103 protein-coding genes, 2 tRNA genes and 1 pseudogene (2 of these 106 cut by a window edge) are annotated in these 113,439 nt (G+C 62.9%); 71 read left to right on the forward strand and 35 right to left on the reverse strand.

Annotated features, from left to right (window positions below; genetic code table 11):
* The 5 genes from DZG07_RS24390 to DZG07_RS03810 all read left to right on the forward strand — a co-directional run.
* Positions 1-7, forward strand: partial view of a hypothetical protein gene (locus tag DZG07_RS24390; RefSeq protein ID WP_348626410.1) — the 3' end only. It extends 167 nt beyond the left edge of the window; only the last 7 of its 174 coding nucleotides appear in the window; its start codon lies beyond the left edge, outside the window; it ends in the stop codon at positions 5-7.
* 110 nt (positions 8-117) lie between these two features.
* Positions 118-1,560: a phage tail protein gene (locus tag DZG07_RS03795; RefSeq protein WP_119814406.1), complete on the forward strand. Its 1,443-nt coding sequence runs from the start codon at positions 118-120 to the stop codon at positions 1,558-1,560.
* Positions 1,561-1,576: 16 nt separating this feature from the next.
* Positions 1,577-3,247: a heme biosynthesis protein HemY gene (locus DZG07_RS03800; protein WP_119814409.1), complete on the forward strand. Its 1,671-nt coding sequence runs from the start codon at positions 1,577-1,579 to the stop codon at positions 3,245-3,247.
* Between the two features lie 162 nt (positions 3,248-3,409).
* A complete protein-coding gene (locus DZG07_RS03805) occupies positions 3,410-3,895 on the forward strand; it encodes a TerB family tellurite resistance protein (protein ID WP_119821373.1) in 486 nt (161 codons plus the stop codon).
* A gap of 18 nt (positions 3,896-3,913) precedes the next feature.
* Complete coding sequence (locus tag DZG07_RS03810; RefSeq protein ID WP_119814412.1) at positions 3,914-4,624, forward strand: glutamine amidotransferase; 711 nt, start codon at positions 3,914-3,916, stop codon at positions 4,622-4,624.
* Between the two features lie 4 nt (positions 4,625-4,628).
* Here the strand turns inward: DZG07_RS03810 and DZG07_RS03815 are convergent, their stop codons facing one another.
* The 3 genes from DZG07_RS03815 to DZG07_RS24325 all read right to left on the reverse strand — a co-directional run bounded on the left by DZG07_RS03815 (position 4,629) and on the right by DZG07_RS24325 (position 6,317).
* Positions 4,629-5,870, reverse strand: a complete 1,242-nt coding sequence (locus DZG07_RS03815; protein WP_119814414.1) for an MFS transporter — start codon at positions 5,868-5,870, stop codon at positions 4,629-4,631.
* 148 nt (positions 5,871-6,018) lie between these two features.
* Positions 6,019-6,180: a hypothetical protein gene (locus DZG07_RS23705; RefSeq protein ID WP_162931542.1), complete on the reverse strand. Its 162-nt coding sequence runs from the start codon at positions 6,178-6,180 to the stop codon at positions 6,019-6,021.
* 2 nt (positions 6,181-6,182) lie between these two features.
* On the reverse strand, positions 6,183-6,317 hold the full coding sequence (locus DZG07_RS24325; protein WP_281004519.1) for a hypothetical protein: 135 nt from the start codon (positions 6,315-6,317) through the stop codon (positions 6,183-6,185).
* A 422-nt stretch (positions 6,318-6,739) separates the two neighbouring features.
* On the opposite strand from DZG07_RS24325, the gene DZG07_RS03820 reads away from it, so the two are divergent.
* Entirely contained in the window at positions 6,740-8,032 is a 1,293-nt protein-coding gene (locus DZG07_RS03820; protein ID WP_091908846.1) for an NCS2 family permease, read from the forward strand.
* Between the two features lie 51 nt (positions 8,033-8,083).
* Here the strand turns inward: DZG07_RS03820 and DZG07_RS03825 are convergent, their stop codons facing one another.
* From DZG07_RS03825 to DZG07_RS03845, 5 genes are all read right to left on the reverse strand, one after another.
* The gene (locus tag DZG07_RS03825) at positions 8,084-8,479 is read right to left on the reverse strand and encodes a cytochrome C oxidase subunit IV family protein (RefSeq protein WP_119814417.1); all 396 of its coding nucleotides are present in this window, start codon (positions 8,477-8,479) and stop codon (positions 8,084-8,086) included.
* A gap of 9 nt (positions 8,480-8,488) precedes the next feature.
* Positions 8,489-9,211 (reverse strand): heme-copper oxidase subunit III family protein, encoded by a 723-nt coding sequence (locus tag DZG07_RS03830; RefSeq protein WP_091908852.1) that lies wholly within the window; start codon positions 9,209-9,211, stop codon positions 8,489-8,491.
* 4 nt (positions 9,212-9,215) lie between these two features.
* Positions 9,216-9,926: a cytochrome c oxidase subunit 3 gene (locus tag DZG07_RS03835; protein WP_119814420.1), complete on the reverse strand. Its 711-nt coding sequence runs from the start codon at positions 9,924-9,926 to the stop codon at positions 9,216-9,218.
* Positions 9,923-11,698: a cytochrome c oxidase subunit I gene (ctaD, locus tag DZG07_RS03840; RefSeq protein WP_091908858.1), complete on the reverse strand. Its 1,776-nt coding sequence runs from the start codon at positions 11,696-11,698 to the stop codon at positions 9,923-9,925. Before ctaD ends, DZG07_RS03835 begins: the two co-directional genes overlap by 4 nt.
* An 82-nt stretch (positions 11,699-11,780) precedes the next feature.
* The gene (locus DZG07_RS03845) at positions 11,781-12,608 is read right to left on the reverse strand and encodes a cytochrome c oxidase subunit II (protein WP_091908861.1); all 828 of its coding nucleotides are present in this window, start codon (positions 12,606-12,608) and stop codon (positions 11,781-11,783) included.
* A gap of 516 nt (positions 12,609-13,124) precedes the next feature.
* Here DZG07_RS03845 and DZG07_RS03850 point away from each other — a divergent pair.
* The 3 genes from DZG07_RS03850 (at position 13,125) to DZG07_RS03860 (ending at position 16,064) form a co-directional block, all read left to right on the forward strand.
* Positions 13,125-13,628, forward strand: coding sequence for a hypothetical protein (locus tag DZG07_RS03850; protein ID WP_119814423.1), 504 nt, complete (start codon positions 13,125-13,127; stop codon positions 13,626-13,628).
* Positions 13,629-13,652: 24 nt separating this feature from the next.
* A complete protein-coding gene (locus DZG07_RS03855) occupies positions 13,653-14,819 on the forward strand; it encodes a hypothetical protein (protein ID WP_119814426.1) in 1,167 nt (388 codons plus the stop codon).
* Positions 14,820-15,041: 222 nt separating this feature from the next.
* Positions 15,042-16,064: a purine nucleoside permease gene (locus DZG07_RS03860; protein ID WP_119814429.1), complete on the forward strand. Its 1,023-nt coding sequence runs from the start codon at positions 15,042-15,044 to the stop codon at positions 16,062-16,064.
* Between the two features lie 110 nt (positions 16,065-16,174).
* Here DZG07_RS03860 and DZG07_RS03865 read toward each other — a convergent pair.
* Positions 16,175-16,250: transfer RNA gene (locus DZG07_RS03865), tRNA-Ala, on the reverse strand.
* 149 nt (positions 16,251-16,399) lie between these two features.
* Here DZG07_RS03865 and DZG07_RS03870 point away from each other — a divergent pair.
* Genes DZG07_RS03870 through DZG07_RS03880 form a run of 3 tightly spaced genes read left to right on the forward strand, consistent with a single transcriptional unit; the run spans position 16,400 to position 17,669 of the window.
* Positions 16,400-16,693, forward strand: a complete 294-nt coding sequence (locus DZG07_RS03870) for a YggT family protein (protein WP_091910189.1) — start codon at positions 16,400-16,402, stop codon at positions 16,691-16,693.
* 5 nt (positions 16,694-16,698) lie between these two features.
* Entirely contained in the window at positions 16,699-17,025 is a 327-nt protein-coding gene (locus DZG07_RS03875; protein WP_119814432.1) for a DUF167 family protein, read from the forward strand.
* A 32-nt stretch (positions 17,026-17,057) separates the two neighbouring features.
* Positions 17,058-17,669 carry a hypothetical protein gene (locus DZG07_RS03880; protein ID WP_119814434.1) on the forward strand — a complete coding sequence of 204 codons (612 nt, stop codon included), beginning with the start codon at positions 17,058-17,060 and terminating at the stop codon, positions 17,667-17,669.
* An 89-nt stretch (positions 17,670-17,758) separates the two neighbouring features.
* Here DZG07_RS03880 and ppa read toward each other — a convergent pair whose 3' ends face one another.
* From ppa to DZG07_RS03905, 5 genes are all read right to left on the reverse strand, one after another.
* A complete protein-coding gene (gene ppa, locus DZG07_RS03885) occupies positions 17,759-18,295 on the reverse strand; it encodes an inorganic diphosphatase (protein ID WP_091908882.1) in 537 nt (178 codons plus the stop codon).
* A 99-nt stretch (positions 18,296-18,394) separates the two neighbouring features.
* On the reverse strand, positions 18,395-18,901 hold the full coding sequence (locus tag DZG07_RS03890; protein ID WP_091908885.1) for a GNAT family N-acetyltransferase: 507 nt from the start codon (positions 18,899-18,901) through the stop codon (positions 18,395-18,397).
* A gap of 86 nt (positions 18,902-18,987) precedes the next feature.
* A complete protein-coding gene (locus DZG07_RS03895) occupies positions 18,988-19,632 on the reverse strand; it encodes a TPM domain-containing protein (protein ID WP_119814437.1) in 645 nt (214 codons plus the stop codon).
* Positions 19,633-20,469: a YgcG family protein gene (locus DZG07_RS03900; protein ID WP_119821375.1), complete on the reverse strand. Its 837-nt coding sequence runs from the start codon at positions 20,467-20,469 to the stop codon at positions 19,633-19,635.
* Positions 20,470-20,553: 84 nt separating this feature from the next.
* Positions 20,554-21,177: a LemA family protein gene (locus DZG07_RS03905; protein WP_091908895.1), complete on the reverse strand. Its 624-nt coding sequence runs from the start codon at positions 21,175-21,177 to the stop codon at positions 20,554-20,556.
* 165 nt (positions 21,178-21,342) lie between these two features.
* Here DZG07_RS03905 and DZG07_RS03910 point away from each other — a divergent pair, with 165 nt between their 5' ends.
* From DZG07_RS03910 to DZG07_RS03930, 5 genes are read left to right on the forward strand one after another with little or no spacing between them, the layout of a single operon-like run.
* A complete protein-coding gene (locus DZG07_RS03910; protein WP_119814439.1) occupies positions 21,343-21,597 on the forward strand; it encodes a hypothetical protein in 255 nt (84 codons plus the stop codon).
* A 4-nt stretch (positions 21,598-21,601) separates the two neighbouring features.
* Positions 21,602-22,486 carry a pyridoxal kinase PdxY gene (gene pdxY / locus DZG07_RS03915; protein ID WP_119814442.1) on the forward strand — a complete coding sequence of 295 codons (885 nt, stop codon included), beginning with the start codon at positions 21,602-21,604 and terminating at the stop codon, positions 22,484-22,486.
* Complete coding sequence (locus DZG07_RS03920; RefSeq protein WP_119814445.1) at positions 22,483-23,259, forward strand: DUF429 domain-containing protein; 777 nt, start codon at positions 22,483-22,485, stop codon at positions 23,257-23,259. The genes pdxY and DZG07_RS03920 overlap by 4 nt, the downstream gene beginning before the upstream one ends.
* A 51-nt stretch (positions 23,260-23,310) precedes the next feature.
* Positions 23,311-23,955 carry a carbonic anhydrase gene (locus tag DZG07_RS03925; RefSeq protein ID WP_119821377.1) on the forward strand — a complete coding sequence of 215 codons (645 nt, stop codon included), beginning with the start codon at positions 23,311-23,313 and terminating at the stop codon, positions 23,953-23,955.
* A 30-nt stretch (positions 23,956-23,985) separates the two neighbouring features.
* The gene (locus DZG07_RS03930; RefSeq protein WP_245429576.1) at positions 23,986-24,402 is read left to right on the forward strand and encodes a nuclear transport factor 2 family protein; all 417 of its coding nucleotides are present in this window, start codon (positions 23,986-23,988) and stop codon (positions 24,400-24,402) included.
* 3 nt (positions 24,403-24,405) lie between these two features.
* Here the strand turns inward: DZG07_RS03930 and DZG07_RS03935 are convergent, their stop codons facing one another.
* Both DZG07_RS03935 and DZG07_RS03940 read right to left on the reverse strand, forming a co-directional pair.
* Complete coding sequence (locus DZG07_RS03935) at positions 24,406-25,638, reverse strand: multidrug effflux MFS transporter (RefSeq protein ID WP_091908911.1); 1,233 nt, start codon at positions 25,636-25,638, stop codon at positions 24,406-24,408.
* Positions 25,635-26,111 carry a MarR family transcriptional regulator gene (locus DZG07_RS03940; protein ID WP_119814448.1) on the reverse strand — a complete coding sequence of 159 codons (477 nt, stop codon included), beginning with the start codon at positions 26,109-26,111 and terminating at the stop codon, positions 25,635-25,637. The genes DZG07_RS03935 and DZG07_RS03940 overlap by 4 nt, the downstream gene beginning before the upstream one ends.
* A gap of 148 nt (positions 26,112-26,259) precedes the next feature.
* Between DZG07_RS03940 and DZG07_RS03945 the strand changes: the two genes are divergently transcribed.
* Together DZG07_RS03945 and DZG07_RS03950 are read left to right on the forward strand one after the other, a co-directional pair.
* The gene (locus DZG07_RS03945; RefSeq protein ID WP_119814450.1) at positions 26,260-28,317 is read left to right on the forward strand and encodes a M3 family metallopeptidase; all 2,058 of its coding nucleotides are present in this window, start codon (positions 26,260-26,262) and stop codon (positions 28,315-28,317) included.
* Positions 28,318-28,554: 237 nt separating this feature from the next.
* Positions 28,555-30,138 (forward strand): alkaline phosphatase, encoded by a 1,584-nt coding sequence (locus tag DZG07_RS03950; protein WP_119821381.1) that lies wholly within the window; start codon positions 28,555-28,557, stop codon positions 30,136-30,138.
* 53 nt (positions 30,139-30,191) lie between these two features.
* Here the strand turns inward: DZG07_RS03950 and DZG07_RS03955 are convergent, their stop codons facing one another.
* Entirely contained in the window at positions 30,192-31,907 is a 1,716-nt protein-coding gene (locus tag DZG07_RS03955; protein WP_119814453.1) for an adenylate/guanylate cyclase domain-containing protein, read from the reverse strand.
* Positions 31,908-32,155: 248 nt separating this feature from the next.
* Here DZG07_RS03955 and typA point away from each other — a divergent pair, with 248 nt between their 5' ends.
* Entirely contained in the window at positions 32,156-33,985 is a 1,830-nt protein-coding gene (gene typA, locus DZG07_RS03960; protein WP_091908926.1) for a translational GTPase TypA, read from the forward strand.
* A gap of 211 nt (positions 33,986-34,196) precedes the next feature.
* Entirely contained in the window at positions 34,197-34,808 is a 612-nt protein-coding gene (locus tag DZG07_RS03965) for a LysE family translocator (RefSeq protein WP_119814456.1), read from the forward strand.
* A 9-nt stretch (positions 34,809-34,817) separates the two neighbouring features.
* Here DZG07_RS03965 and DZG07_RS03970 read toward each other — a convergent pair whose 3' ends face one another.
* Entirely contained in the window at positions 34,818-35,144 is a 327-nt protein-coding gene (locus DZG07_RS03970; protein ID WP_091908933.1) for a YciI family protein, read from the reverse strand.
* A 273-nt stretch (positions 35,145-35,417) separates the two neighbouring features.
* On the opposite strand from DZG07_RS03970, the gene DZG07_RS03975 reads away from it, so the two are divergent.
* Entirely contained in the window at positions 35,418-40,223 is a 4,806-nt protein-coding gene (locus DZG07_RS03975; protein WP_119814459.1) for an NAD-glutamate dehydrogenase, read from the forward strand.
* Positions 40,224-40,269: 46 nt separating this feature from the next.
* Here DZG07_RS03975 and DZG07_RS03980 read toward each other — a convergent pair whose 3' ends face one another.
* Positions 40,270-40,704, reverse strand: a complete 435-nt coding sequence (locus DZG07_RS03980) for an SRPBCC domain-containing protein (RefSeq protein WP_119814462.1) — start codon at positions 40,702-40,704, stop codon at positions 40,270-40,272.
* 115 nt (positions 40,705-40,819) lie between these two features.
* On the opposite strand from DZG07_RS03980, the gene DZG07_RS03985 reads away from it, so the two are divergent.
* Entirely contained in the window at positions 40,820-41,899 is a 1,080-nt protein-coding gene (locus DZG07_RS03985) for an adenylate/guanylate cyclase domain-containing protein (RefSeq protein WP_119821383.1), read from the forward strand.
* A gap of 131 nt (positions 41,900-42,030) precedes the next feature.
* Complete coding sequence (locus DZG07_RS03990) at positions 42,031-43,404, forward strand: MFS transporter (RefSeq protein WP_119814464.1); 1,374 nt, start codon at positions 42,031-42,033, stop codon at positions 43,402-43,404.
* Between the two features lie 173 nt (positions 43,405-43,577).
* Here DZG07_RS03990 and purH read toward each other — a convergent pair whose 3' ends face one another.
* The 4 genes and pseudogenes from purH to htpX all read right to left on the reverse strand — a co-directional run bounded on the left by purH (position 43,578) and on the right by htpX (position 49,532).
* Positions 43,578-45,194 carry a bifunctional phosphoribosylaminoimidazolecarboxamide formyltransferase/IMP cyclohydrolase gene (gene purH, locus DZG07_RS03995; protein WP_119814467.1) on the reverse strand — a complete coding sequence of 539 codons (1,617 nt, stop codon included), beginning with the start codon at positions 45,192-45,194 and terminating at the stop codon, positions 43,578-43,580.
* Between the two features lie 103 nt (positions 45,195-45,297).
* On the reverse strand, positions 45,298-47,022 hold the full coding sequence (locus tag DZG07_RS04000; RefSeq protein ID WP_091908952.1) for a heparinase II/III family protein: 1,725 nt from the start codon (positions 47,020-47,022) through the stop codon (positions 45,298-45,300).
* 106 nt (positions 47,023-47,128) lie between these two features.
* Entirely contained in the window at positions 47,129-48,529 is a 1,401-nt protein-coding gene (locus DZG07_RS04005; protein ID WP_119821385.1) for an RsmB/NOP family class I SAM-dependent RNA methyltransferase, read from the reverse strand.
* Positions 48,520-49,532 (reverse strand): annotated as a pseudogene (htpX, locus tag DZG07_RS04010) (zinc metalloprotease HtpX). Before htpX ends, DZG07_RS04005 begins: the two are co-directional and overlap by 10 nt.
* A gap of 110 nt (positions 49,533-49,642) precedes the next feature.
* Between htpX and DZG07_RS04015 the strand changes: the two are divergent.
* The 3 genes from DZG07_RS04015 (at position 49,643) to DZG07_RS04025 (ending at position 52,673) form a co-directional block, all read left to right on the forward strand.
* A complete protein-coding gene (locus tag DZG07_RS04015; RefSeq protein ID WP_091908959.1) occupies positions 49,643-49,864 on the forward strand; it encodes a DUF1674 domain-containing protein in 222 nt (73 codons plus the stop codon).
* 270 nt (positions 49,865-50,134) lie between these two features.
* Complete coding sequence (locus tag DZG07_RS04020; protein WP_119814470.1) at positions 50,135-51,004, forward strand: transglutaminase family protein; 870 nt, start codon at positions 50,135-50,137, stop codon at positions 51,002-51,004.
* 292 nt (positions 51,005-51,296) lie between these two features.
* Complete coding sequence (locus tag DZG07_RS04025) at positions 51,297-52,673, forward strand: TadE/TadG family type IV pilus assembly protein (RefSeq protein ID WP_119814473.1); 1,377 nt, start codon at positions 51,297-51,299, stop codon at positions 52,671-52,673.
* Between the two features lie 390 nt (positions 52,674-53,063).
* On the opposite strand, the gene acs is transcribed toward DZG07_RS04025, so the two are convergent.
* The gene (acs, locus tag DZG07_RS04030; protein WP_119814476.1) at positions 53,064-55,019 is read right to left on the reverse strand and encodes an acetate--CoA ligase; all 1,956 of its coding nucleotides are present in this window, start codon (positions 55,017-55,019) and stop codon (positions 53,064-53,066) included.
* A gap of 301 nt (positions 55,020-55,320) precedes the next feature.
* Between acs and DZG07_RS04035 the strand changes: the two genes are divergently transcribed.
* Positions 55,321-55,593 (forward strand): usg protein, encoded by a 273-nt coding sequence (locus DZG07_RS04035; RefSeq protein ID WP_091908972.1) that lies wholly within the window; start codon positions 55,321-55,323, stop codon positions 55,591-55,593.
* Between the two features lie 48 nt (positions 55,594-55,641).
* Here the strand turns inward: DZG07_RS04035 and DZG07_RS04040 are convergent, their stop codons facing one another.
* Positions 55,642-56,691, reverse strand: coding sequence for an aldo/keto reductase (locus DZG07_RS04040; RefSeq protein ID WP_119814480.1), 1,050 nt, complete (start codon positions 56,689-56,691; stop codon positions 55,642-55,644).
* A gap of 104 nt (positions 56,692-56,795) precedes the next feature.
* A complete protein-coding gene (locus DZG07_RS04045) occupies positions 56,796-57,458 on the reverse strand; it encodes a YggS family pyridoxal phosphate-dependent enzyme (RefSeq protein ID WP_119814483.1) in 663 nt (220 codons plus the stop codon).
* A gap of 144 nt (positions 57,459-57,602) precedes the next feature.
* Here DZG07_RS04045 and leuS point away from each other — a divergent pair, with 144 nt between their 5' ends.
* Genes leuS through DZG07_RS04060 form a run of 3 tightly spaced genes read left to right on the forward strand, consistent with a single transcriptional unit; the run spans position 57,603 to position 61,973 of the window.
* Positions 57,603-60,224 carry a leucine--tRNA ligase gene (leuS, locus tag DZG07_RS04050; RefSeq protein WP_119814486.1) on the forward strand — a complete coding sequence of 874 codons (2,622 nt, stop codon included), beginning with the start codon at positions 57,603-57,605 and terminating at the stop codon, positions 60,222-60,224.
* A complete protein-coding gene (gene lptE / locus DZG07_RS04055; RefSeq protein WP_091908984.1) occupies positions 60,211-60,777 on the forward strand; it encodes an LPS assembly lipoprotein LptE in 567 nt (188 codons plus the stop codon). The genes leuS and lptE overlap by 14 nt, the downstream gene beginning before the upstream one ends.
* A 50-nt stretch (positions 60,778-60,827) precedes the next feature.
* Positions 60,828-61,973 (forward strand): AAA family ATPase, encoded by a 1,146-nt coding sequence (locus DZG07_RS04060; RefSeq protein WP_119814489.1) that lies wholly within the window; start codon positions 60,828-60,830, stop codon positions 61,971-61,973.
* Here DZG07_RS04060 and fsa read toward each other — a convergent pair.
* Positions 61,970-62,626, reverse strand: a complete 657-nt coding sequence (gene fsa / locus DZG07_RS04065) for a fructose-6-phosphate aldolase (protein ID WP_091908991.1) — start codon at positions 62,624-62,626, stop codon at positions 61,970-61,972. The genes DZG07_RS04060 and fsa overlap by 4 nt on opposite strands.
* Positions 62,627-62,720: 94 nt before the next feature.
* Between fsa and DZG07_RS04070 the strand changes: the two genes are divergently transcribed.
* The 15 genes from DZG07_RS04070 (at position 62,721) to DZG07_RS04140 (ending at position 81,176) form a co-directional block, all read left to right on the forward strand.
* The gene (locus DZG07_RS04070; protein WP_119814492.1) at positions 62,721-64,904 is read left to right on the forward strand and encodes a primosomal protein N'; all 2,184 of its coding nucleotides are present in this window, start codon (positions 62,721-62,723) and stop codon (positions 64,902-64,904) included.
* A 73-nt stretch (positions 64,905-64,977) separates the two neighbouring features.
* Complete coding sequence (rhuM, locus tag DZG07_RS04075; RefSeq protein ID WP_119814495.1) at positions 64,978-66,012, forward strand: RhuM family protein; 1,035 nt, start codon at positions 64,978-64,980, stop codon at positions 66,010-66,012.
* 85 nt (positions 66,013-66,097) lie between these two features.
* Positions 66,098-66,799, forward strand: a complete 702-nt coding sequence (locus tag DZG07_RS04080; RefSeq protein ID WP_119814498.1) for an aspartate/glutamate racemase family protein — start codon at positions 66,098-66,100, stop codon at positions 66,797-66,799.
* 89 nt (positions 66,800-66,888) lie between these two features.
* A complete protein-coding gene (locus DZG07_RS04085; protein WP_119814501.1) occupies positions 66,889-67,284 on the forward strand; it encodes a DUF4345 family protein in 396 nt (131 codons plus the stop codon).
* A gap of 237 nt (positions 67,285-67,521) precedes the next feature.
* Positions 67,522-68,082 carry a F0F1 ATP synthase subunit delta gene (locus DZG07_RS04090; RefSeq protein WP_119814504.1) on the forward strand — a complete coding sequence of 187 codons (561 nt, stop codon included), beginning with the start codon at positions 67,522-67,524 and terminating at the stop codon, positions 68,080-68,082.
* Positions 68,082-69,611, forward strand: coding sequence for a F0F1 ATP synthase subunit alpha (atpA, locus tag DZG07_RS04095; protein WP_091909007.1), 1,530 nt, complete (start codon positions 68,082-68,084; stop codon positions 69,609-69,611). Before DZG07_RS04090 ends, atpA begins: the two co-directional genes overlap by 1 nt.
* 16 nt (positions 69,612-69,627) lie before the next feature.
* Positions 69,628-70,518, forward strand: coding sequence for a F0F1 ATP synthase subunit gamma (locus DZG07_RS04100; RefSeq protein WP_091909010.1), 891 nt, complete (start codon positions 69,628-69,630; stop codon positions 70,516-70,518).
* 77 nt (positions 70,519-70,595) lie between these two features.
* Positions 70,596-72,242: a F0F1 ATP synthase subunit beta gene (atpD, locus tag DZG07_RS04105; RefSeq protein WP_119814507.1), complete on the forward strand. Its 1,647-nt coding sequence runs from the start codon at positions 70,596-70,598 to the stop codon at positions 72,240-72,242.
* Positions 72,243-72,340: 98 nt separating this feature from the next.
* On the forward strand, positions 72,341-72,739 hold the full coding sequence (locus tag DZG07_RS04110; protein ID WP_091909016.1) for a F0F1 ATP synthase subunit epsilon: 399 nt from the start codon (positions 72,341-72,343) through the stop codon (positions 72,737-72,739).
* 407 nt (positions 72,740-73,146) lie between these two features.
* On the forward strand, positions 73,147-73,236 hold the full coding sequence (gene kdpF, locus DZG07_RS04115) for a K(+)-transporting ATPase subunit F (protein WP_091909018.1): 90 nt from the start codon (positions 73,147-73,149) through the stop codon (positions 73,234-73,236).
* A gap of 34 nt (positions 73,237-73,270) precedes the next feature.
* Positions 73,271-74,974 carry a potassium-transporting ATPase subunit KdpA gene (gene kdpA / locus DZG07_RS04120; protein WP_119814510.1) on the forward strand — a complete coding sequence of 568 codons (1,704 nt, stop codon included), beginning with the start codon at positions 73,271-73,273 and terminating at the stop codon, positions 74,972-74,974.
* A gap of 15 nt (positions 74,975-74,989) precedes the next feature.
* Positions 74,990-77,086: a potassium-transporting ATPase subunit KdpB gene (gene kdpB, locus DZG07_RS04125; protein ID WP_119814513.1), complete on the forward strand. Its 2,097-nt coding sequence runs from the start codon at positions 74,990-74,992 to the stop codon at positions 77,084-77,086.
* 11 nt (positions 77,087-77,097) lie between these two features.
* Positions 77,098-77,700 (forward strand): K(+)-transporting ATPase subunit C, encoded by a 603-nt coding sequence (locus DZG07_RS04130; RefSeq protein ID WP_119814516.1) that lies wholly within the window; start codon positions 77,098-77,100, stop codon positions 77,698-77,700.
* A gap of 90 nt (positions 77,701-77,790) precedes the next feature.
* Complete coding sequence (locus DZG07_RS04135) at positions 77,791-80,487, forward strand: sensor histidine kinase KdpD (RefSeq protein ID WP_119814519.1); 2,697 nt, start codon at positions 77,791-77,793, stop codon at positions 80,485-80,487.
* Complete coding sequence (locus DZG07_RS04140) at positions 80,484-81,176, forward strand: response regulator transcription factor (RefSeq protein ID WP_091909034.1); 693 nt, start codon at positions 80,484-80,486, stop codon at positions 81,174-81,176. The genes DZG07_RS04135 and DZG07_RS04140 overlap by 4 nt, the downstream gene beginning before the upstream one ends.
* A gap of 24 nt (positions 81,177-81,200) precedes the next feature.
* On the opposite strand, the gene DZG07_RS04145 is transcribed toward DZG07_RS04140, so the two are convergent.
* The gene (locus tag DZG07_RS04145) at positions 81,201-81,446 is read right to left on the reverse strand and encodes a hypothetical protein (RefSeq protein ID WP_091909037.1); all 246 of its coding nucleotides are present in this window, start codon (positions 81,444-81,446) and stop codon (positions 81,201-81,203) included.
* Between the two features lie 245 nt (positions 81,447-81,691).
* On the opposite strand from DZG07_RS04145, the gene DZG07_RS04150 reads away from it, so the two are divergent.
* From DZG07_RS04150 to DZG07_RS23710, 3 genes are all read left to right on the forward strand, one after another.
* The gene (locus DZG07_RS04150; protein WP_119814522.1) at positions 81,692-82,783 is read left to right on the forward strand and encodes a helix-turn-helix transcriptional regulator; all 1,092 of its coding nucleotides are present in this window, start codon (positions 81,692-81,694) and stop codon (positions 82,781-82,783) included.
* A gap of 139 nt (positions 82,784-82,922) precedes the next feature.
* Positions 82,923-83,711 (forward strand): hypothetical protein, encoded by a 789-nt coding sequence (locus DZG07_RS04155; RefSeq protein ID WP_133304721.1) that lies wholly within the window; start codon positions 82,923-82,925, stop codon positions 83,709-83,711.
* 51 nt (positions 83,712-83,762) lie between these two features.
* Positions 83,763-84,374 carry a hypothetical protein gene (locus DZG07_RS23710; protein ID WP_162931543.1) on the forward strand — a complete coding sequence of 204 codons (612 nt, stop codon included), beginning with the start codon at positions 83,763-83,765 and terminating at the stop codon, positions 84,372-84,374.
* A gap of 139 nt (positions 84,375-84,513) precedes the next feature.
* Here the strand turns inward: DZG07_RS23710 and DZG07_RS04165 are convergent.
* Positions 84,514-84,603, reverse strand: a tRNA-Ser gene (locus DZG07_RS04165).
* Positions 84,604-84,876: 273 nt separating this feature from the next.
* On the opposite strand from DZG07_RS04165, the gene rplU reads away from it, so the two are divergent.
* From rplU to DZG07_RS04180, 3 genes are all read left to right on the forward strand, one after another.
* Positions 84,877-85,311 (forward strand): 50S ribosomal protein L21, encoded by a 435-nt coding sequence (rplU, locus tag DZG07_RS04170; RefSeq protein WP_119814531.1) that lies wholly within the window; start codon positions 84,877-84,879, stop codon positions 85,309-85,311.
* Between the two features lie 24 nt (positions 85,312-85,335).
* Complete coding sequence (gene rpmA / locus DZG07_RS04175) at positions 85,336-85,605, forward strand: 50S ribosomal protein L27 (protein WP_091909052.1); 270 nt, start codon at positions 85,336-85,338, stop codon at positions 85,603-85,605.
* 117 nt (positions 85,606-85,722) lie between these two features.
* On the forward strand, positions 85,723-86,313 hold the full coding sequence (locus tag DZG07_RS04180; RefSeq protein WP_091909055.1) for a GNAT family N-acetyltransferase: 591 nt from the start codon (positions 85,723-85,725) through the stop codon (positions 86,311-86,313).
* 29 nt (positions 86,314-86,342) lie between these two features.
* On the opposite strand, the gene DZG07_RS04185 is transcribed toward DZG07_RS04180, so the two are convergent.
* The gene (locus DZG07_RS04185; protein WP_119814537.1) at positions 86,343-87,203 is read right to left on the reverse strand and encodes an endonuclease/exonuclease/phosphatase family protein; all 861 of its coding nucleotides are present in this window, start codon (positions 87,201-87,203) and stop codon (positions 86,343-86,345) included.
* Between the two features lie 113 nt (positions 87,204-87,316).
* Between DZG07_RS04185 and obgE the strand changes: the two genes are divergently transcribed.
* The 4 genes from obgE to DZG07_RS04205 are packed head-to-tail and all read left to right on the forward strand — an operon-like array spanning position 87,317 to position 91,438.
* Entirely contained in the window at positions 87,317-88,351 is a 1,035-nt protein-coding gene (gene obgE / locus DZG07_RS04190; protein ID WP_119814539.1) for a GTPase ObgE, read from the forward strand.
* Between the two features lie 13 nt (positions 88,352-88,364).
* Entirely contained in the window at positions 88,365-89,510 is a 1,146-nt protein-coding gene (gene proB / locus DZG07_RS04195) for a glutamate 5-kinase (RefSeq protein WP_119821387.1), read from the forward strand.
* A gap of 3 nt (positions 89,511-89,513) precedes the next feature.
* The gene (locus tag DZG07_RS04200; RefSeq protein WP_119814542.1) at positions 89,514-90,800 is read left to right on the forward strand and encodes a glutamate-5-semialdehyde dehydrogenase; all 1,287 of its coding nucleotides are present in this window, start codon (positions 89,514-89,516) and stop codon (positions 90,798-90,800) included.
* Positions 90,801-90,847: 47 nt separating this feature from the next.
* Positions 90,848-91,438, forward strand: a complete 591-nt coding sequence (locus DZG07_RS04205; RefSeq protein ID WP_091910203.1) for a nicotinate-nucleotide adenylyltransferase — start codon at positions 90,848-90,850, stop codon at positions 91,436-91,438.
* A 64-nt stretch (positions 91,439-91,502) separates the two neighbouring features.
* On the opposite strand, the gene DZG07_RS04210 is transcribed toward DZG07_RS04205, so the two are convergent.
* Positions 91,503-92,312 carry a mechanosensitive ion channel domain-containing protein gene (locus tag DZG07_RS04210; RefSeq protein ID WP_091909071.1) on the reverse strand — a complete coding sequence of 270 codons (810 nt, stop codon included), beginning with the start codon at positions 92,310-92,312 and terminating at the stop codon, positions 91,503-91,505.
* A gap of 280 nt (positions 92,313-92,592) precedes the next feature.
* Between DZG07_RS04210 and rsfS the strand changes: the two genes are divergently transcribed.
* The 8 genes from rsfS to DZG07_RS04250 all read left to right on the forward strand — a co-directional run bounded on the left by rsfS (position 92,593) and on the right by DZG07_RS04250 (position 100,899).
* Positions 92,593-92,970 (forward strand): ribosome silencing factor, encoded by a 378-nt coding sequence (gene rsfS / locus DZG07_RS04215; protein WP_091909074.1) that lies wholly within the window; start codon positions 92,593-92,595, stop codon positions 92,968-92,970.
* A 48-nt stretch (positions 92,971-93,018) separates the two neighbouring features.
* Positions 93,019-93,501, forward strand: coding sequence for a 23S rRNA (pseudouridine(1915)-N(3))-methyltransferase RlmH (gene rlmH, locus DZG07_RS04220; protein ID WP_119814545.1), 483 nt, complete (start codon positions 93,019-93,021; stop codon positions 93,499-93,501).
* Positions 93,502-93,644: 143 nt separating this feature from the next.
* Positions 93,645-94,964 carry a murein hydrolase activator EnvC gene (locus DZG07_RS04225; RefSeq protein WP_244537704.1) on the forward strand — a complete coding sequence of 440 codons (1,320 nt, stop codon included), beginning with the start codon at positions 93,645-93,647 and terminating at the stop codon, positions 94,962-94,964.
* Positions 94,954-96,282 carry a S41 family peptidase gene (locus DZG07_RS04230; RefSeq protein ID WP_091909083.1) on the forward strand — a complete coding sequence of 443 codons (1,329 nt, stop codon included), beginning with the start codon at positions 94,954-94,956 and terminating at the stop codon, positions 96,280-96,282. Before DZG07_RS04225 ends, DZG07_RS04230 begins: the two co-directional genes overlap by 11 nt.
* Positions 96,283-96,497: 215 nt before the next feature.
* A complete protein-coding gene (locus DZG07_RS04235) occupies positions 96,498-97,670 on the forward strand; it encodes a divergent polysaccharide deacetylase family protein (protein WP_091909087.1) in 1,173 nt (390 codons plus the stop codon).
* A gap of 8 nt (positions 97,671-97,678) precedes the next feature.
* Entirely contained in the window at positions 97,679-98,200 is a 522-nt protein-coding gene (locus DZG07_RS04240; RefSeq protein ID WP_119814548.1) for an RNA pyrophosphohydrolase, read from the forward strand.
* A 270-nt stretch (positions 98,201-98,470) separates the two neighbouring features.
* On the forward strand, positions 98,471-99,604 hold the full coding sequence (gene alr, locus DZG07_RS04245) for an alanine racemase (protein ID WP_119814551.1): 1,134 nt from the start codon (positions 98,471-98,473) through the stop codon (positions 99,602-99,604).
* Positions 99,605-99,645: 41 nt separating this feature from the next.
* Positions 99,646-100,899, forward strand: coding sequence for a D-amino acid dehydrogenase (locus DZG07_RS04250; RefSeq protein WP_119814554.1), 1,254 nt, complete (start codon positions 99,646-99,648; stop codon positions 100,897-100,899).
* 6 nt (positions 100,900-100,905) lie between these two features.
* Here the strand turns inward: DZG07_RS04250 and DZG07_RS04255 are convergent, their stop codons facing one another.
* From DZG07_RS04255 to DZG07_RS04265, 3 genes are all read right to left on the reverse strand, one after another.
* Entirely contained in the window at positions 100,906-101,295 is a 390-nt protein-coding gene (locus DZG07_RS04255; protein WP_091909101.1) for a VOC family protein, read from the reverse strand.
* On the reverse strand, positions 101,244-101,885 hold the full coding sequence (locus DZG07_RS04260; protein WP_205557147.1) for a transcriptional regulator: 642 nt from the start codon (positions 101,883-101,885) through the stop codon (positions 101,244-101,246). Before DZG07_RS04260 ends, DZG07_RS04255 begins: the two co-directional genes overlap by 52 nt.
* A 63-nt stretch (positions 101,886-101,948) precedes the next feature.
* Positions 101,949-102,830, reverse strand: a complete 882-nt coding sequence (locus DZG07_RS04265) for a LysR family transcriptional regulator (protein WP_091909105.1) — start codon at positions 102,828-102,830, stop codon at positions 101,949-101,951.
* Positions 102,831-103,141: 311 nt separating this feature from the next.
* Here DZG07_RS04265 and DZG07_RS04270 point away from each other — a divergent pair, with 311 nt between their 5' ends.
* Positions 103,142-104,638 carry a CoA-acylating methylmalonate-semialdehyde dehydrogenase gene (locus tag DZG07_RS04270; protein WP_119814557.1) on the forward strand — a complete coding sequence of 499 codons (1,497 nt, stop codon included), beginning with the start codon at positions 103,142-103,144 and terminating at the stop codon, positions 104,636-104,638.
* A 431-nt stretch (positions 104,639-105,069) separates the two neighbouring features.
* Here the strand turns inward: DZG07_RS04270 and DZG07_RS04280 are convergent, their stop codons facing one another.
* Entirely contained in the window at positions 105,070-105,741 is a 672-nt protein-coding gene (locus tag DZG07_RS04280; protein WP_119814562.1) for a GntR family transcriptional regulator, read from the reverse strand.
* A gap of 109 nt (positions 105,742-105,850) precedes the next feature.
* Between DZG07_RS04280 and DZG07_RS04285 the strand changes: the two genes are divergently transcribed.
* From DZG07_RS04285 to DZG07_RS04315, 6 genes are all read left to right on the forward strand, one after another.
* Positions 105,851-106,744: a dihydrodipicolinate synthase family protein gene (locus DZG07_RS04285; RefSeq protein ID WP_119814565.1), complete on the forward strand. Its 894-nt coding sequence runs from the start codon at positions 105,851-105,853 to the stop codon at positions 106,742-106,744.
* A gap of 78 nt (positions 106,745-106,822) precedes the next feature.
* Entirely contained in the window at positions 106,823-108,142 is a 1,320-nt protein-coding gene (locus tag DZG07_RS04290) for an FAD-binding oxidoreductase (protein ID WP_119814568.1), read from the forward strand.
* Positions 108,143-108,148: 6 nt separating this feature from the next.
* Entirely contained in the window at positions 108,149-109,150 is a 1,002-nt protein-coding gene (locus DZG07_RS04295) for a 4-hydroxyproline epimerase (protein ID WP_119814571.1), read from the forward strand.
* 326 nt (positions 109,151-109,476) lie between these two features.
* A complete protein-coding gene (locus DZG07_RS04305) occupies positions 109,477-110,379 on the forward strand; it encodes a branched-chain amino acid ABC transporter permease LivH (protein WP_091909130.1) in 903 nt (300 codons plus the stop codon).
* 4 nt (positions 110,380-110,383) lie between these two features.
* Complete coding sequence (gene livM, locus DZG07_RS04310) at positions 110,384-111,952, forward strand: high-affinity branched-chain amino acid ABC transporter permease LivM (protein ID WP_091909132.1); 1,569 nt, start codon at positions 110,384-110,386, stop codon at positions 111,950-111,952.
* 17 nt (positions 111,953-111,969) lie between these two features.
* Positions 111,970-113,439, forward strand: partial view of an ATP-binding cassette domain-containing protein gene (locus tag DZG07_RS04315; protein WP_162931545.1) — the 5' portion only. It continues 375 nt past the right edge of the window; 1,470 of the gene's 1,845 nt are visible here — the first part of the coding sequence; the start codon lies at positions 111,970-111,972; its stop codon lies beyond the right edge, outside the window.

Raw genomic sequence — 113,439 nt, forward strand, 5'->3', positions numbered from 1 at the left:
CCGCTGAACGCGCCATCACCCGGCCCCTTTTCACGTCATGCTGGTGTGGTACTGATCTTTTTGCTGGTTCCTGCGTTGCGGGATTATTGAAAACGACATTCATTGCGGAGTTCTCACATGGTCAAGACGCCGAAGACCCGGCATTCGAAGACGCATCGGGAACCGGTGACGATCGAGCTGGAGCCGGGCGCCGTTTCGCGCATCAAGGAGGCGGAAGCGCAGGCAGCCGCAGCTCAGGAGACCAGCGCAGCACAGGCCGAAACGCCGAAAGCGGAAGCAACTCAATCCGGCGGGCAGAATTTCACCATGGTCGACACGACTGCCGAGGCCCCGGCCAGTTCCGCATTGGGACCCGAGCAGGATCAGGCCGAGGCCAAGCCGGCGCGCGAGGGCTTCGATTATGATTTTTCGGCGCAGGAGCCGAAGTCGGACGAGGCCGGCAAGAGCGACGTGAAGGAAGAGACTTCGCGGCCTGCGCAGCCGGAAAAACCGGTCTACACCCAGCCTGAGCAGCGCCGCAGCGGGTTTCCGCCGCTGGCCGCCGGCATCGTCGGCGGGTTGATCGCGCTGGCGGGTGCCGGCGCGCTGCAATATGCCGGGCTGCTGCCCTCGCCCGGCTCCGATGGTTCTGCGGTGGGCTCGCTGCAATCCGAGATAACGCAGGTTCGCCAGGAGATCGCCTCGCTGAAGGACAATGCCGGCGGGCCGGATGTCGAACTAACCGGCCGCGTCGATGCGCTGACCCAATCGGTCAATCAGGCCAAGACCGATCTTGCCAATCTGCAGCAGGCCGCACCCGCGACCGGCGGGGACGATAGCGCCGTTCAGGCGCTCGATGGCCGGATCAAGGAACTTGAGACGTCGATCGCTTCGCTGCGCGAGCAGGGAAGTGGACAGGCGGCGGCAAGCGACCTGACGGCCATAGGCGAGCGCGTGAGCGGCGTCGAGACGCTGGCCAGGACCGCCAGCGAGGCGGTGACGGCAAGCGATGGCCGGCTCTCTGCGGTGGAGCAGAAGGTGACGGACCTTTCCGGCAAGGTCGAGGCGCAGGCGGGACAGCCGAAGGTGGCGCTGGCGATCGCGGCGACCGCGTTGAAGGCGGCGCTTGATCGTGGCGCGCCGTTCCAGGCCGAGCTCGAGACGTTCGCCGCGATCTCGCCCGATGCGCCGGAAGTCGCAGGCCTGCGTCCGTTTGCCGAAAAGGGCGTGCCGTCGACTGCCGAAATCACCGGTGAGACCGAGGCTGCCGTGAAGGCGATGCTCGCCGTCGCCAAGCCGGTCGACGAGCAGGCGAGTTTCGTCAGCCGTTTGATGAGCAGCGCGGAAGCCCTGGTTTCGGTGCGGCCGGTCGGCCCGGTCGAAGGCACGGGCGTTCCGGAAACGGTGGCGCGCATGGAATTCGCGCTGAAGTCCGGCGAACTGGACAAGGCGCTTGCCGAGTATGACACTTTGCCGGAAGCCGCCAAGGCGGCTGGCAGCGCGTTTGCCGAAAAGCTGAGGGCGCGGGTGGAAGCACAGAAACTGGTCGATCAGGCGGTTGCCGGCGCGATGAAGGCGTGAGGACAGGAACAGACCGATGATCCGTATCCTCTTTTTCCTCGTTGTCGTTTTCGCGCTGGGCCTGGGCTTTGCCTGGCTCGCCGACCGCCCCGGCGACATGATCGTCACCTTCAACGGCTACCAGTATGGCGTGAGCCTGATGGTGGCGGCTGTCGCGGTGACGGCGATCGTCGCGGCGGTGATGATCCTGTGGTGGCTGACCAAGTCGATCTGGAACAGCCCCTATACGATCGCACGCTATTTTCGCGTGCGCCGCCGGGATCGCGGTTACCAGGCGCTGTCGACCGGCATGATCGCGGCGGGTGCCGGCGACGGCGCGCTGGCGCGCAAGATGAACAAGCAGGCAGCCAAGCTGATCCGCTCCGACCAGGAGCCGTTGATCCATCTGCTGGACGCGCAGACCTCGCTGCTCGAGGGCGATCATGAGGCAGCGCGCGGCAAGTTCGAGGCGATGCTCGACGATCCCGAGATGCGGTTGCTCGGCCTGCGCGGGCTCTATCTCGAGGCCGAGCGCCTCGGCGACAAGGCGGTGGCGCGGCACTATGCCGGACGGGCTGCCGACATCGCGCCGCAGCTCACCTGGGCGGCGGATTCGACCATCGAGGAGAAGGTCGAGCGCGGCGACTGGGACGATGCCCTGAAGCTTGTCGATGCGCAGAAGTCGACGCGGCGGGTCGAGCCGGCGGATGCCAATCGCCGTCGCTCCGTTCTTCTGACGGCCAAGGCGATGTCGATCCTCGACACGGACCTAGCCGGTGCAAAGGCTGCGGCAATCGAGGCCAACCGCCTGCGGCCCGATTTCGCGCCGGCAGCGCTCGTTGCAGCCAAGGTGCTGTTCCGGCAGGACGACATCCGCAAGGGTTCGAAGATGCTGGAAACCGCCTGGAAGGCTGAGCCGCATCCGGAAATCGCCGAGCTTTACGTTCATGCCCGTCCGGGCGATGCGGTGCTCGACCGGCTGACGCGGGCGAAGAAACTGCAATCGCTGAAGCAGAACCATCCTGAATCATCGCTCGCCGTGGCGCGTGCGGCCCTCGATGCCGGCGAATACAGGCTGGCGCGCGAGGAAGCGGAAGCTGCGATCCGCATGCAGCCGCGCGAGGGCGCTTATCTGGTGCTTGCCGATATCGAGGAAGCCGAGACAGGCGACCAGGGCAAGGTGCGTCAGCTTCTGTCGAAAGCGGTGCGCGCGCCGCGCGATCCTGCCTGGGTGGCGGACGGTTTTGTCTCGGAGCATTGGGCGCCGGCCTCGCCGGTCACCGGCAGGCTAGACGCTTTCGAATGGCGCGTGCCGATGGAACGGCTTGGCCAGATGATCGAGCAGGATGAGCCGTCTTCGGCGCGGCCGTCGATCGCCGCCCCCGAAATGCCGGTCTCTGACCTGGTGGAAGACGAAGATGTCGTCGATGTAGTGCCGGAGCCGGTGGAACGCGCGGATGTCTCCGCGAGCAGTGCTCCGGTGGATACAAAGCCGAAAGCTGAGAAAAAGGCCAAACCGGCTGTGGTGCATGACGAGAAGAGCGCCGCAGCTGATTTGGACAAGGTGCCTTCCGCTGCCATAATTGCGCCTGACGTCGACGTCGTGCCGGAGCCAGACGAAGAGCAACTGCCGCGCTTGCCGGACGATCCCGGTGTCGAGCCGGACGAGACCGCGGAACAAACCCAGCGCCGTTTCCGTTTATTCTGAGTGTGACGCGGTTCACGCCATTACGGCTTGAATCGCGGTACATATCGAGCGGCTCCGCCCAAAACGGCTGTGCCAACAAGTTTTACGGAAAGTTGTCCCTGCCGTGAGTGGACATTCGCGGCGGAGGAAGGATAGCTTTCTCCCATGGCCAAGGACAGCAGCATGTTCGAGCGCGTATTGTCGTTTCTGAAGGATTTGCCGGGCGGCTTGCCTGGTGCCGATGCTGCACGCGAGGACGATCCGCGCGTGGCTGCCGCAGCCCTTCTCTATCACGCCATGGATGCCGACGGCGTTCGCCAGGACGTGGAATGGGAGCGGCTGAAGCAGCTTCTTTCCGAAGCCTATGGCGTGACCGGTAGCGAGCTTGCCGCCCTTGTTGCTGCCGGCGAAAAGGCCGACAACGAGGCAGTCGACCTCTATGCTTTCACCAGTGTGCTCAAGCGCCATCTCGATGAGCCGGCAAGGATCGATTTCATCCGGCTGATGTGGGAAATCGTCTATGCCGACGGTGAGCTTCACGAACTGGAAGACAACACGCTCTGGCGCGTCGCCGAACTGATTGGTGTCGACCGGCGTGACCGCATCGCCATGCGGCAGGCGGTTGCCCGCGGCATGCCGGATGCGAAGGGTGGTTCTTCGGATGAATAGAGGGTTTTGATCGGATTCATGCCGCCACGCCAACGGCCCAAGATACTCGTCGTCCTGCATCAGGAAAGTTCCAGCGCTGGACGTGTCGGTCATGTTCTTCTGGAAAACGGTTTCGACCTCGACATAAGGCGGCCGCCGCTTGGCGATGCCCTGCCTGAGACGCTTTCGCATCATGCGGGTGCCGTGGTTTTCGGCGGACCGATGAGCGCCAATGACGAGGATGATTTCGTCAAGCGCGAGACCGACTGGCTTTCTGTTCCCCTGAAGGAAAACCGTCCCTTTCTCGGCATCTGCCTCGGCGCGCAGATGTTGGTCAATCATCTCGGCGGCAAGGTCGAGGGCCATGGCGAGGGACTGGTGGAGATCGGCTGGTATCCGCTGAAGGCGACTGAGGCCGGCAAGAGCCTGATGCACTGGCCGGAAATGGTCTACCAGTTCCACCGCGAGGGTTTTTCGCTCCCGTCAGGCGCGACCTTGCTGGCGACAGCCGAGACTTATCCGAATCAGGCCTTCCGCTATGGCGAGAACGCCTGGGGCATCCAGTTCCATGCCGAACTGACCCGCGTGATGATGCATCGCTGGGTGGTGCGCGGCGCGCATCGCTTCGAGCTTCCCGGCGCCCAGCCCGGCCGCGACCATCTCGGCGGCCGGATGATCTGGGACATGCACCTCAAGCGCTGGCTGATGGAATTCCTGCAGACGATTTTTGGCAAGCCCGTGCAGGGCTGAATGGTTAGTGCCTGCCGCCGAGATGGCGGATCTTGCGTAGTTCCGGGAACAGGAACGCCCAGATGCCGGCAACCGCGACCGCGCCGACGCCGCCGAACACCACCGCCGGCACCGTGCCGATGAGTGCGGCCATCGTGCCGGCGCGGAATTCGCCGAGTTCGTTAGAGGCGCCGACGAACACCATGTTGACGGCGTTGACGCGCCCGCGCACATGGTCGGGGGTCCATAGCTGGATCAGCGTTTCGCGGACATAGACGCTGATCATGTCGGTGGCACCGAGTATGGCCAAGGCGACGATCGACAGCCACGTGATGGTCGACAGGCCGAACACGACGGTGAAGACGCCGAAGAGCGCAACGAAGATGAACATCAGGAGGCCGGCGTGGTCGCGGATGGGATGGCCGGCAAGCCATACGGCAACGCTGAGTGCGCCGATGCCGGGTGCCGCGCGCAGCAGGCCGAGCCCCCATGGGCCGAGATCGAGAATGTCGCGGGCATAGACCGGCAGCAGCGCTGCTGCGCCCGAAAGCAGCACCGCGAACAGATCGAGTGAGATCGCGCCGAGCACGACCTTCTCGCTCCAGATGTAGCGAAACCCGGCGAACAGCGTTTCGAGCGATGGCCTGTCGGTTTCGGTTCTTTGCGCCGGTTTGGGAATGCTGAGCACCAGAAGGCCGCCGGCCAGCATGAAGGCCGCGGCAATGCCGTAGGCGGCCTCAGCCGACAGGCCGTAGAGCAAGCCGCCGGCGACCGGACCGACAATGGTTGCCGTCTGCCATGCCGAGGAGTTCCAGGCGACAGCGTTGGCGAAATCTTCCTGGGGCACGAGGTTGGCGACCAGCGAGGCGGAAGCGGGGCCGAAGAAGGCGCGCGCCACGCCGAATACCGCAAGCACGCAAAAGACCGGCGCCGGGCTGACGAGACCGTGCCAGCTGAGCAGCAGCAGGGCTAGTGCGCATATCGCTTCCAGAAAGGCTGAAAGCCCCATGATCAGGCGGCGGCCGAACCTGTCGGCGACGACGCCGGTGACCAGCACCAGAAGCAGCGATGGCGCAAACTGGATGACGCCGACAAGGCCGAGATCGAAGGGATCGCGGGTCAGGTCATAGATCTGCCAACCGACTGCCACGGAGATGATCTGGGTGGCGAATGTGGCGAGGAAACGGGCCGCCCAGAAGCGCAGGAAGGCGCTGTGGCGAAAGGCGGCGTAACGCTGGTAGGGGACGGAATCTGCTTGCGGGGTCATCAGGAATTTCGGCTAGTGGCGCATGCGTAGATGTTTTCGCGCCGTGTCGTGCGGCGCGCACCATAGAACAGTTTCTTGCAACATGCGCGGGCTTAGCTTCTGGCCCAGCATTTTTATTGGCCACGCGAAAGCGAGTTCACGGCAGTCGTCAGGTCGTCTTGTCGTCAAGCATGATGAAGACGCTGGCGATCGCCGCACCCGCCGCCAGCCCTGTGGCGAAACCGGAACCGGCCTGGCCAATCATCGCTCCGATGATGGTTCCGAGCAGAGCACAGGCCGCAAGACAAAGTGCCAGCTGAAACGGTTTCAAGGCTACGAACCCCAGCTGGAATCCGGCATGAGCGGAGGACGTGCAGGCTGCAGGCGCCTGGTAAGTACGGGCGGCCGATTTTCCTCGATGATGCGGTGGACGGCGTAGCCGGCGAGCAGCAGGAAAAGAATTCTCATCGCTTGGCGCCTCTTTTCAGTGGCGAGAAATCGGCGGGCTCGGCGGGCCAATCTCGCATCCAATTCAGTACGGCAAAGGAAAGCAGTACGTTGAAAAACTTGTACATGGCAGGCTTCCGGCTTTATTCATGTCAATAAGACTCAAGCCCGCAATGAGTTCCCTTGGCCTGCGCTTTCACGCGAATTGTCCATTGGCTTTCCAGGTCTTCATTCAACAAATTTCATAAACAGCTTCGCTTCAGACCGGGATATTCCGGCCTTGTGCCGGCAAACCAACAGGCAGAAGGTGCCGTCGTTTTGTGCAGGCACCGCATGTGCCCTGCGCCTGATCGACAGGGACCAGCGAAAGTCGAGGAGCGAAAAGGCGCCTGTTGCGCCTTGGAAACTCTCGCTGGCCCGATCAAAATTCCTGGGAGGGAAGCGTGCTGGAAAGACTGTTCAACCTGAAGGAAAACGGGACTTCGGTCCGGACCGAAGTGATCGCAGGCATCACGACGTTCCTGACGATGTCCTACATCATCTTCGTCAATCCCGAGATCCTGTCGTCGACGGGCATGGATCGCAACGCGGTGTTCGTGGCGACCTGCCTTGCGGCGGCCCTTGGCACGCTGGTCATGGCGTTTGTCGCCAAATGGCCGATCGGCATGGCGCCGGGCATGGGGCTCAACGCCTTCTTCGCCTTCACCGTCGTCGGCGCCATGGGCTTTTCCTGGCAGCAGGCGCTGGGCGCGGTGTTCATCTCCGGTGTAATCTTCCTGATCCTGACCGTCAGCGGTATACGAGGCTGGCTCATCGCCGGCATACCGCAATCGATGCGCAGCGCCATCGCCGCCGGTATCGGCCTGTTCCTGGCGATCATCGCGCTGAAGAATTCCGGCATCGTGGCGGCCAGCGACGCGACCTTCGTGACGCTCGGCGACATCACCCAGACCGGGCCGCTGCTTGCCATTCTCGGCTTCTTCATCATCGCGGCACTGGATGCGCTGAAGGTACGCGGGGCGATCCTGATCGGCATTCTCGTGGTGACCGTGCTGTCGATGCTGCTCGGCGTCAGCCAGTTCAACGGCGTGGTCTCCGCGCCGCCCAGCCTGCTGCCGACCTTCCTGCAGCTCGACATTCCGGGTGCCCTGCACAGCGGTCTGGTGCATGTCATCCTTGTCTTCGTGCTGGTCGAAGTCTTCGATGCCACTGGCACGCTGATCGGCGTCGCCAAGCGCGCCGGCCTGATCCAGGAAGGCAAGCCCAACCGGCTCGGCAAGGCGCTGCTGGCCGACAGCACGGCCATCGTTGCCGGCTCGCTGCTCGGCACGTCCAGCACGACCGCCTATGTCGAAAGCGCCTCCGGCGTGCAGGCAGGCGGGCGCACCGGCCTGACCGCGCTGGTGATTGCGCTGCTGTTTCTGGCCGCGCTGTTCTTCTCGCCGCTGGCGGGCTCGGTGCCTGCCTATGCGACGGCGCCGGCACTTCTCTATGTCGCCGGCCTGATGATGCGGGAGCTGGTCGAGATCAAGTGGGAAGACGTGACGGAAGCAGCACCGGCGGCCCTTACCGCGCTGATGATGCCCTTCACCTATTCCATCGCCAACGGTCTGGCTTTCGGCTTCATCAGCTATGCCGTGCTGAAGACGCTGACCGGCCGTCCCGGTGAAGTGCACCCGGCAACGTGGATCGTGGCGGCACTCTTCGTGATCCGCTTTGCTTTCTTCGTGGGATAACCCGAAAAACGCTTGCGGCCTCGCTTACAGCGGGGCCGCTTCTCGGAAGACCTACGGCCCGTTGCCGAAATAGACCAGGCGCGTGAACAGCGTGTAATCGGCCTCGAACACCATCATAAGCGTGAACACAAGCACCAGCACCGGCGGCAATATGATCGCATAGGCCAGCGCCAAGCGCTCCCAGGCCATGTGCATGAAGACGGCGACGATGAGCCCGGCCTTCAGCATCATGAAGATCAGGATCAGCGTCCATCTGAGATAGCCGTGGACGCCGAAATAATCGACCATGTAGGAGCAGGCGCTGAGGATGAACAGCCACGCCCAGACCACCAGATAGAGCTTTATCGGGTGTTCCTGGTGAGCGTCGGCTGGCACTGCCGCTCCGTCATGCGTGTGTACGGCGTGCAGCCCATGCTGTCCTTGGCCGTGTGCGGTTGCTTCAGCCATGTCTCGTCCTCACCAGAGATAGAAGAATGCGAAGATGAACACCCACACCAGATCGACGAAGTGCCAGTAGAGTCCCATGATCTCGACGCTCTCGTAATTGCCCTTGCGACTGGTGAAAAAGCCCTTTCGGGCGGTGTCGTAGTCGCCTCGCCAGACTTTTCGCGCCGTTATGATCAGGAAGATCACGCCGATGGTGACGTGGGTGCCGTGGAAGCCGGTGATCATGAAGAAGCAGGAGCCGAACTGTGCCGCGCCCCATGGATTGCCCCATGGGCGCACGCCTTCGGTGATAAGCTTGGTCCACTCGAAGGCCTGCATGCCGACGAAGGTAGCGCCGAGCGCTGCGGTCAGAAGCATGAGGATGGCGGTCTTGCGGCGGTCGTGGCGGTAGCCGAAATTCACCGCCATCGCCATGGTGCCGCTGGATGAGATCAGCACGAAGGTCATGATCGCGATCAGGATCAGCGGAACCTCGGTGCCGCCGATGTTCAGCGCGAACACCTCGCTCGGATTTGGCCACGGCACGCGCGTCGAGATGCGCGCGGTCATGTAGGAGAGCAGGAAGCAGCCGAAGATGAAGGTGTCGGAGAGCAGGAAGATCCACATCATGGCCTTCCCCCAGGAGACGTTCTTGAACGCCCGCTGATCGGAGGCCCAGTCGGCCGCAATGCCCTGCCAGCCCTCCGGCCGCTGCGCTGTGGGGTTGATCTGCGTCACTGTTGTTTCTGCCATGGCCCTAGCTCAGCAATTGGCGGCAAATGTCGATGAAATTGGCTGCCCACCCGGCCAGAAGCACGAAGATGGCGAGCCAGATGAACAGCAGGAAGTGCCAGTACATGGCACATAGCTCGACGCTCAGGTTCAGGCGCTGCCGGTCGTTCGGTGCGTCGCTCCAGGCCTTGGCGGTCGTGCGACCCAATCCGAACAGGCCGCCCAGAATATGCAGGCCATGCATGCCGGTGATCAGGTAGAAGAAGCTGTTGGCCGGGTTGCTCGACAGGTAATAGCCGTCGGCAACGAGGTCGCGCCACGCCTGGAGCTGGCCGATCAGGAAGGCCAGTGCGGTCAGGCCGCCGGTGATGAGGCCGAGCCGGACCATGCGGATGTCCTTGCGGCGGGCCGCAACCAGCGCGCATTGCAGCGCCACGCTGCTCAGCACCAGCATGCCGGTGTTCAGCCACAGCAGCTTCGGCACCGGCATGGGCCGCCAGTCCGACAGCCCCATGCGCATGAAATAGGCGCTGGTGAACAGGGCAAAGAGAGCGCCGACGACGGCAAGGAAGACACCGAGCCCGACCTTCGCCGGTGGCATAGAGCCGGATTCGGTTCCGGGGAATGCTCCGGCAGAGCCCTGCTCAAGCCACGGCTTGGACATCAGCCGCTGATGTGACAGCCACCAGCCGGAGATGCCGACGATAACGGCCAGGAAGACCAGGATCACGCTCATGCCGGCTCCCTCGAGGGGCCGAACGAACCCGGCTCGTTTTGCGGGATGAAGTCCTGCGGCGCTCCCGGCACGCTGTAATCATAGGCCCAGCGATAGACGATCGGCAGTTCCTTGCCGAAATTGCCGTGGGTCGGCGGGGTATGAGCCGTCTGCCATTCGAGCGTGGTGGCACGCCATGGATTGCCGCCGGCCTCCTTGCCGTTACGGATGCTCCAGATCAGGTTGAACAGGAACACCAGCTGCGCGAAGCCGACGATGAAGGCCATGATGCTGATGAAGGCATTCAGGTGGTGCGCCGACTCTCCGATGAGCCCCATGTCGCTCAGCTCGTTGTAGCGGCGCGGCACGCCCATCAGGCCGAGATAGTGCATCGGGAAGAAGATCAGATAGGCGCCGACGAAGGTGACCCAGAAGTGGAACATGCCCATGGCGTGGTTGAGCATGCGGCCGGTGACCTTCGGGTACCAGTGATAGATCGCGCCGAAGATCACCATGATTGGCGCTACGCCCATGACCATGTGGAAATGGGCGACCACGAACATGGTGTCCGATAGCGGCACGTCGACCACGACATTGCCCAGGAACAGGCCGGTCAGCCCGCCATTGACGAAGGTGACGATGAAGCCCAGCGCAAACAGCATCGGGATGGTCAAATGGATGTCACCGCGCCACAGCGTCAGCACCCAATTGTAGACCTTGATGGCTGTCGGGATGGCGATGATCAGCGTGGTGGTGGCGAAGAAGAAGCCGAAATAGGGGTGCATGCCCGAGACATACATATGGTGCGCCCAGACCACGAAGGAGAGCGCGCCGATACCGACGATCGCCCAGACCATCATGCGGTAGCCAAAGATGTTCTTGCGCGCATGGGTGCTGATCAGGTCCGACACGATGCCGAAAGCGGGCAGGGCGACGATGTAGACTTCCGGGTGGCCGAAGAACCAGAACAGATGCTGGAACAGGATCGGGCTGCCGCCTGAGTGCTGCAGCTGCTCGCCCATCTCGACGATTGCCGGCATGAAGAAGCTGGTGCCGAGAACGCGGTCGAGCAGCATCATGACGCAGGCGACGAACAGCGCCGGGAAGGCCAGCAGCGCCATGACGGTGGCGGTGAAGATGCCCCAGACGGTCAGCGGCATGCGCATCAGGGTCATGCCGCGCGTGCGGCCCTGCAGCACGGTCACGACGTAGTTGAGGCCGCCCATGGTGAAGCCGATGATGAACAGGATGAGCGAGGAAAGCATCACGATGATGCCCCAGTCCTCGCCGCCGGGCGTGCCAGCCATGATGGCCTGCGGCGGATAGAGCGTCCAGCCGGCGCCGGTCGGGCCGCCGGGGGCGAAGAAGCCCGCGACCAGCAGCAGGACGGCGAGCAGGTAAATCCAGTAGCTCAGCATGTTGACATAGGGGAAGACCATGTCGCGCGCGCCGACCATCAGCGGGATCAGGTAGTTGCCGAAACCGCCAAGGAAGAGCGCTGTGAGCAGGTAGATCACCATGATCATGCCGTGCATGGTGATGAACTGGTAATAGGCTTCGGGGGTAATGAAGTCGAAGGTGCCGGGAAAGCCGAGCTGGAGCCGCATCAGCCAGGACAGCACGAGTGCTACCAGGCCGATCGCCAGCGCCGTGCACGAATACTGGATAGCGATGACCTTGGCGTCCTGCGAGAAGACGTATTTCGTCCACCAGCTGTGCGGATGATAGAGTTCCATCTCCGCGACTTCGGCCGGCGGTATAGGACCGACCGAGCCAGGCGTGACATCGACCATAGGAACACCTCCTTGTTCCTGTTCGGCAGCATCCGGTTGTTCGAATGCCGTCGTCACCCAATCCGCCTGAATGCCTCCCTGATCAGTGGCCGGCGGGCTCCACTGAACTCGTCTGCTGCGGCGGCATCAGCTGCGCGAATGTCTGCTGCTGGCCGAGCCATGCCGTATAATCTTCCTCGGTGTCGACCATGACGACGCCGCGCATGAAGGGATGTCCCTGGCCGCAAAGCTCGGCGCAGAGCACCTCGAAGGTTCCGGTGCGGGTCGGCGTGAACCAGAAATAGGTGACGGAGCCGGGGATCATGTCCATCTTGGCTCGGAACTCCGGCACGTAGAAATCGTGCAGCACGTCGATCGAGCGCAGGAGCATCTTCACCGGCTTGCCGATGGGCAGGTGCAGGTCGGCGGCCTGCACGATCACGTCGTCCTGGCCGTTGGGATCGTCGGTCTTCAGGCCGAGCGGGTTATCGGTGGTGACAAGGCTCGTCTCGGCGAGGCCGAGCTTGCCGTCCTTGCCGGGGAGCCGGAAACTCCATTGCCATTGCTGGCCGAGCACTTCCACTTCGGTGGCGTCTGCCGGCACGGTGACGAAGCGGTGCCAGACGAACAGGCCTGGAACCAGCATGGCGGCGACGCCGAAGCCGGTGACGACTGTGAGCCACCATTCGAGGCGTTTGTTCTCGGGCTCGTAATGCGCCTTCTGTCCTTCCTTGTGGCGGAAGCGGTAGACGCAATAGGCCATGAATAGGACGACGGCGGCGAAGACCACGCCGGTGATCCAGAAGGTGATGATGATGGTGTTGTCGATATAGTTCCAGTTTGAAGCGATGGGCGTCCACCACCATGGGCTCACGAGGTGAAACACCACCGAACCTACGACAACAAGAACGAGTACAAGCACTACGGCCATGCCTCAGTCCTCCCGGTGCCTCGATGAGTGCAATAGGACTCAGAAGCACCGAGGTCATCATAACTTGATTTCTGGTTGTAATTCTAGGGTGTGCTGAAATTCACGCCATGACGGCCTGCAAATGGCGTTTTTCTGCGCTTTCCCAGAACCCGCTGCGCGTCCTGCTGACTGTCATGGTGATGTGATCCGAGGCGGTTAACGTCTCTTTCCGATGCAACCGCCGGCTATGGAAATCTTGTGTTGCAATTTGTGCGATTGTCGGGCGGGACGGTTTTTGGTAAGCGCTTTGTAGGACTCCAGGACTGCCCCCGCCTGGTGACACGGCCATTGGCAGAACAAGATCTATCTTGTTCCGGAGGAGGCAGAACATGTCGATCAATCTTCAGAAGCACGCGAGATCGCTGGCAGCTTGGCTGAGCCAGGCCGACATCGGCTGATGTCGGGACGGCCGTGCCTGCCGGCCTTTCCGGCCCAGGACAATCATCGTTTCGTGGCGAGGATGCGGAGACAATTTTCATGCTGAAATTTTCGTTGGGCTGTTGCGTAGGCCTTGCAGCATCTCTTCTCGTCGGCACCGCTGCATGGGCCGAGGATGCAGCCCCGCGCCTGACGATCGAGGCCCGGCTTTTCGGCAGCACGACGGGGCAATTGTCCGAAAATGTTCTGGGGCCGGATGGTCCCGAACTCGGCAATGTCGTGATGGGGGAGAACGCCTCCACGTCGACATTCGTCACGGTTCACATCACCGCCGAGCCGCCCCTCACGGCTGGCGCCAAGGTAAGGCTTCTCGCCGTCGAGCTCGCTGGCGAAGGCCAGACGGAAACGTCGCCATCAGGCGGCGCCTTGCTGGACAGCGCCGTCGATGTTCCACCCACGGCCGCGGGCAACAAGGACACCTATGTGGGCTTCTGGCTGGCCGATACCGGCTGCACGCCAATAGCACTCAAAGCGGAGTTGGTGGCGCCGGAAGCTCCAACGGCTTCCGCCGACGCCACGCTGGATTTCACCTGTCACGAATAATTCGACCGATCGAGGAGGTTCAAAATGCAGGCAATAGCTGGGTCCGTCGGCGAGGGCGGCACGAATACCGGTTCCGATGTGGCACTCATTCAGGTCATGCTGATGAAGGTTCAGCAGCCGGCGGGGAGAGGCCCATACCTGACCTCCTATGACGGCGCCAGCGGGGCCGGTACCATTGCCGCGATCCGGCAGTTCAAGATCGACCAGAATGTCGAGCCGCAGACGCCGGCGGCAGCGGTCCGAGGCGTGATCCAGCCCAATGATGCGGCGTGGCGGCGCCTGGTGGCGGCGGTGCCGCAGGCTTTCCAGGGCTTGAGGGTGCTGCCCGCGGGCAGGACCGTCTATCTGGAAGCGACCGCCCAGCAGCGGGACGCCAAGATAGCGAATGCCGCCACCTACACTTTCGCACCGGCATTTCGCGTGAAGGTCAACAGGCTGATCAACCGCATGCATGCCGTTCACGGCATAGCGATCGGCGTCTGCCCGCAGGGCGGCCGACGCAACTTCCAGGAACAGTATGAGCTGTTCACCAGCGGCCGCGGCGTGACCAATGCGGGTCCGGGCGAAAGCAATCATAATTTCGGCATGGCCGCCGACATCGGTTTTGCCGGCCTGCGCTGGTTGCGCAGCGATGGCACCGTAGTGGAAAACGAAGGCCACTGGCTCGGCCAGATACACCGCGCCTCGGCCGAACAGGAGCTGAAATTCTGGGATGCGTTGCGCACGGTCGGAACCAGCAACGAGGTCGGCGCCTATCGCGGCCCGGCCGGCGATCGGCCACATCTCCAGAACTGGAGCGACGCCGGCGTGTCGATGGCGCGCAGCCTTGCCGCCCACCTGACCCGCTCCGGCACCATGCATTGGGAGCGCGCCGGCCGCGTCTATCAAAGCGATCTCGGTTTTGGCGGTGCGCTTTATCCCGTCGGCACGGCAGCACAGATATGGGCGGGCAATGCGACCATCGACGCGCCCACACTGACGCGTGCGCGCGCCGCCGCCCGGCCCCGCGCGGCGGCATTGCCGGTGGCTGCCAGGCAAATGGCAGGCGCTGCGGCTCGTCCGGGCGCTGCACCAGCCGTTGCAGGACAGCCCGCTCAGGCGACGGCGGCGGATGTAGCCGCGATGCGCAGGGCGTTGCGGGCAGAATTCGAGCGGGCCGACCGCAACTGGAGCGCCTGGTTGCCCTCATAAAGACGAGCCTGTGGAACCGGGGCGCTGGATAGGCAAGCCATGCCGCCGGGGCAACGGAGTTCAGGAGGAGCGGAAATGGTGTCGATGCCGGTGACTGCCAGCCGGCAATCCACAGCCAATCGGAAGGCGGCTTAGAGTTTTCTTGCCAGGAAAAATGATTTTTCCCATGGTTGGCATGCTCAAGGCAGCGCTTCTCAATCTCCATTTCAGGAACCTCGCATAATGCTGAAAATGTTATCCGCCTCATCGCTCGCTGCCATTGCAGCTCTGATAAGCGCGACGCCGCAGGCCAAGGCGGAAACGATGACGCCGAAGGTTCTGGTCATCACCATGTTCGGCGGCGAAACGAAGCCGTGGCTGGAGGGAGAGAAGCTCGACCGGAAAATAGCGGTCCCGGGCTTTTCCAAGGAGTATCCAGACGTTGCCTGCGACGACAAAGGCCTTTGCGTGATGACCACGGCCATGGGCTATGCCAATGCCGCAAGTTCGGTGTCGGCGCTGGTCTATAGTAACCTTTTCGATCTCAAGCAGAGTTACATCCTGATAGCCGGCATCGCTGGCGTCGACCCGGACGAAGGCACGCTGGGCTCGGCCCACTGGGCACGCTACGCCATCGACGGCGGGCTTCGCCACGACATCGACCCGCGGCAGATCGCGGCGGATTGGCCTAGTGGCATCGTCGCGCTGGGCGCGAGCAAGCCGGGCGAAAAGCCGAAATGGGCGGCCGGCACCGAAGTCTATCAGCTCGATGAGGCATTGCTGCAGAAAGCTTTCGCACTGAGCAAGGACGTTGAACTGGCCGACAACGACGATGCGAAAGCCTACAGGGCGTCCTATCCATCGGCACCGGGCAATGCGGCTCCGGCCGTCAGCATTTGCGACACAGTGTCGATCGACACCTATTGGCACGGTTCGAAGATAGCCGAAGGAATGGGCGCGTGGTCGACCATGATGACGGATGGCAAGGCAAATTATTGCACGACGCAGATGGAGGACAACGCCTCGCTCACCGCGTTGCGCCGCGCCGCCGATGCCGGACTTTTGAACTTCGACCGCATAGCCTTGCTGCGGACCGCTTCCAATTTCGACCGTGAGGCGCCGAACCAGACCCCCGCGCAGTCATTGTCAGCCAAGTCCGGCGGCTTTGGTCCTGCCACCGCCAATGCCTATCGTGTCGGCGCGAAGGTCGCCCATTCGATCATCGAAGATTGGGATGGCTGGGAAAAGGGCGTGCCGAACCAGTAGGCGCAGACTTGTCGTCGGCGCTCCTCGTCAGGGGGGCGTCGAGGACCGCAATCCCGTAGCGGGTAAGGCCCTTGGACCAGTCGATCCTGCTTTTTCGGAAATATATCCGTTGGTGGAGCTGAGGAGGATCGAACTCCTGACCTCGTCATTGCGAACGACGCGCTCTCCCAGCTGAGCTACAGCCCCGTCCAACGGATGGCGATATTTATGGTTTCGCGGCCCGCCGTGTCAAGCAAGCAGATCGGCGGTCGGATAGCCGGGCTGCGACGTAGGGCTCCAGGTCTTGCCGCACCGGCGTGCAGTCGTTACATGTCGGAAATTCAATGGAGAACGGCATGCTCGCCCTCATTCAGACCCTGGTCCTGGCGCTGGACATCTACTGGTGGATACTCATCGCCTCGGCCATCTTCTCATGGCTCTATGCGTTCAACGTGGTCAATTCCCGCAACCAGTTCGTCGGGGCGATCGGAAGCTTTCTTTTCAAGGCTACCGAGCCGGTTCTGGCGCCCATACGCCGCATCCTGCCGGACCTCGGTGGCATCGATATTTCCCCGATCATCGTTCTTTTGATCATCTTCTTCCTGCGGCAGTTCATCTTGACCACCATCGCGCCGATCCTGCTCGCGTAAGATTCGTGGCCGACTTCTTCCGGGCGCATGAGCATGGCGTGGATGTTTTTGTCCGGCTGACGCCGCGCTCTTCCCGGGATGCCGTTGAGGGCGTTGCGGCGGGTGCGGACGATCGCGCGCATCTGAATGCCCGTGTTCGGGCCGTGCCGGAAAAGGGTGCCGCCAATGCAGCGCTTGAAAAGCTTCTCGCCCCGGTCCTCGGCGTGGCGCGCGGCGATGTCTCCGTTGTTGCGGGCGGCACGTCGCGGCTGAAGACGGTTCGCGTCACCGGCGATCCGGCAGCGCTTGTGCGCAGGCTGGAGGAACTGGCGGGGCAGGGCGGTTCGCGTTAGCATCGCGCGCGCTGCAACCGGAGGATTTCGCCTTGAGACCATTGCTTCTCGGCCTGATGCTTGCCGGCTTCTGCCATTCGGCTTTTGCCGACGAGATTTCGAGCGCCTACACCGATCTCGACATCGGCAAGGACTGCGCGACGGTGGCCGTGGCGGCCGAAGGCGATGGCCAATGGGCCAATTTCGTCTGTCCCGGTTACCGCGGCTTTCCTGTGCTCGTCTATGACGACGATGCGCGGCAGTCTGCTTTCTACGGTTTTCCGCCGCCGGGCGACTTGGCGCCGGTGTGGGAGAGTTTTGCTGCCTTCAATTCCGTCGGCCCGAAAATCGAATGGCGTGTCGAGACCAAGGGCGAGACGGCGATCCCCTTTGCCGCGATCCATCGGCGCCTCGTCAGCGATCCGGAAGATCCGGAAAAGAAAATCGACGTGCTTGTGGTGTCGCGGGTTGCGCAGTTGACCGACGGCAAGAGCTGCGCCGTCGGGCTTGTGGTCGCGAGCGGCAATCCGACCGCAAACGACATGGCGCGAAGGATCGCGGACGAACAGGCGCGCGACTTCGCCTGCGGTGCCGACGAGCGGGTTCAGGTCAGCGGCGAGGTGCCGCTGCCCGAATTCACCCGCCAGGAGGAACCGGAACAGTGACTGCTGCCCGTCGTTAAGACGTACTATGAAAAAAGCCCGCCCCGATAGAATCGGCGCGGGCTCTGGTTTCCTGCGGTGTCGACGGAGGCTTACGCCTTCGAAGCCTTGCCGCGCTCGACGGCTTCGGCGATCATCTGCTTGGCGCGGGCAGAATCGTGCCAGCCGCCGATCTTGACCCACTTGCCGGGCTCCAGATCCTTGTAGTGCTCGAAGAAGTGCTGGACCTGCTGCAGCGTGATCTCGGGCAGCTGATTGTATTCGAAGACGTTCTCGTAGCGCCGCGTCAGCTTCGGCATCGGCACGGCGATGATCTTCTCGTCTTCGCCGGCATTGTCTTCCATCACCAGCACGCCGATGGGGCGCACATTGATGACGCAGCCCGGAAAAAGAGCGCGCGTGTTGCAGACCAGAACGTCGATCGGATCGCCGTCGCCGGACAAAGTGTGCGGCACGAAACCGTAATTGCCGGGATAGCGCATCGGCGTGTGCAGGAAGCGGTCGACGAACAGCGTGCCGGATTCCTTGTCCATCTCGTATTTGATCGGCTCGCCGCCGACCGGAACCTCAATGATGACGTTGACGTCTTCAGGTGGGTTGTTGCCCGTGGAAATCGCTTCGATGCGCATGGTGGGTAATCTCCGTTTCGGCGCACCGAATAGCGGGCCGGCGCGCTGCGCGCAACTGCGCCAAACATCTCTTTGTGTGACAGAATCTTTCGGACCCGGTCAGTCCCAGACGAAGGCGACCTTGCGCAATGCCTTCTGGTCGAAAACTTCCACGCCCTCGGCGACATCGCGGCCGCCCGCGCCGGCATAGAAAGCCACTGCGTTGGCGTTGTCTTCCAGAGCCCAGACGACCATGCCTTTCAGGCCATGGTCGGCGAGTTTTTCGCGGGCCGCGGCAAAAAGCCGGCTGCCCAGGCCGACGCCCTGATATTCGGGGCGCAGATAGAGTTCGTAGATTTCGCCCTGCTGCGGCAGGTCGCGGGCGCGGTTGCGTCCGACCGTCGCATAGCCGGCCACCTTGCCGCCGATCTCGACTACCAGAACGGTCGCGGCACGGCGAATCGCATTGCTCCACCATGCGCTGCCGCGCCGGTTGATCATCGCGTTCAGGGCCCGGTGCGGGATGATGCCGGCATAGGCGCCGTTCCACGCGGCATGATGGACATCGGCGATGTCATCTGCGTCGTGCGGTTCGGCCTTCCGAATGTCTATGCTCAGCGTCTTCATGGTTCGTTAACCATAGCCGCTGATCTGTGGTCATGGCAAGCAAGCGATGATCGCGTATGGCCTGGTTTTCACAGGCTCCTGACAACTCAGATTTCGACCAAATGGTCGTCGAGTTCGTTGATGTCATCGCTGCTGATCGGGAAATGGGTGACCAGCATGCTGCCGACGGTCGCGATCGCCCGCACGAAACCATCGGGCAGTCTGTCCTGCCTGGCATGCGCCGTGAGTTCGCGGATGACGTCGTCCCATGCTTCCTGCGGCACATGCTGGTTGATGCCGGCGTCGGCGACGACCGCTGCATAACGCTCGGCCAGCGAAACGAAGATCAGAACGCCGGTCCGTTCGCTGGTCAGATGGACATTGCGGGCAAGGAATTGCTTCGAGGCATTGTCATGCGCGCGACGGTAGCGGAGGCCGCGCGGCACCAGCAAGATTCGCGCCGACGGCACCAGCCACAGCAGGATCAGCGCGCTTGCAGCTGCAAGCAATTGCGCCGCGACGAAAACCGGCGCGCGTACGCTGACCCACCAATATTCGAGCCCGAACGCAACGGCGAGGCTGAGGATCAGGATCGTCGCGAGGATCATGAAGCCGGCGGGAAAGAAATAGCTGTCGCTGGAGCGCGCGACGACGCAGTAGATTTCGCCGGCCGTGTCTTTTTCGGCTGCGCGAATCGCTTCGGCAATGCGGGCGTGGTCTTCGGCGCTCATGGTTTGTACCGGTGTCCGCATCTACCAGCTCCCCGACGAACCGCCGCCGCCGGACGAGCCGCCACCGCCGGAAAAACCGCCGCCACCCGACGACCAGCCGCCGCCACCGCCACCGGATGACCAGCCTCCGCCGCCCGAAGTCCAGCCGCCGCGCGACGACCGGCCCGAACCTGTGCCATAGTTGAAATCCATGCCGAGCCATCTGTAGCGGCCGGGTCCGATCTTGGTGCCGAGCATCGGCGGCAGGATGTTTATGGCGAAGCCGCCGAAGAACAGCGTCCCCCAGATGAGCAGGAAAATCACCACAGCGATGTCGACCGGTTCGGAATCGTCGCTCTGGTTGCGCTTGGCGCGGGCTTCGAGTTCGGCGCCGTTGCCTTCGAGAACCATGGTGATGTCGTCGACGGCACCCGAAATGCCGGCGGAAAAATCGCCGGCGCGGAAGGCGGGCACCATGGTGTTTTCGATGATCAGTTTCGAATGCAGGTCGGTCAGCGTGCCTTCAAGGCCGTAGCCGACCTCAATGCGCATCTTGCGGTCGGCTTGCGCGACGAGCAGCAGCACGCCGTTGTTTTCGCCGGCCTGGCCCAGCCCCCAGGCGCGGAACAGCCGGTTGGCGTAGGGCTCGATCTCCTCGCCGTCGAGGCTCGGAATGGTGGCGACGACGATCTGGTCGGAGGACTTCTTCTCGAAGGCCGCAAGCTTCTGTTCAAGGGCTGCACGGTCGGCCGGGCTCATCATCCCGGCGCTGTCGACGACGCGGCCAGTCAGGGCCGGCAGTTCGGCGGCCTGGGCAATTGCGCAGAACGCCAGAAGCGCAAAGAGCAGGCCGACAAGGACATGCGCCTGCCGGCCCATGCGAGCCGGAAGAGCGCGTTGCCATCTGGCGCCGGCGTCAATCATCGCTGCCTCGGATCAATCGAATGCGCTGTCCTGGCCGCTCTAGTTGAACTTGACCGTCGGCACTTCGATCTTGTCGTCCGGCACGGTGAAGTTCTGGAACGGCTGATTGTTGGTGAACCACAGCTTGGCCCAGATGAGGGACGGGAAGGTCTTCAACGTCGTGTTGTAGACCCGCACGGCCTCGATGTAGTCGCGGCGCGCAACGGCGATGCGGTTTTCCGTGCCTTCGAGCTGCGCCTGCAAGGCGAGGAAGTTCTGGTTGGCCTTCAGGTCGGGGTAGTTCTCGACCACGGCAAGCAGCCGCGACAGGGCGCTGGTCAGGCCCGACTGGCTGTCCTGGAAGGCCTTGAACTTTGCCGGATCGTTGAGCGCTTCGGGCGGCAGCGTCATCTGCGTTGCCTTGGCGCGCGCCTCGACGACGCCTTCGAGCACGTCCTTTTCATGGGAGGCATAGCCCTTGACCGTCTCGACGAGGTTGGGGATCAGGTCGGCACGGCGCTGGTACTGGTTCAGCACCTCGCTCCAGGCCGCCTTGGCCTTTTCCTCATTCGTGGGAATCGTGTTGTAGCCGCAGCCCGCCAGAAGCGGCAATGCGATCGCCATCAGCAGGAATGCCGGAAGCATGCGAATGGACGGGAACGGGAGAAGTCGCTGGGCGAACATGGAATATCCCCTGGATCATGATCGGACGCGCAAGAAGTATCACAATCGCCGCATAAGGAAACGGTTTGTGCACTCAGGTGCTTAACAACCATGATGTCAGGCGGGTTCCGGACTGTGATTGGATATGCGAACGCGGTAGACTCTGCAGGAACAAGGATTTTGAGCGTGGCAGACCGGGACAAGGACAGTAGCGCCGAATCACGGCGCATTCTCGATCGTATCGCGCGCGAGGCCGACAGCAGCGGCTCGTCGCTGGTTTCGCGCACGGTCAAACGCGCTCGCGATCACGTTTCGGCTGCCGACGTCGACGACAGCGATTGGGTCGATCATCTCGGCACGCGCATCGGCCGCGTGCTAGGGCTGGTGATCTGCGTCGGGCTTCTGGCCTGGCTGGTAATGTTCTTGGTGCGGGGCGCTTGATTTCATGAATTCCGAAACTGTCGACGCGCCGCGCGCCGTCATCGTCATTTCCAGCCATGTCGTGCGCGGTTCGGTGGGTAACCGCGCTGCCGTCTTTGCGTTGGAAACGCTCGGTTATCCCGTGTGGGCGGTGCCGACCGTGATACTGCCCTGGCATCCCGGTCATGGCCGCGCGACAAGGATCGTGCCGGAGCCGGAACAGTTTTCCGCGCTGATGAAGGATCTGGAGCGCGCACCCTGGCTGGGCGAGGTCACCGGCGTGCTGTCAGGCTATCTCGGCAATGCCGAGCAGGCGAAGGCTGTGGCCTCGCTGGTCGAGGCGGTGCGCGCCAAAAACCCGCGGGCGACCTATATATGCGACCCGGTGATGGGCGATCTCGGCGGGCTCTACGTGCCCGAGGCGCTGGCGATCGCCTTGCGCGACGTGCTGCTGCCGATCGCCGATATCGCGACGCCCAACCGCTACGAGCTGGAATGGCTGACCGGCACCAAGCTCGAAGACATCAAATCGGTGATGGCGGCAGCCCAGCAGGTCGGTCCCGAGATGATGCTGGTGACTTCGGCACCGGCAATGATGGCCGGCAGCACCGGCAATCTGCTCTTGACGCCCAATGCTGCGCTGCTGGCAGAACATCGCATTATCGAGCGGCCGCCCAATGGTCTCGGCGATCTCACTGCTGCCGTTTTCCTGGCGCGGCTGCTTGGCGGCCAGCCGGTGGAGAAGGCGCTGCAGTCGACCACGGCTGCGGTGTTCGAAATCCTGGCGCGAACGGCCAAGCGCGGCGGCGATGAGCTGCAGCTCGAGACAGATGCGCAGAGCCTGTCGCACCCCATGGCGATGGTACAGTTTCGCCACCTGATGCATCCCGGCAAGGGCCGGCGGGCTTGAATGGCGCGTCCGACGGACGCACAGCCGTTGGGGTCGACGGCTGCAAGGCCGGCTGGGTAGCAGTTTCGCGCGTGGCCGGCGGCGAGCCTGAGGCAAGTGTGTTCAAGACATTCGCAGGCTTGCTCGAGGCGTTTCCCGCCGACGCCACAATTGCGGTTGATATGCCCATCGGCCTGCCGGCGTTTTCGGCAAGAGGCGGGCGCGGGCCGGAGGCGCTGGTGCGACCGCTGCTGGGGCAACGGCAGTCGAGCGTGTTCTCGATCCCGTCGCGAGCGGCACTCTATGCCGATACGGCCGACTTCACCACGCTGGACGCCTGGTACGAAGCACACGCCCGGGCAAGTGCTGTGGCGCGCGAAACCTCCGATCCGCCGCGCGGCGTTTCCATCCAGGCGTTTGGCATATTCTCCAAGATCCGCGAACTGGACGGGCTGCTGATCGCGCGTCCGGAACTGCGGAGCAGAATTGTCGAATCCCATCCAGAAGTGGCGTTCTGGCAATTGAATGGACTGCAGGCGATGGCGCTGCCCAAGAAGATCAAGGGTCGCGTCAACCCGGCGGGCATGGAAGAGCGCAAGGCGCTTCTGGCCGGCAACGGCCTGCCTCGCGCCTTTCTTGACCGGTCGCCGCCACGCGGTGCTGCCGAAGACGATTTTCTCGATGCGGCTGCCGTGATGCTGGTTGCAGAACGTGTTGTGCGCGGTGTAGCGATCTCCTTTCCCGATCCGCCCGGCCTGGACGGCCACGGCATCCCTGTGGCCATTTGGGTATGACGCGATGATTCACGTTGATCGCATCCCGCGTTGCCGGTAATGGCGTCTGTCATGACGCATCTTCCAGAAAAGCTGCTCGCCGGTTACCGCAACTTCATGAGCGGTCGCTTCCAGACGGAGACCAGCCGTTATCGCGATCTTGCCCGCGACGGCCAGACGCCGGAAACACTCGTTATAGCGTGCTGCGACTCGCGCTCGGCGCCTGAAATCATCTTCGACGCCGGCCCGGGCGAGCTGTTCGTGCTGCGCAACGTCGCCAATCTGGTGCCGCCCTATGCGCCGGACGGCGAATATCACTCCACTTCCGCCGCGCTCGAATTCGCGGTACAGGCGCTGAAGGTCAAGAACATCGTGGTCATGGGCCATGGCCGCTGCGGCGGCATCAAGGCGGCACTCGACTCGGATGCGCTGCCGCTTTCGCCGGGCGATTTCATCGGACGCTGGATGAGCCTGCTGGCGCCTGCCGCCGAGTCCGTTTCGAACAACACGATGATGACGACAGTGGAGCGGCAGACGTCGCTGGAGCGGATTTCGATCCGCTATTCCATCGCCAATCTCCGGACTTTCCCGTGCATCAAAATCCTCGAGGACAAGGGGCGTCTTACGCTGCATGGCGCCTGGTTCGACATTTCGACAGGCGAGCTCTGGGTGATGAACCGCGAAACCGGCGATTTCGAGCGGCCGGAAGCCGAGTGAGATCCTTCCACCTCTCATAGAGCGGGGGACATGATGGCCGGCAAGCATCTGGCGGCAACGCTTCTGGCCACGGTCCTGCTTTTTCCCGGCCTTCCCGCATTCGCCGATCAGACGGTGGTAGAGCGTTGGTACGCAGCGCTCGTCACTGTTGACGAGGATGCGCTTTCCAATCTGCTTGCCGAAGACGCCGAGATGAAACTGCTCGACCTTGGCGTGGTGCAGTCGAAGCCCGAATTCCTTGCTTCGTTGGACGAGTGGCGGGAGGCTGCCAAAGGCCTCGTGGTTCGCCACAGGGTCGAAGGCACCGAGGACGGCGTGACGACGGTTCTCGCCTGCTACGATTTCCCCGCCAATGACGTGCTCATGCGCGAGACGTTTGCGATTTCCGGCACACGCATCGTGGAAAATATCCAGACGCGTCTTGCCGAGAGCTGCGAAGCTTACTGAGACTTAGTGCCGGTGTGCGGCCAGATGCGCCGGTTCTGGCAGACGCCGCCAGAACAGCCACGCCAGGATCGCCATCACGCCCATCATCGGGATGATCGTCGATATGGCGGTGATCGGATCGCCGATCAGTGCGGCGCAGGCGCCGCCGAGCAAACCGAAACCCATCTGCATGAAGCCCATCATGGCCGCGGCCGCGCCGGCATTCCTTGGGAAAGGCGCCATCGCCGCCGTGCTCATGGCCGGCATGACGAAGGCTATGCCGAACGCATAAAAGCCGACCGGCACCATGACGGTGAGAAATGTCGGCTCGAACAGCCTCAGCCCGATCGCCAGTCCGAGAGCGGCCGCGCCGACGCTGGCCAGGCCGAATGGCATGAGCCGAAACGCACCGAAGCGGCCGATGAGGGTGCGCAGAACCAGCGATCCGACTAGATAGCTCAGTGACTGGATCAGCATCGCGGCGCCGAACTGGGTCGGGGTCAGGCCAACATGGTCCATCATGACGAAGGGCAGCATCGTCGCCATGGCATAAAGCGCGCCGGTGGTGCCGGCGATCGCCAGGCTGGACAGCGTGAAATAGGGCGTTGAAAGGATCGTGCCGTAAGCGCGCGCAAGCCGGACCGGGTGAAACCGCGAAGGATCGCGTGTCACCGTCTCGCGCATGGAAAAGACGGTGACGAGTATGATCAGCGTTCCCATGCCCACCATCAAGAGAAAGATGGCGTGCCAGCCGAACAGCTCCATGGTGATGCCGCCCAGCGTCGGCGATAGCGCCGGGCCGATGGCGAGGATGATGCCGATCAGGTTCATGATGCGGGCGGAGCGCTCATGGGTGAAAAGGTCGCGCACCAGCGCCCGGGAGATGGCGACGCCGACAGCAGCGCCGATGCCTTGCAGGAACCGCGCGGCGATCAGCAGCTCGATCGTCGGCGACAGCAGCGCGAAGATGCTGGCGGCAAGATAGATGCCCATGAAGGCTATGGTTATGGGGCGGCGACCGAAAGCGTCCGACAAAGGCCCGCAAACCAGCTGGGCGAAGGCAAAGCCGCCGAAATAGAGCGACATCGTCATCTTCACCGCGGCCTCGGTGGTGCCGAAGGCGCTGACGATCTCGGGCATGGCGGGCGTGAACAAAGCCATCGAGATCGGGCCGATGGCAGCCAGCAGCGCACCGATCAGCGCGGTGCGGCGCTCGCTCATCACCGGAGCGGACGCGAGGGGAGGCTGCATGTTCATGCCGCGTCGCTTTCGTCGCCGGATGCTTCGGATTTGACGGCCTGAAGATTGGCGCGCGCGGTCTTCAGCATATCGAGCAGGCGCTTCCAGTCGTCCGGGTCGATGCCCAGCGAGGCGTCGGCGCGGATGCCGGCGCCTATCGGTGCCATGCGCGCCAGCAGTTCGTCAGTCTTTTCCGTCAGCTGGACGAGCTTTGCGCGGCGATCGGTCGGGTCGGGCCGCCTTTCGACCAGGCCGCGCGCCTCCAGGCGATCCAGCGCACCGCTCACGGTCATGGCCTCGACGCCCATGCGCTCGGCCAGCACGTTCTGGCGAACAGCACCGGTACGGGCCGCATGCGTCAGCGTGCGCGCCTCGCTGGCGGTGAGACCGAGCCCGGCCAGGCCGATGCGCCGATCCATTTCGGAACGGATCAGCCTCGCCACGTCGGTGACGAGAAAGCCGAAGCCGTCCGGATCGGGTCTGTAGGGCATGAAAATACTAAGCTCGCCTTATTATAAGTTTGTCTTATTAAGTGGTGGCGAGCACGTCAAGAGTTGCGCGGAAAGATGGTCCGCCCTACATCGGTCGGGTTCGCCATATTCATCGACGCCATCTCTTTGAACTTATGAAAGGGCAGCCATGTCTTCCGAAGCCGCCGCCATCGATCTTGAGAACACTGCCCTCACGCTTTGGAACGGGCCGCTTGGCCTGCCGGACTTTTCGCGTATCGGCGATGGCGATTTCGGACCCGTTTTCGACGCCGCGCTGAAAGCGCATGCGGCAGAAATCGATGTGATCGCAAACAGCGAGGACCGGCCGACGGTCGACAACACGTTGAAGGCGCTGGAGCTTGCCGGCGATGCGCTCGACCGCGTCTCCTCGATTTTCTGGTGCCGGGCCGGCGCTCACACCAATGACGACATCCAGGCGCTGGAACGCGATATCTCGCCGAAGATGGCGCGGCATTTCTCGGCGATCTCGATGAACGAGAAGCTGTTTGCGCGCATCGACGATCTCTACGAGCGTCGGGCATCTCTCAACCTGGACCCCGAGACGCTGCGGGTGCTGGAGCGAAGCTGGAAAGGTTTTGTCCGCGCCGGCGCCAAGCTCTACGCCGATGGCAAGAAACGGCTTGCCACAATCAACGAGGAACTTGCCTCGCTGGGTGCGAAATTCGGCCAGAACGTGCTGGCCGACGAGCGCGACTGGGTGCTGTTCCTCGACGAGGGCGATCTCGCCGGCCTGCCCGAATTCGTGAAAAGCGCCATGGCGCAGGCGGCCGAATCGCGCGGCCAGAAGGGGCGCTATGCCGTTACTTTGTCGCGCTCGATCTACGAGCCCTTCACGACATTCTCGCAGCGCCGCGACCTGCGCGAAAAGGCGTTCCGTGCCTTCACCATGCGCGGCCAGAACGGCGGCGCGACCGACAATGGTGCGGTGGTGAAGAAAACGCTGGAGCTGCGTGCCGAAAAGGCGAAGCTCGTCGGCTATGAAAGCTTTGCGGCGCTGAAGCTCGACGACACGATGGCCAAGACGCCGGCAGCGGTCATGTCGCTGCTGGAGCCGGTGTGGGACAAGGCGCGCGAAAAGGCGGCCGCAGACGAGATCGATCTGCAGCGCCTCGCGGCGGCCGAAGGAAGCAACGAGAAGCTGGCAGCTTGGGATTGGCGCCACTATCAGGAAAAGCTGCGCGCCGAGAAATATGCCTTCGACGAGGCCGAACTGAAGCCATATCTGCAGCTTGAGCGCGTCATCGAGGCCTGTTTCGACGTGGCCACGCGCCTGTTCGGCGTCACTTTCGTTGAACGGCAGGGCATCCCGGCCTGGCATCCGGATGCGCGCGTTTTCGAAGTGCGCAACGCCAATGGCAGTTTCCGCGGCCTGTTCCTGGCCGATTATTTCGCACGGCCCTCCAAGCGCTCGGGCGCGTGGATGAGCGCGCTGCAATCGGGTTACAAGCTCGGCAATGGCTCGACCCCGATCATCTACAACATCATGAACTTCGCCAAGCCGGCGGAGGGCGAGCCAGCGCTTCTGTCGCTCGACGAGGCCAAGACGCTGTTCCACGAATTCGGCCACGCTTTGCACGGCATGTTGACCGACGTGACATGGCCCTCGGTGGCGGGAACGTCAGTGTCGCGCGATTTCGTCGAACTGCCGTCGCAGCTCTACGAGCACTGGCTGACCGTGCCGGAGGTTCTGGAAAAGCACGCGCTCCACTACAAGACCGGCAAGCCGATGCCGAAGGCGCTGCTCGACAAGATGCTGGCCGCGCGGACGTTTGGGGCCGGCTTCAACACGGTCGAGTTCACCTCCTCGGCGCTGGTCGACATGGCCTATCATGCGCGGGCGGACGCGCCTGAAAACCCGCTCGCCTTCGAGGCCGAGACACTGGAAAAGCTGCATATGCCGGACGCGATCGTCATGCGTCACCGCACCCCGCATTTCCAGCATGTGTTTTCCGGCGAAGGCTATTCGGCGGGCTATTACTCATACATGTGGTCGGAAGTGCTCGACGCGGACGCGTTCGCCGCATTCGAGGAAACCGGCAACGCCTTCGATCCGGCCATGGCCGAGCGGCTGCGCAAATACATCTATTCTGCTGGCGGTTCGGCAGATCCGGAAGAACTCTACACGGCCTTCCGCGGCAAGATGCCGACGCCCGATGCGATGATGGAGAAGCGCGGGCTGATCTGACCGGCACTTTCGACGGTGCACGACCGGTGCACCGTCATTGAAAATTCATCAAACCGCAATCGCCCTGCAACATGGCAGGGCGATGGCTGTCTCCCACATGTTCACGCCATCCAGGAGACAGCCATGAACAAATTCGCACGCCTTTCCCGCCGCGAAAATTCATCAAACCGCAATCGCCCTGCAACATGGCAGGGCGATGGCTGTCTCCCACATGTTCACGCCATCCAGGAGACAGCCATGAACAAATTCGCACGCCTTTCCCGCCGCGCTTTCGTCGCGTCGGCAGGTGCCGCCGGCATCGTCGGCGCCACGGGCCTCGCCATGCCCTTCTATTCCCGCGCCAATGCACGGCCGAGCTTCACCCATGGCGTCCAGTCGGGCGATGTCGATGCGACGTCCGGCATGGTGTGGACGCGCACCGACCGTCCGGCGCGCGTGATGTTCGAGGTATCCTCGACCGAGAATTTCGCCAATGCGACCAGGCTTGCGCCGCTCAACACCCTGCCGGACGGCGATCTGACGGTGAAGCGCCTGCTCACCGACCTCGCTTCCGATCAGGACATCTTCTATCGCATGACGGCGGCTGATCTTGCCGATATCAACACCGTGTCCGAGCCGATCGTCGGGCGCTTCCGCACCGCGCCTGCCTCCAAGCGCAATATCCGTTTTGCATGGTCGGGCGATACCGCCGGCCAGGGCTGGGGCATCGACGAGACCGGCATGAAGACCTACGCCACCATGGCCAAGCACACGCCGGACTTCTTCCTGCATTCCGGTGACACGATCTATGCCGATGGCGCGATGACCGACGAGGTCGATCTCAAGGACGGCACCAAGTGGAAGAACACGGTGCTGATCGACGAGAAGCGCAAGGTCGCCGAAACGCTGGACGAGTATCGCGGCCAGTGGAAATACAACCTGCTCGACAAGAACGTGCTGGCGCTGAACGCCATCTGCCCGACCTTCTTCCAGTGGGACGACCACGAGGTCACCAACAACTGGTCGAGCTCGAAGAACCTGATGGCGGACGAGCGCTACACGGAGAAGTCGATCGCGCTGCTTTCGGCCCGCGCCGGCCGCGCCTTCCACGAGATGACGCCTATCCGCTTCACGCCGGCCGAACCCGGCCGTGTCTATCGCAAGATCGCCTATGGCCCGCTGGTCGACGTGTTCTTCCTCGACATGCGCTCCTATCGCGGTCCGAACGGCGAGGCCGAGTCGATGCTCGACACGCTGACGCCGGACGCCCGCATCCTCGGCGAAGAGCAGATCCGCTGGCTGAAGCGCGAACTCGCCAACTCCAAGGCTACATGGAAGGTTATCGCCGCAGACATGCCGCTGGGCGTGGTCGTCTGGGACAATGGCAAGGACAAGAAGGGCGCCGAGGCCGTCGCCAATGGCAACAATGGGTCTGCCAAGGGGCGCGAACTGGAGATCGCCGATCTGCTGCGCTTCATCAAGAATGCCGGCATCGACAACACAGTGTGGCTGACGGCGGACGTGCACTATACGGCTGCCCACTACTACAATCCGGACAAGGCGCAGTTCCAGGACTTCAACCCGTTCTGGGAATTCGTTTCCGGCCCGCTCCACTCCGGCACTTTCGGACCGAATGATCTCGATATGACTTTTGGCCCCGAGCTGAAGTTCATCAAGGCGCCGAGCGCCGAGCAGGGCCAGAACCTGCCGCCATCGGCTGGTCTGCAGTTCTTCGGCCTTGTCGATATCGACGGCGCCAGCGAGCAGCTGACCGTGCGGCTGATGGATCGCGACGACAACGAACTCTACAAGGTGACGCTCGATCCGGTCCGCGCAGCCTGATTTCGCAAACGTCCTGATGGCTGGGTAATCCTTCCCGGCCATCGGGCCTGCGACTATGCTGCGTCGGCGGCAGGCTTCTGTGCAACGATCGGAAGCGTAGCGCCCCGAGGCACGACGCGCACCTTGAGCGGCAGTGCCCGTCCGCGAATGTCGATGTCGCGGATATCGAATGCGGACAGGTCGAGCCCGGACAGTTGAACGACCGTTTCGGAGACGACGACCGTGGCGTTGAACTCCTTGGCTGCCAGTTCCAGCCGGCTGGCGACATTGACGGTGTCGCCGACCGCCGTCACGCCCATGACATCGCGGTAGCCCATCGCGCCGACGATCGCCGGGCCGGCATGGATGCCGATCGCGACCCGAAGCGGTGAGCTTATCTCGCCGGCCAGATCGTCATTGAGCTGCTCGAGGTCCCGGATGATGGCGGCTGCGGCGGCAAGCGCCTGCCGGCACGCCTCGACATTGGTCGTGTCGACGCCGAACAGGGCCATGGCGCCATCGCCGATGAATTTGTCCATCCTGCCGCCGGCCTGCTCGACTGCCTTTCCGACCATAGCGAAATAGCGGTTGAGCAGAAAGACGATGTCGAAGGGCAGGCGATGGTCGGCAAGGCCGGTGAAATTGCGGATATCGCAGAAAAGCACCGCGACCTCCCTTTCGCGGCCCGGTATCACCGGCTGTCCGGGCAGGAGCAGGCGATTGCGATCGGGCACCAGCAGCGGCGTCACGCTGACATTGCCGGTGGGGCGCAGCTGGCAGGCCAGCCGCACGTCCGGATCGGCGCCGAGCCGCTTGAGCGTTGCCTGCTCGACCGAATTGGGCGGCGGCAGATTTTCCAACCCTTCGGAAACCTTGATCCGGCAGGTCGAGCACCGTCCCTTGCCGCCGCAGACGGCATAATGCGGAATGCCGCCGACGCGGCTTGCTTCCAGAACGCTGTAGCCCCTGGCGACGCGGACGACGTGGCCGTCGGAATAGCGAACCTCGATGAGATTGCGCCTTTCCCGATATGCCCGCAGCGCCCGCAGCGCAAACACGCCGGCCAGCAGGCCGCCGAAGCCGAGATAGACGCTTCGGATCAGCATCTCCTTGATCTGCCTGTCGTTGGCGATGACCGGCGCGTTGATCTGTGGCGGCGTTGCGCCGATCGAAGCGATGGTCCGGCCGCCCTCGACGAAGCCGAGCAGCGCCAGCACCGGAACGAGCACGGCGACAATCAGCAGCCAGGGCGCGACCCGCGGGTACCAATGGCGGTAACGCAACCAGAAATAGAGACCGAGGCAGCCATGCACCCATATGACGATCGTGGCGACGGACTGCCTTACCCCGCCCACGGGAGAAGCAACCCAGAGCGATCGCAGGACATAACGGTAACTGTCCTCGACGCCGGTCAGCGTGTGGAAAACCCGCGTGCCGATGACATGCTCAGCAATCATAAGGGGAATTGCGAAGCCGAGAACGATCTGGAATATCTCGCGCATCGGCATGATGAGCCCGCGCTTGCGGTAGAGCGAGAGCAGCGCCAGCGCGAAATGGACGGACACCGCGCCATAGAGGGCGACGGTGCCCAGCGGATTTCGCCAGATCATCAGGAACCACGGGCGCATAGCCTCTGCGGCCGGCAGCGAGATCAGCAGGAGTGCATGGTTGAGCAGGTGCATGGTGACGAATGTCATCAGCACCATGCCGGAGACGAGCCGCGTCGTCCGCAAATTCCTGTCGGAAAGTAGTCTTCTTGCCGGGGCCTGCGATAATTGCGGTGCGGCCATATGCTGTTGTTTCGCTCCTCGCCTGGAACACAGGGTTTAAGGCTGCGCGCTCTACAGTCAATAAGCGCCTGCCCTTACGGTCGGTCAATTCGCGGTTATCATTGGGCCGGAAAATGCCGCCAAACCGCGCTTTGCATGGCTGCCCTGCACCGTCCCCCTTTCGCAATTGCGAAAAACCATGTAAGAGCGCGCGCAAATGAAACGCGGCGCGTCGCCAGGCTGTGCCCGCAACCCTCCCGAGTGAAAACATGAAACTTCGCAACATCGCGATCATCGCGCACGTCGACCATGGGAAGACAACCCTTGTCGACCAGCTTCTCAAGCAGGCTGGCTCGTTCCGAGAAAACCAGCGCGTTGCCGAACGCGCGATGGATTCGAACGATCTCGAAAAGGAACGCGGCATCACCATCCTTGCCAAGGCCACCTCGGTCGACTGGAAGGACACGCGCGTCAACATCGTCGATACGCCCGGCCACGCCGATTTCGGCGGCGAAGTGGAACGCATCCTGTCGATGGTGGATTCGGCAATCGTTCTGGTCGACGCTGCCGAAGGCCCGATGCCGCAGACCAAATTCGTCGTCGGCAAGGCGCTGAAGGTCGGCCTGCGCCCGATCGTCGTCATCAACAAGATCGACCGCCCCGACGCGCGCCATGTCGAAGTCGTCAATGAGGTGTTCGATCTCTTCGCCGCACTCGACGCCAATGACGAGCAGCTCGACTTCCCGATTCTCTACGGTTCGGGCCGCGATGGCTGGGTCTCTGAAAATCCGGAAGGACCGAAAGACCAGGGCCTGGCGCCGCTGTTCGACCTGATCCTCAAGCATGTGCCCGCACCGACCGTCCACCCGGGCCCGTTCCGCATGATCGGCACGCTGCTCGAAGCCAATCCGTTCCTCGGCCGCATCATCACCGGCCGCATCGAGTCCGGTACATTGAAGTCGAACCAGCCGGTCAAGGTGCTGCACAATGACGGTTCGGTCGTAGAGACGGGACGCGTGTCGAAGATCCTCGCTTTTCGCGGGCTTGAGCGCCAGCCGATCGACGAGGCGCAGGCAGGGGACATCGTAGCCATCGCCGGTCTTTCCAAGGGCACCGTCGCCGACACCTTCTGCGATCCGGCCGTGACCGAGCCGCTGCATGCCCAGCCGATCGACCCGCCGACCGTCACCATGTCGTTCATCGTCAATGACAGCCCGCTTGCCGGCACCGAAGGCGACAAGGTGACCAGCCGCGTCATCCGCGACCGCCTCCTGCGCGAAGCGGAGGGCAATGTCGCGCTCAAGATCGAGGAATCGGCGGACAAGGATTCCTATTTCGTCTCCGGCCGCGGCGAGTTGCAGCTGGCCGTTCTGATCGAGACGATGCGCCGCGAAGGTTTTGAGCTTGCCGTATCGCGTCCGCGCGTCGTCATGCAGACGGGCGAAAACGGCGAATTGCTGGAGCCGGTCGAAGAAGTCGTCATCGACGTCGATGAAGAGCATGCCGGCGTCGTCGTGCAGAAGATGTCCGAGCGCAAGGCCGAGATGGTCGAACTGCGCCCCTCCGGCGGCAACCGCCAGCGCATCGTCTTCCACGCGCCGACGCGCGGCCTGATCGGCTACCAGTCGGAACTCTTGACTGACACGCGCGGCACGGCGGTTATGAACCGGCTGTTCCATGCCTACGAGCCCTACAAGGGCGAGCTGCCCGGCCGCACCAACGGCGTTCTGATCTCCAATGATCAGGGCGAGTCGGTGGCGTTTGCCATGTGGAACCTCGAGGATCGCGGCCCGATGGTCATCGAAGCCGGCGTCAAGGTCTATCAGGGCATGATCATCGGCATCCACTCGCGCGACAACGACCTTGAGGTCAACGTGCTGAAGGGCAAGAAGCTGACCAACATCCGCGCCGCCGGCAAGGACGAGGCGGTCAAGCTGACCCCGCCGATCCGCATGACGCTGGAGCGCGCACTGGCCTGGATCCAGGACGACGAGCTGGTCGAAGTGACGCCGAAGACCATCCGCCTGCGCAAGCTCTATCTCGACCCGAACGAGCGCAAGCGCTTCGAGAAGTCGTCGAAGACGGCAGGGGCTGCATAACGCCAGCTTTCCCTCCCCCTTGAGGGGAGGGTGGCCCGTAAGGGCCGGGTGGGGTCGCTGCGGCAGTGCTTGACGTTGCTTTGCGTCGAGCTCGGCATGAACCGACCCCCTCTGGCGCTTTGCGCCATCTCCCCCTCAAGGGGGGAGAAAACGCTGGTGCGCTTCATCCGCAATCGGCATATTCTCCGAGGCATTGCCCGGAGGATCACCCATGGAACCCACATCCCTTCTCATCTTCGCTGGCGCGCTGCTGGTCGCCGCCGGCTCGCCCGGCCCCAGCATTGCCGCGCTTGTCGCGCGGGTAATCTCGAAGGGTTTTCGCGATGTGCTGCCCTTCCTGGCGGCGATGTGGATCGGCGAGGCGATCTGGCTGTCGCTGGCGGTGTTCGGGCTTGCCGTCGTGGCGCAGAGTTTTCATCTCGCCTTCGTCATCGTGAAATGGGCGGGCGTGGCCTATCTCGCTTATCTCGCCTGGAAGATGTGGACGGCCCCTGTAGCGGTGCGCGACGGCGAGATGCCGCGCGAGGATTCGCCGGCAAAACTGTTCTTCGCCGGCATGGCGGTGACGCTGGGCAATCCCAAGATCATGATGTTCTATCTGGCGCTGCTGCCGACCATCATCGACCTTGCCTCGGTGAGTGTCGTCGGCTGGGTCGAACTCACGCTGACCATGGGAATCGTGCTGGTCGCCATCGACATCGCCTGGGTGATCGCGGCAGCGCAGGCGCGCCGGCTGCTGAAAAGCCAGCGCGCGATGAAGATCGCCAACCGCGTCAGCGCCACGACCATGGCGGGTGCTGCGGCGGCAATCGCGGCACGGTAACTGCCGCAGCTACATGCTCATCTCGATGATCGGCGCGATCTCGATGCTGCAGTTGGGCGCCGACAGGATCGGGCAGCCCTTGGCCTTGCTGGCGGCATCGTCGATGTCCTTCGCCTCGATGATCGAATAGCCGCCGGTCGGGTTCGAGCCGCCATTGTTCTCGACCTTGCCGCCGGGCAGCACGGTTTTCGACATGCCGACAGGATTGCCGCCGTCGACCACCGCTGCACCCAGGCTGCCGAACCAGCCGGTCCAGGCGTCCATCACTTCCTTCTTCTCGGCTTCGGTTTCCGGCATCTTGCCGGAGCCATGATAGACATAGAGAAATTTCGCCATGTTCTCCTCCCAGAGAAATCGGCGCAGCCGGCATGTGGCTACGCCACACGCAGATAATCTGCCTGAATCTTTGAGCCGGCAATCAACCGCAGATGGCACTCCCATCGTGCGTTGAAACAGCCGCGAAGAAATCAGTTTCGATGCCGTATTTCTGTCGCCGATGCCGCGTCATCTGCTCTTCATAAGAAGTTCGCATTTTGCATCGATGAGTGTCGCCAAACGCGCTCCATCTGCTACGATAGTCGCAAAAGCATATGACGGGGGAGATTTCCAATGGCATCCGGTCTCAAATCCAGAACCGCAGCGAAAAAAGCTCCGCCGGCCAGGAAAGCCCCTTCGACCAAGACTGCCGACAAATCCGTTCAACTGGCGGATTATCTTCTGGCCCGCGCGCCTGCCGAAGATGTCGCCGCTTATGAGGTGACGGCACTCGCGAAGGCTGCCGAACTGGCCGGCCGCGCGGTGGCAAAGCACAAGAAGGGCGAATGCGTCGTCGCCATTGACCGCGATGCCGGCGTGTCGGTTGGCGACAGGCCGCTGACCGTCGTTACTGTCGTCAACGACAACATGCCGTTCCTGTTCGACTCGGTATTGGGTGAAATCACCGACACCGCCGGCGAGCCGGCCTTCGTCACCCACCCGGTGATCGCCGTGAAGCATGGCAAGGGCGGCGTCGAGGCGATATTGGGCGAGGGCGGTGCAGGCAAGGGCGACCAGGGCGCCGACAGGCTGAGCGTCATCCATGTCCATATCCGCGCGCTCAGCGAGGATCAGGCCAAGGGGCTGGAAGAGCGGCTGAAGCGCGTGCTTTCGCAGGTGCGCGACGCCGTCGTCGACTGGAAGCCGATGCTGGCGCGGCTGGATCAGGCGATCTCCGAATTCCGCTATGCGCCGATCCCGCTCGACAAGGATGCGGTGACGGAAGCGATCGCCTTCCTCGAATGGCTGCGCGACGACAATTTTACTTTCCTCGGCATGCGCGAGTTCCGCTACACCGGCGGCGAAAAGAGCGGCACGCTCGATCGCGCCGGCAAGCCGGGGCTTGGCATATTGCGCGATCCCGACGTGATGGTGCTGCGCCGAGAGATCGATGGCGACAACACGACGACGCCGGAAATCCGCGCCTTCCTGCATGGGCCGGACCCACTGATCGTCACCAAGGCCAACGCCAAGTCGGTGGTGCACCGGCGCATTTATCTCGACTATGTCGGGGTGAAAACCTACGACGCCAAGGGCCGGCTTGCCGGCGAATTGCGCATGGTCGGCCTGTTCACGTCATCTGCCTATACGCGCTCGGTGATGAAGATCCCCTATCTGCGCTCCAAGGCGCAGACGGTCGTCACCAAATCCGGCTTCGACCCGGCCGATCATTCCGGCAAAGCGCTGATCAACGTGCTGGAGAGCTATCCGCGCGACGAACTGTTCCAGATCGCCGTGCCGACGCTGCGCAAGCATTCCGAGGCGATCCTCGGTCTGGTCGAGCGACCGCGCGTGCGGGCGCTGGTGCGCGTCGACCAGTTCGACCGCTTCGTGTCCGTGCTGGTCTTCGTGCCGCGCGACCGCTACGATTCGGTGGCACGCGAGAAGATTGGCAGCTATCTGAAGACCGTCTTCGACGGGCGGCTCTCGGCCTATTATCCGGCCTTCCCGGAAGGCGGGCTGGCGCGTGTCCACTTCATCATCGGCCGCTCCGGCGGCAAGACGCCGAAGGTCGAGCAGAAGACGATCGAAGCGGCGATCCGTGACATCGTGCGGACCTGGGAGGATGCGCTGGCGGAAGTCGCTGCGACTTCCGGCGCGGATTCCGGCCTGACGGCCATCGCCAACCGCTTCCCCGAGAGCTACCGCAACAGTTTCACCCCGGCCGAGGCCCTGGTCGATGCGCAGCAGATCGCGTCGCTCAGCGCTGAAAATCCGATCGCCATCGACTATTACCGCCACGCCGGCCAGAGCCCCGAGCAGGCGGCGCTGAAGATCTATCATTACGGCGCCCCGGTGGCGCTGTCGCGGCGCGTGCCGGTGCTGGAAAACACCGGCTTCCGGGTGATCAGCGAGCGCACCTTCGAGGTCGGCGACGAGACGACCGGCATGGTCTTCGTCCACGACATGGATCTGGAGAACGCTTTCGGCAAGCCGATCGACCTTTCCGACGGCGGCGCGCTGTTCGAGGAGGTGTTCCTGTCGGTGTGGCGCGGCGATGCCGATAATGACGGCTATAATGCGCTGGCCCAGACGGCCGCCCTGCCGTCGACTTCCATCGGCATATTGCGCGCCTATGGCCGCTATCTGCAGCAGGCCGGAATTCCGCAGAGCCAGGATTTCATTGCCGCAGCGCTCAACCGTTACCCGCAGATCGCGCGCGCTCTGTTCGATCTCTTCGTCGCCCGCTTCGACCCCAAGGCCAAGGACGGCGATGTCACCGCCAAGCACCTCAAGGCGGCGATCAAGGACGCGCTGGAGCAGGTGCCGAACATCGATGACGACACGATCATCAGGCGCTACGCCAACCTGATCGAAGCCTCGCTGCGCACCAATCATTTCGTTGCCGGCATCAAGGAAAAGGGCCAGTCGCTGGCGATCAAGCTCGATTCGCGCAATGTCGACGGCCTGCCGGAGCCGCGGCCATGGCGCGAAATCTTCGTCTATGGCCCGGAGGTCGAGGGCGTGCATCTGCGCTTCGGCCCGGTGGCGCGTGGCGGTCTGCGCTGGTCGGACCGGGCGCAGGACTACCGCACCGAAGTGCTGGGGCTGGTTAAGGCGCAGCAGGTGAAGAACGCCGTCATCGTGCCGGTCGGCGCCAAGGGCGGCTTTTTCCCAAAACGTTCTCCTGTCGGCGGCACGCGCGAAGCGGTCTTTGAGGCGGGCAAGAGCGCCTATATCAATTTCGTCTCCAGCCTGCTGTCGATCACCGACAATCTCGACGGAGACAAGGTGGTGCCGCCGGTGAGCATGATACGGCGCGACACCGACGATCCCTATTTCGTCGTCGCCGCCGACAAGGGCACGGCGACCTTCTCAGACACCGCGAATTCGATCAGCGAGGCGCACGGCTTCTGGCTCGACGATGCCTTCGCCTCCGGCGGCTCGGCCGGCTACGACCACAAGAAGATGGGCATCACCGCCAAGGGCGCGTGGGAAGCGGTGAAGCGGCATTTCCGCGAGATGAACCGCGATATCCAGACGACGCCGTTCAGCGTCGTCGGCGTCGGTGACATGTCGGGCGACGTGTTCGGCAACGGCATGCTGCTTTCCGAGCAGACGCGGCTGATCGCGGCCTTCGACCATCGCGACATCTTCATCGATCCCGATCCGGACATGGCCGCCTCCTTTGCCGAGCGCAAGCGCGTCTTCGACCTGCCGCGCTCGAGCTGGCAGGATTATGACAAGACCAAGCTGTCGCCGGGCGGCATCATCGTTTCGCGCGGCCAGAAATCGATTACGCTGCCGGCAGCGGCGGCCAAGGCGATCGGCCTCGACAAGACGACCGCCTCGCCCAACGAGATCATGAACGCCATCCTCAAGGCCGAGGCCGACCTGTTGTGGTTCGGCGGCATCGGCACCTATGTGAAGGCGGCGGGCGAGAGCAACCAGGAAGTCGGGGACCGCGCCAATGACGCGATCCGCGTGACCGCCGCGCAGTTGCGGGTGAAGGTTATCGGCGAGGGCGCCAATCTGGGTGCGACGCAGCGCGCGCGCATCGAGTTCGGCCTTCTAGGTGGTGCCTGCAATTCCGACGCGATCGACAATTCCGGCGGCGTCAATTCGTCGGACGTCGAGGTCAACATCAAGATCGCGCTGGCGTCCGCCATGCGCAAGGGCTCGCTGACACGGCCGGCGCGCAACAAGCTGCTCGCCGAGATGACCAGCGAGGTCAGCGCGCTGGTGCTCTCCAACAACTACCAGCAGACGCTGTCGCTTTCGCTGCAGCGAAAGCGCGGGCTGGCCGACATTGCCTATCAGGGCCGCTTCATGAGCGCGCTGGAAGCGCGCGGCCTGCTCGACCGCACCGTCGAGACGCTGCCTTCGCCGGCAGCCCTTGCGGAGCGCGAAAAGCGTGGCGAGCCGCTGACGCGGGCCGAGCTCGGCGTGCTGCTGGCCTATGCCAAGATCGTGCTGTTTTCCGATATCGTCTCCAGCGACCTGCTCGACGATCCGCATTTCGAGCGCGACCTGATGGGCTATTTCCCGGAAAAGATGGCGAAGAAATACGCCGCCGAGATCGGCACGCACAGGCTGCGGCGCGAGATCATCGCCCGCGTTCTGGCCAATGACCTGGTCAATCGCGGCGGACCGACCTTCGTCAACCGGCTGCAGGAAGCGACGGGAAGCACGGCTGCCGATGTTGTGCGGGCCTTCACGATCGTGCGGGCGGGCTTCGGCCTGCCGGCGCTTTATCGCGATATCGACGCGCTGGATAACCGGATCGACGGCCAGGTGCAGCTTGACCTCTATCAGGCCGTTGGCCGGCTTATCTTCGTGGCCTGCGGCTGGTACCTCAGGCATGGTGTGGGCGACGGTGCGGTGGACAAGCAGATCGCCGAGCTGACCGAGGCGCGCAAGGCGCTGGAGCCGAAACTCGCCTCGCTGCTGCCGGCCTTCAACAAGGCAAGGCTGGAAGAAAAACGCCTCGGCTTCATTGCTGCCGGCGCGCCGGAGGGGCTGGCCGAGCGGCTGGCGCAGACGGATGTCGCCGAACTCATTCCCGATATCGCGCTGGTTGCCCGCACGGCAAAGGCCGATATCGTGGCCGCCGCAAAAGCCTTCTTCGGCGTCAGCGACGCCTTCCGCATCGCCCGCATCGAGGACGCTGCGCGCGCGATCACGCCGTCCGACTATTATGACGGGCTGGCGCTGTCGCGGGCGACCGACACGATCGACACGGCCCGGCGCGGCATCGCGGTTGCAGCGCTCACCGGCTTCGGCAAAGCCGCCGATCCGGTCACCGCCTGGCTCGATGCCGGCGGCGCGCGCATCGCGATCATCCGCGAGCGCCTGCAAGGGCTGACGGAAGGCGGCGACATCACCGTGTCGCGGCTTTCGGTGGCGTCTGGGCTGATGAGCGACCTGACGGGGATGTGAGACGGGGGGAGGTGTAGTACATCTCCCACCTTCAATCCCTGCATCCTTATGCTTCGGGTGACGTGTCCGGTCCCGGGTCGCCGCCGGCCGCAGCTATCGAAAGCCTGCGCAGATAGTGGTTCCAGCCCTTCTCGTGGCTGTCGCGCTCGTTCTCGTTGGGCAACCCGCTATGGGTGAAGCGCACCAGTGTGCCGCCATCCTTCTCGACGAGATCGATCTCGACCAGGCTCGATCCCGGCGGCACCTCCTCACGCCCTTCCCAGCCGAAGCTGTAGGCGAGGCGGTGGATCGGGATCACCTCCGTGAACTGGCCGCGGGCGATGTGCTTGTCGCCGACGCTGACGAGATAGATGCCGCCGGGGCGGGCCTCAGTGGTCGCCGGGCCGATCCAGCGCGAAATCTTGTCGGGATCGGTGAGGAAGGCGAAGACCGTCGCCTGCGGGGCCGCGATCTGGATCTCGGTGCGAAGCGTTTCGGGCATCGGCGGACTCCTCCGGCTCGGGCCAGTGGCAACACTGTAGCCCAATCAGCATGCGGTGCAAGAAAGCGCCCACCGCCTCATGACATGCGCCTGACACCATTGCATGATGGCGGCCATGCAACTTCACGCTGCTCTGTCGTTCCTCGTCGATGAGGCGATCGACCTGCCCGGCGCCGACGCCTTCCTCGCGGCACTCGGCGCGAGGCTCGTCGCCGATGGCGTGCCGCTCGCCGGCGGTTCACTCACCCAGGCAGCGCCGCACCCGATCATCGCGCGGCGCACATGGTTGTGGCGCGCCGATACCGGAAGAGTGATCGAGGCGCTGGGCTTCGGTCTCACCGGACCCGCCGATCCCGCTCATGCCAATGTCAGACGCGATTGGCTGTTGCAACTCGGCACCGAAGCCGTGCAGGAGGATTTCGCCGGCTCTGCTCCCGACGGTGCCGTGCTTGGCTGGGCTGGAGCGCGTCCATTCAGCGAGCCTGACCTCGAACTGCTGCGCGAGGTGGCCCGCTTTGCCGCAGCGCCGCTTGCCGTGCTTGCTGCGCGCTCGACGCTTGCCGTGCTGCTCGAGACCTATCTCGGCCGGCGCAGTGCGGCGCAGGTGCTGGCCGGCAGGCTGCGGCGTGAGCCCGGCGAGACGATCCGCGCAGCACTGCTCTATGCCGACCTGCGCGGCTTCACCGAGTTGTCGGAAACGACCGCGCCGAGGGAGGTGATCGCAGCGCTCGACGCCTGGTTCGACCGCATCGCCGGCGCGGTCCACGCCTTCGGCGGTGAGGTGCTGAAGTTCATCGGCGACGGCGTGCTGGCGATTTTTCCGATCGGCGAGCGCGACGCTGCCGCTGCTTGCGACGCGGCGCTGCGCGCGGTGGCGGCCGCGCGCGCCGGCATGGATCACCTCGACCGCACACGGGTCGCGCAAGGCCTGGCGCCTCTGCCCTTCGGCACGGCGCTCCATATCGGCGAGATGCTGTGGGGCAATATCGGCACCGCCGACCGGCTGGATTTCACCGCTATCGGCTCTGCCGTGAACCTCGTCAGCCGGTTGGAGGGCCTGTGCCGGCCGCTCGGCCGCCCGGTGCTGCTTTCGGAGGCGTTTGCAGCGGAAACGCAGCGAGCCCTGATCCCGCTCGGCGAGCACAGGCTGCGTGGCATCGCTGAGCCCTGCGTGGTGTATGCGCCAGAGGCGTGAGGTAGGTCCTCGTGCACCGCGAAGTTGTCGGACAAGGAATTTCCGTCTCTGGCACTCTCCCTTTGCACGGCTCCCAAAAACATGCAGACATGGCGCCAGCCTAAAACGCGACGCAGGCGGGTGGAGGAAATATGGCCGACGTGACAGTTCAGCGCGCCTCCGGTCGCGGCATCTGGGGCTGGATGTTCTTCGACTGGGCGGCGCAACCGTTCTTCACGGTGGTCACCACCTTCATCTTCGGCCCCTATGTCGTCTCACGCATGGCCAGCGACCCGGCCATGGGGCAGGCGGCCTGGGGCTACGGCATCGCCGCTGCCGGCTTCGTCATCGCCATATTGTCGCCGGTGCTCGGCTCCATCGCCGACCAGACCGGCCCGCGCAAGCCGTGGATCGCCTTTTTCGCGGCGATCAAGATCGCGAGCCTGTGCGCGCTGTGGTTTGCCGCTCCCGGCTCGCCGCTGGTGCCGGTGATCCTGTTCTTCTCGCTGGCATCGGTCGCTGCCGAATTCTCCACCGTGTTCAACGATTCGATGATGCCGCGGCTGGTTTCCAAGGCCGAGATCGGCAAGATCTCCAACATTGCCTGGGGGCTCGGCTATCTCGGCGGCATGATCGCGCTGATCTTCGTGGTGACGATGCTTGCCGGTTCCCAGGAGACGGGCAAGACGATCATCGGCGTCGATCCGCTGTTCGGGCTCGATCCCAAGCTCGGCGAGGATGCGCGCGCGACCGGGCCGCTTTCGGCGCTGTGGTATTTCATCTTCATCCTGCCGATGTTCTTCTTCACGCCCGACGGCGCCAAGGGCAAGCCGATCGGTCCGGCCGTGCGCGAGGGCCTCGCCGAGTTGAAATCGACGCTGGGCGAGGTGCGCCAGCGCAGCGGCGTTTTGCGCTTTCTGGTGGCGCGGATGATCTATCAGGACGGCGTCAATGCCGTGCTTGGCCTGGGCGGCGTCTTCGCGGCGGCGATGTTCGGCTGGTCGATCACCGAGATCGGCGTTTTCGGCATCATCCTCAATGTCGTCGCGATCTTCGGCTGCTGGATCGCAGCGCGTCTAGATACGGCGTTCGGCTCCAAGACGGTTGTGATGATTTCGCTGGTGTTCCTGACCATCGCGACGGTGGGTATCGTCTCGACCGGTCCGGGCTTCACGCTGTTCGGCGCGCTGATGCTGCCGGGCGCCGATACGGGCGGCCTGTTCGGCACGCCGGCGGAAAAGGCCTACATTCTCTTCGGCCTGCTGATCGGGATCGCCTTCGGCCCGGTCCAGGCCTCGTCGCGCTCCTATCTGGCGCGCAGCGTCACCGCCGAAGAGGCCGGGCGCTATTTCGGCATCTACGCACTGGCCGGCCGCGCGACGAGTTTCGCCGCGCCGTTTCTGGTGGCAACGGTGACCGCACTCAGCGGCTCGCCGCGGCTGGGAATGGCGATGATCCTGCTGTTCCTGGTGGTCGGCATGGCTGTGCTGTGGCCGACGCCTTATCCGGCGGACAAGGTGGATTGAGCGCTTATCCCTCCCCCTTGAGGGGAGGGTGCCGAGCGAAGCGAGGTGGGAGGGGGCAAAGCGGCTGATCTTACCTGCTTCTGATATGCTTCAAGTGGCGCCTCGCGCTTCCGCGGCGACCCCACCCGACCGCTTCGCGGCCACCCTCCCCTCAAGGGGGAGGGCAACAGCGCTCAATGCCGGAAATGCCTCACACCCGTAAACACCATGGCGATGCCATGCTCGTCCGCCGCTGCAATCACATCATCGTCGCGCATCGAGCCGCCTGGCTGGATGACGGCGGTGGCGCCGGCTTCGATGGCTGAAAGCAGGCCATCGGCGAAGGGGAAGAAGGCATCGGAGGCAACGACCGAGCCTTTGGTCAGCGGCTCGGCAAGGCCTGCCGCCTCGGCTGCGTCCAGTGCCTTGCGGGCGGCGATGCGCGCGGAATCGACCCGGCTCATCTGGCCGGCACCGACGCCCACCGTCGCACCGTCCCTGACATAGACGATGGCGTTCGACTTGACGTGCTTGGCGACGCGGAAGGCGAATTTCAGGTCGGCCAGTTCCTGCGCGGTCGGCGCGCGCTTGGTCACGACCTTGAGCTCGAGCCCGTCGACCACGGCGTTGTCGCGTGACTGCACCAGAAGCCCACCGGCCACCGACTTGACCATGACACCGGCCGTGCGCGGATCGGGCAGGCCGCCGGTGACGAGAAGACGCAGGTTCTTCTTGGCGGCGATGATCGCCTGTGCTTCCTCGCTGGCACCGGGTGCGATGATGACCTCGGTGAAGGTCTTTACGATCTCTTCCGCCGCCTCTGCGTCGAGCAGGCGGTTGACGGCGACGATGCCGCCGAAGGCAGAGACGGGATCGCAGGCCAGTGCCTTGGCATAGGCTGCCTTCAGCGTTGCGCCTTCAGCGACGCCGCAAGGGTTGGCGTGCTTGATGATGGCCACCGCCGCCGAACCGGCTGGGTCGAACTCGCCGACCAGCTCGAAGGCCGCGTCGGTGTCGTTGATGTTGTTATAGGAGAGTTGCTTGCCTTGGAGCTGGCGCGCAGTGGCGACGCCCGGGCGCTTTTCGCCGGTGACGTAGAAGCCGGCCTGCTGGTGCGGGTTCTCGCCATAACGCATGACGTTTTCGAGCTTGCCGCCGAAGGCGCGCCAGGTCGGATGCTCGATGGCCAGTGCCTCGGCAAACCAGCCGGAGATGGCTGCATCGTAGGCTGCGGTGCGGGCAAAGGCCTTGGCGGCGAGCTTCTGTCGAAACTCGAAGGACAGGCTGCCGATGTTCATCTCCAGCGCATTGATCACCGGGGCGTAGTCTTCCGGGTCGGTGACGATGGCGACATAGGCGTGGTTCTTGGCGGATGCGCGCACCATGGCCGGACCGCCTATATCGACATTCTCGACGATCGAGGCATAGTCGGCACCGGATTGGCGGACTTCCTCAAACGGGTAGAGATTGACGACGACGAGGTCGATCGGCTCGATGCCGTGGACGTGCATGGCGTGGACATGCTCGGGGTCGTCGCGCACGCCGAGCAGCGCGCCATGGACCGAGGGGTGCAGTGTTTTCACGCGGCCGTCCATGATCTCGGGGAAGCCAGTGAGTTCCGAGACGTCGCGCACGGCGATGCCAGCCTCGGCGATCGTCTTGGCGGTACCGCCGGTCGAGACCAGTTCGACGCCGGCTTTTACCAGCGCGGCTGCGAAGTCGACCAGGCCGGTCTTGTCGGAGACGGAGAGAAGCGCGCGGCGGACGGGAACGAGATCGGGCGCAGGAATTTTCTTGGAGGCGACGGCCATGTCGGAGCGGGCCTTTCGAGCTTGGGAGGCGGATGCGCGCGGCCTAGCACAGACGCAAGGTAAATCAAGCTTTGCGGGGCAGAAAATCGGCCAAAAGGCCCGCTCAGTTGTTCTGCGGGTAACCGGCCGAGTGCGTGCGCGTGAACTGCCAGTGCATTTCGGGAAACTGCGACGCCTTGTAGGAGAGCACGATCTGGCGGCTGTGGCGCGGCCCGCCGAGGCCGGCGAAGAAAATCGATTCCTCGACCGTCGGCGTCATTTCGCCGGCGGTGAAAAGCCAGTTGTCGGCATGGGGTGCTGCCAGCACCAGCCGATCCTTGTCGTCGTGGAAAAGCTCGATATCCGGGTGGATGTGAAAGCGGATGGTGACGAGATCGCGGCCATTGTCGAGTGGCGGCGCGCCGCGTGAGCGCAGGAAACGGTCGATGCCGGTGAGGATATTGCCATCGGCAGCCAGCGCCATTTCGCGCTCGTGATAGAGGCCGAAGCGCGCGACATAGCCGTCATGGCTGGCAACGAAACCTTGCGTGCCCTTGCTGTCGGTGCGTTCCGAAGGCACATGGCGCGGCCCGCCGATCAGCGGCGAGCCGAGCAGGCCGTTGACGCGCGGCGAATGGCTGAAGCGCGCCGACGAGGTGTCGTTGAGCGATGCGGTGGAGTGGGCGGCGGTGGCGCGCGCCAGCGGGCGGAATTCCTCCGCTCCGTAGGCGTCGATGCCGGCATTGACGATGAAATGCTGGCGGCCGGAAGACATCTCGAAGGACAGGCAGCCGGCATGTGCCGCTTCCGAAACTTCGCTGGGCGGCGCAGTGCCTGTGTCGGCAATCACCGTGGTGCCGCCCATCGACAGGCGCTCATAGCCGGAATGCGGGGCGTGAAGCAGCGGCGCGCCGGCGGTGTCGTCGTGGCGCATGATGGCGGCGATGCGATCGGGAATGGTGACACCCATGCCGTTGAAGCGGGCGATGCTGCCGTCCTGATGGCGGAAGAAGCGCAGCGCCGGCAGCATGCGGTCGATTGCGCCGATCAGCGCTTCGGGCGGCGTCTCGGCCTGGTTGGCGTAGGTCTGGCGCAGCGGCAGCAGGTCTGCCAGCAGTTCCAGAACCGCCATCGGATTGCGCGAGATGTGGCCACCGTCGGCAAGGATCTGACGGTTCAGTTCGTCGGCGAGGTTGCGCGTGGCGCTGCGCAACGCGGTCTGCGGCGCGGGCAGCGACAACGCGGCGAAGGCAAGCGCGATGCGGGTGCGCAGGCGCTCCTCGCCGTCGGGCATTTCGCGGGCCATGGAGCGCAGATAGCGGATCTGCAGCGCCAGCGATTTCAGGAAGGCGCGGTAGAAGGGGAATTCGGCACCCTGCAGCACGACGGAAGAATGCTGCAGCCATGCGATGATGCGCTTGGCGCTGGTCGCCGGTTCCCAGGCGACGCCCGAGATGCGGCCGCCATGGGTGGCGATCCAGTCCGAAACCAGCGCGCGCGCATTGGCGGCGGCTAGTTCCGTGCCGGCGGCGCGCATATGGCGCAGCCAGCGGAAGCCGTGCAGCGATTTCTGCCAGCCGCGATTGGGCACCTCGATCTGGAACGGCGACTTGCCGCCGGTCTCGACGAGATGGCCTGAAAGCGGGTAGCGGCCATAATAGATTTCCAGCGCAACCTGCTGGTCGGCGAGCCTGAGATCGGGCGGCGCAATCAGCACGCGCTCTGGCGTACGACCGGTATAGCGCCAGCGGTAGACCGGACCGGCGCGCAAGCGACGGCGGGTCTTGCGCCAAAGCTCTTTGGCGACGAGCGCCCAAAGGCCTGTCGTGTTGCCTGCCGCAATCGACAAGAATTTCCTCCAAAAAAGACGTCCGCCCGGCGAGAACGTTATATGATTCAAGATTCTATGCGAAGTTGAATTTCGCTACCGGCGCGGCCTGGGGATAAGTTGTGACCTACCCAATTCGGGTAAGGCGCGCGGCAAAGAAGCCGTCGAGCCCGGAAATCTCCGGACGGCCCATATCCATGTCCGCCGGCGTCGTGCGCAAAGTGCCCTTCGGCGTCAGGAACGCGTCAGCGCCCGCAACCTCACCGAGTTGGATCGGATCATCGGCAACGCCGGGCGTGGCCGCAAGAAAGGCTTCGTAAAGCGCTTCGCCTTCGAGCGGGTCGAGCGAGCAGTTGGAGAAGACGATCCGTCCACCGGGCTTGACCAAAGTGATGGCGCGGGCAAGCAGGCGGTACTGCAGGTCGGCCAGTTTTTCGATATCAGCAGGCGATTTCGTCCATGGCACGTCCGGGTGGCGACGCACGGTGCCAGTCGACGAGCACGGTGCGTCGAGCAGCACTGCGTCGAAGAGTTCTTCCGGCTCATAGCGCAGGATGTCGGCCTGGGCGGCTGCGGCGGTCATGCCTAAGCGCTCAAGGTTCTTCTCCAGCCGGGCGAGCCGGTTCTTCGAGCTGTCGATCGCGGTAACGCGTGCGCCGGCCAGCGCCAGCTGTGCCGTCTTGCCGCCGGGTGCTGCGCAAAGGTCGGCGACGTGCAAGCCCGAGACATCGCCGAACAGGCGCGCGGGAAGTGCTGCGGCGGCGTCCTGCACCCACCATTCGCCCTCAGTGAAACCGGGCAGGTCCGGCACATTGGCGGCGAGCCGTTCGACGCGCACCGAGCCGGTGGGCAGCACGATGCCGCCAAGCTTTTCCGCCCAGGATTGAGGATCGGATTTCACGGTGAAATCGACAGGGGCTTCGAGGCGATGAGCGGTGAGGATTTTCTTTGCCGCATCTGCGCCATAGCCGGAAACGAGTCGGGCGCGGAACCATTCCGGCGCGTCGTCGGTCTCGGCCAGCATGGCCGGCAGTTCCTCGGCCTTGCCGCGCGCCAGCGAGCGCAGCACGCCGTTGACAAGGCCGGAAAAGCGGCCGGTGCGCGGATCGGACTTGGCGTGGGTGACGGCGATATCGACGGCGGCGCTGTCGGGAATGTCGAGGAACAGGATCTGCGCTGCCGCGACATGCAGGATGTGGGTGAGCGCTGTGGCGTTGGCAGGCAGCGCTTTTTCAAGCCGCGCCGAAATCAGGTTGTCGATGGTGCGGCGGTAGCGCAGCGCGGTCGCGAGGATCGCCCGCACCAGCGAGCGGTCGCGCATGTCGAGCGCCTTGAACTGCGGATGGCCATGGTCGTGGTCGGTCAGTCCGTCGAGCGAGGTCTTTGCGTCGATGACGGCTGCCAGCAGCTTTGCCGCCGCCTTGCGCGCGGCGAGGCCGGGCGCATTAGCATCCTCTTGTCTCTGGTATTCCGATTGCCTGAATGGTTTCGGTTTGGAGCGCTGACGGTCGTTCACGGTCACGACCATGGGCCTTTCGGCCCGGTCGGGTTGCGGCCCCATGGACCGGAATTCGGCTGCGTCGGCTTTTCCTCCACGGCGGGCTTTGCGGGAGCTTCCCACGGGCCGGCTTCGCGCGGCTCAGGATTGCGCGGCGCAGGAGCAGGGCGCGCGCCGCCGTTGCCGCCCATGCCCTGGCGTGCCATCTCCTCCAGCGCAGCGATGCGGTTCTCGGTGTTGGGGTGGGTCGAGAAAAGATTGTCCATGCGCTCGCCGGAAAGAGGATTGATGATGAAGAGCGGAGCCATTGCGGGATTGCGCTCTGCGTCGGGGTTGTGGATGCGTTCGACGTTGCGGGCGATCTTGTCAAGGGCTGATGCCAGCCAGAGCGGATTGCCGCAGATCTCGGCGCCACGCCGATCTGCGGAATATTCGCGCGTGCGGCTGATCGCCATCTGCACCATTCCGGCAGCGAGCGGGGCGACGATCATGGCCACCAGCACACCGACGAAGCCGAGCGGATTGTTGTTCTCGCGGTTCCCCCGAAGAAGAAGGCAAAGTTGCCGAGCATGGAAATCGCGCCGGCAAGGGTCGCGGTGATCGTCATGGTCAGCGTGTCGCGATACTGGACATGGGCAAGCTCATGCGCCATCACGCCGGCCACTTCCTCATGCGACAGCCGCTGCAGCAGGCCGGTGGAGGCGGCAACCGCCGCGTTCTGCGGGTTGCGCCCGGTGGCGAATGCGTTGGGCTGTGGGTTGTCGATGAGATAGACCTTCGGCATCGGCAGGCCGGCGCGTTCGGCCAGCGCACGCACGATACCGTAATATTCGGGCGCATTCTTCTCGTCGACCTCGACGGCATGGTTCATGCGCAGAACCATCTTGTCGGCGTTCCAGTAGCTGTAGAGGTTCATGGCGGCCGCCATCATGAAGGCGATCATCATGCCGCCCGAGCCGCCGATGGCGTAGCCGACGGCCATGAACAGCGCGGTCATGAAGGCCAGCAGCATTGCGGTTCGCATGATGTTCATTCTTCGGCTCCGTAAACGCGCGCAAGGAAGGGGTCGATACGCGATAAAACTTCGCTATATGATGGGTAAGAATTGGTCCGGTTTCAATCATCTGCCGCGGGAGTTCGCGAATGACCGAGAACACAACCGAAAGTAACGGAACGGTCGTCGAGCCTGTTGAACGCAAGGCGCTGTCGCCGGCTGCCGAACGCGCGCTGAAGGAAGCGGAGGCGCGACGCCAGGCCTACAAGAAGCAGGAGGCTGCCCTGCCACGCGAGATCGGCGGCCGCGGCGGCAACGAGCCGGTGCGCTACGGCGACTGGGAGATAAAGGGTCTGGCGAGCGATTTCTGAGGATGGGTTGTAGGGAAAAACCCCTCTCCGTCGCGCTTCGCGCGCCACCTCTCCCCATTACATGGGGCGAGGAACCAGCACTCGCGGAGGTCGCGGCCTCACAGAACTTGGGTTCCTCGCCCCACAAAGTGGGGAGAGGTGGCTCGGCGAAGACGAGACGGAGAGGGGAATTCTAACCGTCCTCTGCCGTTCATCAGCCGCATCCCCGGAACGATAGCCGGCATTGTGCGTTGAGGGTAAAATCTTCTCTCAAGATCGCGAGGTAGCGCCATGCTGATCCGGCTAGGCTACGAGATTGCCATCGAATGCACGCAGCCCATGCCGGTGATATCGGTGCTGGAAATCTGCAAGGAGCGGCGGGCTGATATCCAGCGGCAGACGAAGGTGCTGACCTCGCCAAATGTTCCAAACCACACTTACGAGGATGTCCACGGCAATCTTTGCCGCCGCTTCATGGCGCCGGCGGGAGGGTTCCGCATTCTCTATGACGCGCTGGTCGAAGACAGCGGCGAACCCGACGAACTGAACACCTTGGCCAAGGAAATGCCGGTGCAGGATCTGCCCGACGAGGTGATCGGCTACCTCTTGGGCAGCCGCTATTGCGAGACCGATCATCTCGGCGACATCGCCTGGCAGCAATTCGGCCATGTGCCAAGCGGCTGGGCGCGGGTGCAGGCGATCACCGAATATGTGCACAACCGGCTGTCCTTCGGCTACGGCTATGCCCGCGCCACACGGACTGCCGCGCAGGCGCATGACGAGCGCGTCGGGGTCTGCCGCGACTTCGCGCATCTGGCGATCGCACTTTGCCGCTGCATGAACATTCCGGCCCGCTACGTGAACGGCTATCTCGGCGATATCGGCATCCCGCCGGACCCGTCGCCGATGGATTTCAACGCCTGGTTCGAGGTTTTCCTCGACGGTAAATGGTACACGTTCGACGCCCGACACAACAAGCGCCGCATCGGGCGCGTGGCGATCGCGCGCGGGCGCGATGCGACCGATGTGCCGCTGCTGCACAGCTTCGGCGCACACACGCTGACCGGCTTCAAGGTCTGGACCTATGAGCAGGACAGCCATCCGGCGACGCCTCCGCCGCATGGCATCGACCGCACCTTCGATGCGCAGATGCTTTCCTGAACGGCGTTGCATTGACCCTGAGCGGCGTTGCATTGACGGGCGCGTGCTCGCCAATGTGACTTCCGGTGGTGAGGCGAGATACTGGCTCGTGCTGCCCTATTGCGGCAGCCGGCGCGAAAGCCGGTGCAATTGAAGCGCCGGGTTTACCGGCGATTAAGCACAGAATTCATCAATTCGTTTCGAAATCAAAAGCTTATATTTGCCGGGTGGATTGAACCCCAGGTTGTAAACCCGATTCGATGAAATTCCTGCTACGACGCTCTCGGGTTTTCTTGGCTGAGGGGCAAAAACCATGCGTAGGGCGCGGGCACTATCCGATTTCGCGAAAAATCGAAGCGGCAACTTCACCTTGATGGCGGCGGTATCGATGTCGGTACTGCTTCTGACCATAGGCTTCGGCATCAATGTCGCGCAGTCGCTGAACGTGAAATCGAGCCTCCAGTCCGCGCTCGATTCGGCCGTGACCTCGACGGCGCGCGACCTGACCACCGGCACAATCGAGGAAAAGGACGCGCGGAGGATGGTGGAGGCATTTCTAAGCGCCAACAGCACGTCGCGATTTTCGACCAATGACCGTTTCGTGCTCGACCAGCTCGTCGTCGACCGGACAGCCAGGACGATCTCCGCGACGGCCCATGCCAATGTCGTGCTGGCCTTTCCGATGTTCAACATCGGCGACCCGCGCGTCGGTACTGAATCGGCTGCCGTCTACTCCGACGTAAACGTCGAGGTGGCGATGATGCTGGATTTGACTGGCTCGATGAAAAAGGCTGGTACCGACGACAAGCTTGGTGATCTGCAGAAGGCGGCTACGCGAGCGGTGGAAACGCTGCTAAGCGGACAAAACCTCAACGACCGGGTTCGCGTGGCACTTGTTCCCTACGCGAATTCCGTGAATGTCGGTGCCGCGATTGCCGAGAAAGCGGTTTATATCGAAAAGAATGAGGCAGACCGTGGCAAGGTCGTTTCGAACGCCGATCCGAGAAACGTGACTTCCTCCGGACGCGACTACTGCGCGACGGAGCGCAAAGGGACTGCATACGTTTATACGGATGATGGCCCCGACGTCGCCATGGTTAATCGGGATTTTCTCCTGACAGCGTTTGCCAAGGGCTATACCGACGGAAATATCAATTATTTGCCAAGCGAGAAGTGTCCCACAGTTGCGGTGGTGCCGCTGACGGCAAACCTGAAAACCCTCACCGATACCATCGAAAAATTCGTCGCTGATGGTGGCACGGGAGGGCATATCGGGGTTCAGTGGACCTGGTACATGCTGTCCGACAAATGGAAGAATGTCCTTGCCACATCCGCAGCACCTGGCCCGTACAAAAAGGTTGCCAAATACGCGATCCTGATGACAGACGGAGAGTTCAATCTCGGCTTTTCCGGTGCCGCGACCGTTCAGGAAGCTTATGGTGCAGGCGCGGCTGCTCGCTCAATTCCGCATGCCACAAAGCTGTGCGCCGAGATGCGCAAGGCTGGCATTGAAATATTCACGATCGGGTTCAAGTTGCCGAATGATGCAGCGCGCAAACTCATGCGCGACTGCGCGACACCCGACACTGGTGGCATCAAGCATTACTACGACACGTCGAGCGGCCCGGAGCTCGATCAGGCCTTCCAGCAGATCACCGGGAACATCGAAGGGCTAGCCTTGACCAAATAGACACGGCAAGAGGATTTCCGCATAAACGGAAAAGGCCGCCGCTTCCGAAGAAGCAGGCGGCCTTCCCGTGACTTTCGTCCAGTGCGTGGCGTCAGCCGCGATCCCTCGGGGCCGCAAGCTGCACGTCAAAACCTTTAGAGGAGAGACTGCTCTCCAGAAAGGTAATCCGCTGAGCCCTCGCTCTGAAAACCGAAACCACTCGACATCGGATCACCTCCTTTCATTTGTTGAACACAACCCGAAGGTGGGACTGTTTGCCCGATTTCGCAAGTGCAAATCTGCAACGGTGTTTGCATTCTTGTGCGGGGCGTCCGATCACGGGGCAATCGAGTATGGGACTCCCACCCCTAACCCCTCCCCACAAGGGGGAGGGGAATAAGACGGCCTGGGTTACGCCTTCTTGTTCTGCCGGTTCTCGATGAGGTCATCGACAACGGCCGGATCGGCGAGCGTGGATGTGTCGCCGAGCGCGCCAAAGTCGTCCTCGGCAATCTTGCGCAGGATGCGGCGCATGATCTTGCCGGAGCGCGTCTTGGGCAGGCCCGGCGCGAACTGGATCTTGTCTGGCGAGGCGATGGCGCCGATCTCCTTGCGGACATGGGCGATGAGTTCCTTGCGCAGGTCCTCCGACCATTCGACGCCGCTCATCAGCGTGACATAGCTGTAGATGCCCTGGCCCTTGATGTCGTGCGGGTAGCCGACGACGGCGGCTTCCGACACCTTGTCGTGGGAGACGAGTGCGGATTCGACCTCGGCGGTGCCCATGCGGTGGCCGGAGACGTTGATGACGTCGTCGACGCGGCCGGTGATCCAGTAATAGCCGTCGGCGTCGCGGCGGCAGCCGTCGCCGGTGAAGTATTTGCCCTTGTAGGTGGAAAAATAGGTCTGGATGAAGCGCTCATGGTCGCCATAGACGGTGCGCATCTGGCCCGGCCATGAATCGACGATGCAAAGATTGCCGTCGGCGGCACCCTCCAGCACCTTGCCGTCATTGTCGACCAGCTGCGGCTGGACGCCGAAGAAGGGCCGCGTCGCCGAGCCGGCCTTGAGGTCGGTGGCGCCGGGCAGCGGCGTGATCAGGATGCCACCGGTCTCGGTCTGCCACCATGTATCGACGATCGGCACCTTCTTGTTGCCGACGACATTGAAATACCATTCCCAGGCTTCCGGGTTGATCGGCTCGCCGACCGAACCCAGCACGCGCAGCGACTTGCGTGAGGTCTTCTTCACATGGTCGTCGCCGGCGCCCATCAGCGCGCGGATGGCGGTGGGGGCGGTGTAGAAGATGTTGACCTTGTGCTTGTCGACGACATCCCAGAAGCGCGAGGCGGACGGGTAGTTCGGCACGCCCTCGAACATCAGCGTCGTCGCGCCATTGGCGAGCGGGCCATAGACAATGTAGCTGTGGCCGGTGACCCAGCCGACATCGGCGGTGCACCAGTAGATGTCACCGTCATGGTAATCGAAGACATATTGGTGGGTCATCGAGGCAAAGACGAGATAGCCGCCGGTGGTGTGCAGTACGCCCTTCGGCTTGCCGGTGGAGCCCGAGGTATAGAGGATGAACAGCGGGTCTTCCGCCTTCATCTTCTCAGGCTTGCAGTCGGGTTTCACCGACGCGACTTCGTCGTGATACCAGACGTCTCGGCCCGGAGCCCAGCCGACCTTGCCGCCGGTGCGGCGCACGACCACGACGGTCTTGACCCGGACATGGTTGCGAGCGGCAATGTCGATCGCCTTGTCGGTGTTTTCCTTGAGCGGGATGGTCTTGCCGCCGCGCAGGCCCTCGTCGGCGGTTATGACGAAAGTCGATTCGCAATCGACGATGCGGCCGGCGAGAGCGTCAGGCGAGAAGCCGCCGAAGACGATCGAATGGATGGCGCCGATGCGGGTACAGGCGAGCATCGCATAGGCCGCTTCCGGGATCATCGGCATGTAGATGGTGACGCGGTCGCCCTTCTTGACGCCGTGCTTCTTCAGCACATTGGCGAGCCGGCAGACATGCTCATAAAGCTCGTTATAGGTGATCTTCTTGTCGTCGTAGGGATTGTCGCCTTCCCAGATGATCGCTGTCTGGTCGCCGCGCTTCTTCAGGTGGCGGTCGATGCAGTTGTAGGAGACGTTGGTCAGCCCGTCCTCGAACCATTTGATCGAAACCTTGCCGGTGAACGAGGTGTTCTTGACCTTGGTGTAGGGCTTGAACCAGTCGATGCGCTTGCCGTGCTTGGCCCAGAACTTGTCGGGATTCCTGACGCTGTCGCCATACCATTTCAGGTAGGTGTCGTTGTCGATCAACGCGTTCTTCTTCCACGCCGGCTGGACGCGGTGGACTTTTACATCGGACATTTTCTCTCCCCATACTGACCGGCGGTCGATCGCCGCCGGCTGCGCTTCGTAGCGCGGAATTCGCCGGACTTAATATCATTCCCGCGCCGGCGACAATATTAGACATAGGGTTTGGGCGTGGTTGCGGCCATCAGGATGGTCTTGCGCGGCCGCCGCGCTATCAGCACTCGCTCGTGCTTGCTGCCAAGCATTTGATTTCATGGATGAAATCACGCGAATCGTGATAGGCTGTTAGTAGCCGGTTAATCATCGCGTCGCATCATCGTGACTGTGGAGGATCGGCTGAGGCGGGAGAATTGCCATGCGTGAGACTTCTGAACTGGAACTGATGCTGAAGGGTTACGGGCTGACCACGGCACAGCTTCTCTATCACATGCCCGACCACCCTCATGTGCTGCAGACCTTCATCTGGCAGGACTATGACCTGGCTCCGAAATTTCCCGGCCTGTTCAGGTTCATCGAGTTCTGGAAGGCCAAGCTCGACGGTCCGCTGCATTCGGTCAGCTACACGCATCGCAAGCTGATCGCGCCGAATGAATGGCGCAATGTGAACGGCGAGTTCGTGATGCACTGATGTCGGCGACGGCGGCTGCAAGGCAACCGCCGTCTGTAGTGCCGGGGCTCAGCTCTTCGCGACGAACGGCGCAGGACGCCGGCCGGCAGTCTGACGCTCGAGCATCCAGCCGGGATATTCGGCGGGCAGTGCGCTGACCTCGTCGAGCTTGGCAAGATCGTCGGCATCGAGCTTGAGCTGTGTGGAAGCAAGATTCTGCTCGAGCTGGTCCATTCGGCTGGCGCCGATGATGACGCTCATGACGAAGGGCTTTGCCAGGACATAACCAAGCGCCACCGTGGCGACGCTGACGTCGTGCTTTTTGGCGATCTCGCGCATGACGGCGACTGCTGCCCAGGCGCGATCCTCGTTGACCGGCGGGAAATTGAAGGCGTTACGGCGGCCGTCGCCATTGCCGGGCGCGCCGGGTCCATACTTGCCGGAGAGCAGACCGCCGGCCATGGGCGACCACACCATCAGGCCGAGCTTTTCCTCGTTGAGGAGAGGCACGATCTCGCGCTCGAGATCGCGGCCGGCGATCGAATAGTAGGACTGGACGGTTTCAAACCGGGCGATGCTCTTTCGCTCCGAGATGCCCAGCGCCTTGGCGATGCGCCAGGCCTGCCAGTTCGACACGCCGACATAGCGGACCTTGCCGCCGGCGACGAGATCGTCGAGCGCGCGAAGCGTCTCGTCGATCGGCGTCACGGTGTCCGTGCCGTGGAGCTGGTAGAGGTCGATATGGTCAGTCTGGAGGCGTTCGAGGCTGGCGTCGACCGAATCCATGATGTGGCCGCGTGAGGAACCGCGCTGGTTCGGCCCTTCGCCCATCTGGCCATGAACCTTGGTGGCGATGACGACATTTTCGCGTTTGACGTCGAGGTTCTTCAGCGACTGGCCGAGAAGGCGTTCTGACTGGCCGAAGGAATAGACGTCGGCGGTGTCGAAGAAATTGATACCCGCGGCCAGCGAACGGCTGACGATTTCATCGACGCCTTTCTGGTCGAGGCTGGCGATGGCGCCCCATTGGGCATTTTCGCCGGCGGCCCCGAATGTCATGGTGCCAAGGCAGAGTTCGGAGACGAACATCCCCGTATTTCCGAGTTGATTGTAGCGCATGCGACGCTCCCGATGATGTGGATTACATCAACCATATAGGAACGGCACGTTTCGTTACAATGACGGAGCCACGATCTTTTTGGGGCGATGCGGTTTTCTCAAAACTACCGGCTCCCAAAGATCGCCGAGCCGACGCGCACCGAAGTCGCGCCGAAGGCGACGGCGAGTTCGTAGTCGCCGGACATGCCCATCGACAGTTTTTCGACGTTGGCCTCGCGCGCCAGTTTTTCGAGCAGGGAGAAATGCGGGCCGGGGTTTTCGTCCGCCGGGGGAATGCACATCAGGCCTTCGATCGCGAGATCGTGAACCTCGCGGCAGCGCTTGACGAAGGCGACGGCCTCTTTCGGCTCGATGCCGGCCTTTTGCGGCTCGGAGCCGGTGTTGACCTGGACATAGAGCTTTGGCGCTTTGGCTTGCCTGGCGATTTCCTTAGCGAGTTCGGCGGCAATCTTTTCGCGGTCGACGGTCTCGATGACATCGAACAGGGCGACAGCCTCCCTGGCCTTGTTGGATTGCAGCGGGCCGATCAGGTGCAGTTCGAGATCGGGAAATTCCTGCTTCAGCGCCGGCCATTTGCCTTGCGCTTCCTGCACGCGGTTCTCGCCGAACACGCGCTGGCCGGCCTCGATGACCGGGCGGATTTCGCTTGCCTCGAAAGTTTTCGACACGGCGACAAGCGTCACGGAACCTGCCGGGCGCTTGGCTTCTTGCTCGGAGGCCGCGATCTTTTCCTTCACCAGTGCGAGCTGTTCGACCGATTTTTCCATGTCACGTCCTGCTGCATTTTGTCGGGGTCCCAGTTGCCGGAGTTGACGGGTTCGGCAATCCATGGTGAACACCCGGACCACATTTTGCGAACTGTCAGGCTGCGGCCTGCGGTTTCGCGCATGCTTTTAAGTGAAAAACACCCGATGGCAACCGAACGATACAATCCGCGCGCATCCGAACCCAAGTGGCAAAAGGCCTGGGATGCAAAAAAGCTCTTCGAGACGAAGAACGACGATCCGCGCCCGAAATACTACGTGCTGGAGATGTTTCCCTATCCGTCGGGGCGCATCCATATCGGCCACACGCGCAACTATACGATGGGCGACGTTGTGGCCCGCTACAAGCGCGCCAAGGGTTTCAACGTTCTGCATCCGATGGGCTGGGACGCCTTCGGCATGCCGGCGGAAAATGCCGCCATGCAGAACAAGGTCCATCCCAAGGATTGGACCTATGAGAACATCGCGACCATGCGCGCGCAGCTCAAGGTCATGGGGCTGTCGATCGACTGGACGCGCGAATTCGCGACCTGCGACGTCGACTATTATCACCGCCAGCAGATGCTGTTCCTCGACTTCGTCGCCAAGGGGCTGGTGACGCGCAAATCCTCCAAGGTCAATTGGGACCCGGAGGACATGACGGTCCTTGCCAACGAGCAGGTCATCGACGGGCGCGGCTGGCGCTCCGGCGCGCTGGTAGAACAGCGCGAGCTGACGCAGTGGTTCTTCAAGATCACCGACTATGCGCAGGACCTGCTCGATTCGCTCGACGGATTGACGGAGTGGCCGGAAAAAGTCCGCACCATGCAGTCGAATTGGATCGGCCGCTCGGAAGGCCTGCTGATCCGCTGGCCGATCGCCGAGGGTACTTCCCCTAACGGTGAGGGTGAGCTGGAAGTCTATACGACGCGGCCCGACACGATCTTCGGTGCCTCCTTCATGGCGATCGCAGCCGACCACCCGCTGGCGAAGAAAGCCGCCGAGACCAATCCGGAGCTCGCAGCATTCGCCGACGAATGCCGGCGCATGGGCACGTCGGTGGCCGCTCTCGAGACTGCCGAGAAGAAGGGCTACGATACGGGCATCCGCGTCGTGCATCCCTTCGACGACAGCTGGACGCTGCCGGTCTACGTCGCCAATTTCGTGCTGATGGAATATGGCACGGGCGCGATCTTCGGCTGTCCGTCCGGTGACCAGCGCGACCTCGACTTCGCCAACAAATACGGCCTGCCGGTCATCCCGGTGGTGATGCCGGAAGACGGCGATGCGGCGACATTCCAGGTCACCGAGGAGGCCTATACCGATGACGGCGTGATGATCAATTCGCGCTTCCTCGACGGCATGACGCCAAAGGCTGCTTTCGAGGAAGTGGCCAAGCTGCTGGAAGCCAAGACCATCGGCAACCGGCCGATGGGCGAGCGCAAGGTGCAGTTCCGCCTGCGCGACTGGGGCATTTCGCGCCAGCGCTACTGGGGCTGCCCGATCCCGATGATCCATTGCGAGGATTGCGGCGTGGTGCCGGTGCCGAAGGCCGACCTGCCGGTCAAGCTGCCGGACGACATCGACTTCGACAAGCCGGGCAATCCGCTCGACCGCCATCCGACCTGGCGGCATGTGAAATGCCCGCAATGCGGCAAGGATGCGCGCCGCGAAACCGACACGATGGACACGTTCGTCGATTCGTCGTGGTATTTCGCGCGCTTCACCGCGCCCTGGGAGAACGAGCCGACCGACCCGAAGGCTGCCAACGAGTGGCTGCCGGTGGACCAGTATATCGGCGGCATCGAGCATGCGATCCTGCATCTGCTCTATTCGCGCTTCTTCACCCGCGCCATGCGCGAGACCGGGCATGTCGATCTGGCCGAGCCATTCAAGGGCCTGTTCACACAGGGCATGGTGGTGCACGAGACCTACAAGACCGCCGACGGACGCTGGCTGACGCCGACCGAGGTGCGGATCGAGGGCAGCGATGCTGATCGTCGCGCGATCGTGATCGAAACCGGCGAAGTTGCCGAGATCGGCCCGCTCGAAAAGATGTCGAAGTCGAAGAAGAACACGGTGAGCCCGGAAGAGATCACCGACGGCTACGGCGCCGATACGGCGCGCTGGTTCATGCTGTCGGATTCGCCGCCCGAGCGCGACGTGGAGTGGACCGACGACGGTGCCGCCGGCGCCCATCGCTTCATCCAGCGCGTCTGGCGTCTGATCTCGACGGCTGCCGAGCAGCTTGCCGGCGTCGAGCCTGCGTCGTCGCAGGACGGCGAGGCGGGCACTGTGTCGAAGGCTGCCCACAAGGCGCTGAAGGCGGTTGGCGAGGACATCGAAAAGCTCGCCTTCAACCGCGCGATCGCACGCATCTATGAGCTCGCGAATGCCATGACCGGACCGGTCGGTGAGATCGGTGAAGGCAGAGGCGACGAGGCGCTGAAGGCGGCGACACGCGAGGCGTCTGAAATCCTCGTGCAGCTGATCGCGCCGATCATGCCGCATCTGGCCGAGGAGTGCTGGGCAACGCTTGGCGGCGAGGGACTCGTTTCCGAGCGGCCATGGCCGGTGTTCGACCCGGCGCTGGTCGTGGACAATGAATTCACCTATCCGGTGCAGGTGAACGGCAAGAAGCGCGGCGATTTGACAATTGCCCGCGACGCAGATCAAGGTGCCGTCGAAAAGGCGGTGCTGGCGCTCGATTTCGTCCAGAAGGCGCTTGAAGGAAAGACCCCCCGCAAGGTAATCGTGGTGCTTCAGAGGATCGTCAATGTCGTTGCCTGATCAGTCGCGGAAATTCCCGGTCTCCTTCTCGCGCGGCATGGCCGTGCTTGGTGTCGTTGCGGCGATGGCTATCGTCTCGGCCTGCACCGTGCGGCCTTTGTATTCCAACGCGCCTATGGCGCCGGGGGCGTCGGTTAGCACAACAACGGCCCTGCGCTCCATTGCCATCAAGCCGGTGGAGACCCGTTACGGGCAGGAAGTTCGCAACCACCTGATCTTCGGCTTCAACGGCGGCGCGGGCCAGCCAGCAAGTCCGGCCTATTCGCTCAATCTCGGCGTAACTGCGGTGAAAACCGCGGCGGCGATCGTCCAGCGCGTCACCGAAGACGAGCCGACCGCCGGTACGATGACCGTGGCCTCCAGCTATGTGCTGACAGAAATCAAGACTGGAAAGGTCGTGGCCCGCGGCAAGCGCAGCGTCTCGTCGTCATACGATATTCCGCGTCAGGGCTATGCGGCCCTGCGTGCGGAAAAGAATGCGCAGGACCGCGCGGCGCGCGAACTTGCCGAACTGCTGCAGCTTTCCATCGCGCAGGATCTGTCGAAGCTCTGATTCCAGCTCGCGTTTTCTCGCGGGCCCGAACCGCCGTGGTGTCGTGAACCATGCGCCTGACGTCACTTTCCGCCGCCGGTTACCGATCGCTGATGTCCATCCGGCTCGACGTTGGACAGGTAGGGTTGTTCGTCGGCGAAAACGGCGTCGGCAAGTCGAACCTCTACCGCGCGCTTCAGCTCATCAAGGCTTCGGCCGAAGGCACGCTGGCCACTGAAATTGCCCGCGAAGGCGGCATGCAGTCGGCACTCTGGTCCGGCAGGCGCCGGGCCGGGCAACCCGTTCGCGTCATCCTTCGCGCCGATTTCGAAGACGACGATACGGCGGTGAAATCATCCTATCAGGTCGAGATCGGCCTGCCCCCGCCTGCTTCGGCGGGGTTTGGTTTCGAGCCGCACATCAAGGAAGAGACGCTGTCCGTCGAACCCGGCCGCCGGCCAGTAGAGATGATGACGCGCAAGGGGCCCGCAGTCTTTGCCCGCGACGGCGACGGGCGGCGCATCGAGCACCCGGTGAAGATGCTCAACTCGGAAACGGCACTTTCCTCGCTCGGCAATTCCGGGCGTTATCCCGAGATCGGCGACCTGCGCGCGGCGGTGCTCGGCTGGCGATTCTATCATGGCTTTCGGACCGACCGCGATTCGCCGGTTCGCAAACCGGCCCTGGCGGTCACCTCGCCATTGCTCGACGAGGACGGCGCCAACCTCGCCGCCGTGTTCGCCACGCTGAAACATATCCGGCAGGATACGGACGATCTCGACCGCTGCATCGCCGAGGCACTGGGCGGGGCGCAGTTGGATATCCCCGTGCCGAAGGAGACTGCGAGTTTCGGCCTCGTCACACCGGAGTTTCCGCAGCGCGTTTTCAGGCCGGAAGAGCTTTCCGACGGGCAACTGCGTTTCGTCGCTTTGGCGGGGGCGCTTCTGTCCTATCGCCTGCCGCGGCTGATCGCGCTCAACGAGCCGGAAACAAGCTTGCATCCGCAAATGCTGCCGGCGCTTGCCGACATGATCGCGCAGGCGGCCGAGCGGACGCAGGTCTGGGTGGTGACCCACTCGCGTGAATTAGCCGAGATGATCGGGGAGCGCACCGGCGCCAGGGCCTTGACGGTCATTCGCCTCAATGGTGCGACGATGATCGAAGGCATGCGGCCGACGGGCATGATGCCCGCCGGCGATTTCGACGAAAATGATTAGCCGATCTTCTGGCCGGTCTTGGCCCAGTCGGCCAGGAACTGCTCAAGGCCCTTGTCGGTCAGCGGATGCTTGACCAGCGCCTTCAGCGTTGCCGGCGGAACGGTGGCGACGTCGGAGCCGATGAGGGCGGCGCGCTTGACGTGATCGACGGTGCGGATCGAGGCGGCGAGGATTTCGGTGTCGAAATCGTAATTGTCATAGATCTGGCGGATCTCGGCGATCAGCTCCATACCGTCGAAGCCCATATCGTCGAGGCGTCCGATGAAGGGCGAGATGAAGCTTGCGCCGGCCTTGGCGGCCAGCAGCGCCTGGGTGGCCGAGAAGCACAGCGTGACATTGACCTGGCGGCCGAGGTCGGTGCGGATCGACTTGCAGGCCTTGAGGCCGTCAAGCGTCAGCGGCACCTTGATGCAGACATTGTCGGCGATCTTGGAGAGGACCTTGGCTTCCTTCATCATCTCGGAGTATTCGGTAGCCGTCACTTCCGCTGAAACCGGGCCGTCGACGATATCGCAGATTTCCTTGGTGACTTCGGCGATGTTGCGGCCGGACTTGAGGATCAGCGACGGGTTTGTGGTGACGCCGTCGAGAAGGCCGAGATCGTTGAGTTCGCGGATTTCCTTCACGTCGGCGGTATCGACGAAGAATTTCATGGGAGTATCTCCTTGGCAAAAATGTCAGCGTCTCGGGAGGCGCGTCGTTGATCGGCCTTTGCTCTAACGCAAAGTCCGGGCAAGGTCACGCGCCATGAAGCACGATTCGTTCGAAACCAAGGCAGTGCCGGTTCTGGTGCCGATGCCGGCCGAGCGCCCCTACACCTATGCCGTGCCGGCCGGCATGAGCGTGGTGCCGGGTTCGATCGTGCGCGTGCCGCTGGGACCGCGTGAAGTGGCCGGCATCGTCTGGGACGGTCCGGGCGAAGCGGTCGACGCCAAGAAGCTGCGCGCGATCTCGCATGTGTTCGATTGCCCGCCGGTGGATCAGGCGATGCGCCGGTTCGTCGACTGGATCGCGTCCTATACGCTGTCGCCGCCCGGCATGGTGGCGCGCATGATCCTGCGCGCGCCGGAAGCTTTCGATCCCGAGCCCTGGGTGGAAGGCCTTCAACGCGCGGCCAATGATCCCGACCGGATGACAGCGGCGCGGGCACGCGTTCTGGAAATGGCCTCCGACGGCATGGCCTGGACGCGATCGGGGCTGGCGCACGCGGCCGGCGTGTCGTCCACCGTGATCGACGGGCTGAAAGCGCAGGGCGTGTTCGAAACGGTGATGATCCCGCCGCGCCCGGTGGTGGCCGCGCCCGACCCGACCTATGGGAAGGCGGAGCTGATCGGCGACCAGGACATTGCCGCGAAGGAATTGCGCGCCAAAGGCGAGGCAGGCGGGTTCAGCGTGACGCTGCTCGACGGCGTGACCGGTTCGGGCAAGACGGAAGTCTATTTCGAGGCAGTGGCAGCCGCCCTTGAAAAGGGCAAGCAGGTGCTGATCCTGCTGCCGGAAATCGCACTGACGCAGGCGTTTCTGGAGCGCTTTCAGGACAGATTCGGCGCAAAGCCCGCCGAATGGCATTCCGATCTTGCGCCGAAGAAACGCGAGCGCGTCTGGCGGCAACTGGCCGAAGGCGGCGTGCGCGTGGTTGCCGGCGCGCGCTCGGCGCTGTTCCTGCCTTTCAAGGAACTCGGGCTGATCGTCGTCGATGAAGAACACGACCCTGCCTACAAGCAGGAGGACCGTGTCTTCTACAATGCACGCGACATGGCCGTGGTGCGCGGCCATATCGGCAGCTTCCCGGTGGTGCTGGCTTCCGCCACGCCGTCGGTCGAGAGCCGGGTCAATGCGAGCCAGGGCCGCTATGGCCGTGCCGTGCTGTCGGCGCGTTTTGCCGAGGCGGCATTGCCCGACATCAAGTCGATAGACCTGCGCCGCGCCCCGCCGGCACGGGGCGGTTTCCTGTCGCCGGTGCTTGTCGACCATATGCGCCGCACGCTGGAGAGAGAGGAGCAATCGCTGCTGTTCCTCAACCGGCGCGGCTATGCGCCGCTGACGCTGTGCCGGGTCTGCGGCCATCGTTTCCAGTGCCCGTCCTGTTCGGCCTGGCTGGTCGAGCACCGCTTTCGCGGCCAGCTCGTCTGCCATCATTGCGGCCACAATGAAAAGCGCCCCGAGGCCTGCCCCGAATGCGGAACGCTTGACCATCTCGTCGCCTGCGGGCCGGGTGTCGAGCGTATCGCCGAGGAAGTCGTCGGGCATTTTCCAGACGCAAGAACGATAGTGCTTTCTTCCGACATGATGGGCGGGGTGAAGCGGCTGCGGCTGGAGCTGGAAGCCATCGCCAAGGGCGAGGCCGATATCGTCATCGGCACGCAATTGGTGGCCAAGGGGCACAATTTTCCGAACATGACGCTGGTTGGCGTCATCGATGCCGATCTTGGCCTCGCCAATGGCGATCCGCGCGCCGCCGAGCGGACGTTCCAGCTGCTGTCCCAGGTGACGGGGCGGGCAGGGCGCACCGGCAAGAAAAGCCTCGGCCTGCTCCAGACCTATCAGCCGGAGCATCCGGTGATGCGGGCGATCGTCTCGGGCGACGCCGAGGCGTTTTACGAGCGCGAAATCCTCGAGCGCGAAAAGTCGGCGCTGCCGCCTTTCGGGCGGCTGGCAGGCATCATCGTCAGCGCCGACAATCGCCCCGATGCCGAAAGCCATGCGCGGCTTCTGCGCCGTGCAGCGCCGCCGGCGCGCGATATCCATGTGCTGGGCCCGGCTGAGGCGCCGCTGGCCATGGTCGCCGGGCGCCACCGCTTCCGTCTCCTGGTGCAGGGCGACCGGCCCGCAGACATGCAAGGCTATCTGCGCGCCATGCTCGCCAACGGCCCGAAGATACGCGGCTCGGTGCGGGTGCAGGTCGACATCGATCCGCAGAGCTTTTTGTGAGCTGCGGCGCTGGCGCCGAGGTCGGATGTTGCTATAATGTTCCGTCTTGGGTGAGGCTGGAGAGAACGAAGTAATGAATGCTGCTGCCGATGAACCGGTTCATCTTTTGGAGGACACGGAAACCGGCGATCGCTTTCTCGTCTATGCTACTCCCAAGGGTCTCCGCCTCGATATCCGGTATGAGGGCGAAACACTCTGGATGACTCAGGCTCAGATTGCGGAGCTTTTTGGCCGAGACCAGTCGGTCATTTCTCGGCACGTCCAGAACATTTTGGAAGATGGAGAATTGGAGGAAGAGGGCAATATGCAAAAAATGCATATTGCAGGCTCAAGCCGTCCAGTCACACTGCATAATCTCGATGTAATTATCTCGGTCGGCTATCGCGTTTCGTCCGCTCAAGCGACGGTCTTTCGCAGATGGGCGACCAGCGTGCTCGTGCAATTCGCCAAAAAGGGCTTTGTCGTCGATGCCCCTCGCCTGAAACAGCCCGCAAACACTGATCGCGTTGCGGAACTTCGTGAGATCATTCGCGACATTCGTTCTGATGAAGCGAATGTATATCGCGAACTGCAGCGCATTTGCGCCATGTGCCAGGATTACGACGGCACGACGGACGCAGCTCGGGAATTTTACCAGCGCACCCAGGCCAAGCTTGTCTATGCAGTCACGTCGGAAACGCCCGCTGAAATCGTGACGCGGCGAGCCGACCACACAGCAGAAAACATGGGGCTACAGACATGGCCAAATGACAAAATCCGCAAGCAGGATGTGGCCATTTCAAAAAACTATCTCGCCGAACCCGAAATCAGGGAACTCAACAGGCTGACCACGATCTTGCTGGATATTTTCGAGGATCAGTTGGATTTGGGCAGGCTGGTCGTGATGCAGGACGCGCAGAATCTTCTTGAACGGCAGCTGGAACAGCTTGGCCGATCGGTGCTGCGGCATGGCGGATCAGTGAAAGCGATGGACGCGAAACGGGCGGCCGAGAAACAGTACGAAAAGTTTGATCGCGATCGTAAGCTTCAGCGCCAAAAGGAAGCTGAACAACTCATCAGCAGCCTTGCATCCGAAGTGAAAAAGCTCCCTAAGACGCCGCGCCGTTAGTTTCTCCCACGGATGCATTGATTGGAGCACAAGCTTCAAATCTCCAGCATATAAAAGTAGCTAAAAATCGTTTGGAGCAGGCGCAATGAAAACCCTTGGCCTTATCGGCGGCATGAGCTGGGAAAGCACGGCGATCTATTATCGACATCTCAACGAGATCGTGCGCGAGCGGCTGGGCGGATTGCATTCGGCCAAGCTTTTGCTGTGGTCGTTCGATTTTGCCGAGATCGCCGAGCGCCAGCACGCCGGCGACTGGCGTGGTGCGGCGGCGCTGATGATCGATGCGGCCCGCAGGCTGGAGGAGGCGGGCGCCGAGGGGTTGTTGATCTGCACGAACACCATGCACAAGCTCGCCGACGAGGTTCAGGCAGCCGTGTCGATCCCGCTGATCCACATCGCCGACGCGACCGCCGCAGCGGTCAAGCGGGCGGGGTGCGCGCGGCCGGCGCTTCTGGCGACGCGCTTCACCATGGAAGAGGATTTCTACAAGGGCAGGCTGACCGAGAAATACGGGCTTTCGCCGGCAGTGCCTGATATGGCCGGGCGCGATATGGTGCACCATGTCATCTATGAGGAACTCTGCCGCGGCATCGTCAACGAAGCGTCGAAAGCCGCTTACATCGCCGAGGTCGAGCGGATGCGGCGCGATGACGGTATCGACAGCGTCATCATGGGCTGCACGGAAATAACCATGCTCATTGGCGAGCAGGATTTCGACATACCCGTGTTCGATACGACGCGCATCCATGCGCAGACGGCCGTTGAGTTCGCCCTGGGTGAGCTTTAAGCGGTAAATTTGACGCCCCATCTGGCGCGGCTGACATCGCACGCTAGAATGCGCGCGGTTTAGACCAGAACATTTTTCGAGGGGACATCATGGAATTTGCGCTTCCCTGGCCGGTCACGCAGGGTGAATGGCTGGCGTGGTCTTCAGCCGTCGTCACGGTGCTGTTTGGACTGCTGCTGCTTTTCGGGCCACGGCTATCGTTGCGCATCCTGCGCCTGCAGACTGTCGAGAATCATCCCGAGGCGGTTTCAGAGGCGCGGGCGACCATGTCCGGCTTCTACCTCGGCGTTGGCCTGTGCTGCATTCTGCTCGCCCAGCCGCTGCTTTACATGGCGCTCGGTTTCTCCTGGCTGTTCACCGTTTTCGGCCGTATCATCTCGATGCTGTCGGATCAGGGGAACGGGCTTTACAACTGGGTCTGGCTGATCGTGGCACTCGTTCTGGCTGCATTGCCGCTGGCCTTCGCCTTCGGCTTTATCGCCTGATTGGAGCCTGTGGGCGCCTATCTGCGCGCAGCATGCGACAAATCTGCCTAAAAGCCGCTTCGCCAACGTGTTGCGACTCTGAAAAGCGTGTGCTAGACGGCAATCGACTTTCGATCGGGGGATGCGACAGCCGCTTCCGCCAGATCGATAAAACGCAGCAAGGTCAAAGATTTAGCCAGAGTTCCAGACTCCAGCCTAAGAATCTTCCGGCCTGTCAGACAAGAGAAAAGACGGACCGTGGCAAAGTCTAGCTCGCCAATCTCAGCAGTTGCCGAACGCTATGCGGGTTCGCTTTACGAACTGGCAGCGCAGTCGAAGCAGATTTCCAAGGTCGAAGGCGACCTCGCCCGCTTCGAAGCATTGCTCGCCGGTAGCGATGATCTCACACGCATGATCAAGAGCCCGGTGTTCTCGGCCGATGAGCAGTTCAAGGCCATCACCGCCATCGCCGACAAGGCGAAGATTACAGGCCTGGTGGGCAACTTCCTTCGCGTCGTGGCGCAGAACCGCCGTCTCTTCGCGGTGCCCGGCATGATCAAGGCATTCCGCGAGATTGCCGCCGAGGCGCGCGGTGAGGTTGCTGCCGAAGTCACTTCGGCGCATGACCTGTCTGCCGCCCAGAAAACCGAACTGAAGGCTGCGCTGAAAAGCGTCGCCGGCAAGGACGTGTCCATCACGGTCACCGTCGATCCGTCACTTCTCGGCGGGCTGGTGGTCAAGATGGGCTCGCGCCAGATCGACACGTCGCTCAAAACCAAACTCAATTCGCTCAAGCTTGCACTGAAAGAGGTCGGCTGATGGACATCCGCGCCGCGGAAATTTCCGCAATTCTCAAAGACCAGATCAAGAATTTCGGCAAGGAGGCTGAAGTCTCCGAAGTCGGTCAGGTGCTTTCCGTCGGTGACGGTATCGCCCGCGTCTACGGTCTCGACAACGTCCAGGCGGGCGAGATGGTCGAGTTCCCCGGCGGCATCCGCGGCATGGCGCTGAACCTCGAAAGCGACAATGTCGGCGTCGTCATCTTCGGCAACGACCGTGACATCAAGGAAGGCGACACCGTCAAGCGCACCGGCGCCATCGTCGACGTTCCTGTCGGCCCCGGCCTGCTCGGCCGCGTCGTCGACGCGCTCGGCAACCCGATCGATGGCAAGGGCCCGATCAAGGCAGCAGAGCGTCGCCGCGTCGACGTAAAGGCGCCCGGCATCATCCCCCGCAAGTCGGTGCATGAGCCGATGTCGACCGGCCTCAAGGCCATCGACGCGCTCATCCCGGTCGGTCGCGGCCAGCGCGAGCTGGTCATCGGCGATCGCCAGACCGGCAAGACCGCCATCATTCTCGACACCATCCTCAACCAGAAGGCTATCCACGACAGCGGTCCGGAATCGGAAAAGCTGTTCTGCGTCTATGTCGCCGTCGGCCAGAAGCGCTCGACCGTCGCGCAGTTCGTGAAGGTCCTGGAAGAGCGCGGCGCGCTCGACTACTCCATCATCATCGCCGCCACCGCTTCCGATCCGGCGCCGATGCAGTTCCTGGCACCGTTCGCCGGTTGCGCCATGGGCGAATATTTCCGCGACAACGGCATGCACGCGCTGATCTCTTATGACGATCTGTCCAAGCAGGCCGTCGCTTATCGCCAGATGTCGCTGCTGCTGCGCCGCCCGCCGGGCCGCGAAGCCTATCCGGGCGACGTCTTCTACCTGCACTCGCGCCTGCTCGAGCGCGCTGCAAAGCTCAACGACGAAAACGGCAATGGCTCGCTGACGGCTCTGCCGGTCATCGAAACGCAGGCCAACGACGTTTCGGCCTACATCCCGACCAACGTGATCTCGATCACCGACGGCCAGATCTTCCTTGAAACCAACCTGTTCTTCCAGGGCATCCGTCCTGCCGTGAACGTCGGTCTCTCGGTGTCGCGCGTCGGTTCGTCGGCCCAGATCAAGGCGATGAAGCAGGTCGCCGGCTCGATCAAGGGCGAGCTCGCGCAGTACCGCGAAATGGCGGCCTTCGCGCAGTTCGGCTCCGATCTCGATGCCGCCACGCAGCGCCTGCTCAACCGCGGCGCACGCCTGACCGAACTCCTGAAGCAGCCGCAGTTCTCGCCGCTGAAGACGGAAGAGCAGGTTGCGGTGATCTATGCCGGCGTCAACGGCTATCTCGACAAGCTCGCCCTCAACCAGGTCGGCAAGTTCGAGCAGGGGCTGCTTGCGCATATGCGCGCCGACGGCAAGGACGTTCTCGACGGCATCCGCAAGGAGAAGGCGCTGAGCGATGGTCTCCGCGCCAAGCTCAAGGAACATATCGACGCTTTCGCGAAAAACTTCGCCTGACACTGACGGGTAAGGCATGGCCTCGTTAAAAGACCTCCGTAACCGTATCGCCTCGGTCAAGGCGACGCAGAAGATCACCAAGGCGATGCAGATGGTCGCCGCGGCGAAGCTGCGCCGCGCCCAGGAAGCGGCGGAAGCCGCCCGGCCCTATTCGCAGCGGATGGGTGCCGTTCTGGCGAATATCGCCCAGGCGGTCGGCGGCGGTGGCGATGCCCCGGCGCTAATGACCGGCACCGGCAAGGACGACGCGCACCTGCTCGTCGTCTGCACGGCCGAGCGCGGTCTTTGCGGCGGCTTCAATTCGCAGATCGCGCGCTTTGCCCGCGATCATGCCCGCAAGCTGATCGCTGCCGGCAAGACGGTGAAGATCATCTGCGTCGGCAAGAAGGGTTTTGACATCCTTCGCCGCGACTACGCTTCGCTGATCATCGAGCGCGTCGATCTGCGCGAAGCCAAGCAGGTCGGCTTCGTTCATGCCGATGCGATCGCCAAGAAGGTGATCGGGCTGTTCAACGAAGGCGCCTTCGACGTCTGCACGCTGTTCTATTCGGAATTCAAGTCGGTGATCAGCCAGGTTCCGACCGCGCAGCAGATCATTCCGGCTGCAGCACCCGCTGCGGATACGAATGCGAGCGCGGACGTTACCGGCGGCGCCGTCTACGAATACGAACCCGAGCCGGGTGAGATCCTGAGCGACCTCATTCCGCGCAACATCTCCGTGCAGGTTTTCCGGGCTCTGCTCGAAAACGCCGCCGGCGAGATGGGCGCCAAGATGAGCGCGATGGACAATGCAACGCGCAACGCCGGCGACATGATCAACAAGCTGACGATGTCGTACAACCGCCAGCGTCAGGCGCAGATCACCAAAGAACTGATCGAAATCATTTCGGGCGCGGAAGCGCTCTAGTCACGTGACCTGAGGAAAGCCGCAGGCTTTCCGATCGATCATGTGGAAACAGAAAACGGACCAAAGAGGTTACCACAATGGCTAAAGCAGCTACTCCGAAAGCGGCTCCGGCGGCGAAGGCCCCGGCAGCAAAGAAGGCAGCGCCCGCCAAGGCAGCGGCTGCAAAGGCTCCTGCCGTGACGGCAGCGGCGGCCCCGGCCAAGGCAGCTCCTGCCAAGGCAGCCCCGGCGAAAGCCGTTGCCACCAAGGCAGTGGCGGCCAAGTCGTCGTCAACGGCCATGTCGGCCAAGGGTGCGGCCGGCAAGGTCAGCCAGGTCATCGGCGCCGTCGTCGACGTTTCCTTCGAAGGCGGCAACCTGCCGAAGATCCTAAACGCACTCGAGACCATGAACGGCTCCAACCGTCTCGTTCTCGAAGTGGCGCAGCATCTCGGCGAAAACACCGTACGCTGCATCGCCATGGACATTTCGGAAGGTCTGGTTCGCGGCCAGGCCGTCTACGACACGGGCGAGCCGATCACGGTTCCGGTCGGTGACGAAACGCTCGGCCGCATCATGAACGTTATCGGCGAGCCGGTCGACGAAGCAGGTCCGGTCAAGACCAAGGCGCGCCGCGCCATCCACCAGGACGCTCCGGCCTATGTCGACCAGTCGACGGAAGCGCAGATTCTCGTCACCGGCATCAAGGTCGTCGACCTTCTGGCTCCTTACGCCCGCGGCGGCAAGATCGGCCTGTTCGGCGGCGCCGGCGTCGGCAAGACCGTTCTGATCCAGGAACTGATCAACAACGTCGCCAAGGCGCACGGTGGTTACTCGGTGTTCGCCGGCGTCGGCGAGCGTACCCGCGAGGGCAACGACCTTTACCACGAAATGATCGAATCGGGCGTCAACAAGGACCCGCATGAGAACAACGGCTCGACCGAAGGTTCGAAATGCGCCCTGGTGTTCGGCCAGATGAACGAGCCGCCCGGTGCGCGCGCCCGCGTCGCTCTCTCCGGCCTGACGATCGCCGAGCATTTCCGCGATCAGGGCCAGGACGTTCTGTTCTTCGTCGACAACATCTTCCGCTTCACGCAGGCGGGTTCGGAAGTGTCCGCACTTCTCGGCCGTATTCCTTCGGCCGTGGGCTATCAGCCGACGCTGTCGACCGACATGGGCCAGATGCAGGAACGCATCACCACGACCCACAAGGGCTCGATCACGTCCGTGCAGGCCATCTACGTGCCGGCCGACGACTTGACCGATCCGGCGCCTGCGACTTCGTTCGCGCACCTTGACGCGACGACCGTGCTTAACCGCGCGATCTCGGAAAAGGGCATCTACCCGGCCGTCGATCCGCTCGACTCGACCTCGCGCATGCTCGATCCGCTGATCGTCGGCGAAGAGCACTACCAGGTTGCCCGCCGCGTCCAGGAAATCCTTCAGCGCTACAAGTCGCTGCAGGACATCATCGCCATCCTGGGCATGGACGAGCTGTCGGAAGAAGATAAGGTCACGGTTGCCCGCGCCCGCAAGGTCGAGCGCTTCCTGTCGCAGCCCTTCTTCGTGGCCGAAGTGTTCACCGGCTCGCCGGGCCAGCTCGTGCCGCTCGAAGACACGATCAAGAGCTTCAAGGGTCTGGTCGAAGGCGAATACGATCACCTGCCGGAAGCAGCCTTCTACATGGTCGGCTCGATCGACATGGCCATCGAAAAGGCACAGCGTCTGGCAGCGGAAGCTGCGTAAATTAAAGGGAGTAGTGAGGTCGTGAAGTAGTGAGATGGTGAAGTCGGAGCTTCTGTTCCCCACTCACTACTCACTACTCCCCACTCACTAAAGCGAACATGGCTGAAGCTTTCAAATTCGAACTGGTCTCGCCCGAGCGTCTGCTCGTTTCGGAAGAGGTACAGTCCGTCGTCATTCCCGGTGCGGAAGGCGAGATGACGGTTCTGGCCAACCACGCGCCGGTGATGACCACGATCAAGCCGGGCGTCGTCACGGTCAAGACCGTGGCCGGCGCCGACGAGCGCTATGTCGTGTTCGGCGGTTTCGCCGACATTCTGCCGTCCGGCTGCACGCTGCTTGCCGAATCGGCCGTGCCGGTGGCGAGCATCGACCGCGAGGACCTCGCCCGCCGCATCCAGGATGCGCGCGAGGATGCAGCCGACGCCAAGGACGACGAGACCAAGACCCGCGCCGAGGCCTTCCTGAACCAGCTCACGACGCTGGAAGCCGCGCTCTAAGAGCTCAGGCCTCAAAGTCTCAATTTCTTGAGAAGCCTTCGTCCCGATAGGGACGGAGGCTTTTTTCGTTTCAGCAGTACCGGTCGCTCGAGCGTCGCCTTTAATAGGCCCGTACTGCCAGTGCGATCTTTATGAAATTCCTATTTCTTTGGCCTTCGGCCCGTCTCGAACCTTTATGGCGTCGGTGACATCTTCCTCCTGCAAGTGATGCTTCGCGACCCACGTTTATCGGCGGGCGCGACATCATCCGTCATCTCTCTTTGACCGCGCGGCTCACGTCGCGCGGCGAGAACTTTTGGAGACTGCGTCACCATGTGGGACTTCATCCTCGTAGCCTTGGGCATTGTCTCCTTCGGGCTGTTCTATGCCTACGCGCTCGGCTGCGACCGGCTTTAGGAGCGAGACCGATGCTGATCGATTACGTCCTCTCAGGCGGCGTCACGCTGCTGCTCACCGTCTATCTCATCTTCGCCCTGATCCGCCCCGAGCGCTTCTGACGGCCATCATCACGACTGCGAAAGTAGAAAAGCCATGACCATCAACGGCTGGATCCAGATCCTGATTTTTTGCGGGATCGTCGTTCTTCTCGTCAAGCCGCTCGGCGGCTACATGACGCGCGTCTATCAGGGCGAGCGCACCTTCCTGTCCTTCATCTTCGCGCCGTTTGAGCGGCTGCTCTATCGCCTCGCCGGCACCAGTGAAAACGAGGACCAGCACTGGACGACCTATGCCGCGGGCATGCTCGCCTTCAACCTGCTCGGCTTCCTCGTGCTCTATGCGTTGCAGCGCTTCCAGGCGGGCTTGCCCTTCAATCCCGCCGGCATGAGCGCGGTCGGACCCGAGCTTGCCTTCAACACGGCGACAAGCTTCGTCACCAACACCAACTGGCAGAACTATGGCGGCGAAAGCACCATGTCCTACCTCGTGCAGATGGCTGGCCTGACGGTGCAGAATTTCGTTTCCGCCGCGACCGGCATGGCGCTCGCCATCGCCCTGGTGCGCGGCTTCTCGCGTGCGTCCGCCAAGTCGATCGGCAATTTCTGGGTCGATCTGACACGCTCGACGCTCTACATCCTTCTGCCGCTCTGCATCGTGCTGACGCTGTTCTATGTCTATAGCGGCGTGCCGCAGACGCTGGGCGCCTACATCGATGCGACGACACTCGAAGGCGCCAGGCAGACCATTGCTGTCGGACCGGTCGCCTCGCAGCTGGCGATCAAGATGCTCGGCACCAATGGGGGTGGGTTCTTCAACGCCAATTCGGCGCATCCGTTCGAAAATCCCGACGCGCTGGTCAATCTCGTCCAGATGGTCACCATCTTTGCGATCGGCGCAGCCCTCACCAACGTCTTCGGCCGCATGGTCGGCAACCAGCGTCAGGGCTGGGCGATCCTTTCCGCCATGGGTGTGCTGTTCATCGTTGGCGTTACCGTCACCTATTGGGCGGAAGCCGCCGGCAATCCGCTGATCCATGCGCTCGGCGTCGAGGGCGGCAATATGGAAGGCAAGGAAGTACGCTTCGGCATTCCGCTTTCCGCACTATTCGCCGTCGTCACCACTGCGGCGTCCTGCGGTGCGGTCAATGCCATGCATGACTCGTTCACCGCACTCGGCGGCATGATCCCGATCATCAACATGGAGCTCGGCGAGGTCATCGTCGGCGGCGTCGGTGCTGGTCTCTACGGCATCCTGATCTTCGTCATCATCGCCATCTTCGTCGCTGGCCTGATGGTCGGGCGCACACCCGAATATCTCGGCAAGAAGATCGAGGGCAAGGAAGTGAAGATGGCGATGCTGGCCATGCTCTGCCTGCCGCTGGCCATGCTGGTCTTCACCGCCATCAGCGTCGTCATGCCCTCCTCGGTGGCGTCGATCGCCAATCAGGGACCGCACGGCTTCTCGGAGATCCTTTATGCCTACACCTCGGCGGCGGCCAATAACGGCTCGGCCTTCGGCGGCCTCACCGGCAACACGCCCTGGTACAACATCACGCTCGGCATCGTCATGATGATGGGCCGCTTCCTGGTCATCGTGCCCGCACTGGCAATTGCCGGCTCGCTGGCGGCCAAGAAGACGGTTCCGGCGTCTGCCGGCACCTTCCCGACCGACAGCGGCCTGTTCGTCGGCCTGCTGGTCGGCGTCATCCTGATCGTCGGCGGCCTCACCTTCCTGCCCGCGCTGGCGCTCGGCCCGATCGCCGAACATCTGGCGATCGCTGCCGGCCAGACCTTCTAATTTGGAAGAATGACAATGAGCAAAATGAAATCGGCGAGCATCATGGATGCAGCCATAATCGTCCCGGCCATCGGCGCGGCCTTCAAGAAGCTCGATCCGCGCTCGCTCGCCAGAAACCCGGTGATGTTCGTCGTCGCCGTGGTCTCGGCGTTGACCACGGTGCTGTTCCTCAAGGACATAGCTGTGGGCAATTCCAACCTCGGCTTCTCCTTCCAGATCATCGTCTGGCTGTGGTTCACCGTGTTGTTCGCCAACTTTGCCGAAGCCGTCGCCGAAGGGCGCGGCAAGGCGCAGGCGGATTCGCTGCGGCGAACCCGCACCGAGACGCAGGCCAAGCTGCTGACCGGTGATGACCGCGCCAAGTTCACCATGGTGCCCGGCGCGGGCTTGAAGGTCGGTGATCTCGTGCTGGTCGAGGCGGGCGACATCATCCCCTCCGACGGCGAGGTGGTCGAAGGCGTGGCCTCGGTCAACGAAGCGGCCATCACCGGCGAATCCGCGCCCGTCATTCGCGAATCGGGCGGCGACCGCTCGGCCGTCACCGGCGGCACGCAGGTGCTGTCCGACTGGATCAAGGTGCGCATCACCGCTGCTGCAGGCTCGACCTTCCTCGACCGCATGATCGCGCTGGTCGAAGGTGCCGAGCGGCAGAAGACGCCCAACGAGATCGCGCTCAACATTCTGCTCGCTGGCATGACGCTGATCTTCGTGCTGGCGACCGCGACAATCCCGAGCTTCGCCACCTATGCCGGCGGCTCGGTTCCGGTCGTGGTGCTGGTGGCGCTGTTCGTGACGCTGATCCCGACGACCATCGGCGCGCTGCTGTCGGCCATCGGCATTGCCGGCATGGACCGCCTGGTGCGCTTCAACGTGCTGGCCATGTCCGGTCGCGCGGTGGAGGCCGCCGGCGACGTCGATACGCTGCTTCTCGACAAGACCGGCACGATCACGCTCGGCAATCGTCAGGCCAGCGAATTCCGTCCGATCAAGGGCGTGACCGAGAAGGAACTGGCGGACGCCGCCCAGCTCGCCTCGCTTGCCGACGAGACGCCCGAAGGTCGTTCGATCGTCGTGCTGGCCAAGGAAAAATATGCCATCCGCGAGCGCGACATGCGCACGCTGCATGCCAGCTTCGTGCCCTTCACGGCGCAGACTCGCATGAGCGGCGTCGATGTCGAGGGCAGCTCGATCCGCAAGGGCGCGGTCGACGCCATCCTCGACCATGTCGCCAAGGGGCCGGCGTCGGCACTGGCCAGCTCGGCCTCGGGCGTGACGACGATGCAGGCGTCGAGCGCCAGCATTGCCGAAATCCGCTCTATCGCCGAGCAGATCGCCAAGTCCGGCGGCACGCCGCTGGCGGTGGTGCGCGACGGACGCCCCCTCGGCGTCATCCACCTCAAGGACATCGTCAAGGGCGGCATCAAGGAGCGTTTCACCGAACTGCGCCGCATGGGTATCCGCACGGTGATGATCACCGGCGACAATCCGATGACGGCGGCGGCCATCGCCGCCGAAGCCGGCGTTGACGATTTCCTCGCCCAGGCTACGCCCGAAAACAAGCTGCAGCTGATCCGCGAGGAACAGGCCAAGGGCAAGCTGGTGGCGATGTGCGGCGACGGCACCAACGATGCGCCCGCACTGGCGCAGGCCGATGTCGGCGTTGCCATGAACACCGGCACGGTGGCGGCGCGCGAGGCCGGCAACATGGTCGATCTGGATTCCGATCCGACCAAGCTCATCGAGATCGTCGAGATCGGCAAGCAGCTCCTGATGACTCGTGGTGCGCTGACGACCTTCTCCATCGCCAACGACATCGCCAAATATTTCGCCATCATCCCGGCGATGTTCCTGGCCTTCTATCCGCAGCTTCAGGTGCTGAACGTCATGAACCTGTCGACGCCGCAATCGGCGATCCTGTCGGCGATCATCTTCAACGCGCTGATCATCATCGCGCTGATCCCGCTGGCGCTGCGCGGCGTCAAATATCATGCGGTCGGTGCCGCCTCGCTGCTGCGCCGCAATCTCGTCATCTACGGCCTGGGCGGCATCATCGTGCCCTTCATCGGCATCAAGGCGATCGACCTCGTCGTCTCCGCACTCGGCCTGGCATAAGGAAGACCATCATGTTGAAGCAACTTCGACCCGCACTGGTCATGATCGTCATCTTCACGGCGATCACCGGCCTGGCCTATCCGCTCGCCATGACCGGCATTGCCGGCGCGCTGTTTCCACGACAGGCCGAGGGCAGCCTGATCACCGAGAACGGCACCGTTATCGGCTCCGAACTGATCGGCCAGAACTTTGCCAGCGAGAAATATTTCCACGGCCGTCCGTCGGTGACGCTCGGTCCAGACCCGGTCGACCCGTCGAAATCGGTCGTCGTGCCCTATAACGCCGTGAACTCGATGGGCTCCAATCTCGGCCCGGCCAATCCGGCGCTGATCGAGCGCGTCAAGGGCGACCTGGAGAAACTCAAGGCGGAAAACCCCGGCCAGCCCGTGCCGATCGATCTGGTGACCACCACCGGCAGCGGCCTCGATCCGGACATCTCGCCGGAGGGTGCATTGTTTCAGGTGCCGCGCGTCGCCAAGGCGCGGGACGTTTCGGAAGACAAGCTCCGCGATCTGGTGAGCGATCTGACACAGGCGCCGATCCTCGGCATATTGGGCGAAGCGCGCGTGAATGTTCTGGCGCTCAACCGCGCGCTGGATGCGATGACGAAGTAAGATATTCGGAGCCTTCGCCGCCGCGATTGACCTCGCGGTGGCTTTGCATGAGGAATGATGCGGGCCATTCGCCCGAAATGAGCAGTGCGCATGCCTGACGACAGCGACAGGCGTCCCTCGCCGGATGCCCTTCTGGAAGCCGCGGAGCGAGAGCTTCGCGGCAAGTTGCGTATTTTCCTGGGCGCGGCTCCCGGTGTCGGCAAGACGTTCGAGATGCTGCTTTCGGGCCGCGCCCGTCAGGCCGAGGGCGTCGATGTCGTCATCGGCGTCGTCGAAACCCATGGCCGCAAGGAGACCGAGGCGCTTCTCAAGGGCTTCGAGATCATTCCGCGCGTGCCCGTGCCCTACAAGGAGCGCGCGCTCGACGAGATGGATATCGACGCGATCCTCGCGCGCCGGCCGCAACTGGTTCTGGTCGATGAGCTTGCCCACACCAACGCGCCCGGCAGCCGCCATCCCAAGCGCTATCTGGATATCGAGGAACTGCTCGCCGCCGGCATCGATGTCTACACCACCGTCAACATCCAGCACGTCGAAAGCCTGAACGACATCGTCGCGCAGATCACCCGCGTGCGGGTGCGCGAGACGGTGCCGGATTCCTTCATCGACCGTGCCGACGACATCGAGGTCATCGACCTCACGCCAGGCGACCTGATCGAGCGGCTGAAGCAGGGCAAGGTCTACATGCCCCGCACGGCCAAGGCTGCTGTCGAAAACTATTTCTCGCCGGGCAACCTGACGGCGCTGCGCGAACTGGCCCTGCGGCGCACGGCCCAGCGCGTCGACGAGCAGCTTGTCAGCCATATGCGCGAGAACGCCATCTCCGGGCCATGGGCAGCGGGTGAGCGGGTGCTGGTGTGTATCGACGAGGCACCGCGTGCTGCCGCGATGGTGCGCTATGGCAGGCGGCTGGCAGAGCGGTTACGCGCGCCGTGGTCGGTGGTGACGGTCGAGACGACGCATGCGGCGCGCCTAACCGAGGCCGAGCGCGACCGGATCGCCAGCGCGCTGCGGCTTGCCGAGAGCCTGGGCGCGGAGGCTGCGACCTTGCCGGGACGCACGGTCGCCGAGGAGATCATGCGCTATGCGCGCGAGCGCAACGTCACGCACATCATCGTCGGCAGCTCCGACAAGGCGCGCTGGCGCGAATGGATCGAAGGCTCGGTGACGCACGACCTGATCCGCATTGCCGGCGATATCAGCGTGCATGTGATCTCGGGTCGGGAGGTCGCACCCAAGCCGCCGCGAGGCTCAGTGCAGGATGCCGGCACGACGGGTTTTTCCTTCCGTCCCTATCTGGTGAGCCTGGGCATCATTGGCATCGCGCTGATATGTGCGTTCGCGCTGCGGCAATTGCTCGATGTCGCCAATATCGGCGTCGTCTTCCTGATGGGCGTGCTGACCAGCGCGTTGTGGTTTGGCCTGAGACCCGCGATCTTCGCCAGTGTCATCGGCGCCATAACCTTCAATTTCTTCTTCCTGCCGCCGCTCTACACATTCGACATCGGCGATTCGGAAAGCATCGTCACCTTCGTCTTTTTCCTCGTCGTATCGGTGATCGCCAGCAATCTTTCGGCACGGGTGCGCGGGCAGGCCATCGCCGCGCGCCAGCGGGCACGGATGAACGAAGACCTCTACATGTTCTCCAAGAAGCTGGCCGGTACCGCGACGCTGGATGATGTTCTGTGGGCGACGGCCTTCCAGATCGCCTCGATGCTAAAGGTGCGGGTCGTGCTGCTGTTGCCGGAAGAGGGGCGCATCACCGTCAAGGCTGGCTATCCGCCCGAGGATACGCTGGACGAAGCCGATCTGGCGGCGGCGAAATGGACCTGGGAGAACGACAGGCCGGCTGGACGCAGCGCCGATACGCTGCCGGGCGCCAAGCGCCTGTTCCTGCCCGTGCGCACGGCGCGCGGCGCGATCGCCGTGGTCGGCATCGACGACGACCGGCAAGGACCGATGCTGACGCCCGAGCGGCGGCGGCTTATGGATGCGCTGACCGACCAGGCGGCGCTCGCCATCGAGCGCGTCCATCTGGTCGAAGACCTCGACAATGCCAAGCTGGCGGTTGAGGCCGACCGGCTGCGCTCGGCGCTGCTGACATCGATCTCGCACGACCTGAAAACTCCGCTCGCCGCGATCATGGGGGCGGCGGGTACGCTGAAGGAATTTTCCGGCGCGCTCGATGCGCCCACCAAGGATGAGCTTCTCGGCTCGGTCTTGGACGAATCCGAACGGCTCAATCGCTTCATCGCCAATCTGCTCGACATGACGAAGCTGGAATCGGGCGCGATCAGCCCGAATTTCGGCATGCATGACCTGAACGAGATCGTTGGCAGCGCGCTGTCGCGGGCAAAGAAAATCCTTGGCTCCCACCAGATCGAGGTCGACCTGCCGCCCAATCTGCCGATGCTGCGCGTCGATCCGGTGCTGTTCGAACAGGTTTTGTTCAATCTCTTCGACAATGCGGCAAAATACTCGCCCGCCGCGTCGCGCATCCGCATCCAGTCTTTCCAGGGCGAAAAGTCGCTGACGATCCAGATTCTCGATGAAGGGCCGGGCATTCCGGCGGACGAGCTTGAGGATATTTTCGGCAAGTTCACCCGCGCCCGCAAGGGCGACAGCGTGCCGGCCGGCACCGGCCTCGGCCTTGCCATCTGCCGCGGTTTCGTCGAAGCCATGGGCGGCACCATCGTCGCCGGAAACCGGACGGATCGCCCCGGTGCCGTCTTCACCATCCGCATGAAGCTGCCTGCGGGGCAAATGGAAGGCACGGAGTTGTCATGACCGCGTCCGCGATAAAGATCCTCGTCGTCGATGACGAGCAGCCGATCCGCAAGCTGCTGCGGGCGGGCCTGTCGACGCAGGGCTATGACATCATCGACGCGCCGAACGGACGCACCGCATTGGAGGAGATGGCCAATGCCTCCCCCGATCTGGTGGTGCTCGATCTCGGCCTGCCCGATATTTCCGGCCAGGAGTTGCTGCGGCGCTGGCGCACCGAGGGCAGGACGGTGCCGGTGGTCATCCTGTCCAGCCGCACCGACGAGCCCGGCATCGTCGAGGCGCTCGATCTCGGCGCGGACGATTATGTGACCAAGCCTTTCGGCGTGAACGAACTGATCGCGCGCATCCGCGTGGCGCTGCGCCACAGGCTGCAGCAGCAGGGCGAAAAGCCTGTGTTCCACACCGGCGATCTGTCGGTCGATCTGGTGCGGCGCATCGTCAGGCTCGGCGAGGAGGAGATAAAACTGTCGCCCAAGGAATACGACATATTGCGCGCGCTGGTGCAGCATGCCGGCAAGGTTCTGACCCACAATTTCCTGATGAAGCAGGTGTGGGGCGAAGTGCAGGACGTGCAGTATCTCAGGGTCTATGTGCGCCAGTTGCGCCAGAAGATCGAGCCGGATCCGGAACAGCCGCGCTACATCCGCACCGAAACCGGGGTCGGCTACAGGCTGAGCGAAGCGGATTGAGGAAGCGGCTTTCCGCTTTCCTGATCAAGTCACGATTGTTGTTATCGAGGCGGCAATGAGGATCGCGGCGACGAACAGCAGCGCGCCATAGATCGGCGGCTTGCCGAACAGCACGGCGAAGGCCGAGGCCCAGATGACGATTGCTGCGGACAGCGCATAGAGGAATGCCGCCTTGTCGGCCCAGGCTATGCCGACAGCCATCAGGCCGCCGACGATCAGCGCGCCGAACAGAAGCATTATAGACAGCGCGAATTTCTCGACCGAATCCATTATTCATCCTCTTGTCGTCCGGCCCGAATGTGCCGGATGGCGTCGGGTTCGGCAATGGCTGTTCGCAGGATAGGGCCGGAAAGCGGTTCGGGTGAGGCAGGAGTGAAGCCGGCGCGCAACAGTGGAATGCAATTCACGACGCGCCGGGCAGTTTGGGGCGCAACGGCCGGTCATGCCGCAACGTGGAATGGACAGGGTTTTGAGCAACCGCTAGTTTCAGCCTTCTGGGCGCGATTGGAACGGGCATGAACCACGAGGGGCTTATCGACCGTATCTATGAGGCCGCTGTCGTTCCGGAACTGTGGCCCGGTGTGCTGCAGGACGTATCGACGCTGGCCGGATGTTTCGGCGGCATCCTGTTTACGGCGACACCTGACAAGATCGGACGCTGGACCAGTTCGAACAATGTCCACGAACTGATGACGGATTTCACCGGCGACCCGGAAATACAGGCCAACAATATTCGCCTGCAACGCGGCATCGCGGTAAAACGCCATGGCTTCTTCGGCAATGACGAACTTTATGGCCGCGAGGAGATGGAAAGCAGCTTCGTCTACTCGAAATTCTTCCTGCCGCGAGGCTTTGGATACTGCGCCGGCACCGTCTTTCCGATGCCGAATGGGGACATGGCCGCCTTCGATCTCGAGCGCCGCTATGCCGACGGGCCGGTTTCGCAGCAGGAGATCGCCGTTCTGGATGTGCTGCGTCCTCATCTCGGGCGCGCCGCCGTCCTGGCCACGCGCCTCAATCTCGAACGCGCGCGTGTCGTTGTCGACGCGCTTGAAAGTGCCGGCCTTGCCGCGGCGATTCTCGGGATAACCGGACGCGTGCTTGCGGCCAATGCGCTTCTCGAGGGCATGTCGGCACAATTCGTGTTCCGGGCGCATGATCGCATCGCCCTTGCGGATGCCGGCGCCAATGCCTTGTTTGCCGAGTCGATCGAACAACTCGCTTCTGCATCGTCGACCCGCTCTATCCCGGTTCCCGCACTGCCGGGACACGCGGCTGCGGTCGCTCATGTTCTTCCGCTGCCGGGCGAAGCAGCCGACGTTTTCTTTCGCGCCCATGCGCTCATGGTGGTGACGCGGCTCGACCGTCCGGCAGCACCTTCTGCCGAGCTGCTGGGCGGTCTGTTCGACCTGACGCCGGCGGAAGCGCGGGTTGCGCGCAGCATTTCCGAAGGCAAGACCACCGAGGAAGCGGCCGCCGCACTCAACCTTTCACGGGAGACAGTGCGCTGGTACCTGAAGGCCATCTTCAGCAAGACAGGCGTGAGCCGCCAGGCTGAACTGGGCGTGCTGCTGTCGGGTGCGGTTCTGCGTGGACAGGACGTGTGACCGGTAAGGGCCGCGAAAGCAGCCCTGGTATGTAATCCGCAGTCAACGGAACAAGTGAAACACATACCTCAAATGGGTGGCGCGGTGATTGGGCCGATGGTTTAGCGTGCGTCGTAGTGGATTGGTTGGGGGTTAAAAGATGACAAGATCTGTCTATTTGGGGGCAATTTTATTCCTATTGTCTGGGGGCGTGTGTAGCGCTGAAATAGTAAAAAATAGGCCAATCAGCGAAGCTCAGGCGAAGATAAATATTAAGAGGGCAGAATCAAAGATTCGCTCAAACTGTCGCAAGGAAGTAAATAGATGCCATAGTGAAGTAGCGGAAATAATATACAATAGCGCTATTATTTCAGATTATAAAAAGATTTTGAAGTATGCCGGCTTGTACGAGCCCGCCACAGAAGTTTTTGGAGGAAAAGCAAGGTGTTCTGAGCTTGTTTATGAAATAAAAAAATACAAGGAGTATAATACAATAGCGTTTTGGGCTTCTGTATATGCAGCACGAAAGATTCTAAATATCGAGACCAAAGATGAGCGTAAGAAAGTTCTGGATTATGCATTCGCATGCAGTGTTTTCCGCACACAAAATGGCACCATAGATCTCTTTATAACGCCCAACAAAGAAATACCCAGCACGCCTGATCAGTTCATTTCAGAGGCAAGACAAACTTATGGCGAGAAGGCTGCGAGAGAGTATTTGGATTTTCGTGAAGAAATTGCAGAGCCTTACTTCGTTGCATATAAAAAATTCTTGTACGGGAAAAAGGGGAGAGCGTGGGCCGAGGGGATGGCGAAGGTCGTTGCGCTCACGGGTAACGCACATAAAGCAGCGAAAGATGGCGGCTATCCGGCTTTGATCGTGAAGTACTTGGACCAGCTTACGTTCGACAGCAAAATTCAGGTCGAGCAGGCTGTTCGAGTTCAGTAGGGGGCAAGAATGGCGGCTAGAATAAACTTGGCGACGGGGGTGGTCTCACTGATGCTTCTGTCTGTGGTTGAGGCGGGTGCTCAGACAAAAGGAATCGAAACAAACGGTAGTATATCCCGATCAAGGAGTAGTTCTTCAAGCGCGGTCAATCAGCAATTGCTGAATCTCGGTGCCTCCATAATTATTCAAGGGCTTTCAAATTCAGAAAATGACAACGATGCCGCGGCCGAACGAAAACAGCGCGAAGTTGAACGAGAGCTCGAATTTTATCGTTCTGAAGAATTGCGGGCTAAAAATGGTGCGGACGCGCTGACCAAAGCGAATGCCGCAGCAGCAGGGACGAATCCATTCGGTAAGCCAAAGAAAAAGAGAAACCAGGAGCCCGAAGGTGCTGGTCCGGCCAACGCAGCCGACTGTTTGTCCATTGAAGACAGGTACTTCTTCCGAAACAACTGTGACTACAAGGTCATGTTCACGTTTCGAACCCTGGGCGGCGGTTGTTTCCAGAAGAATTACGGAACCGACACAGTGGGCGCCCGTCGAAGGGTTGCGACAGCCGTGACCCAGAAATGCGGTGGAACAAGGGGAAAGCAGATCGAATATGTGGCATGCGAGTATAAAGCATGGACGAAGAATGCCTGCCGGTTGACGTTCGCAAAATAACGCGTCGACAGGCTGGCCGGTTGGCGATCCGATAGGCATCACCTTGGATAGGTAGGCAGACGCCAGAGCCGCCGCGGAATAGGCGAGGCCCGCCCGTGGGTGCAGGACATAATTCAGCAGTAGTGTGTATAAAGCGAACTGGCGGAGAGGGAGGGATTCGAACCCCCGATGCCCTTGCGAGCATGCCGCATTTCGAGTGCGGTGCATTCGACCACTCTGCCACCTCTCCGCGGTGTACTGGTCGGGCCGTTGCCGGCGCGGCGCTCTAGATAACGGCTGATGGGGCCTTGCACAAGGCCCTGCTGCGCGCTTTTTAGCAGTTTCGGTTGCGGGTTTGTCCGGTTTGGCTTGACACGTTGAAGGCCATTGGCTAAACGCGCACCATTCCGGCGTGGGGTCTTTTTCCGCGCCGGTTGTACTTTGAACCCCGCAGACTGACAAAAAGACGGCCCGACCGCTTCCATGTGGTCAAAAAGCCGGACCGAACAGCGAAAGGCAAAAAATGTTCGCAGTCATTAAAACGGGTGGCAAGCAGTATCGCGTTGTCGCCAATGACGTACTAAAAATCGGAAAGCTCGTCGCCGAAGCCGGCGATGTTGTCGAATTTGGTGAAGTTCTCGCTGTCGGCGAGGGCGAGAATGCAACGATCGGCGCTCCCTTCGTGGAAGGCGCTGTCGTGACGGCGGAAGTGGTCGTACAGGGCCGCGCACGCACCGTCATCGCATTCAAGAAGCGCCGCCGCCAGAACTCGCGCCGCACCCGCGGCCACCGCCAGCATGAAACCACCATCCGGATCTCCGAGATCCTGACCGGTGGCGCCAAGCCGGCGAAGAAGGCCGCAGCAAAGCCGGAAGCAACCGCCACGGCGGAAGTTGCCGAAAAGCCCGCCAAGAAGGCCGCGCCGAAAAAGGCTGCAGCCGCGGCGGAAACCGAATAAGACTGAGCACGAAGGAGAACAGCAATGGCACATAAGAAAGCTGGCGGTTCGTCGCGCAACGGTCGCGATTCAGAATCCAAGCGCCTCGGCGTGAAGAAGTTCGGTGGCGAAGCCGTCATTCCGGGCAACATTATCATTCGTCAACGCGGCACCCAGTGGCATCCCGGCGTCAATGTCGGCATGGGCACTGATCATACGCTTTTTGCGCTCGAAGCCGGCGCCGTCGCATTCCGTAAAAAAGCCAATGGCCGTACTTACGTATCGGTCAACCCACTTACCAAAGCAGCGGAATAGCCGGATCCGCGAGACAACACCGGCGCCCCATCTCGGGACCGGTGTCTGGCAAATCCAGAAAAAGGAACAGGGGAGATGGGTCGCCATCTCCCCTTTTTCTTTTGCCTGGAGGCTGAAATGGTTGCCGAATCGGAAGATTTTGAAGACGAGAGTCTGGCGATAGAGTGCCCGGTGCTGGTTACCGAGCGTCTGGTGATGCGCCCGCCGCATGCCGACGACATTCCCGAACTGTCGATGCTCGCCAACAACCGCCGGGTGGCCGAGATGCTGTCGCGCATGCCGCATCCTTACGGCGAGGCCGAGGCGCGGTCGTTCCTCGCCATGTCGGGGCAAAAGCGTGCAGCCGGCTGCGTTTATGCGCTGACGCTGGCCGATAGCGGCACCTTCATCGGTTGCGCCGGTCTCAACGGCACGGATCGTGGCCTCGAACTCGGCTACTGGATCGGTGAGCCCTACTGGAAGCGCGGTTTTGCCACCGAGGCAGCACACGCTCTGGTCGATCTCGCCTTCCGGGCGACGCAGATCAACGTACTGCACGTCTCGTGCCGGGTCATCAACCCGTCGTCGCGGCGGGTCATCCACAAGTGCGGCTTCCAGTATGCGGGGCAGGGCATGCTGAACTCGATCGTCGCCGGGCAGGTGCCGGTCGAGCGCTACCGGCTCGACCGCAAGACCTGGGTGAGCCTGAGGACGTGGCCGAAGTACTGACGATTGAGTGGCCGGTTCAGCCCGGCCGCTCAGTCGAGTTCGAGCCAGACCGGCAAATGGTCGGAGCCTTTTGCCTCGTCATCGATCCAAGTGCGTTTGACGCGGGTGGCGAGCGCGGCATGGACGAAGGCGAAGTCGATGAGGCGGTTCTTTTCCGGCTTGTCGTCGTCCATCCAGCTTACGGCACCGTCAGGCACGCCGCCGGCCAGCGAAAAGGCATCGACGGGATGATGTGCGACGATCTGGCGGCCTTCGGCATAATCGGCCTCGCCGGCCATGACGATGTATTCCGGCGAGGTGCGGTCCATGTTGAAGTCGCCCAAAAGCACGAACTCCTCCGGGGACGGCAGTTCGGGGAAGCCGAATTCGGAAACGCCGCTCGCCGCACCGCCTTCCATGGCATAGGCGTAGACGCGTTCCTTGAGGTAACGGATCTGGGTGGCGCGCTCCTCGAGATTGAGGTGGTCGAGATGGACGGAATAGACACGGATCGGTCCGGAAGGCGCGGTGATAAGCGCTTCCAGGGCCGAGCGCTGCAGGTTGAGGCGGTTGAAGCGGCGCGTGCGCGGCAGCAGCAGGTTGCGCGAAGCCACGATCGGCCAGCGCGACAACACCATGTTGCCGAATTGCAGGCGCTGGTTTGCCGGCTTGCCATTGGCGTCCCGGGTGCCGAAATCGACATCCATGGCGGGTCCGAAGATGTAGAAGTAGTCAGGCAGCAGCGAGGTCAGCCCGGCAACCAGATCGACACCGCCGTTGCGCGGAAGGTTACGCGTAACTTCCTGCAGAGCGATGATGTCGGCGCCTTCGAGGCTGGCCGCAATGCGCTCGAGGTCGAATTTGCCGTCCCGTCCGATGCCGTACTGGATATTGTAGGTGACCAGCTTCATGTCTTCTCCTCCCCGCCGTCGACGCGAACCATCAATCCCACCCTCGCGCTTACCTGCTCTTTGCGCTACAGCACAGTCGAAGAAAAACCAATAACAGTGAAACCCTTGTTGCGATGAAATTCCTCGATCAGGCCAAAGTCTATATCCGCTCCGGCAATGGGGGCGCCGGCAGCGTCTCGTTCCGCCGCGAGAAATTCATCGAGTTCGGCGGGCCGGACGGTGGCGACGGCGGCCGTGGCGGCGACGTCTGGCTGGAAGTCGTCGACGGGTTGAACACGCTGATAGACTATCGCTACCAGCAGCATTTCAAGGCGCAGACCGGCGTGCATGGCATGGGCCGCAACATGACCGGCGCCAAGGGCGCGGACATTACGCTCAAGGTGCCTGTCGGCACGCAGGTCTATGAAGAAGACAACGAAACGCTGATCTGCGACCTGACCCAGGTCGGGCAACGCTTCCGCCTGGCAGCCGGCGGTAATGGCGGCTTCGGCAACCAGCATTTCAAGACCTCGACCAACCAGGCGCCGCGGCGCGCCAATCCCGGCCTTGAAGGACAGGAAATGTGGGTCTGGCTCAGGCTCAAGCTGATTGCCGACGCCGGCCTCGTCGGCCTGCCCAATGCCGGCAAGTCGACCTTCCTTGCGGCGGTGACGGCGGCCAAGCCGAAGATCGCCGACTATCCCTTCACCACGCTGCATCCGGGCCTTGGCGTCGCGCGCATCGATGCGCGCGAATTCGTCATCGCCGACATTCCCGGCCTGATCGAGGGCGCGCATGAGGGCATCGGCATCGGCGACCGCTTCCTAGGTCATGTCGAGCGCACCCGCGTGCTGCTGCATCTCGTCTCGGCGCAGGAAGAGAACCCCGGCAAGGCCTACAAGACCGTCCGTGCCGAGCTCGAGGCCTATGGTCACGGCCTGGCCGACAAGGTCGAGATCGTGGCGCTGAGCCAGGTCGATACGCTCGATCCGGATGCGCGCAAGAAGAAGGTCGCCTCGCTGAAGCGGGCTGCAGGCCGCGCGCCGATCCTGCTTTCGGCGGCGACACGGGAGGGCGTCGAAGAGACGCTGCGCGCGCTGATGGCTGAGGTGCAGGCATCGCGGGCCGAGGCGGAGCCTGTCGAGGCAGACGACCGGTGGGCGAAGTAGGCCGATCATGAGCGTGCATTCCCTCAAGAAATACCGGCGCATCACGGTGAAAATCGGCTCGGCCCTGCTGGTCGATCGCTCGACCGGGCTGAAGCGCGACTGGCTGGCCTCGATCGCCGACGATATCGCAGCCCTTGCGGCGGGTGGTGCGGAGGTGCTGGTCGTCTCGTCCGGCGCCATTGCGCTAGGGCGCACTGTGCTCGGCCTCGGCAAGCGGGTGCTGAAGCTGGAGGAAAGCCAGGCATGTGCCGCCGTCGGACAGATCGCGCTTGCCGGCGCTTGGTCGGACGAGCTTGGGCGCAACGGCCTGAAATCCGGCCAGGTGCTGGTGACGCTCGGCGACACCGAGGAGCGCCGGCGTTATCTCAATGCGCGCGCGACCATCTCGACGCTGCTCAAGATGAAGGCGGTGCCTGTCATCAACGAGAACGACACGGTGGCGACTTCCGAAATCCGCTATGGCGACAACGACCGGCTGGCCGCCCGCGTGGCGACGATGATGGGCGCGGACCTTTTGGTGCTGCTGTCCGACATCGATGGGCTCTACACCGCGCCGCCGGCACTCGATCCGGCGGCGAAATTCATTCCTCTGGTCGAGCGCATCACGCCCGACATCGAGGCGATGGCAGGCGCCGCTGCCTCGGAACTGTCGCGCGGCGGCATGCGCACGAAGCTCGACGCCGGCAAGATCGCGACGGCGGCAGGCACGGCGATGATCATCACCTCCGGCACCCGGCTGAACCCGCTGAGCGCCATTGAGCGCGGCGAACGCGCCACCTTCTTCAAGCCCAGCGCCAACCCGGTGAAGGGCTACAAGACCTGGATTGCCGGGCAGCTCGAGCCGGCAGGCCGTCTGACGGTCGATGCCGGTGCGGTCGGCGCGCTGCTTTCGGGCAAATCGCTACTGCCGGCGGGTGTCAGGAACGTCAGCGGCAACTTTTCGCGCGGCGACACGGTTGCGATCGTCAGCCCGGAGGGCCGGGAGATTGCGCGTGGCCTAATTGCCTATGACGCAGCCGATGCCGTAAGGATCGCTGGGCTGAAGACGAACGAAATCGCCGCCGTGCTTGGCTATGAAGGACGGTCGGCTATGATCCATCGCGACGATCTGGTGGTGAGCCATTCGGGCGTGATGGAAACGGTGCAGGTGGAAGGATGAACCATGCTGACGACGCATGAAAAATCCGGTGAAGACACGATCTCCCTGATGGCCGATATCGGCCGCAAGGCGCGCGCTGCCGCGCGACCGTTGGCCATCGCAAGCACCGAGCGCAAGAATGCCGCCCTGATCGCCATGGCTGAGGCCATCATTCGCGGCGAGCAGGCTATTCTGGCTGCCAATGCCATCGACGTCCAGAACGGCGAGGAATCGGGGATCAGCGGCTCCTTCATGGACCGGTTGAAGCTTGATCCGAAGCGCATCCGCGACATGGCCGACGGTATAAGGGCGATCGCCGAACTGCGCGATCCGGTCGGCGCGATCATTGCAGAGTGGGACCGTCCCAACGGCCTTCACATCGAGCGCGTGCGCACGCCGCTCGGCGTCGTCGGCGTCATCTATGAAAGCCGCCCGAACGTGACGGCGGATGCCGGTGCGCTGTGCCTGAAGGCGGGTAACCCCGTCATCCTGCGCGGCGGCTCCGATTCGTTCAATTCGTCGGCTGCGATCCATGCCTGTCTCGTCGAGGGGCTGAAGGCTGCGAAGCTGCCGGCAGAGGCGATCCAGCTCGTGCCGACGACGGATCGCGCGGCGGTCGGCGAGATGCTGAAAGGGCTTTCCGGCAATCTCGAAGTCATCATTCCGCGCGGCGGGCGCAGCCTGGTCGAGCGCGTGCAGACAGAGGCGCGCGTGCCGGTGTTCGCCCATCTCGAAGGCATCTGCCATCTCTACATCGACAAGTCGGCCAAGCTGGACATGGCAGTGGAAATCGCCGTCAACGCCAAGATGCGGCGCACCGGCATTTGCGGGGCAGCCGAGACGCTGCTGGTCGACCGTGCGGTGGCTTCCACGCATCTGGTGCCGATCCTTGAGGCCTTGCGGGCGGCAGGCTGCGAAATCCATGCCGACGAGGAGGTTCTGAAGGCCTTTTCCGATGCCAGGCCGGCAACCGATGCCGACTGGGTGACGGAATATCTCGACGCGATCATCGCAGTGAAGCTGGTCGACGGTGTCTCGGGCGCGATCGAGCATATCGAGACCTTCTCCTCGCACCACACCGAGGCGATCGTGGCCGAGGACGCGGCGGCGGTCGAGCGCTTCTTCAACGAGATCGACTCGGCAATCCTGCTGCACAATGCCTCGACGCAGTTTGCCGATGGAGGCGAGTTCGGCATGGGCGCCGAGATCGGCATCGCCACCGGCAAGATGCATGCGCGCGGCCCCGTCGGTGTCGAGCAGCTGACCTCCTTCAAGTACCGCGTGCGCGGTTCCGGCCAGATACGGCCTTGAGCGACATCGCGACGCTTTTTCCGGGCGTCGGCGGCCGGCATCTCAAGATGCCGCATGTCGAGAAGGGCATGCAGGTCGGCTTGTTCGGCGGCTCGTTCAATCCGCCTCATGGCGGTCATGCGCTGGTTGCCGAAATCGCGTTGCGGCGGCTGCGGCTCGACCAGCTGTGGTGGATGGTGACGCCGGGCAATCCGCTGAAAAGCTCGCGCGTGCAGGCGCCGCTTGCTGAGCGCATCGGCCTTTCGGAGAAGATCGCGAAGGACCCGCGCGTCAAGGTCACCGCCTTTGAGGCGGCCCATCATGTGCGCTACACCGCCGATACGCTGGCGCTGATCAAGGCGCGCAATCCGGGCGTCGATTTCGTCTGGATCATGGGTGCCGACAATCTGCGTGATTTTCACCGCTGGCAGCGCTGGCGCCAGATCGTCATGACCTTTCCGATCGCGGTGATCGACCGGCCGGGTGCGACCTTGTCGTTCCTGTCGTCGGCTGTGGCCAAGACATTCGATTATGCCCGCGTCGACGAGGCGGATGCGCCGCGCCTGGCGCGGATGAAGGCGCCGGCCTGGACTTTCATCCACGGCCCGCGCTCGTCGCTGTCGTCCACGGCCATCCGCAAGGCGAACGGCGGCGGCTGACTGCTGGTTTTGTTGTTACGCAATTCCGGACGGAAAACCGCGGGACACTTTTCCTGGAATTGCTCTACTTGTTCGATATGCCCTTGGCCTCGAAAGCCAGTTTGGCTTTCTTGGTCAGGTCCAGCTTGGTCGAGAAGAAATCGGCGGCGGATGTCCAGTATCTCAGGGTGATCGCGACGGTGCTGTCGCCCAGTTCGTTGACGAAAGCGGCCGGTGCCGTGTCCTTTTTGACGCGGCTGTCGGCTTTCGCCAGGTCCATGAATGTCGATTGCGCCAGGTCGATATCGGCGTCGTAGCCGATGCCGATGGTGATGTCGTTGCGCCGGATACCGTTGCGGGTGAGGTTGCGGACCGGCTGGTTCCACAGTGTGGAGTTGGGCGCCAGCACGAAAATGCCGTCGGCGGCGCGCAGGCGGGTGGCGAACAGGCCGATCTCCTCGATCGTGCCGGTAACAGAGCCGATCTCGACATATTCGCCGATACGGAAGGGCCTGAGCACGAGCAGCATGATACCGGCGGCGATGTTCTGCAGCGTGCCCTGAAGGGCGAGCCCGACGGCCAGGCCGATCGCACCGATGGCGGCAATAATGGAAGCTGTCTGGACGCCGAACTGGCCCAGCACCATGACGATGACCAGCACGAGGATCGCGTAACGGGCGATCTTGGAGAAGAACTGGCAAAGGGTGGGGTCGAATCCGCGAATGCGGCTAAGGCCGGCGAATATTGCGCGCTCGATCATTCCGGCGACGAGATAGCCGACGATCAGCAGGATGATCGCGCCAAGCACCGAGAAGGAATAGGTAACGGCGAGCGCGCTCGCCTGGCTCACCCCGGCCTGAACGGCGGCCATTGCTTCCTGGGTGTCGAGTTCCATAGGGGGCTCCTTTCACGTCTGCGAAACGAATAAGCCACCCCGCCCACTGGTTCCTGCTCGATAGAGTTCTAATGATGGCAGCTTCGGACGGGTGATCGCAACCCGTGCCTGTTCAGCCACTGTCGGCAGCCGATTGAGGCTCATGCATTTGTGCGTCTTGAAAGTGTTGCACGACTCTGCCTATCTATGGGGTGTCCTGCGATAAAAAGCAGGGCGTTTCGTTGTTCTTGTTTCGGAAGGAAAGACACTGAGAACAGCACTGCGGAAGAAGGCAACCATCATGCCTTCGCCGGCCGGGATGAGCGGAAACGACTCCGTGTCCCGCGCCTTAGAAACTGTCCTTGCCAGTCTGGAAGACTCCAAGGCCGAAAACATCGTCCCCATCGATCTTTACGGGAAATCGAGCCTCGCCGATCACATGGTGATCGCGTCGGGCCGGTCGCACCGTCATGTCGCGGCGGTGGCCGATCAACTCCTGAAGGCGCTGAAGGATGCCGGTCTCGGCACCGCCCGCGTCGAGGGGCTTGAGGGCGCCGACTGGGTCCTGATCGATTCAGGCGATATCATCGTCCACGTCTTCCGCCCCGAAGTCCGCGACTTCTACAATCTTGAAAAGATGTGGCAGGCGCCGGATCTCGACGGAGAAACGGTTCACTAAGGTCCAGCGTCCCGAAGGATCGGGACAGGACTTTAGGGTCAGGACAGGATGAAGATTGCTGTACATGCCGTGGGCCGGATGAAGGCCGGCCCCGACAAGGAGCTGGCCGACCGTTATTTGGACCGCTTCGCCAAGAGCGGTCCGGCCATAGGGCTGGAGTTCACCGGCGTCGTCGAAACGCCGGAAAGCCGCGCGCAGACCGTTGCCGAGCGCAAGCGCGAGGAAGCGGAAAAGCTTCGCGCGCAACTGGCCTCCGGCGCAGCCCTCATCCTGCTCGACGAGCGCGGCAAGAACATTTCCTCGGAAGATTTCGCCGGCAGGATCGGCACCTTGCGCGACAGTGGCCAGCGCAATCTTGTCGTCGCCATCGGCGGGCCGGATGGCCATGATGCCGAATTGCGGGAGAATGCCGCTCTCGTGCTGTCCTTCGGGGCGTTGACATGGCCACATCAGCTCGTGCGCATCATGCTGGCCGAGCAGCTTTATCGCGTCGCGACGATCCTCTCGGGCCACCCCTACCATCGTTCGTGATTCCGGCCTTCGCGCGAAAATTCGACAAAATCCACCGTGGGTTTGCGCATCCGTCCAACCTTCACGACATGGTTGATGGTTCGTTAACGAAGAGATCGCTAAGGTCGGGTGGAACACACAGCGCGTCGGGAATGACTGGAACGATGGTTGCGAGAACAGGGCTTGGGCGGTTGCGCCGCGGCGTCTTTGCCGTGGCCACGCTTGTGCTCGCCGTGACCGCCGGCCACGCCCAGGACGCCGACGCGATCGTCGCCGATCAAGCGGCGCGCCAGGCCGAATACGAGAAAGTCTCGCAGGACATGACGCTTTCGGCCGCCAGGCTGGAGCAGCTTTCCGCCGATATCGCCAAGGTCCGCAAGGATCATGCGACGATCACCGCTGCCCTGATCCAGTCTGCCAAGACCGAGAAGAAGCTCAGCGAGGATATCGACGAGATCACCGGCCGGCTCGAGGGGCTGAAGGATCAGGAAGACGGCATCCGCCAGTCTCTGGTGGCGCGGCGCGGCGTTCTCGCCGAGGTTCTGGGCGCGCTGGAGCGCATGGGGCTGAACCCGCCGCCGGCGATCCTGGTGAAGCCGGAAGATGCGCTGTCTTCGGTGCGCAGCGCTATTCTGCTCGGTGCCGTGGTGCCCGAACTGCGCTCGGAGACGGAAATTCTCCTTGCCGACATGAAGGAAATGTCGCGCGTTACCGCCTCGATCGATGCCGAGCGCCAGCGGCTGGTGGCGTCGGTCGCAGATCAATTGACGGAAAAGAAGCGCCTCAGCCTGCTGCTCGAGCAGAAGCAGCGCCTGCAGGGCGAGACCGAGACGGCGCTGAAGGAAGAGCAGAGCAATTCGGAAAAGCTTGCTGCGAAGGCAGGCAGCCTGCAAGGGCTCATCGCCTCGCTGGAAAAGCAGGCAGATAGCAGCCGCAAGCAGGCGGAAGCGGAAAAAAAGGCGGAAGAACAACGCCTTGCCAGTGAGGCCGAGCGCACTGCGCCGCCCGAGGCCAACCGCCTGACCGCAACTGCGCCCTTTTCGGCCCTGCGCGGGCAGGTTTCGCTGCCGGTTACCGGCCGGATCAAGAAGCGATTCGGCGCCAAGGACGATAACGGCGGCGTGATGCATGGCGACATGGTTGCGACACAATCGGGCGCCATCGTCACCGCGCCGGCCGATGGAAGCGTATTGTATGCGGGGCCCTTCCGTTCTTATGGACAACTCTTGATCCTGAACGCGGGCGACGGTTATCATGTCGTTCTGGCGGGCATGAGCAGAATCAGCGTCTCGCTGGGTCAGTCCGTCCTCGCGGGCGAACCGATCGGCGCGATGGGAGAGGCCAGGGTGGCTAGCACCGTGGCTTCGCCAAATGGAAATATTGGTCCGGAGCTCTATGTCGAGTTCCGCAAGGATGGAAAACCCGTCGATCCGACCCCGTGGTGGGCGGAGCGTCTTTCTGGAAGGACAGGAAATGATACGTAAATTGTCGCTTCTGTTTGCAGGTGCGCTCATGGGCGCTTCTGCAATGACGCTCGTCTATGGGGCGCCTGGCTCGACAGCCAATGCGGCAGGGTCCGAGACCTATCGCCAACTGGCGATCTTCGGCGACATTTTCGAGCGGGTGCGGGCGCAGTATGTGACGCCGCCGGACGAGAAGGCGCTGGTCGAAAGCGCCGTCAACGGCATGCTGACCTCGCTCGATCCGCATTCGTCCTACATGAACGCGGAAGCGGCCAAGGACATGCGCGTCCAGACCAAGGGCGAGTTCGGCGGCCTCGGCATCGAAGTCACCATGGAAAACGACCTGGTCAAGGTTATCACGCCCATCGATGACACGCCCGCCGCCAAGGCCGGTGTGCTTGCCGGCGATTTCATTGCCAAGATCGACGGCGAGGAAGTGCGCGGCCTGACGCTCAATGACGCCGTCGAGAAGATGCGCGGGCCGGTCGGCACGCCGATCAAGCTGACGATCCTGCGCGAAGGCGCCGACAAGCCGATCGAGCTGTCGGTCACCCGCGACATCATCAAGGTCAAGGCCGTGAAGTACCGCGTCGAGAACGACGTCGGCTACATGAAGATCACCTCCTTCACCGAAAAGACCTTCGACGACCTGCAGAACGCGATCGACACGATCAAGAAGCAGGTGCCGAACGACAAGCTCAAGGGCTATGTGCTCGACCTGCGCCTGAACCCGGGCGGCCTGCTCGACCAGGCGGTGAGCGTGTCCGACACCTTCCTGGACAAGGGCGAGATCGTCTCGACCCGTGGCCGCGATCCGAAGGACATCACCCGTTTCGATGCCCGTCCGGGCGACCTGATCGACGGCAAGCCGCTGATCGTGCTCGTCAATGGCGGCTCGGCCAGTGCCTCGGAAATCGTCGCCGGTGCGTTGCAGGATCATCGCCGCGCCACCGTGGTCGGCACGCAGTCCTTCGGCAAGGGTTCGGTGCAGACCATCATCCCGCTCGCCGAGAACGGCGCGCTGCGGCTGACGACGGCGCTCTATTACACGCCGTCGGGCAAGTCGATCCAGGGCAAGGGCATCACGCCCGACATCAAGGTCGACCAGCCGCTGCCGGATGACCTGAAGGGCCGCGACCTGACGCGTGGCGAATCCGACCTGAAGGGCCATATCAAGGGTGTTGAGGAGAGCGACCAGGGTTCCGGTTCGTCGGCCTATGTGCCGCCGGAAGCCAAGGACGACATCCAGCTCAACTATGCGCTGGATCTGCTCCGCGGCAACAAGACTGACCCGGCTTTCCCGCCGAGCCCTGAAAAGGCAGTCATGAACAACCAATAAGCGCTGCCGGGCAGACGCGATCTGCCCCCAGCATTCTGGAAATACAAATCCGCCGGAAATCTTCCGGCGGATTTTTTTATGGCGCGGCTTCACGCCGATATCGCCTGGAACGAAGCGAAAATCGAGTTTTCTCAGGCCGCACGCTCTTTAGTTGAGCGCCGGATTCTGCGACAACGGATGCCCGTTGTCCGGTCCGATTCTCTGGGGAATACGGCTTGTCCGATAAGGAAATCGATCGCCCGCTAGGTCAGGCCGCCGCAGCTACGCGCCGGTCGCCGCGCGGCTTTTCGCTGCGTGCCGGCCCGGTTGTTCTGGCGCTGGCGGCAATCGCGATCGTTGCGGGCTCCAGTTTGATCGCCTTTCGCGAACGGCCGTTCCGCAATCCGTCGCTGGTTGCCGTTTCGACGCCGCAGGTGACGGAGCCGGCAAAAACGGAGACGGCTGCCGGGCCTGCTCCGGCGCCCTCCGCCAACACGGCTGCCCAACCCGCTGACGGCCCATCCATCATCCATGTCGAACCGCCGGAAGGGACTTCGAATGGCGTCGTCGTCATCCGCGATCCTTCGGCGCTGGGCCAGAACCTGCGCGTTGCGCATCTGCCGGACAAGGCTCTGATCGAGCAGAGCGAAACCGGACCCCTGCCGATCCGCGGCGCAGACGGCAGGCGGCCATTCGATGTCTATGCACGGCCATGGTCCGGTGCGCGCGGTGCGCGCGTGGCGATCGTCATCGGCGGTCTCGGCCTGTCGCAGACCGGCACGCAGGAGGCGATCGGCAAGCTGCCGCCGGAAGTCACGCTGGCCTTCGCGCCGGCGGGCAACAGTATCGGCCGCTGGATGCAGGAGGGCCGCCGCAAGGGCCATGAGATCGTCATGCAGGTGGCGCTGGAGCCGTTCGATTATCCCAACGTCAATCCGGGCCGCAACACGCTGACGGTGGCAGCACCCGCCGCCGAGAATTTGAAGAACCTCCGCTGGACGCTGTCGCGCACGACCAATTACACCGGCGTGATGAACTATATGGGCGCGCGCTTTGCCGCCGATGCGGCAGCGATGGGGCCGGTCATGGCCGAACTCGGCAAGCGCGGCCTGCTTTATCTCGACGATGGCTCGACGGCGCGCAGCGTCGCGCCGGAATTGGCGCTGAAGAACCGCGTGCCGGTTGCCGTCGCCGATGCCATGATCGATGCGGTGCGCGACCGGGGCGAAATCCTCAAGAAACTCGACCAGCTCGAAAGCACGGCCCGCGCCAAGGGCTTTGCCATCGGCACGGGATCGGCCTTCGACATGACAGTCGATGCCGTCTCCTCCTGGGTCGAGGAAGCAAAACGGCGCGGCATCGAAATCGTGCCGATCTCGGCACTCGCCACCGACCCGGAACGGGGCTGAAGGACATCATGGCAAAGAACAAGAAGATCGATCCGGAATCGCTTCCCTATCGCCCCTGCGTCGGCATCATGGTGCTGAATGGCGACGGGCTGGTGTGGTCCGGCCATCGCATCGCCGAGCCGGACAGCGAGATGGCGGGCACCGACAAGCTCTGGCAGATGCCGCAGGGCGGCATCGACAAGGGCGAGGACCCGCTGCCGGCAGCCCTGCGCGAGCTCTATGAGGAAACCGGCATGCGCAGCGTCTCGCTGCTGGCGGAAGCGCCGCGCTGGATCAACTACGACCTGCCCGCCGACAAGCTCGGCATCGCCTTCAAGGGCAAGTATCGCGGCCAGACGCAAAAATGGTTCGCCTTCCGCTTCGAGGGCAACGAAAGCGAAATCGCCATCAACCCACCGCCGGGCGGGCATGAGGCCGAGTTCGACGACTGGGGGTGGAAGCCGATGACCGACCTGCCGGATCTTATCGTGCCCTTCAAGCGCAAGGTTTATGAGGAAGTCGTCGCGGCCTTCCGCCATCTGGCGCCGTGACATGCGCGCGCTGACGGCTTAGGCCTCCGCCGACATCTCCAATAAATTCCCCTCGCGCACGGCGTTTCGCCGTTGCCTGTTCCAACGTAAGCTGCGCTTTCGCTGCAGGCTGATGTTGCAGTGCAACCTTGTTTGCATTATGGGTGATTTACGCACGATCCTCGAAGAATTATTCATTTATTGAAAGGATTCTGCGTATATTTTTAGTATGGCGCAAGCAATCATCTAAATACGGTGATTTTGCGCTGAAATCTGAGGATTTCGAGCGGAATGGACCGGGACAACGCAAGAATATGCGAAACATCGCAGCCGAGCCTTGCGGAAGCGGGCGCGGTGCTGACGATCGACCTTTCCGCTTTGCGTGAAAACTACCGGCTGCTTAAGAGCCATCTCGGCGGCACGCGCTGCGCCGGCGTGGTCAAGGCCGATGCTTATGGGCTGGGTGCGTCCGAAGTGGCGAAGGCCTTGGCCGATGAGGGTTGCGACACCTTCTTCGTCGCGCATGCCGGCGAGGGACTGGCCCTGCGCGCCGCGCTTGGCGACGGTCCCGAAATCTACATCCTCAACGGCACACCGCCCGGCGCGGAAGCCGAAGCCGCTGCGGCTGATCTGATCACGATCGCCAACAGCCTCGAGCAGCTTGCCGCCTGGGCTGCCGCGGCAAAGGCGCTTGGCAGGAAGCTGCCGGTGGTGCTTCAGGTCGACAGCGGCATGTCGCGGCTCGGCATGATGCCGGAGGAAGTCGAGACACTGGCGCGGAATCCCGGCCTGCTGGATGACGTCGAGGTCAAGCTTGTGATGAGCCATCTCGCCTGCGCCGACGAGCCGGAGCATCCGGCCAATGCCGCGCAGAAGAAGGCTTTTGACCTCCTGCGTTCGCTGCTACCGGCAGCACCCGCTTCGCTGACCAATTCGTCGGGTATCTTTCTGGGGCCGGACTATCATTACGACCTCGCCCGGCCGGGTGCGGCGCTCTACGGCATCAACCCGACGCCGGGCAAGCCGAACCCGATGCGCGAGGTCATACGGCTTTCGGCAAAAGTCATCCAGACGCGCATGCTGGAGACGGATATCGGCGTCGGCTACGGCCACACCTTCCGCACCACTGGGCAGCTACGCGCCGCAACGATCTCGCTCGGCTATGCCGATGGCTGGCATCGCCGCACGGCGGCAGGTGCCTTCTTCAAGGGTGTCAGGCTGCCATTCGTCGGCCGCGTCTCGATGGACAGCATCATCATCGACATCTCGGCGCTGCCCGAAGGCGCGCTGAAGGCGGGCGATCTGGTTGAGATGATCGGCAGCCACCAGACCGTGGACGACGTCGCCGGCCATGCCGGCACCATCGGCTACGAGGTGCTGACCGGGCTAGGCCATCGTTTTCATCGGATTTACGAAGGCGGCTGAGGGGGCTCTCCCGCCGCAGGCAATTTTCAAGGGGTTCTACAATGAAGGTTCTTGTTCTGGGAAGCGGCGTGGTGGGTATCACCAGCGCGCATTATCTGGCGGAAGCCGGCCATGAGGTCGAGGTGGTGGACCGCCAGAGCGGTCCGGCGCTGGAAACCAGCTTTGCCAATGCCGGCGAAGTGTCGCCCGGCTATTCCTCGCCCTGGGCCGGTCCCGGCATCCCGGTCAAAGCGATCAAATGGCTGCTGATGCGCCACGGGCCGCTGGTCGTTCGCCCGAAATTCGATCCGGCGATGTGGTCGTGGCTTCTGAAGATGCTCGGCAACTGCACCTCGGCGCGCTACGCCGTCAACAAGGCGCGCATGGTGCCGATTGCCGAATACAGCCGCGACATGCTGAAGGCGCTGCGTGCCTCGACCGGCATTGCCTATGACGAGCGCAGCCAGGGCACGCTGCAGCTTTTCCGCACGCAGAAGCAGCTCGACGGCATCGGCGGCGACGTCGAGGTGCTGAAGCAATTCGGTGTGCCGTTCGAGGTGCTGGACCCCGCCGGCTGCATCGGTGCCGAGCCGGCGCTGGCCGCGGTGAAGGGCAAATTCGTCGGCGGCCTGCGGCTGCCGGGCGACGAGACGGGTGACTGCCAGATGTTCACCGAGCGTCTGGCAGCGCATTGCGCCGGGCGCGGCGTGAGCTTCCGCTTCGACACGAAGATCGAGAAGATCATCACCGAGGGCGGCCGGATCACCGGGGTTGCCACCAGCGCCGGCGTGCTTACGGCGGACGCCTATGTCGTGGCGCTGGGCAGCTATTCGCCGATCATCCTGAAGCCGCTCGGGCTTTCGGTGCCGGTCTATCCGGTGAAGGGCTATTCGATCACCGTGCCCATCACCAATGCCGACGGCGCGCCGGTCTCGACCGTCATGGACGAGACCTACAAGGTCGCGATCACGCGCCTCGGCGACCGCATCCGCGTCGGCGGAACGGCGGAAATCTCGGGCTACGACCTCAGCCTGCATCAGGCGCGGCGCGACACGCTGGAGCATTCGGTCTCCGATCTGTTCCCGAATGGCGGTGCGGTCAAGGAAGCGAGCTTCTGGTGCGGCCTGCGCCCGATGACGCCGGACGGCCCGCCGATCATCGGCAAGACGCGCTATGGCAATCTCTACCTCAACACCGGCCACGGCACGCTGGGCTGGACCATGTCCTGCGGCTCGGGCCGGGTGCTGGCGGACATAGTCTCCGGCAAGACGCCGGAGATCGATGCGGGCGCACTCAATCTCAGCCGCTACGGCTGAGGCAGGCTATTTCAGCGATCGCGGCAGCGTTTCCGACTGATACATCGAGACCGTGTGCCCGTCCGGGTCGGCTATCTCGGCCGACCATCCGCCGGGAGCGTGGCTGACGGGCGTGACGATGGTCGCGCCCTGGGCTGCAAGGCCGGCGACGACATCGTCGATGCCACCTTCGGCGAGTTCAAAGACGATGATCGGCGAATTGCCGGGCCGCGACTCCTGCTTGAAGAACAGGAGTTCGATGCCGTTCGCGGTACGCGCCAGCAGCCAGTCATTGCCGCTGCCATCGTCGCCCATATTGTCGACAGCGAGGCCGAGTACGTCGCGATAGAAGGTTTCGGTTCGCGCTATGTCCGAGACGTAGTAGCAGACGGCGCCGAGCTTGGATTTTCCGAACATTTTTCATCCCTTTGTTGTGGCTGGACGATCCTCTGTTGCCGCGGCCCGTTGTTTTGTGAGGCGAAGTTCATAATAAGAAGATGACCGTCCGGATCGTGGCTTCCCAGCGCAGCCTGATGACGATGCACCGGTCCCAATAGCGTGCGCCTGATTGTGCCATAAGACAGATACCCGGACAGGCCGGGCATTTCGTCGATGCGGCCAGTTCCACTCAGGCGCCATCGCCGTCTGATCTCGCATATGCGCTGCCGAAAGGCGGCCTCCGAGAGGCGCTGCATCCAGATGATTTCGGGTTTCGTGTGGCCGGTAAGCACAAGCAGGGCGGTCGTGCGCAGAGCCAGCGAAAGCGTGGCGAGGAAAGCCATCGGCAGCTCGCTGGGCTCGCTGGAGCCGGATGCGCCGTCCAGCCAACGGTCTTCCCTCTTGCGACGCCGGATCGCCGTGCGCGCGTCGAATGCGGCTCGCTTGCGCAGTGCGCCTTGCATCCAGCGGCGATTTTCCGGGCAGGCGAGATCCTGCCGGCCTGCCTCCACCGCCGCCAGAAGCACGGTCTGCAAAAGGTCTTCTGCCTCGTCGCTTTTGCGCGTCACGCGTCGTGCCTGACGCAGCAGTTCCAGATAAGGTCGTGACAGCATGACTGCTCCCCCAGTCCATCACACAAACAGCGCGCGTTCCGCTTCCACCGCCTTGGTGATGTAGCCGGCGACGGTCTGGATGCGGCGCAGCGGGCGAACGGATTCATGATAGACCAGCCAATAGGCGCGGCGGATCGGTTTTGCCGCCGGCACAGGCACCAGGTCGGGATGCGAGCGGGCGATGAAGGTGTGCAGCATGCCGATGCCTGCGCCCGCCCGCACCGCCTCCACCTGACCCAGGCTCGACGAGATCGAAAAGCCGGCGTTCCAGTCCGGGCTGAACTCGGCGGCATAGTCGAGCGAGGGGCTGACGACGAGGTCCGGCACATAGCCGACGAGGCGGTGGTTGGCGAGGTCGACCACCGTCTGCGGCAGGCCGTTTTCCTCGGCATAGGCGCGCGAGGCGAAAAGGCCGAGCGTGTAGTCGACCAGCTTGCCGGCGACGAGGCGGCCTTCGCTCGGCCGCTCGACGGTGATGGCGATGTCGGCCTCGCGCCGCGACAGCGAGAAGGAGCGCGGCACCGGCACCAGCTGGATTTTCAGGTCCCTGTGCATCGCCGTCAGGGCGCCGAGGCGCGATGCGAGGAAGGCAACGCCTATACCGTCCGGCGCGCCGATGCGCACGGTGCCCGACACCGCGTCGCCTTCGCCTGCAATCTCGGCACGCGCAGAGATCATGTCGGCTTCCATACGTTCGGCGACTTCCAGAAACCGCTCGCCGGCGGGCGTCAGCTCGCTGCCGGTGGTGAGGCGCCGGAACAGCTTTGTATTGAGCGCTTCCTCAAGGGCTGCGACGCGGCGCGATACGGTTGCGTGGTTGAGCTCCAGCCGGCGCGCCGCACCGAGGATCTGCCCGGCGCGCGCGACCGCGAGGAATATTCTGACGTCGTCCCAGTTCATGGTTCCTCCGTTATCCCTCCCCCTTGAGGGGAGGGTGGTGAGGGAAGCGAGCCGGGAGGGGTCGTCGGTGAAACACTCGGCCTATAGAAATGCCGAGCGCTACCTTGACCGACCCCACCCCGATCCGCTTCGCGGATCGACCCTCCCCTCGAGGGGGAGGGAGACGCCGCGCCCTCTTATTTGCATTAAATCATATTCAGCAGCGCTCTGTACTCTACTTTCTGCACAACGGTTGGTTTTCTGCTCGCGTTGCAAAGTGGGCCGCAAAGCAGGACAATGGCCTAAATCAACAATCCCCAGGGAGAGAGAGCATGGTCGATTACGGTCATTTCATCGGCGGCAAGCATGTCGCTGGCACCAGCGGGCGCAAGCAGGACGTGATGCAGCCGATGGACGGCACGGTGCGCGGCACGGTGGCGCTGGCATCTGCTGCCGAATTGCGTGCAGCCGTCGAAAACGCCAAGGCCGCCCAGGTCGGCTGGGCTGCGACCAACCCGCAGCGCCGCGTGCGCGTGCTGATGAAGTTCCTCGAACTGGCCAACCGCGAATATGACTCGCTTGCCGAACTTCTGGCCCGCGAGCATGGCAAGACCATCGCCGACGCCAAGGGCGACATCCAGCGCGGTCTCGAAGTGATCGAGGTCTGCATCGGCGCGCCGCATATGATGAAGGGCGAATTCACCGACAATGCCGGCACCGGCATCGACGTCTATTCGATGCGCCAGCCGCTCGGCGTTGTTGCCGGCATCACTCCGTTCAATTTCCCGGCGATGATCCCGCTGTGGAAGATCGGCCCGGCGCTCGCCTGCGGCAACGCCTTCATCCTGAAGCCTTCCGAGCGTGATCCGGGCGTGCCGCTGCGCATTGCCGAACTGTTCATCGAAGCCGGCCTGCCGGCGGGCGTGCTCAATGTCGTCAATGGCGACAAGACGGTGGTCGACGCGATCCTCGACGATCCCGACATCAAGGCCATCGGCTTCGTCGGCTCGACGCCGATCGCGCAGTACATCTATTCGCGCGGCTGTGCCAACGGCAAGCGCGTGCAGTGCTTCGGCGGCGCCAAGAACCACATGATCATCATGCCCGACGCCGACATGGACCAGACCGTCGACGCGCTGATCGGCGCCGGCTACGGCTCGGCCGGCGAGCGCTGCATGGCGATTTCGGTGGCTGTGCCGGTCGGTGAGGATACCGCCAACCGCCTGATGGAAAAGCTGGTCCCGCGCGTCGAAAGCCTGAAGGTCGGCCCTTCGACCGACTCCTCGGCCGATTTCGGTCCTGTCGTGACCGCCCAGGCGCTGGAGCGCATCAAGGATTACGTCGACATCGGCGTCAAGGAAGGCGCCAAGCTCGTCGTCGACGGCCGCGGCTTCAAGATGCAGGGCTACGAGAACGGCTACTATATGGGCGGCTGCCTGTTCGACAATGTCACCGCCGACATGCGCATCTACAAAGAAGAAATCTTCGGGCCGGTGCTCTCGGTCGTGCGTGCGCCGAACTACGAAAACGCCATCAAGCTCGCCAACGACCATGAAATGGGCAACGGCGTCGCCATCTTCACCCGCGACGGCGATGCAGCGCGCGATTTCGCATCCCGCGTGCAGGTCGGCATGGTCGGCGTGAACGTGCCGATCCCGGTGCCGATCGCCTATTACACCTTCGGCGGCTGGAAGGCCTCGTCCTTCGGCGACCTCAACCAGCACGGCCCGGACGCCTTCCGCTTCTACACCAAGACCAAGACGGTAACCTCGCGCTGGCCGTCGGGCGTCAAGGATGGGGCTGAGTTCGTCATTCCGACGATGAACTGAGAGGCCGCTCGCTAACTCTACCCTGCCGGTTATCTGAGGCAGTTTTCTGCGCTTCCGGTGCTCACGTACTTAAATGTACGCTCCGCTCCGGTTCTCGAAAACCACCCCATATGACTCGGCAGGGCGAGTTATCAAGCAGCCTCTGGACCTGCGATGAACTGATCGAAAAGAGCGCGGCATCGTCCGCGCTCTTTTCGTTTGTGGGGGAGCGCGGCGTTGGCGATTGGCGGTTCCTCGCCCCTACGAAGTGGGGGAGAGGTGGCTCGGGCGAAGCCCGAGACGGAGAGGGGGTCTTGTTGATCTCGGCAGCCCCGATATGATCGACGCCCCTCCGCCAGCCTACCGCACTTCACCTTCCCCCTCTCCGGTTTGCTGCGCAAACCACCTCTCCCCCGCAAGAGCGGGGGCGAGGAACCGCAGCTTCGGCGGAATCACCGCATCGCGGCGGCCTGCGCGTGGAGGCGCAGCAGGGCCATCAGGCGGTCGGCTTCGATGCCGGCGGCTTCCTCGTCGCGCTCGAGGATGGCGCGGATGAGCGAGACGTGGTTGCCGGCGGCCTCGGCGAGGCCCGTGCCGCTTTGGAAGCGGAACCAGAAGCGGCGGCTATGCGTCTGCAGCGGCGCGACGAGCTGGGCGGCAAAGCGATTGTCGGCGGCGAGCGCCATGGCTTCGTCGAGCGATTTGTCGGCTTCGAGATAGCCGATCACGTCGTTGGTGAGGACCGCATCGTGCATGGCCATCGCCGTCTCCTGGAAACGGCTGGACATTTCAGCGGTGGCGAAGCGTGCCGCGGAGCGGGCCAGAATCACTTCGACGCCACGGCGTGCATCGAGCACGCGCAGCCAGTCACCCGCATGCAGCGGTGCGATCTCGAGGCCGGCGCGCGGGCGCACCGAAACCAGCCCTTCCCACGCCAGGCGCTGGATCGCCTCGCGGACGGGCGTTCGCCCGAGCGACAATTTTTCGATGAGCGCCTTTTCGGTGGTGACGCTGCCGGGCGCCAGTTCGAGCGTGACGATCATTTTTTCGAGCACGCGATAGGCTTTCGCGCTGGCGGATTCGGCTGTGTCCGCACGTTCCAGCTTGCTGTCGACGGTATTCAAGGCTGCTCATTCCGGTTAACATATTTTTTGATATATCAGGCTGCAAAGCCAATTGACAGAAGGAATTCATTACTGATATATCTGTGGTATATCAGATGGAGCGACCGATATGTGGACCGGAGTTTTCCCCGCCGTAACGACGAAATTCACCGAGGACGACCGCCTCGACCATGCCGAGATGGAGCGCTGTTTTGCGCTGCAGATGGAGGCGGGTTGCGACGGCATCATCGTCGCCGGCTCGCTGGGCGAGGGGCCGATGCTGTCGGTCGAGGAAAAGCTTTCGGTGCTGAAGACGGCGCAGGGCGTGGCCAACGGCAAGCCGGTGCTTCTGACCATCAACGAGGCCGGCACACGCGAAGGTGCGGCCATTGCCAAGCAGGCAGCGGCGGCCGGTGCCGACGGCCTGATGATCGTGCCGAGCCCGATCTACCACACCAACCCGCAGGAAACGGTCGCCACGCTGAAGGCGATGGCCGCCGGCGGCGGGCTGCCGGTAATGATCTATTCCAACCGCGTCGCCTACCGCGTCGACGTCACCATCGAGGTGATGGAGGAACTGGCGTCCGATCCGCTGTTCGTGGCGGTCAAGGAATCGTCCGACGACATCCGCCGCTCAACCGAGATCATCAACCGCTTCGGCGACCGCTTCGACCTGTTCACCGGCGTCGACAACCTGGCCTTCGAGGCGCTCAGCGTTGGTGCCATCGGATGGGTTGCCGGGCTGGTCACGGCCTTCCCGCGCGAGACGGTTGCGATCTACCAGCTCATGAAGCAGGATCGCCGCGATGAGGCGCTCGCCATCTATCGCTGGTTCCGTCCGCTGCTCGACCTCGACGTTTCGACCTATCTGGTCCAGAACATCAAGCTTGCCGAGGTTCACGCGATCGGCACAAATGACCGCGTGCGCATGCCGCGCCAGCCGCTTTCGGGCGAACGCCGCAAGGCCGTCGAGAAGATCATCAAGGATGCACTTGCAGTCAGGCCGGTATTGCCGAAGTTTTGAGACAGGCATTGCGGCGGGCTTTCTTCTCCCCGTTTACGGGGAGAAGATGGCGGCAGCCAGATGAGGGGCGGAGCAGGCATGGCAGGAGTTCCCAAGTCCGGTGAAGAGGGGCGCGGCCCCTCATCCGCCCTTCGGGCACCTTCTCCCCGTGAACGGGGAGAAGGAAGCGAAGTAGCCATCATCGGTGCCGGCATCGTCGGCATCTGCGCTGCGGCCCATCTCGCTGAGGCCGGGCTCAAGGTGACGGTGTTTGACCGCACCGGCATCTGCGAGGAAACGAGTTCCGGCAATGCTGCAGCACTCGCTTTTTCCGACGTGCTGCCACTGGCGCATAAGGGCATGCTGGCGCAGGTGCCGAAATGGCTTCTCGATCCGCTCGGGCCGCTCGCCATTCCGCCGGCCTATTTCCCCAAGCTTATGCCCTGGCTCTATCGCTTCTGGCGCGCCGGCGCGGCCGGAAACTATGAAGGCGGGCTGGTCGCGCAGGCCAGCCTGATGAAGCTCGCCGAGACTGCATGGGGCGGGCTGATGCAGCGCTCCGGCACGAAATCCATGCTGCGCGAGGACGGCTCGCTGGAGCTCTATGAGAGCGAGCAGGAATTTCGCGATTCGCTACCCGGCTGGACTGCGCGCGACCGTTTCGGCATCGGCTATCGCCATCTGGAAAAGGACGAACTCGCCGCCTATCAGCCCGGCCTGTCGCCGGATCTGGTACGCGGCACTTTCGTGCCGGGCTGGAAGACAGTTTCGGATCCGAAACTGCTCGGCAAGGCGATCTGGCGCTATGCCGAAAAGCTTGGCGCGAAGTTCGTGCAGGGCGACGTCGCGCTCGCCGTGCCTTCGCATGACAGGATCGCGATACAGCTGAAGCAGGGCCGCACGATCCTTGCGGACAAAGTTGTCATTGCTGCGGGCGCGTGGTCGCATCTTCTGGCGCGGCAGTTCGGTGACCGCATCCCGCTTGAAACCGAGCGCGGCTACAACACGACGCTGCCGGCAACCGCCTTCGACCTGAAGCGCCAGCTCATATTCTCGCATCAGGGTTTCGTCGTCACACCGCTGGAAACCGGCATTCGCGTCGGCGGTGCGGTCGAGCTTGGCGGGCTCAATCGTCCGCCGAATTTCGCGCGTTCCAAGGCGATGATGAAGAAGGCGCAAAAGTTCATGCCGGGGCTCGATCCGTCGGGCGGGCGCGAATGGATGGGCTATCGCCCGTCACTGCCGGATTCGCTGCCGGTCATCGGCCGCGCCAGAGGCCGCGACAATGTCTTCTACGCCTTCGGCCACGGCCATCTTGGCCTGACGCAATCGGCAGCCACTGGCGCCTTGATCCGCGACCTCGTTCTGCGGCAGGCTCCGGAAATCGACCTGTCACCTTTTTCCGCTCAACGCTTCTGAGGCATCATGGCTCGGCATTCCTTCTTCTGCATCGACGGTCACACCTGCGGCAATCCGGTCCGGCTCGTCGCCGGGGGCGGGCCGCAGCTTCAGGGCTCGACCATGATGGAGCGGCGCGCGCATTTCCTGGCCGAATATGACTGGATCCGCACCGGGCTGATGTTCGAGCCGCGCGGCCATGATGTCATGTCCGGCTCGATCCTCTATCCGCCGACGCGCGAGGATTGCGACGTCGCCATCCTGTTCATCGAGACGTCGGGCTGCCTGCCGATGTGCGGCCACGGCACCATCGGCACGGTGACGATGGCGATCGAGCATGGGCTGGTGAAGCCGAAAACGCCGGGCACATTGCGCCTCGATACGCCGGCCGGGCTGGTGATTGCCGAATACAAACAGGTCGGCGAATATGTCGAGGAAGTGCGCATCACCAACGTCCCGTCCTTCCTCTATGCGGAGGGGCTGACGGTGGAGTGCCCGGTGCTTGGCGAGATCAAGGTCGATGTCGCCTATGGCGGTAATTTCTACGCCATCGTCGAGCCGCAGGACAATTACCGCGAAATGGCCGATCATTCGGCCGGCGACCTGATCGCATGGAGCCCTGTGGTGCGGCAGCGGCTGAACGAGAAATACACCTTCGTGCATCCGGAAAATCCCGGCATCAACCGGCTGTCGCACATGCTGTGGACCGGCGCGCCGAAACACGAGGAAGCGGATGCGCGCAATGCCGTCTTCTACGGTGACAAGGCGATAGACCGCTCGCCTTGCGGCACCGGCACCTCGGCGCGCATGGCGCAGCTTCACGCCAAGGGCAGGCTGAAGACCGGCGACGACTTCATCCATGAATCGATCATCGGCTCCCTGTTCAAGGGCCGGGTCGAAAGCGAAACGAAAGTGGCGGGAAAGACCGCCATCATTCCATCCATCGGCGGGTGGGCGCGGATGACGGGATTGAATACAATCTTCATCGATGATCGCGATCCCTTCGCGCATGGCTTCGTCGTCACATGAAGGGGCGCGCGGCACGCACGGGTTGCCGAAACAATGCTGCCGCGCTTGCTGCAACAATTCGTCGTGATTTGCCTATTGCGCGCATGATTGTACGATAGAATGGAAAAGGCATCACAAATTCAGCAAGGACATTGCGTTATGCCAATGATAGCTTCCGAGTAGTCCAGCAAGCCAGGATCAAAAACAAGCAGCTGGACGCATGCCTGAAATCTTTCCACCCGATCGCGAAAATTGACATTGCAATCCGGGTTCGAAACTTTAGGACTAGGGGAAATACGAAAAGGAATGCGACCCAAAAGGCGACATTCCAGGGGAGCCGCAGCTAGATGCAATATTTTATCCAGCAGCTTATCAACGGGCTGACGCTGGGATCGATCTATGGGCTGATCGCAATCGGCTACACGATGGTCTACGGCATCATCGGCATGATCAACTTCGCCCACGGCGATATCTTCATGGTCGGCGCGTTCACCGCGCTCATCGTCTTCCTCATCCTGGTCGGGCTGTTCTATTCGGTGCCGGTGGTCGTGGCGCTGCTGATCATGATGATCGTGGCGATGCTGCTCACCAGCCTTTACAACTGGACGATCGAAAAGGTCGCCTACAGGCCCTTGCGCGGCTCCTTCCGGCTCGCACCGCTGATCACTGCCATCGGCATGTCGATCGCGCTGTCGAACTTCGTGCAGGTCACGCAGGGGCCGCGCAACAAGCCGATCCCGCCGATGGTCAGCCAAGTCTACACGATCGAGGGCATCAGCGTGTCGCTGAAGCAGATCATCATCGTGGTGGTGACCGCGGCCCTGCTGGCGATCTTCTGGTATCTGGTCAACAAGACTTCGCTGGGCCGCGCGCAGCGAGCCTGCGAGCAGGACCGCAAGATGGCAGCGCTCCTCGGCATCGACGTCGACCGGACCATCTCCATCACCTTCATCATGGGCGCCTGCCTTGCGGCTGTCGCGGGCACGCTGTTCCTGATGTATTACGGCGTCGTGGTCTTCTCCGATGGCTTCGTGCCCGGGGTGAAAGCCTTCACCGCAGCCGTTCTCGGCGGCATCGGCTCCATACCGGGCGCCGTGCTTGGCGGGCTGATGATCGGCTTCATCGAATCGATGTGGTCGGCCTATTTCTCCATCGACTACAAGGACGTGGCGGCCTTCTCCATCCTGGCGATCGTGCTGATCTTCCTGCCATCCGGCATTCTTGGCCGGCCAGAAGTGGAAAAGGTCTGACATCATGGTTCAAACCGTCTCCACCAGCCGGGAAGAGGTGGCAAACCCCTTCCCGCAGGCTATCCGTGAAGCGCTCTATGCCGGCGCGATCTCCTTTGGCCTGTTCGTACTGTTCATCGGCCTCAAGAGCGACCAGAACATCCGCAACGAGCTGATCCTGGTCCAGCGCTGGGGCCTGCTCGCCGTCGTCGTGGCGCTCGTCATGATCGGGCGCTTCGTCACCGTCGCCTATATCCGCCCGTTCGTAGCGAACCAAAAGATCGCCAACATCGCGACCGGCCTGTTTCCCGACAGCGCTGCGACACGCTTCTTCAGGCTGCCCTATTTCATCGCAGCTGTCGTCATTGCCGTCCTTCTGCTGCTCTTCAGCGGCACGCTGGCAGGCTCTCTCAGCCCGCAGTCGGCCGCCTATGTCGGTCTGCTGCGCGGCCTTGCGATCATCTATGCGCTGGCGTCGGTGCTGTTCTATTTCCGCAGCTTCATCCTGGCCCATTTTTCGCTGCTGTCGGTCATCCTCCTGGTGCTTTACCCGGTCGCCATGGTGCTTATGTTCGGCTTCCAGGGTTCGCTCAAATGGGTGGACAATTTCGGCATCCAGATCCTGATCTATGTGATGCTGGCATGGGGCCTCAACATCGTCGTCGGCCTCGCCGGCCTGCTCGATCTTGGTTACGTCGCTTTCTATGCGGTCGGTGCCTATTCCTACGCGCTGCTCGGCACGCATTTCGGCTGGTCGTTCTGGATATTGCTGCCCGCAGCCGGCCTGATGGCCGCTTTCTGGGGCGTCATCCTCGGCTTTCCGGTGCTACGCCTGCGCGGCGACTATCTGGCGATCGTCACACTGGCCTTCGGCGAGATCATCCGCCTCGTGCTGATCAACTGGCGTGAAGTTACCAACGGGTCGGCCGGCATCTCCGGCATTCCCAAGGTCAGCTTCTTCGGCCTGTTCTCGTTCAACGTCAGCGATCCGAATTACATCGCCAAGGTCTTCAACATCGCCCAGTCCGGCGCCTACTATAAGATCTTCCTCTATTACCTGATCCTGGCGCTGGCGCTGCTCACGGCATTCGTCACCATCAGGCTGCGGCGCATGCCGGTCGGTCGTGCATGGGAAGCGCTGCGCGAAGACGAGATCGCCTGCCGCTCGCTCGGCATCAACACCACCACCACCAAGCTCACCGCCTTTGCCACCGGCGCGATGTTCGGCGGCTTTGCCGGCTCGTTCTTCGCGGCGCGGCAAGGCTTCGTCAGCCCGGAATCCTTCGTGTTCCTGGAATCGGCGATCATCCTTGCCATCGTCGTCCTTGGCGGCATGGGCTCGCTTACCGGCATCGCCATCGCGGCGCTGGTGATGATCGGCGGCACCGAGATCCTGCGCGAGATGCAGTTCCTGAAGGCGATCTTCGGCGACGGCTTCACGCCGGAACTCTACCGCATGCTGCTGTTCGGCTGCGCCATGGTGATCGTCATGCTGTGGAAGCCGCGCGGCTTCGTCGGCAGCCGGGAACCCACCGCATTCCTGCATGAACGAAAATCCGTTTCAGCGTCCTTCACCAAGGAAGGGCACGGCTGATGGCTACGGGAACAGACATGAGCAAACCGATCCTTTCGGTCGAGCATCTTTCGATGAAGTTCGGCGGGCTGGTCGCCATCGGCGACCTGTCCTTCGAGGCCAAGCGCGGCGAGATCACCGCGCTGATCGGGCCGAACGGTGCGGGCAAGACCACGGTGTTCAACTGCATCACCGGCTTTTACAAGCCGTCGGAAGGCATGATCCGGCTTAGCGGGCATGACGGCAAGGAGTTCCTGCTGGAGCGCATGCCGGATTTCCGCATCACGGCGCAGGCCAAGGTGGCGCGCACCTTCCAGAACATCCGCCTGTTTTCGGGCATGACGCTGCTGGAAAACCTGCTCGTCGCCCAGCATAACAAGCTGATGCGGGCCTCGGGCTACACGGTGCTCGGCCTGCTCGGCATCGGCGGCTACCGCAAGGCTTCGGCCGAATCCGTCGACCTGGCGAAGTTCTGGCTCGAAAAGGCCGACCTGATCGACCGCGCCGACGATCCGGCCGGCGATCTGCCCTACGGCGCGCAGCGGCGCCTGGAGATTGCACGCGCCATGTGCACCGGGCCTGAGCTCCTGTGCCTGGATGAGCCTGCAGCCGGTCTCAATCCCAAGGAATCGCTGGCGCTGAATGCGCTGCTCAATGACATCAAGGACAATACCGGCACCTCGATCCTTCTGATCGAGCACGACATGTCGGTGGTCATGCAGATTTCCGACCATGTCGTGGTTCTGGAGTATGGCCGCAAGATTTCCGACGGCAATCCGGAGTCGGTCCGCAACGACCCGCGCGTCATCGCCGCCTATCTCGGCGTCGATGACGAGGAGGTCGAGGACGTCCTGATAGCGGTCGGCGACGATCACGTCATCGAGCAGCTGGATGTCGGTCCGGACTCGGCGCATGGCCCCGGCTCGTCCTCTTCCATGCTCGCCGGGCCGGTAAGCGACACGATCGGCCACAGCGAAGGCGAGCGCGTCACGGTGGCTGACGGCGCGTCGAAGGCTTCGCAGGTCGATGCCCGGGCAGCCAGAGCCGCATCTGCGCCCGCCGCGTCGGCCGCTGTGCCGGCAGCGGCGCCGAAGGCTGCTCCGGCCAAGCCGGCTGCCAAAAAGCCTGCTGCGAAGCCGGTTGAGGCAAAACCTGCTTCCGCTGTGGTAAAGGCAAAGCCCGAAGCAAAGGCAGCAACGCCGAAAGCTGCTGCGGTATCTGGTGCGGCGGCGAAACCGGCAAAGCCCACTGCTTCACCCAAGCCGGTGGCGGCAGCGAAACCTGCTACGACGGCGAAAGCTACACCGAAGCCGGCAGCTGCTTCCGCTGGCAAAGCCTCGGCCAAGAGCGCCGCTCCCGCCAAGGCACCAGCCAAGCCTGCGGCCAAGGCTGTTGCACCGGCCAAGGCAGCGCCTAAACCTGCGGCCAAGGCCGTTGCTCCAGCCAAGGCCGTCACCAGCAAGCCCGTGAAGGCTGCGCCCAAGCCGGCCAGCGCGAAGCCAGCTGCG

It is taken from the genome of Mesorhizobium sp. DCY119 (assembly GCF_003590645.1).
Classification (GTDB): domain Bacteria; phylum Pseudomonadota; class Alphaproteobacteria; order Rhizobiales; family Rhizobiaceae; genus Mesorhizobium_M.

Excerpts from the sequence above, each read along its gene's own strand:
- DZG07_RS03950 (WP_119821381.1), top strand. The coding sequence starts at position 28,555 with ATGAACAAATTCGCACGCCTTTCCCGCCGCGCTTTCGTCGCGTCGGCA.
- atpA (WP_091909007.1), top strand. The coding sequence starts at position 68,082 with ATGGACATCCGCGCCGCGGAAATTTCCGCAATTCTCAAAGACCAGATC.
- DZG07_RS03965 (WP_119814456.1), top strand. The coding sequence starts at position 34,197 with ATGGAACCCACATCCCTTCTCATCTTCGCTGGCGCGCTGCTGGTCGCC.
- DZG07_RS03945 (WP_119814450.1), top strand. The coding sequence starts at position 26,260 with ATGTCTTCCGAAGCCGCCGCCATCGATCTTGAGAACACTGCCCTCACG.
- DZG07_RS03930 (WP_245429576.1), top strand. The coding sequence starts at position 23,986 with ATGATGGCCGGCAAGCATCTGGCGGCAACGCTTCTGGCCACGGTCCTG.
- DZG07_RS04145 (WP_091909037.1), bottom strand. The coding sequence starts at position 81,446 with ATGGATTCGGTCGAGAAATTCGCGCTGTCTATAATGCTTCTGTTCGGC.
- DZG07_RS03980 (WP_119814462.1), bottom strand. The coding sequence starts at position 40,704 with ATGCCCGAAACGCTTCGCACCGAGATCCAGATCGCGGCCCCGCAGGCG.
- kdpF (WP_091909018.1), top strand. The coding sequence starts at position 73,147 with ATGCTGATCGATTACGTCCTCTCAGGCGGCGTCACGCTGCTGCTCACC.
- DZG07_RS04035 (WP_091908972.1), top strand. The coding sequence starts at position 55,321 with ATGCGTGAGACTTCTGAACTGGAACTGATGCTGAAGGGTTACGGGCTG.
- DZG07_RS03905 (WP_091908895.1), bottom strand. The coding sequence starts at position 21,177 with ATGTTCGCCCAGCGACTTCTCCCGTTCCCGTCCATTCGCATGCTTCCG.
- DZG07_RS04155 (WP_133304721.1), top strand. The coding sequence starts at position 82,923 with ATGACAAGATCTGTCTATTTGGGGGCAATTTTATTCCTATTGTCTGGG.
- DZG07_RS24325 (WP_281004519.1), bottom strand. The coding sequence starts at position 6,317 with ATGAGAATTCTTTTCCTGCTGCTCGCCGGCTACGCCGTCCACCGCATC.
- DZG07_RS03850 (WP_119814423.1), top strand. The coding sequence starts at position 13,125 with ATGCTGAAATTTTCGTTGGGCTGTTGCGTAGGCCTTGCAGCATCTCTT.
- DZG07_RS04285 (WP_119814565.1), top strand. The coding sequence starts at position 105,851 with ATGTGGACCGGAGTTTTCCCCGCCGTAACGACGAAATTCACCGAGGAC.
- rlmH (WP_119814545.1), top strand. The coding sequence starts at position 93,019 with ATGAAGATTGCTGTACATGCCGTGGGCCGGATGAAGGCCGGCCCCGAC.
- pdxY (WP_119814442.1), top strand. The coding sequence starts at position 21,602 with ATGAATTCCGAAACTGTCGACGCGCCGCGCGCCGTCATCGTCATTTCC.
- livM (WP_091909132.1), top strand. The coding sequence starts at position 110,384 with ATGGTTCAAACCGTCTCCACCAGCCGGGAAGAGGTGGCAAACCCCTTC.
- DZG07_RS03810 (WP_119814412.1), top strand. The coding sequence starts at position 3,914 with ATGCCGCCACGCCAACGGCCCAAGATACTCGTCGTCCTGCATCAGGAA.
- rsfS (WP_091909074.1), top strand. The coding sequence starts at position 92,593 with ATGCCTTCGCCGGCCGGGATGAGCGGAAACGACTCCGTGTCCCGCGCC.
- DZG07_RS04040 (WP_119814480.1), bottom strand. The coding sequence starts at position 56,691 with ATGCGCTACAATCAACTCGGAAATACGGGGATGTTCGTCTCCGAACTC.
- DZG07_RS04225 (WP_244537704.1), top strand. The coding sequence starts at position 93,645 with ATGGTTGCGAGAACAGGGCTTGGGCGGTTGCGCCGCGGCGTCTTTGCC.
- DZG07_RS04240 (WP_119814548.1), top strand. The coding sequence starts at position 97,679 with ATGGCAAAGAACAAGAAGATCGATCCGGAATCGCTTCCCTATCGCCCC.
- rplU (WP_119814531.1), top strand. The coding sequence starts at position 84,877 with ATGTTCGCAGTCATTAAAACGGGTGGCAAGCAGTATCGCGTTGTCGCC.
- DZG07_RS04045 (WP_119814483.1), bottom strand. The coding sequence starts at position 57,458 with ATGGAAAAATCGGTCGAACAGCTCGCACTGGTGAAGGAAAAGATCGCG.
- DZG07_RS04025 (WP_119814473.1), top strand. The coding sequence starts at position 51,297 with ATGCGTAGGGCGCGGGCACTATCCGATTTCGCGAAAAATCGAAGCGGC.
- DZG07_RS23710 (WP_162931543.1), top strand. The coding sequence starts at position 83,763 with ATGCTTCTGTCTGTGGTTGAGGCGGGTGCTCAGACAAAAGGAATCGAA.
- DZG07_RS04130 (WP_119814516.1), top strand. The coding sequence starts at position 77,098 with ATGTTGAAGCAACTTCGACCCGCACTGGTCATGATCGTCATCTTCACG.
- DZG07_RS03900 (WP_119821375.1), bottom strand. The coding sequence starts at position 20,469 with ATGGGCCGGCAGGCGCATGTCCTTGTCGGCCTGCTCTTTGCGCTTCTG.
- DZG07_RS04305 (WP_091909130.1), top strand. The coding sequence starts at position 109,477 with ATGCAATATTTTATCCAGCAGCTTATCAACGGGCTGACGCTGGGATCG.
- DZG07_RS04210 (WP_091909071.1), bottom strand. The coding sequence starts at position 92,312 with ATGGAACTCGACACCCAGGAAGCAATGGCCGCCGTTCAGGCCGGGGTG.
- DZG07_RS04070 (WP_119814492.1), top strand. The coding sequence starts at position 62,721 with ATGAAGCACGATTCGTTCGAAACCAAGGCAGTGCCGGTTCTGGTGCCG.
- acs (WP_119814476.1), bottom strand. The coding sequence starts at position 55,019 with ATGTCCGATGTAAAAGTCCACCGCGTCCAGCCGGCGTGGAAGAAGAAC.
- DZG07_RS04270 (WP_119814557.1), top strand. The coding sequence starts at position 103,142 with ATGGTCGATTACGGTCATTTCATCGGCGGCAAGCATGTCGCTGGCACC.
- DZG07_RS04015 (WP_091908959.1), top strand. The coding sequence starts at position 49,643 with ATGACCGAGAACACAACCGAAAGTAACGGAACGGTCGTCGAGCCTGTT.
- kdpA (WP_119814510.1), top strand. The coding sequence starts at position 73,271 with ATGACCATCAACGGCTGGATCCAGATCCTGATTTTTTGCGGGATCGTC.
- DZG07_RS04110 (WP_091909016.1), top strand. The coding sequence starts at position 72,341 with ATGGCTGAAGCTTTCAAATTCGAACTGGTCTCGCCCGAGCGTCTGCTC.
- DZG07_RS03990 (WP_119814464.1), top strand. The coding sequence starts at position 42,031 with ATGGCCGACGTGACAGTTCAGCGCGCCTCCGGTCGCGGCATCTGGGGC.
- ctaD (WP_091908858.1), bottom strand. The coding sequence starts at position 11,698 with ATGGTCGATGTCACGCCTGGCTCGGTCGGTCCTATACCGCCGGCCGAA.
- fsa (WP_091908991.1), bottom strand. The coding sequence starts at position 62,626 with ATGAAATTCTTCGTCGATACCGCCGACGTGAAGGAAATCCGCGAACTC.
- DZG07_RS03985 (WP_119821383.1), top strand. The coding sequence starts at position 40,820 with ATGCAACTTCACGCTGCTCTGTCGTTCCTCGTCGATGAGGCGATCGAC.
- DZG07_RS04100 (WP_091909010.1), top strand. The coding sequence starts at position 69,628 with ATGGCCTCGTTAAAAGACCTCCGTAACCGTATCGCCTCGGTCAAGGCG.
- DZG07_RS03890 (WP_091908885.1), bottom strand. The coding sequence starts at position 18,901 with ATGAAGACGCTGAGCATAGACATTCGGAAGGCCGAACCGCACGACGCA.
- DZG07_RS04005 (WP_119821385.1), bottom strand. The coding sequence starts at position 48,529 with ATGGTCGTGACCGTGAACGACCGTCAGCGCTCCAAACCGAAACCATTC.
- alr (WP_119814551.1), top strand. The coding sequence starts at position 98,471 with ATGGACCGGGACAACGCAAGAATATGCGAAACATCGCAGCCGAGCCTT.
- DZG07_RS04295 (WP_119814571.1), top strand. The coding sequence starts at position 108,149 with ATGGCTCGGCATTCCTTCTTCTGCATCGACGGTCACACCTGCGGCAAT.
- DZG07_RS04290 (WP_119814568.1), top strand. The coding sequence starts at position 106,823 with ATGGCAGGAGTTCCCAAGTCCGGTGAAGAGGGGCGCGGCCCCTCATCC.
- atpD (WP_119814507.1), top strand. The coding sequence starts at position 70,596 with ATGGCTAAAGCAGCTACTCCGAAAGCGGCTCCGGCGGCGAAGGCCCCG.
- DZG07_RS04140 (WP_091909034.1), top strand. The coding sequence starts at position 80,484 with ATGACCGCGTCCGCGATAAAGATCCTCGTCGTCGATGACGAGCAGCCG.
- kdpB (WP_119814513.1), top strand. The coding sequence starts at position 74,990 with ATGAGCAAAATGAAATCGGCGAGCATCATGGATGCAGCCATAATCGTC.
- DZG07_RS04205 (WP_091910203.1), top strand. The coding sequence starts at position 90,848 with ATGCCGCATGTCGAGAAGGGCATGCAGGTCGGCTTGTTCGGCGGCTCG.
- DZG07_RS03870 (WP_091910189.1), top strand. The coding sequence starts at position 16,400 with ATGCTCGCCCTCATTCAGACCCTGGTCCTGGCGCTGGACATCTACTGG.
- DZG07_RS04150 (WP_119814522.1), top strand. The coding sequence starts at position 81,692 with ATGAACCACGAGGGGCTTATCGACCGTATCTATGAGGCCGCTGTCGTT.
- DZG07_RS04020 (WP_119814470.1), top strand. The coding sequence starts at position 50,135 with ATGCTGATCCGGCTAGGCTACGAGATTGCCATCGAATGCACGCAGCCC.
- DZG07_RS04255 (WP_091909101.1), bottom strand. The coding sequence starts at position 101,295 with ATGTTCGGAAAATCCAAGCTCGGCGCCGTCTGCTACTACGTCTCGGAC.
- ppa (WP_091908882.1), bottom strand. The coding sequence starts at position 18,295 with ATGCGCATCGAAGCGATTTCCACGGGCAACAACCCACCTGAAGACGTC.
- DZG07_RS03815 (WP_119814414.1), bottom strand. The coding sequence starts at position 5,870 with ATGACCCCGCAAGCAGATTCCGTCCCCTACCAGCGTTACGCCGCCTTT.
- DZG07_RS03795 (WP_119814406.1), top strand. The coding sequence starts at position 118 with ATGGTCAAGACGCCGAAGACCCGGCATTCGAAGACGCATCGGGAACCG.
- DZG07_RS03830 (WP_091908852.1), bottom strand. The coding sequence starts at position 9,211 with ATGGCAGAAACAACAGTGACGCAGATCAACCCCACAGCGCAGCGGCCG.
- DZG07_RS04230 (WP_091909083.1), top strand. The coding sequence starts at position 94,954 with ATGATACGTAAATTGTCGCTTCTGTTTGCAGGTGCGCTCATGGGCGCT.
- rpmA (WP_091909052.1), top strand. The coding sequence starts at position 85,336 with ATGGCACATAAGAAAGCTGGCGGTTCGTCGCGCAACGGTCGCGATTCA.
- DZG07_RS03940 (WP_119814448.1), bottom strand. The coding sequence starts at position 26,111 with ATGCCCTACAGACCCGATCCGGACGGCTTCGGCTTTCTCGTCACCGAC.
- DZG07_RS03855 (WP_119814426.1), top strand. The coding sequence starts at position 13,653 with ATGCAGGCAATAGCTGGGTCCGTCGGCGAGGGCGGCACGAATACCGGT.
- DZG07_RS03925 (WP_119821377.1), top strand. The coding sequence starts at position 23,311 with ATGACGCATCTTCCAGAAAAGCTGCTCGCCGGTTACCGCAACTTCATG.
- rhuM (WP_119814495.1), top strand. The coding sequence starts at position 64,978 with ATGAATGCTGCTGCCGATGAACCGGTTCATCTTTTGGAGGACACGGAA.
- obgE (WP_119814539.1), top strand. The coding sequence starts at position 87,317 with ATGAAATTCCTCGATCAGGCCAAAGTCTATATCCGCTCCGGCAATGGG.
- DZG07_RS03955 (WP_119814453.1), bottom strand. The coding sequence starts at position 31,907 with ATGGCCGCACCGCAATTATCGCAGGCCCCGGCAAGAAGACTACTTTCC.
- DZG07_RS04185 (WP_119814537.1), bottom strand. The coding sequence starts at position 87,203 with ATGAAGCTGGTCACCTACAATATCCAGTACGGCATCGGACGGGACGGC.
- DZG07_RS04085 (WP_119814501.1), top strand. The coding sequence starts at position 66,889 with ATGGAATTTGCGCTTCCCTGGCCGGTCACGCAGGGTGAATGGCTGGCG.
- DZG07_RS04060 (WP_119814489.1), top strand. The coding sequence starts at position 60,828 with ATGCGCCTGACGTCACTTTCCGCCGCCGGTTACCGATCGCTGATGTCC.
- lptE (WP_091908984.1), top strand. The coding sequence starts at position 60,211 with ATGTCGTTGCCTGATCAGTCGCGGAAATTCCCGGTCTCCTTCTCGCGC.
- DZG07_RS03835 (WP_119814420.1), bottom strand. The coding sequence starts at position 9,926 with ATGAGCGTGATCCTGGTCTTCCTGGCCGTTATCGTCGGCATCTCCGGC.
- DZG07_RS03825 (WP_119814417.1), bottom strand. The coding sequence starts at position 8,479 with ATGGCTGAAGCAACCGCACACGGCCAAGGACAGCATGGGCTGCACGCC.
- typA (WP_091908926.1), top strand. The coding sequence starts at position 32,156 with ATGAAACTTCGCAACATCGCGATCATCGCGCACGTCGACCATGGGAAG.
- purH (WP_119814467.1), bottom strand. The coding sequence starts at position 45,194 with ATGGCCGTCGCCTCCAAGAAAATTCCTGCGCCCGATCTCGTTCCCGTC.
- leuS (WP_119814486.1), top strand. The coding sequence starts at position 57,603 with ATGGCAACCGAACGATACAATCCGCGCGCATCCGAACCCAAGTGGCAA.
- DZG07_RS04250 (WP_119814554.1), top strand. The coding sequence starts at position 99,646 with ATGAAGGTTCTTGTTCTGGGAAGCGGCGTGGTGGGTATCACCAGCGCG.
- DZG07_RS03895 (WP_119814437.1), bottom strand. The coding sequence starts at position 19,632 with ATGCGGACACCGGTACAAACCATGAGCGCCGAAGACCACGCCCGCATT.
- DZG07_RS04200 (WP_119814542.1), top strand. The coding sequence starts at position 89,514 with ATGCTGACGACGCATGAAAAATCCGGTGAAGACACGATCTCCCTGATG.
- DZG07_RS03975 (WP_119814459.1), top strand. The coding sequence starts at position 35,418 with ATGGCATCCGGTCTCAAATCCAGAACCGCAGCGAAAAAAGCTCCGCCG.
- DZG07_RS04180 (WP_091909055.1), top strand. The coding sequence starts at position 85,723 with ATGGTTGCCGAATCGGAAGATTTTGAAGACGAGAGTCTGGCGATAGAG.
- DZG07_RS03805 (WP_119821373.1), top strand. The coding sequence starts at position 3,410 with ATGTTCGAGCGCGTATTGTCGTTTCTGAAGGATTTGCCGGGCGGCTTG.
- DZG07_RS04135 (WP_119814519.1), top strand. The coding sequence starts at position 77,791 with ATGCCTGACGACAGCGACAGGCGTCCCTCGCCGGATGCCCTTCTGGAA.
- DZG07_RS04265 (WP_091909105.1), bottom strand. The coding sequence starts at position 102,830 with ATGAACTGGGACGACGTCAGAATATTCCTCGCGGTCGCGCGCGCCGGG.
- DZG07_RS03860 (WP_119814429.1), top strand. The coding sequence starts at position 15,042 with ATGCTGAAAATGTTATCCGCCTCATCGCTCGCTGCCATTGCAGCTCTG.
- DZG07_RS03935 (WP_091908911.1), bottom strand. The coding sequence starts at position 25,638 with ATGAACATGCAGCCTCCCCTCGCGTCCGCTCCGGTGATGAGCGAGCGC.
- DZG07_RS03970 (WP_091908933.1), bottom strand. The coding sequence starts at position 35,144 with ATGGCGAAATTTCTCTATGTCTATCATGGCTCCGGCAAGATGCCGGAA.
- DZG07_RS04080 (WP_119814498.1), top strand. The coding sequence starts at position 66,098 with ATGAAAACCCTTGGCCTTATCGGCGGCATGAGCTGGGAAAGCACGGCG.
- DZG07_RS03845 (WP_091908861.1), bottom strand. The coding sequence starts at position 12,608 with ATGGCCGTAGTGCTTGTACTCGTTCTTGTTGTCGTAGGTTCGGTGGTG.
- DZG07_RS03800 (WP_119814409.1), top strand. The coding sequence starts at position 1,577 with ATGATCCGTATCCTCTTTTTCCTCGTTGTCGTTTTCGCGCTGGGCCTG.